The organism is Blastococcus haudaquaticus (assembly GCF_900230285.1).
Taxonomy (GTDB): domain Bacteria; phylum Actinomycetota; class Actinomycetes; order Mycobacteriales; family Geodermatophilaceae; genus Blastococcus_B; species Blastococcus_B haudaquaticus.
In genome coordinates this window covers 337935-450500 of the sequence record NZ_OCNK01000002.1, presented here as the reverse complement: position 1 = coordinate 450500, position 112566 = coordinate 337935, and the positions used below count along the sequence as shown (strand labels likewise).

Sequence of the window (112566 nt, the reverse complement as noted above, 5' to 3'; positions counted from 1 at the left end):
GGTCTCCGGGGCCATGAAGCCGTGCTCGTGCATGAGGCGGATGCCGTCGTCGTTGGTCGCGCCCCACACGCCGGCGTGCGTCGTCACCGGGATGCCGAGGTCGCGGGCCACCTCGAAGGCCGCCTTCTCGGGGAAGGCCGGGTCGCCGGTGACGTCGAAGGCGATCTGAACGCCCATCCGGTCGTCCCCGGCGTCGCGCAGCCGCTCCAGCAGGGCCCGGACCGCGGGGTCGGCGCTCCACTCCCACGGGCCGGCCTGGATGTTGCCGTAGGCCATCACGAAGCGCCCGGGCACCGAGCGCAGCGCGTCGAGCGCGGCCTCGCCGTGGTCGACGGTGTGCAGGTTGTGCGACCAGTCCACCGTCGTCGTGACCCCGGCGTCCAGCGACTCGATCGCCGCCAGCCGGTTGCCCGCGGCGATGTCCTCGGGGCGGAACTTCCTGCCGTGCTCGAGGTAGTACCAGACGAAGTACTGGGTCAGCGTCCAGTCGGCGCCGTAGCCGCGCATCGCGGTCTGCCACATGTGCCGGTGGGTGTCGATCATCCCCGGCATGACGATCCCGCCGCGGGCGTCGATCTCCTGGGTGCCCTCGGGCACCTCCAGGCCCTGGCCGACGGCAGCGACGCGGTCGTCCACCACCAGGACGTCGGCACCGGTCAGCACCGTGCCGGCGTCGTCCATGGTCAGCACCGTGCCGCCGCGCAGCACCACGGGCCGGCCGGCCACCGGAGCGGGCTCGGTCTGGGTCATCGTCTCCTCCTCGGACGTCGTCGTCACGCAGCCGGACAGATGTCCGCAGGGCGGCCCCGGGTGCGATGCGGGTCACCTTCGCGACGTCGACTCCTGGTGTCAAGGGAGGAGCGAGCAGACGTTCGCGGGCGCGAGGACGCCGGTTGACACCCTGCTGCGACGGTGGTGAGACTGCCCGTCAGCCGGACGGATGTCCGTCCGGGCGGCGCGAGCGAGGAGCACCATGACTTCTGGACCGGCGCTCACCGGAGCGCGGCCGGGTGGCCCCCTCGCGGGCCTCCTGGTGGCCGACTTCTCGCGCATCCTCGCCGGGCCGTACAGCACGATGCTGCTCGCCGATCTGGGCGCGGAGGTCGTCAAGGTCGAGGGCCCCGGCGGGGACGACACCCGCACCTGGCAGCCGCCGGTCCGCGAGGGCGTCTCCACGTACTACCTGGGCGTCAACCGCAACAAGCGGTCCGTGGCGCTGGACCTCAAGGATCCCGACGACGCCGCCCTCGCCCAGGAACTGGCCCGGCGCGCCGACGTGCTCGTGGAGAACTTCAAGCCCGGGGGGCTGGCCCGCTTCGGTCTGGACTACGACACCGTGGCGGCGGGCAATCCCGGCGTCGTCTACGCCTCGATCAGCGGGTTCGGCAGCGGTCCGGGCGGCGCGGCCCTGCCCGGCTACGACCTCATCGTGCAGGCCATCTCCGGCTTCATGAGCCTCACCGGCGACACCGACGGCGAGCCCTACCGCGCCGGCGTCGCGCTGTTCGACGTCATGGCCGGGCTGCACGCGACGATCGGGGTGCTCTCCGCCCTGAACCACCGGCACGAGACCGGCCGCGGGCAGCACGTGGAGGTGAACCTGCTGTCGTCGGCGCTGTCCGGCCTGGTGAACCAGACCAGCGCCTTCGTCGCCGGCGGGGTCGTGCCCTTCCGCATGGGGAACAGTCACCCGAGCCTCTTCCCGTACGAGCCGCTGCCGTGCGCCGACGGCGAGCTGATCATCACCGCGGGCAACGACGGCCAGTTCCGCCGGCTGTGCCAGGTGCTGGACCTGCCCGACCTGCCCGACGACCCCCGGTTCGCCCGCAACGAGGACCGCACGGCGAACCGGGACGCGCTCCGGCCGCTGCTCGTCGAACGGCTGCGCACCCGGTCGAAGATGGACTGGTTCCGCGACATCATCGGCGCCGGTGTGCCGTGCGGGCCGATCAACACCATCGACCAGGGCGTCGCCTTCGCCGAGGAGATCGGCCTCGCCCCGGTGGTCCCGGTGGGCGAGGGTGCCGCGGCCGTCCCCGGGGTGCGCAACCCGATCACCTTCTCGGCCACCGAGGCCGCCTACCGCCTGCCCCCGCCGTCCCTCGACGAGCACGGCGCGGAGATCCGGCAGTGGCTGTCGGGGAGCGCCGATGTCTGAGCACCCCGGATACCCGACCGCGCTCGGCGCGTCGAGCCTGGACTCGATCACGCTCCTGGGCACCGATCTCGCCCGTGACGTCATGGGCAGCGTCGGCTTCGGCGAGCTGTCGTTCTGGCTGGCCACCCAGCGCCGCCCGACGCCCGGTGAGACCCGCGTCTTCGAGGCGGTGCTGGCGGCCCTGGCCGACCACGGCTTCACCCCCACCGCGATCGTCACGCGGCTGACCTACCTGTCGGCGCCGGACTCGATCCAGGGTGCGCTGGCGGCCGGGCTGCTCGGCGGCGGCTCCCGGTTCCTGGGAGTGACCGAGGACTGCGGGCGGTTCCTGCACGAGGTGCTCGCCCGGGTCGAGGGCGGGCTGCCGACGGACGACGCCGGCTGGGACGCGCTCGCGCTGGAGACGGTGAGCGCGCACCGGGCCGCGGGCCGGTTCGTCCCCGGACTCGGGCACCACGTGCACAAGCAGGGCGACCCGCGCACCCCGCGGCTGGTCGAGATCGCGACCGAGGAGGGGCTGGTCGGCCCGCACCTGTCGTTGTTCGTGGCGATCGGGCGGGTGCACGAGCAGGTGCTCGGCAAGCGGCTGCCGCTCAACGGGGCCGGTGTCTGCGGTGCCGCGCTGGCCGATCTGGGGCTGCCGCTGGAGCTGCTGCGCGGGTTCGCGCTGCTCGCCCGCACGGCCGGCCTGATCGGCCAGCTCGCCGAGGAGCTCCGGCACCCGGTGGCCAACGACGTCTTCCTGTCGGTGGACCTGAACAACCGCCCCGTCCCGCCCGACCCGTTCGTCCCCCCGCCGCTGCCGGCGGCCGGCGACCACCCGAGCGCCTGAGGAGGCCGGCGTGCGCGCAGCCGTCCTGCACACCCCGGGGGACGCCCCGGCCTTCGCCGAGCACCCCGACCCCGCCGCGGTGGCCGGGTGGAGCACCGTCCGGGTCACCGCGGCGCCGATCGTGCCCCTGGACCTGCTCGCCGCCTCCGGGACCTCCTACTTCGGCCGGCCGGCGGTGCCGTACGTGCCCGGGGTGCAGGGCGTCGGCGTGGTGGAGGAGTCGGCGGCCCACGCCCCGGGGACCCGCGTGTGGTTCGCGACGAGCGCGGGCATGGCGCCGGGCGACGGCAGCCTCGGCGAGCGGTGCGCGGTGCGCGACGCCGACCTGGTCCCGGTGGACGCCGACCTGCCCGACCCGCACCTGGCGGCCCTCGGGCTGTCCGCCGTCGCCGCATGGCGGATCCTCGCCGACCGGGCCCGGCTGCGGCCCGGTGAGACGGTCCTCGTCCTGGGTGCGGGTGGTGCCGTGGGCCAGGCGTCCGTGGGCGCCGCCGGGGTCCTGGGCGCCGGCCGGGTGGTCGCCGTGTGCCGGTCGGAGGAGGCGCAGCGTCGCGCAGGGGAGCTGGGGGCCGACGCGGTGGTGCCCTTGTCCGGCGACGTCGACTCCCTCACCGCCCGCTTCCAGGACGCGTGCAACGGACGGGCCGACGTCGTCGTCGACCCGGTGTTCGGGACCGCGGCCACGGCTGCCTCCCGGGTCCTGGGGGAGGGAGGTCGGCTGGTCAACCTCGGCGGCGCCTCCGGGGACGTCGCCGAGTTCTCCTCCGCCGTCCTCCGCAGCCGCTCCGCCGAGGTGCTCGGCTACACGAACAACGCCCTGACGCCGGCCGAGCGCGCCGAGACGCTGGGCGTGGTCGCCGGCCATGCCGCCGGCGGCCGCATCGCCGTGGCCCACGAGGTGCTGCCGATGGCCGCGGTGACCGAGGCCTGGCAGCGCCAGGCCGCCGGTGCCGCCGGCGCGCGCCTGGTGCTCACGCCCTGACCCCGTCCGTTCCGCGGCCGGCACCCGCCGGTCGCCCCCGACCGCAGGAGGATCCCGTGCAGCTGGTCACCGAGGACAACATCACCGACCTGGCGGTGCAGCGCTGGTCGACGGCGGAGGACCCGCGCCTGGGCGAGCTGATGACCGCCCTGGTCCGGCACCTGCACGACTTCGCCCGCGAGGTGCGGCTCACCGAGGCCGAGTGGATGGCGGCCGTGCAGTGGCTGACCGCGACCGGGCAGATCAGCACCGAGAAGCGGGAGGAGTTCATCCTCGCCTCCGACGTCCTCGGGCTGTCGATGCTCGTCGTCCAGATGAACCACCGGCTGGACCCGGCGGCGACTCCCGCCACGGTCCTCGGCCCCTTCCACATCGAGGGCTCACCGGAGCTCGACTACGCCGCCGACATGTCCGACGGCCTGCCCGGCACGCCGCTGTACCTGTCGGGCACCGTGCGCGACCTGGCCGGGGACCCGGTGGCCGGGGGAGTGCTCGACGTCTGGCAGGCCGACACCGACGGCGCCTACGAGTCGCAGATCCCCGACATCGACGAGGCCCGGCTGCGCGCCAAGTACACGACGCGGGAGGACGGCAGCTACTGCGTCCGCACCATCGCGCCGCTGGGCTACACGATCCCGATGGACGGGCCCGTGGGCGACCTCGTGGGGCGCACGGGCATCAGCCACTTCCGCCCGGCGCACATCCACTTCCTCGTCAACGTGCCCGGTTTCGAGCCGCTGATCACCCACCTGTTCCAGGAGGGGGCCGACTACCTCGACAGCGACGTCGTGTTCGGCACCAAGCAGGAGCTCGTCGTCCGCTTCGAGGAGCGCGAGCCGGGCCCGACCCCGGACGGCGGGAGTTCCGAGGTGCCGTGGCTCGAGGCGCACTACGACTTCGTGCTGCAGCCGCAGGTGCGATGAGTTCCGCGCCGCCGACCGGTCCCACCGGGCAGGACCGGTCGGAGACCGAAGGAGATCCCGTCATGACGGCGAAGCAGGGACCGCTGGACACCGAGTTCGTCGCGCCGCTGGTGCAGAGCCCCGCGAGGGGAGGCTGGACCTACGTGCAGATGCCGGGGTCGGCGGAGTTCTTCGGCACGCGCGGCCTGGTCAAGGTGCGGGGCCGGGTCGACGGCCACCCGTTCCAGAGCTCCTTCATGGCCCTGGGCGACGGGACGCACAAGCTGCCGCTGAAGGCCGACGTCCGCATGGCGATCGGCAAGCGGGCCGGCGACGTCGTCACCGTCCACCTCGACGAGCGGCTGGGCTGACGGCGGCTCACTGCTGGCTGCGGGAGGGCAGCAGGCCCTCCTCGTGGTCGAGCTCGCGCTCGAGCTTGCGCAGGCTCTCGTCCGGCAGCCGGCCGACGTCGCGCCAGCGCAGCAGCTCGTGCCGCTGCGCGTCGATGACCGTGCGGCGCAGCCGGAGGGCCGCCTCGTACTGCGGCGACAGCGGGATCTCGCCGGCCTCGGCGCTGTCGAGCAGGTCCAGACGCTTGCGGTAGCGATTCAGCCGGGTCGTGAGCTGCGCGCGCAGGCTCGTGATCGCCTTGTCGTCGACGTCGTCGTGCTCCTCGGCCTCCATCTCCGCCAGGCGCGCCAGGGCGGCCTCCACCGAGGCCATCCGTGCCAGGTTGCGCAGCCGCGCCTGGTCCGCCTCGTCGGCGCGCAGGCCCAGCGCCCGCACCAGCGGAGCGAAGGTGAGCCCCTGGCCGACCAGGGTGACCAGGACGGCGAGGAACGCGCAGAAGAGCAGCAGCTCGCGATCGGGGAAGGGCGCTCCGCTCTCGGTGGTGAGCGGCAGCGCGAAGATCGCCGCCAGGCTGATCACGCCGCGGGTGCCCGCCCAGCTGAGGACGACGATCTCCCGGCCCGACAGCCGGCCGGTCGGGTGGCTGCCGTCGTTCGGCTCGCCGTCCCCGTCGAGATCCTGGTCGGTCAGCCGCATGTGCATCGCCTGGGGAAGGTGCTCGGTGAGCCAGAGCCAGAGGGGGCGGAGCAGCAGGACGACCCCGATGGTGATCGACGCGGCGATCACGATGGTGGAGGTCTCGTACACGCCGAGTCCGTCGATGACGGACGGGAGTTGCTGGCCGATGAGCAGGAAGACGAACCCCTCGAGCAGGAAGTCCACCAGGCGCCAGACGGCGTTCGTCTGCAGGCGGCTGGCGCCCGACGCCCAGCTCGGGTTGTTGTGCCCGATGATCAGCCCGGCGACGACCACCGCCAGGACGCCGGACACGTGCACCGCCTCGCCCAGCAGATAGGCCACGAAGGGGGTGGCGAGGGAGACCGCGTTGGACGACAGCGGGTCGCTGCGCAGCCGGCGCAGCGGGCGGACGCCGTAGGCCACCGCGACTCCAGCGGCGACGCCGCCGACCGCCGAGACCAGGAACTGGCCGACGGCCGCGGGGGTGGAGAACCCGTCGCCCTGGGCGGCCGCGATCGCGACGCCCAGGATGGTGAGCGCGGTGGCGTCGTTGAGCAGACCCTCGCCCTGGATGAGCGTGATCAGCCGTGGCGGCAGACCCGCCTTGCGGCCGACGGCGAGCGCGGCCACCGGGTCGGGTGGGGCGACGGCCGCACCGAGCGCGATGCCGGCGGCCAGCGTCGCGCCGGCGACGAACAGGGCGAAGCCGAGGCCGATGACGAGCGCCGTCGCCAGCACGAGGAGCACCGACAGGCTGATGACGGTGCGCAGGTTCTGGCGGATCGCCGTGAGCGAGGAGTCCAGGGCGGCGCTGTAGAGCAGGGGCGGCAGCACGAGCGTGAGGACCAGGTCGGGGTCGAGCGTGATGTTGGGCCCCGGCAGGACCGCGTAGAGGATCCCGACGAGGGTCAGGAGTGCCGCCGCCGGGAGCCCGGTGCGTGCGGCCACCCACCGCACCGCCACGAGGACGGCGACCGCGCCGAGGACCAGGAGCAGGAGCGTCTCGGCATGCACCCCCGCATCCTCCCGGAACACCCGGTCGGCCCCCAGCAGGCGGGGGCCGACCGGGTGTCAGGCCTGCTGCCGCGGGGCGGCCGCGATCGACGAGAGGGCGGCGACGACGTCGCTCTCCACCCGGTCACGGTCCAGGCCGAGCCCGGCGAGCACCCCGGTGCCGTCCTCGACCTCCAGGAGGGCCAGCAGGACGTGCTCCGTCCCGATGTAGTTGTGCCCGAGCCGCAGCGCCTGCCGGAAGGTGAGTTCCAGGGCTTTCTGGGCGTGCGCGTCGAAGGGGATCAGGTCGGGTACGTCGCCGCCGGCCGGGGGGAGCGTGGCGACGGCGGTCTGCCGGACCTTGTCCGCAGGGATCCCCTGGCCGGCGATCGCCTTCGCCGCCAGGCCGTCCGGCTCGCGAAGGAGCCCGAGCACCAGGTGCGCGGTCGTGATGGTCGCGTTGCCGGCCGTCCGTGCCTCGTCCTGCGCGGCCATCACGACGTTGCGCGCCCGCGGGGTGAACCGGCTGAAGCCCTGCGAGGGGTCGAGGTCGTTCTCCGCCTTGGGCACGAACCGCTTCTGGGCCGCCTGCTTGCTCACGCCCATGCTGCGGCCGATGTCCGACCACGAGGCGCCCGACCGCCGGGCCCGGTCCACGAAGTGCCCGATCAGGTGGTCGGCCACCTCGCCGAGGTGGTCGGCGGCGAGCACCGCGTCGCTGAGCTGGTCGAGGGCATCGTCGTGCACCTGCTCGATCGCCGAGATCAGGTCGTCGAGCCGGACAGGGTTCGAGGTGCGCGTCGGTTCGGTCATGTCGTCAACCTACGGTTGACGATGGAGTCACGTCAACCACAGGTTGACGCGACAGCCCTTCAGCGCTGTTGCCGGCGCGCGATCACGACCAGCACGAGCAGGACGACCACCAGCGGCGCCCATGACGGCAGACCGAGCGGCCCCAGCAGAGCGCCGGCCACGAAGAGCAGGAGCTGGAAGGCGACGAAGATGCCGACGAACAGCACGACGTAGAACAGCACGGGCCGTTCCATCTGCAGACGGCGCAGGTAGTCCATGGCCCCTCCTCGGGTCGTCGGTAGCGCGAACGGTCTCGTCCAGCATCGGCACCGTGTCCCCGGAACTGAAGACGGGCGCCCGGAACGGAAGACGACGGCCCCCCGACAACGTCACGTCGGGGGGCCGCGGTTCCCGACAGGTCAGGCGTCGATGACGATCGGGATGATCATCGGGCTGCGCCGGCCGGACCGGTGCGCCCACTGGCCGACCGCGCGCGAGATGAGCTGCTCCAGCTGGGTGGCCCCGCCGACGCCCTCCTCCGCGGCCTTCGCCAGCGCCTTCTCGATCAGCGGGACGACCGCCTCGAAGGTGGTCTCGTCGTGGGCGAACCCGCGGGCGAGGAAGTCCGGCGGCTCGGCCAGCATCCCGGTGTCGGCGTCCACGATGGCGACGACGGTGATGACGCCCTCCTCCGCGAGGTTGCGGCGATCCTTCAGGTGGGCCTCGGTGGCGCCGCCCACGGTCTGGCCGTCGACGTAGACGTTGCCGGCGGGCACCTTGCCGCTGATCCGCACCCGGCCCCCGACGAGGTCGACGGCGATCCCGTCCTCGGCGAGGACGACGCCCTTCGGGTGCACCCCGGTGCGGATGGCGAGCTCGCCGTTGGCCTTGAGGTGCCGCCACTCGCCGTGCACCGGCATGACGTTGCGCGGCTGCACGAGGTTGTAGCAGTAGACGAGCTCCCCGGCGCTGGCGTGGCCGGACACGTGCACCTTCGCGTTGCCCTTGTGCACGACGTTCGCGCCCCAGCGGGTGAGCTCGTTGATCACCCGGTAGATCGCGTTCTCGTTGCCGGGGATGAGCGAGCTGGCCAGCAGCACGGTGTCGCCCTCGGTGATGCGGATGACGTGGTCCCGGTTGGCCATGCGCGACAGTGCCGCCATCGGCTCGCCCTGCGACCCGGTGCAGATCAGGCAGACCTGGTTCGCCGGCAGCTTCTCCAGGACCTTCATGTCGACGACCAGGCCGTCGGGCACGTTCAGGTAGCCCAGGTCGCGGGCGATGCCCATGTTCCGGACCATCGACCGGCCGACGAAGGCCACCTTGCGGCCGTGCGCGTGGGCCTGGTCGAGCACCTGCTGGATGCGGTGCACGTGGCTGGCGAAGCTGGAGACGATGACCCGCCGCGGGGCGGTCCGGAACACCTTCTCGATCGCGGGCACGAGCTCACCCTCGGAGGTGGTGAACCCGGGGACCTCGGCGTTGGTGGAGTCGGTGAGGAAGAGGTCGACCCCCTCCTCGCCGAGCCGGGCGAACCCGCGCAGGTCGGTGATCCGCCGGTCGAGCGGGAACTGGTCCATCTTGAAGTCGCCGGTGTGCAGGACCAGCCCGGCGGCCGTCCGGATGGCGACGGCGAGCGCGTCGGGGATGGAGTGGTTGACCGCGAGGAACTCGAGGTCGAAGGGACCGAACTCGACCAGGTCGCCCTCGGACACCTCGACGGTGGCCGGGCGGATCTTGTGCTCCTTGAGCTTGGCCTCGATGAACGCCAGCGTGAGCTTGGACCCGACCAGCGGGATGTCCGCCCGCTCGCGCAGCAGGTAGGGGACGCCACCGATGTGGTCCTCGTGGCCGTGGGTCAGGACGATCGCGACGACGTCGTCCAGGCGGTCCCGGATGGCGGTGAAGTCGGGGAGGATCACGTCGATGCCCGGCTGGTGCTCCTCGGGGAAGAGGACCCCGATGTCGACGATCAGCAGTTTGCCGGCGTGCTCGAACACGGTCATGTTGCGACCGATCTCGCCGAGGCCACCCAGGGCGATCACGCGCAGGCCGCCGTCGGGCAGTGGCGGGGGCGTGCGCAGTTCGGGGTGCGTGCGACTCATGGCCTGAACGTTACGGCGCGCCTCTGCGGCTCCGGCGACATGGGCAGCCGGGGCCGGAAAAGCAGAACGGGGGCCACGGCGCGATGCGCCGTGACCCCCGTCCCGGTGGATCAGATGGGGCGGACGTTCTCCGCCTGCGGGCCCTTCTGGCCCTGCGTGACGTCGAACTCGACCTGCTGGCCCTCGTCGAGCGACTTGTAGCCGTCCGAGACGATGGCGGAGTAGTGGCAGAAGACGTCGGCGCCGCCGCCGTCCTGGGCGATGAACCCGAAGCCCTTCTCCGCGTTGAACCACTTCACAGTGCCCTGAGCCATGCTGTTCTCATTCCGTGCTGGGGGTGTCCGGACCGGCTAGTGCCGGTCTTCGGGGCGCTGCACCACCGGCAGGACCGAGAGGAACGTCAGGCAGAGGACGACTGCGGACGTTCAAGAACGAAGCAGAGGCACAACAGCGACCGACGTGAACCCTACGCTGCCCAGCACGTTCGTGTGGGCGGTGCCCCCTGATCGCGTGTCCGGCGCGGCGCGTGTCACCCGTTCGGGGGTGGGTCACGAGCGGACCGGGTGCGGGGACCTGGGCTGCGTGAAGGGCGCGTCCGTGCCATCGTGCTGCGGAGAGTCGGGCGCCGGGTCCGCTCCGGAAGGGCCGCATGAACCAGCAACTGGCAGATCGACTCCGCTTCCTGCGGGCGTTCGCGACGAACCCGCGCCAGGTGGGGGCCATCCTGCCGACCTCCCGGCTCGCGGTGCGCGACATGCTCGACATGGGGGACGTGCCGGGCGCGTCCCTGGTGGTCGAGCTCGGGGCCGGTACGGGATCGCAGACGGGGGAGATCCTCGCCCGCATGGGCCCGGACGCGCGCCTGGTCGCCCTGGAGATCGACCCGCGGCTGGTGGAGATCCTGGAGGAGCGGTTCACCGACCCGCGGCTGCAGGTCGTCTGTGACTCCGCGGAGAACCTCGCCGACCACCTGGGGGACGAGCGGGCCGACGTGCTGGTCTGCGCCCTGCCGTTCACCTCGCTGGAGCCGAAGCTGCGGCGCCGGATCCTCGAGTCGCTCCCGAGCGCGCTCGGTCCCGACGGCGTCGCGCTCGTCATCCAGTACTCGCCGCTCATCCAGTCCGAGCTGCGCCGGCTGTTCGGCGACGTGCGCCGGCGCATCTCGCCGGTGAACGTCCCGCCGGCCTTCCTCTTCGCCTGCCGCCGCGGCCCCCGGGTGGACTGACCGGCTCCAGCAGTGCCAGGGGAACCCCCGCGGGTGAGCCCGAGCGTGGCGTGCCCGGCGACGCCGCGCAGGTGGCTCACGAGCGGACAGGACGTCGCCAGGGGCAGCGCGGCCGCGGTCGCCGAGGACGCTCGGTCGCTCCAGTGATGCGCAGGTCACAGCCGTGGGACGTCGCGTAACGCCGCCTTCATCGGCGCAGAGCAGGGCTGGAACATCCGGTTCCTACGTTTCTGCCACCGAACGGACCCACGGCCTCGCCGAGGTCGCCCGGCGTCCGTTCACCGGTGGCTCGCGGCCCTCCGCGTCGTGGAGTCACCTCCGGACCAGGGAGCGACATTGCGCAAGCTTCGCCGTCGTCACGTAGGGGCCACACTCACCGCCGCAGCTCTGGTGCTCGGCACGACCGCCTGCGGGAGCCGGGTCGACGACACGGGGGAGGCCGCTGCGGACGGCGGGGTGGAGTCCTGCGTGGACACCTCGGGTGATTCGGTGAAGATCGGCCTGCTGAACTCCATGTCCGGCACCATGTCCATCAGCGAGACGACCGTCCGCCGGTCCCTCGAGCTCGCCGTCGAGGAGATCAACGCCGACGGTGGGGTCCTCGGCAAGCAGCTCGAGGTGGTCACCGAGGACGGCGCGTCCGAGCCGACGATCTTCGCGGAGCGCGCCACCAAGCTGATCCAGAGCGACTGCGTCGCCGCGGTCTTCGGTGGCTGGACCTCCAGCAGCCGCAAGGCGATGCTGCCGGTGTTCGAGAGCAACGACGCGCTGCTGTTCTACCCGGTCCAGTACGAGGGCCTGGAGGCGTCGGAGAACATCTTCTACACCGGCGCGACGACCAACCAGCAGATCATCCCGGCCCTCGACTACCTCAAGGACGAGGTCGGCGTCACCTCGCTGCACCTGGTCGGCAGCGACTACGTCTTCCCGCGGACGGCGAACGCGATCATCACGGCCTACGCCGAGGAGAACGGCATCGAGATCGTCGGCGAGGACTACGAGCCGCTCGGCTCCACCGAGGGCATCCAGACGATCGTCAACCGCGTCCAGAGCTCCGGCGCCGACGCGGTCTTCAACACGCTGAACGGCGACTCGAACGTCAGCTTCTTCACCCAGTACGCCAACGTGGGGCTGACGCCGGAGACGATGCCGGTCCTCTCGGTGTCCATCGCGGAGGAGGAGGTGCCGGGCATCGGCGTCGACAAGCTGGAGGGCCAGTACACGGCCTGGAACTACTACCAGACCGTCGACAGCCCGGAGAACGAGCAGTTCGTGACCGCCTTCAAGGAGGCCTACGGCGACGACGCGGTGACCAGCGACCCGATGGAGGCCGCGTACACCTCGGTCTACCTGTGGAAGGGCATGGTCGAGAAGGCGGAGTCCTTCGATGTCGCCGACGTCCAGGAGGCCGCCGACGGCGTCAGCTTCGACGCCCCCGAGGGGCCGGTGACGGTGGACGGCGACAACCACCACATCGCCAAGACCGCGCTCATCGGCCGGGTGAACGCCGATGGGCTGATCGACGCCGTCTGGTCCTCCGACGGCCCGATCGACCCCGACCCGTGCCTCGAGGGCTACGACTGGGCCTCGAGCATGGAGAAGGACGAGACCTACTGCTGACCGGCTGAGCGGGAGGTCATCGGATGGACGCCGTCCTCGGCCAGCTGTACGCCGGCATCAGCCTCGGCTCGGTGCTGCTGCTCGTGGCCCTCGGGCTGACGCTCACCTTCGGGCAGATGGGCGTCATCAACATGGCGCACGGGGAGTTCCTCATGGCGGGGGCCTACACGGCCTTCGTCGTGCAGCAGGTGATCGGCGGCGCCGGCCTGGCGCTGCTGATCGCCCTGCCGCTGGCCTTCCTGGTCGGCGGGCTCCTCGGGGTGCTCCTCGAGACGACGCTGATCAGCCGGCTCTACTCGCGGCCGCTCGACACCCTGCTGGTCACCTGGGGGGTCTCGCTGGTGCTCCAGCAACTGGCGCGGGACGTCTTCGGGGCGCCCGCCGTGGAGGTGCGCGCACCGGAGTGGCTGCGCGGCAACGTGGAGGTCCTCGGGGTGCCGTTCACCACCGGGCGGCTGTTCATCGTCGTCCTGGCGGTGGTGGCGGTGGCCGTGCTCAGCGCGGTGCTGCGGTTCAGCTCCCTGGGGCGCCGCGTCCGCGCAGTGGTGCAGAGCCGCGGACTGGCCGAGACCTCGGGGATCGACAGCCGCCGCACCGACCGGCTGACCTTCTTCATCGGGTCGGGCCTGGCCGGGATCGCCGGGGTGGCTCTGACGCTGATCGCCTCGACGCAGCCCTACATGGGGCAGACCTACATCGTCGACGCGTTCCTCGTCGTGGTCGCCGGTGGCATCGGGCAGATCCGTGGTGCGGTCCTGGCCGCCTTCGGCCTCGGCGTCCTGCAGGCGTTCTTCGCGTACTCGCAGTCGGTCAGCACCGCCAAGGTGCTGCTGCTGCTCTGCGTGATCGCGTTCCTGCAGCTGCGTCCGCAGGGGCTGTTCAGCGTCCGGACGAGGAGCCTCGTGTGAGCGGGCGGTTCGGGAGCCGGGCCGTGGTGCTCGGTGGGTACCTGCTGGCGGCGGTCGTCCTCTTCGGGGCGGCGCCGGCGCTGCTGAGCGACTTCCGGCTGCGGTTGCTGGCGCAGTTCCTCTGCGTGGCGATGGTGGCCGTGGGCATCGGCCTGGCCTGGGGGAGCGGCGGCATGCTGACCCTCGGGCAAGGGGTCTTCTTCGGCCTCGGCGCCTACATCATGGCCATGCACCTGCAGCTCAGCGACGCCGGCCCGGGCGGGCGGCCGGCCTTCATGGTGACCGGCAGCGGGCTGCCGTGGTGGTGGGAGCTGTTCCGCAACCCGGTGACCGCCGTGCTGGGCATCGTCGGCGTCCCCGCGCTGCTCGCGCTCCTGCTCGGGCTCGGCGTCTTCCGCCGACGGGTCAAGGGCGCCTACTTCGCGATCCTGTCCCAGGCCTCGGCCGCGGCGTTCGCCCTGCTGCTGATCAGCCAGCAGAACACCATCGGCGGATCGAACGGGCTCAGCAACTTCCGGCAGTTCTTCGGCTTCGCGCTGAGTGACCCGGTCAACCGCCGGATGCTGTACTTCATCGCCGCCGGTGTGCTGATCGCGATGGTCGCGGTGGTCCACCAGCTCCGGCGCAGCAGGTACGGCGAGCTGCTGACGGCTGTCCGTGACGGCGAGGAGCGGGTCCGCTTCCTCGGCTACGACCCCGCCCTGATCAAGGTGTTCGCCTACGTGGTGGCCGCCGTCTTCGCGGCGATCGGCGGGGCGCTGTTCGTCCCCATCGTCGGCATCATCTCGCCGAACAACGTCGGGGTGGTGCCCTCGATCGGCTTCCTCATCGGGGTCGCCGTCGGGGGGCGGGCCACGCTGCTGGGCCCGGTGCTCGGCTCGCTCGCCGTCTCCTACGCCGGCAGCACGCTGTCGGAGAACTTCGAGTCGGTGTGGATCTACCTGCAGGGCCTGCTGTTCGTCCTGGTCGTGGCCTTCCTGCCCGGAGGCATCGGCTCGCTGGGCGGGGTGCTGCGCGGCCGCCGGCGCAGGCCCGGCGGCGTCGTCGGGGAGGGCATCGGGCACGGCCCGCCCGGGCCACCTCTGGTGGACGACGCCGGGCCCGAGCGGGCCCCGGCGGACGCGCGCGGAGGAGGGGCCTGATGCGGCAGGACTACCTGGAGATCCGCGGGCTCCGGGTCAGCTTCGACGGGTTCGTCGCGGTGGACGGTGTGGACCTCACGGTCCTGCAGGGCGACCTGCGCTTCCTCATCGGCCCGAACGGGGCGGGCAAGACGACCCTCGTCGACGCCGTCACCGGGCTCGCCGCGGCCTCCGGCTCGGCGAAGTTCGACGGGACCGAGCTGCTCGGGCAGAAGGAGCACCAGATCGCCCGGGCGGGCGTGGGCCGCACCTTCCAGACCGCGAGCGTCTTCGAGCAGCTGACCGTCCTGCAGAACCTCGACATCGCGGCGGGTTCGCAGCGCCGGCGCCGGTCGCTGCTGCGGGCCCGGGCCACCGTCCCCGACAGCGTGCAGCTGGCGATGGAGACGACGGGCCTGACCACGCTGCGAGACCGGCCCGCCGCGGAACTGTCGCACGGTCAGAAGCAGTGGCTGGAGATCGGCATGTTGCTCGTGCAGAACGCCACGGTGCTCTTCCTCGACGAGCCGGTGGCCGGGATGAGCGCCGAGGAACGGGAGCAGACCGGCGAGCTCCTGCGCCGGGTGCGCCGCGACCACGTGGTGGTCGTCGTCGAGCACGACATGGAGTTCCTGCGCGCGTACGCGGACTCGGTGACGGTGCTGGCGGCCGGCAAGGTCCTCGCGGAGGGCACCTACGCCCAGGTGCAGGCCGATCCGCGCGTGCAGGAGATCTACCTCGGTCCTGGATCGCGGGGCCCCGGACACCAGGCGGTGCACTGATGCTCGAACTCCGCGACGTGCACATCGCCTACGGGCGCACGGAGGTGGTGCACGGCATCGACGTCGTCGTCCCGCCGGACGGCGTGGCGGTGATCCTCGGCCACAACGGCGCGGGCAAGACGACGCTGCTGCGGGCTGCCGTCGGCCTGCTGCCGCCGCGCCCGGGCCGTGTCCTGCTCGACGGCGAGGACGTCACGGGGCTCCGGCCGCACCAGCGCGTGCGCCGGGGGCTCGCGTACGTGCCGCAGGGGCAGCAGAGCTTCCCGCAGCTGACCGCGGCGGAGAACCTCCAGCTCGTCGCAGACGGACGCCGGGACGGGCGGGCGCGCACCGGCGAGGCGCTCGACCTCTTCCCGGCGCTGAAGGAGCTGCTCGGCCGGCGGGCCGGGCTGCTCTCCGGCGGGCAGCGCCAGCAGCTGGCCATCGCCCGCGCGCTCATCACCGGCCCGCGGCTGCTGATCCTCGACGAGCCGACGGAGGGCATCCAGCCCAGCGTGGTCACCGAGATCCAGGAGGCGATCCTGGCACTCACGCGCCGGGGCGGGTTGTCGGTCCTGCTCGTCGAGCAGCACGTCGGCTTCGCGCTCAGCGCGGCGAGCACCTACTACGTCGTCGAGTCGGGCCGGGTCACCGGGACCGGCGACGGAGGCGCCGCCTCCACCGCCGCCGTGCGGGCGGCGATGGCGATCTGACCGGCCGTCACGGAGCCGTTCCCCGCACGGCCCACGCCCGCGCGGTCAGCGCGACGGATCCGTCGTCGGCCACCGGCAGCCGGTCCCGGACGGCGTCCCGCAGCGTCTCCTGCTGGTCCGCGGGCAACGCGGCGAGGTGGGCCGGCGCGGGGCCGGTGCCGCCGAGGAAGGGGGACCAGAAGTCGTCGAAGTCGCGGAAGGCCGTGGGGACGACGATCGGGGTGGTGTCGACGCCGGTCAGGCCCGCTGTCACGAACACTGCCTGCAGGGCCGCGCGGCGGCAGAAGCCGAAGCGCACGGCCTCGTGCATCGTCGGCTCGGCCAGGCCGAGGTCGAGCGCCGCGTCCCAGTAGGCGGCCATGAGCTGCATGCCGTCCGGGTAGTCCCAGACGTACGCGGCCACGGTGCCTCCGGGGCCGACCGCGCGCCGCAGCTCGCCGAGGACCGCGGTCCGTTCGGCGACGAAGTTCAGCGTCAGGCCGGAGACGGCGACGTCGAACGAGCCGTCCACGACCGGCAGGGCCCGGGCGTCCCCGACGCCGAACCTCGCCCGGGGGTCGGGGATGACCCCTGCGGCGTGCGCGACGAAGTCGGCAGAGGGGTCGACGCCGACGACGTCGGTCGGTGCGGCGGCGGACAGCACGGCCTCGGTGAGCGCGCCGGTACCGCTGCCGACGTCCAGCCAGCGGGCGCCGGGGGGTCGGTCCAGCCACCTGACGAAGTCGGCCGCGACGAGCCGGCTCCAGCGCCCGACGTAGATGTCGTAGCTCGCACCGCTGGACCACACGCCCATGTCGCCCGACCGTAGCGGCCGGGCGCCCCCGTGCGGGCGGGATCGTGCGGGCGGGATCGTGCGGGCGGGATCGTGCAGCTCAGCGGCGGGAGTACAGGGTGGCGATCTCGTGGGCGGACTCGACGGTGGGGGCCAAGGCCAGGGCACGGGCCAGCGCGCGCTCCTCGCGCAGGTGCCGGCGGGCGTCGCGACGGGCGGCGAAGGTGGTGTGCAGGCGGGACATGACGGTTCCTTCTCTCAGTGCGGTGCGGTCAGGACGAGGGAGCCCGCCCGCGGGGGCGCGGATACCGGCTCCGGTGGTGCGAGGGGGCCCGTGACGGTCAGGACGTCGTCGTCGGGGACGACGGTCGCGCGGGGGAGCAGCCGGCGCGCGAGCCCGAGCGCCGGCCGGTTCCCCGGCTGCACCGTCGCGGTGAGCGTGCGGACGCCGCGGCGGGCGGCCAGCGAGCTGAGCTCGGCGAGCAGCTGCCGTCCCAGCCCCACGCCCTGCCACGCGTCCTCGACGAGGACGGCGATCTCGGCGGTGGCGGGGTCGTCGACGGGCCGGTCGTAGCGGGCGACGCCGACCACCTCGCCCCCGACGACCGCGACGACGGCCTCGCGGAGGTCGTGGTCGACCGTGACGAGTCGGCGGACGGTCTCGGCCGGCAGGGAGTGCACCGGGGCGTGGAACCGGCGGTACACCGTCTCGGCGGACAGGCGCGGCCAGAGCCGGTAGAAGCGCGCCTGGTCGTCGGGCCGCACCGGCCTCGTCGTCACCGCGATGTCCATCCCGGCCTCCTGGGTTCGTAAAACGAACTGTCCTCCTCCGATCGAGGTTCGTCAAGTGAACCCAGCCGGGTCTAGACTGCGCATGTGACGGATGCCTCGTGGGACCGGTCCCGCTGCTCGGTGGCGGGCACCCTGGCCGTGGTCGGGGAGAAGTGGAGCCTGCTGGTCCTGCGGGAGGCCTTCCTCGGCGTCCGCCGGTTCGCCGACTTCCAGCGTCAGCTCGGCGCCCCGAAGGCCGTGCTCACCGATCGGCTCGGCACGCTCGTCGAGCAGGGCATCCTCCGGCGCGTGCCGTACCAGGCGGCGGGCGAGCGCCAGCGGCACGAGTACCGGCTGACGACGAAGGGGCTGGACCTCTATCCGACCCTGGTAGCGCTCATGCAGTGGGGCGACAAGTACCTGGCCGACGACGTCGCTCCGCTGGCCCTCGAGCACCGGGACTGCGGGTCGCCCGTGCACCTGGGCCTCGTCTGCGACGACGGGCACGAGCTCACGAGCGCGCGCGAGGTGCGCCCCGTGCCTCAGGCGGCGGCGGTCACCGCGAGCTGAGCTGCTCCACGGCCCGCACGAAGTCGGCGGCCCGCTCCTCGTAGTTGCGGTAGCGGCCGAAGCTCGGGGCAGCGGGGGAGAGCAGGACGACGCCGTCCGGGCGGGCCCACTCGAAGCCGGTGCGGACGCCCTCGGGGAGGTCCGCGACCTCGCGGACGTCGACGTCCGGCGCACCGGAGCGGAGGGCCGTGGCGATGCGCGGGCCGCTGTCGGGGAGGCAGATCGCCAGCAGGTCCGTCCGACCGGTGAGCCCCTCGGCCAGCGGCGCGTAGTCGATGCCGCGGTCGTGCCCGCCGACCAGCAGGGCCACCCGCCGGCCACGGAACGCGTCGACGGCGGCGAGAGTGGGCAGCACGTTCGTGGACAGGCTGTCGTCGACGAAGTCCACGCCGTCGACCCGGCCGACCGGGCGCAGCCGGCTGCCCAGACCCGCGAAGTCGTGCGCGGCGGCGGCGATCCGGTCGTCGTCGTCGGCACCCGGGACGCCGAGGGCGACCAGGGCGGCGCGGGCGACCAGGGCGTTGCGGACGTTGTGCTCGCCGAGCAGTCCGAGCCCCGCCGTCCAGCCGGGGTCGTCGGTCGAGCGCACCCAGGTGACCGACGGACCGAGCAGGTCGGCGTGCTCGGCCAGCAGCGCGCTGTCGCCGTCGGCGACGACGCTGCGCACGCCCGGACGGCTGCACAGCGAGAGCTTGTCGCGGTAGTAGTTCTCGATGCCGCCGTGCCAGTCGAGGTGGTCCTGGCTGAGCGAGGTGACGGCGACGACGGCCGGGCCGAGGGTCACGTCGGTCGCCTGGTAGCTGGAGGTCTCCACGACCCACCAGTCGACGTCCTGCGGCGCCTCGGGGTCCCAGGGCGCGGTGCCGAAGTTGCCGCCGAGCAGCACCCGCTGACCGAGGCCCGTGGCCAGGTGCCCGGCGATCGCGGTGGTCGTGCTCTTGCCCTTGGTCCCCGTGATGCACAGGACCCGGTCCCGGTCGGCCTCGGCCAGCCACAGCCCGAGCCCGCCGGCCACCGGCACCCCGGCGCCCTCGAGGGCCCGCAGGTCCTCGCGGGTCCGGGAGATGCCCGGCGACTTGACGACGACGTCGCAGGCGGCCAGCGCCTCGAGCCCACCGGCCTCGGTGCCGACGACGTCGTCGGTGGCCGGGCGATCGTCCACCAGGACCTGCGGCGCCACCCCGAGCTCGGCGAGCTTGCGCAGGTTGGCGCGGCCCTCGACGCCCAGACCCCAGACGCCGACCCGGCGGTCGCGCAGGTCAGACCAGGAGATCGTCGGCGGCATACGGGCCTTCGATGAAGTGCTCGCCCATGGGGGCGAAGTACCGGGCGGTGGGGCCGGGGGCGGCCGGCTGCTCCGCGCGCAGCTGCGCGAGCACCGGGTTGCCGGCCCGGTCGGGACGGGCCGCAGTCAGCTCGAGGGCGATCCGGCACTCCCCGACGTCGCCCACGCACTCGAACGGCTTGGTCGCGGCGGTGTCGCCCAGCAGCCCGCGGAACTTCGGCAGCATCTCGGTTCGGTCCAGCGGCTCCCGCCCGCCGAAGACGGCGCGCAGCTGCTCGGCGGACATGAAGGGCGCCAGGATCAGGTCGATGAACGCGCACTTGTCGCACTCGCCGCACCAGGCGGTGGCGCGCTTCGCCGGGTCCACCGTGAAGGCGCGGTTGCAGCTGCGGAAGACCGGGTGGTAATCGGTCAGCTCGGCGAACCGCTCGGCGACCCACAGCTCGCTGTAGGGGCGGAGCGCGGAGAAGTAGCGGAACCCCGGCAGCACGGCGTCCAGCATCCGGCGGAAGCCGACCTCGAAGTCCAGCGACTTCGAGTACTGGTGGTTGATGCCCCGGCCGTCCACCTCGACGGTCGGCGCCGACGCGGACCACTCGTTGCTCATGATCACCGCGCTGCGGTGGTCGAGCACGGCGGCGAGGACGGCGATCGCGGACAGGACCCCGGTGACCGGCACGTGCCCGTTGAGGAAGCCGAGCTCGCGGCTGCGGAGCACCTGCGGGTCGAGGGTGCGCGACGCCCGGACGATCGGCAGGCCGGTGACGGCGGCGGCGTCCTCGATCGGGTCGAAGCGGCCCACGATGAACAGGCTGCTGTCGGGGTGCTGCTTCCGCGTCTCCTCGACCACGACCACGGAGTCGATGCCGCCGCCGAAGGGGATCAGCGGGCGCTCCTCGGGCAGCTGCCACGGCACCGGCTCGGCGAGGTCGGTGCGGCCGCCGACGATCTGGAGGTCGTCGATGGACAGGTCGTTGACGTAGCTGAACTCGCCCAGGCCCTGCAGGTAGAACTCGCGCAGGAAGGCGATCTCGTCCTCGGTGACCGGGGTGTCCCCGAGGTCGATGACCGGGGGAGCGGCGGTCTTGTAGTACGAGATGCCGCTGAGCAGGAACAGGATCCGTGCCGCGGCGGCGACGCCGGGCTGGTCCCAGTCCAGGTCGCCGGAGAGCCGCACGACCTCCTGGAAGGATCGACCGTCGAGGGAGTACCGGGAGGTGATCTCACCGGTGGCGGGGGAGACGTCCACGCCCTCGTAGGTGAACGTCGAACCCCGGCGATCGTCGCGCTTCATCACCGGCGAGCCTACCCGCCGCGTGCCACCGTCCCGGTGGTCCGACCGGGCGCCGCGCAGGTCAGCGACGGAGTGCAGTCAGCGGCGGGAGTGCGAGGCCCACAGGAGCCCGCCGACCACGGCGAGGCCGAGCCGGGCGGCGGCCGGCGCCCCGGTCCCGGGAGATCGCCGGCGGGAGGCGAGGACGCCGCCGGCCGACCGCTCGGAGAGCACCGACCACAGCGACAGCCAGGACAGCGCGGATCCGACGCTGAGCGCCGAGCCGATGGAGCCGATGGAGGCGAACGAGCCGATGCTGCCGATCGAGGCGGCCGAGCCGATGCTGCCGATCGAGAGCACCGACCCGGTGGAGCCGATGGACAGCAGCGAGTCGGTCGACCAGAGCGACCACAGCGACCGGGTGGATGCGGACATGCCCGCATCGTGGCCCAGCACGACGCGGGCGACCAGCCCGGTCAGCGCCCCTGGCGTGCCCGGTACCGCGCCGCCCGGCGCGCCGAGGCCGCACGTCGTCGCTCGCTGTCGCGGGCCTGGCGTTCCCGGGCCGCCCGGTCGCGCACGACGGTGGCCGTGCCGGGCCGGTAGCCGGCCCGCTTGACCCGGTTCTCGGTGGTCTCGGGCATGTAGGCCAGGGAGAAGAACAGTCCGAGGAAGACGCCGCCGAGCGCGGCCATCCCGCGGATCCAGAACTCGCCCGGCACGAGGATCAGCACCAGTCCGATCGGCACGGCCAGTTGCACCATCGAGCGCAGCACGTGGCGCAGCGCCCAGGTGCGCGTGGTCGTGTCGTGCAGGACCCAGGGGCTGAAGCGGGCCGGGAGCGCCCCGCCCATCGCGTACCAGAGCCAGCGGAGGGGGTCGGGACGGCGGACGTCCCCGGCGGGAGCGGGTGCCGCGGTCGTCATGGGCCGGCCGCCTCGAGGGTGGCGGGCGGCTCGAGGGCCCGCTGCGAGGCCGCGATGACCCGCGTGAGGGCCCCGTGCAGCGCGGCGAGCTCGGCGACGTCCATGCCCAGCCGGTCCACGATCCCCGGCGGGATCGCCTCGGCGCGGGCGCGCAGGGCGCGGCCGGCGTCGGTGAGGGCGATGGCGAGCGCGCGCTCGTCCTTGGGGTCGCGGTCGCGGCGCACCAGCCCACCGGCCTCGAGCCGCTTGACGAGAGGGGACAGCGTGCCGGGGTCGAGCTGCAGCAGACCGCTGAGCCGCTTGACGGAGAGCGGTCCGTGCTGCCAGAGGGCGAGCATGACCAGGTATTGGGGATGGGTGAGCCCCATGGGCTCCAGGAACGGCCGGTAGACGGCGACGACGTTCCGGGCGGCGACGGACAGGGCATAGCAGACCTGGTGCTCCAGGGCGAGCGGGTCGGGCTGCAGGGGCATATCGTTAGCGTACCAACGATTGGCCCACCAATTGTGTGGCTCCGGACACCGGTGGTCAGCCCCGGAGGTGGGCCCGCAGCGCGCCGACCACCATGCGGTGGTCGTCGACCTGCGGCAGGCCGGACACGACGACGACGCCGACAGGTCCGACGTCCCGGACCAGCAGCGGGAACGCGCCGCCGTGCGCGGCGTAGCGGGCGGGGTCGAGGCCGAACTCCTCCTCGAACGTCGTCCCTCGCTCGATGCTCGCCTGGCGCACGTACAGGCTGCTGTGCCCGAACCGTTCCACCACCCGGGTCTTGCGCCGGATCCACGAGTCGTTGTCCGGCGTCGCCCCCGTCAGGGCGGCGTGGAACACCTGGTGCCGGTGCCGGCTGATGTCCACCGCGATGGGCAGGCCCCGTTCCCGTCCCGCCGCCACGAGCGCGGAGCCGAGCCGCCAGGCGTCGTCGGCGGTGAACCGGCGGAACTGCAGCTCCTCCTCCTCGGCCGCCAGATCGGTCAGGGCGTAGCGAACGGTCATGCGCCCTTCCTACCGCGAGCGAGGTTCGGGGCGGGACCGTCCGGGCACAGGACGGCAGCCGACCCGTCGAGAAGAACCGAGGACTCCATGCGCGCGATGGTCTACCGGGGCCCGTACAAGATCCGGGTCGAGGAGAAGCCGATGCCGGTCATCGAGCACCCCAACGACGCCATCGTGCGGGTGACGCTGGCCGCGATCTGCGGCTCGGACCTGCACCTCTACCACGGCCTGATGCCGGACACCCGTGTCGGGCACACCTTCGGCCACGAGTTCATCGGGGTCGTCGAGCAGGTCGGCTCGTCGGTGCAGAACCTGCAGGTGGGCGACCGGGTGATGGTGCCGTTCAACATCTTCTGCGGCTCGTGCTGGTACTGCGCCCGCGGCCTGTACTCGAACTGCCACAACGTCAATCCCAACGCCACGGCCGTCGGCGGCATCTACGGCTACTCGCACACCACCGGCGGGTACGACGGCGGCCAGTCCCAGTACGTCCGGGTGCCCTTCGCCGACGTCGGCCCGGTCAAGATCCCCGACTGGATGCACGACGAGGACGCCGTCCTGCTCACCGACGCGGCCGCGACCGGCTACTTCGGCGCCCAGCTCGGCGAGATCGCCGAGGGCGACACGGTGGTCGTCCTCGGTGCCGGCCCGGTCGGTCTCGTCGCGGCGCAGTCGGCCTGGCTGATGGGGGCCGGCCGGGTGATGGTCGTCGACCAGTTGGAGGAACGGCTGGCCAAGGCCCGGAGCATGGCCCACGCCGAGACCTTCAACTACACCGAGTACGACGACATCGTCGTCGAGATGAAGAAGCAGACCGATCATCTGGGCGCGGACGTCGTGATCGAGGCCGTGGGGGCCGAGGCGGACGGCAGCCTCCTGCAGCACATCGCCGGCACGAAGCTGAAGCTGCAGGGGGGTTCCCCGATCGCCCTCAACTGGGCCATCGACTCCGTCCGCAAGGGCGGCACGATCGGGGTGGTGGGCGCCTACGGGCCGATCCCCAACGCGGTCAAGTTCGGCGACGCCCTGAACAAGGGGTTGACGCTGAACATGAACCAGACCCCGGTGAAGCGCCAGTGGCCCCGCATGTTCGAGCACGTGCGCAACGGCTACCTCACGCCACGCGACATGGTCACCCACCGGTTCCCGCTCGAGGACATCTCCGAGGCCTATCACGTGTTCTCCGCCAAGCTCGACGGCTGCATCAAGCCGCTGATCCTGCCCAGCGCGGCCTGAGAGGAGCCCCCGTGCCCGACGACAAGGACATCCCCAGCGCGTACGTCAAGGACAAGCGCACCCCCACCGAGAGCCGCGAGGAGCTCCGCGCCCGGATCCCCGGCTGGGGCGTCGACCTCGATCCCGCCGACCGGCCGTCGAACCACCGGCTGCACTACGCCCCCGACACCACCGGGGCGCACTGGGACTTCCCGGAACGCCAGCCGGAGAAGTGGCCGCGGGAGCACTCGATCGAGCACGCCTTCGTGACGCCGGTCTTCGGCACCGCCCAGCCACCCAAGGGGCTGTCCGGCGTCATCCGGAAGTTCTCCTACGCCAGGTACGGCGAGGCGCGGCTCGGCCACTGGCTGCTGCTCATCCTCGCCGACCGGGTCGACGCCTGGGAGGAGCACCTCCGCTCCTTCGCCACCACCCGGCCGGACAACCCGATCACGGAGACCGGCGTGAAGGCCGAGTACACCCACGGCGGGCTGGCCTCGCGGAAGGGCCGGGTCGACGCGCGCCACCACCTCCTCGACCCGCTCGTCGTCGCGGGGCCGTGGGTCGCGGCCGCGGGTGGCGCCGTGCTGGGCGTGCGGAAGCTGGTGCGAGCCGTCCGCCGCTGACGTATCCCCGAGGATTCCCGGCTCTCTTCCTCCCGACGGCCGCGCACCCGGCGCGCCTCGGGACGGCAAGGAGAGATGACCATGGACGGGACGACCTCGTCGACGGCCCTGATGGAGCGCCCGGCGGAGGTGTCCGCGGCCGATCAGGCCGCGGACCGCCCGCCGGCCCGCCTGCCCGGCGCCGTGCTGGTGGACCGCGCGGCACAGCTGAACCAGCGGATCGCCCCGACGCTGCTGCGGTTGGCCCTCGCGGTGGTGTTCGTGTGGTTCGGCGCGCTGAAGCTGGTCGGCTCGAGCCCGGTGCACGACCTCATCGCCCAGACGCTGCCCTTCCTGGACGCCGGCCTGACCGTGCCGGCCCTCGGGGTGGTGGAGATCGTCCTCGGCCTGGTCCTGGCGGCCGGTGTGCTGCCGCGGATCACCCTGCTGGTGCTCTGCGGGCACCTCGCGGGCACGTTCCTCACCTTCGTCACCGCGTCGGAGCTGATGTGGACGTCGAACCCGCTGGAGCTCACCGCCGACGGTGAGTTCGTCGTCAAGAACCTGGTGCTGATCACCGCGGCCCTGGTCCTGATCGGCCTGTACACCGGCCGGGCGCAGTCCCGCCGCACCGCCTGACCGCGCGTCTCCTCCGGCGCCGGACCCCTCGGGGCCCGGCGCCGCGTGCTGCCCGGCGTGGCGAGGGTTCCCCGACGTATCGAATGTCGTTATGGTCCCGCGCATGTCGACGACGAAGCCCGTGCTGGGTCCGCGCTCCGCAGGCGCCCACGCCCTGCTCCTGGCGTTCGTCGGAGTGGGCGCCGCGATCGTCGCCCTGGTCCTCGTCTGGCTGGCCGTGTCCCGGGACGCCGCCGACGTCACGGTGTTCCTGACGAACCAGGCGCGGCTCGACGTCGACGCGGGACTCGACCTGCCCGCCGGAGCGGTCCTGCTGGGTGACCTCGTCGGCGTCGACCTGCACGTGCCGGACGTCCCGCTGGGACTCCGGCTGCTGGCGGCCGCCAGCAGCGTGCTCCTCTTCCTGTCCATCGCCGCCGGTGCGCTGGCCCTCGCCCAGGTGCTGCGCTCCGTCCGGGTGGGACGTCCGTTCGCGGGAGGCAGCTCGACCAGGCTCCAGGTGGTCGCGGCGTCGGTCCTGGTCGGGGGCGTGCTCGCGCCGATGGCCCGTGACGCGGCCGGCTTCGCCGCGCTGGACCACCTCGGGCTCACGGGCGAGGACGCGCCGTTCCTGGCCCAGCTGACGATCCCCCTGACGCCGCTGCTCCTCGCGGTGGCGGTGCTGGGCATAGCGGAGGCCTTCCGTCGGGGTGCGCTGCTGGCCGACGACGTCGTCGGGCTCGTGTGAGCGACGGCCACCGCATCCTCTGCCGGCTCGACTCCCTGCTCGCCGCCCGCGGGATGACGCTCACCGAGCTCGCCGACCGGGCCGGGGTGTCGGTCGTGAACCTGTCGGTGCTCAAGAACGACCGGGCCCGGGCCGTCCGGTTCTCCACGCTGACCGCCGTCTGCGACGCCCTCGGGTGCCGCCCCGGCGACGTGCTGGACCTGGCACCGCCCGGCTGACCGGATGCCTGCGGTCGCGGGCAGAAAAGTCGGTGGCGACCGCTCATTCCGGGGCGGACCCTGCGTCTGAACGTGGACAGCACACGGCGGGGGCCGAACCGAGGAGTCCGATGACGACGCACGCACCACTGGCGATCGAAGTGACCGGGCTGGAGAAGTCGTTCGGCGACACCCACGCGGTCGCCGGCGTGGACCTGGCCGTGCCCGAGGGCTCCATCTACGGCGTCCTCGGCCCGAACGGGGCCGGGAAGACCACGGTCATCCGCATGCTGGCCACGCTCATCCCGCCCGACGCCGGCACGGCCCGGGTGCTGGGGCACGACATCCGCACCGAGGGCGACGCCGTCCGCAGCCTGGTGAGCCTCACCGGGCAGCTGGCCTCGGTCGACGAGGAGCTGACCGGCCGGGAGAACCTCATCCTGCTGGGCCGGCTGCTCGGCCTGTCGCGGTCGGCGTCGCGGACGCGAGCCGACGAGCTGCTCGAGGCGTTCGGCATCAGCGAGGCCGCCGCCCGCCTGGTCAAGCACTACTCGGGGGGCATGCGCCGCCGGCTGGACATCGCCGCGAGCATCGTCGTCACGCCGCGGCTGATGTTCCTCGACGAGCCCACCACCGGGCTGGACCCGCGGTCGCGCGGGCAGGTGTGGGAGATCGCCCGGGCGCTGCAGGCCGGCGGGACGACGATCCTGCTCTGCACCCAGTACCTGGAGGAGGCCGACCAGCTGGCCGACGGGATCGCGGTGATCGACCGGGGGAAGGTGATCGCCGAGGGGACGCCGGGTCAGCTCAAGGCGTCCGTCGGCACCGGCGGGCTGAAGGTCCGGTTGCTGGACCCCGGGCAGCGCGGCGACGCGGCCGGGATCCTGGAGCGCGCCGTGGGCGCCGTCGTCCTCGACGCCGATCCGGCCGCCCTGTCGGTCTCGTCGGCCGACGCCTCCCGGGCTGCCGACGGCGTGTCCGCGCTCGCGCGTGCGGGGCTCGGCATCGCGGAGTTCTCCCTCGGCCAGCCCAGCCTGGACGAGGTCTTCCTGGCGCTCACCGGTCACCTGGCCGAGGAGCGCGACGCCACCCTCGAGGAGCAGTCGTCATGAGCACCGCCACTCCGGTGACCGCCGGCGCCGACACCGCCGCCGTCCGCCAGGCCATCGCGACCACCGCCCGGCCGCCACGGCCGGGACCCCTGTCGACGGCGCTGACCTTCGGCTGGCGCGGGATGCTCAAGGTCAAGCACGTCCCGGAGCAGCTGCTCGACGTGACCGTCACCCCGGTCATGTTCCTGCTGATGTTCACCTACCTGTTCGGTGGCGCCATCGCCGGCTCGACCAGCGCCTACCTCGACTACACGCTGCCCGGGCTGCTGGTCATGTCGGTGCTGTTCACGACCGTGTACTCCGGCGTCTCGCTCAACACCGACCTGACCAAGGGCGTCGTCGACCGGTTCCGCTCGCTGCCGATCTGGCGCCCGGCACCGCTGCTGGGCTCGCTGCTGGGCGACAGCGTCCGCTACGTCATCGCCGGCACCGTGATCATCGTGGTGGGCGTGGCGCTGGGCTACCGCCCCGACGCCGGGGTGACCGGTGCGCTGGGCGCCCTGGCACTGGTCGTCGTCTTCTCGTTCGGGCTGTCCTGGGTCTTCTCGGTGCTGGGGCTGCTGCTCCGCTCGCCGAACGCGGTGATGAACGCCGGCTTCATGGGCATCTTCCCGCTGACGTTCCTGTCGAACGTCTTCGTCGACCCCGCGACGCTGCCCGGGCCGCTCGAGGCGTTCGTGAACGTCAACCCGATCTCGATCCTGGCGACGGCGTGCCGCTCGCTCATGGACGGCACCCCGGACGGCGAGGCCATCACGACCTCGCTGGTGGTCGCCGCCGCCCTGGCCGCGATCTTCCTGCCGATCACGACCCGGCTCTACCGGAGCCGCTGAGAGCTCAGGCGCGCGGCACGGGGGTGGAGGCGTAGGCGAGCAGCTGCCACTCGCCTGAGTCCCGGGTCCAGACCGCCAGCGCGAGGACGTCGAGCGACTTCGGGGTGCCCTCGACCAGGAGGTCGGCGGTCATCCGGCCGCTGACGACGACGGTCCCGCCGACGACGTCGACGCGGTCCACCGGGTGGTCCAGGCGCTGGTAGTCGTAGTAGCCGTTCGCGATCTTGGCCAGGTACTCGTCCTTGGTGTCGCGGACACCGCTGGAGTGCGCGTAGCTGAGCCGGTCGTGGAACAGCCGCTCGAGCGCGGGCAGGTCCGGTCCGAGCAGGGCCTCGTAGCGCCGGTCCTCGGCGGCCAGCACCTCGGCGACGATGTCGTCGGTCATGGCGCAGACGTTAGGGCTTGACGGCGAGCACCGGACGGTCGGCGTCGAGCAGGATGCGCTGCGCGCTGCTGCCCATCAGCAGCTTCCCGACCGGTGACCGCTTGCGCAGGCCGATGACGATCACCGACGCCGACACCTCCTGCGCCACGCGGAGCACCTCGTCGGCCGCGTCGCCGCGGGGGGGATTCAGGACGACGAGCGGCTCCTTGCGACCAGCAGCGTCCCCGAGATCGGCCGGGTGGAGAATTCGGTGGCGTGGCCCTCGAAGATGAGCGGCGTGGCGCAGCGAGTCCGGCCTCGGTGTCACGCTGACCGAGCAGGCGCGCGCCTGGACCGTGGACCGCGTCCACGTCGACGCGCCGCACTGAACCCCCCTTCAGAGGAGAACCACGTGGACGTCGTCAGCATCGACCCCCGCACCGGCGAGACCGTCGAGGTCGTCGCGCAGGAGACCACCAGCGCCGAGGTCGACCGGCTGGTCGCCGCGGCGCTCGCCGCCGCGCCCGCGCTCGACGCGATGGGCCGCGCCGGCCGGGCCGGGCTGCTGCGCGCCCTGGCCGAAGCCCTCGAGGCCCGCCGCGACGACGTCGTCGCCGTCGCCGACCGGGAGTCCGGGCTCGGCGCCACCCGGCTGAACGGCGAGCTGACGCGCACGGAGTACCAGCTCCGGCTGTTCGCGGAGGTCCTGGAGGAGGGCAGCTACCTCGAGGCGACGATCGACCACGCCGGGCAGACGCCCATGGGCCCGCGTCCCGATCTGCGCCGCATGCTCGTGCCGATCGGCCCGGTCGCCGTCTTCGGCGCCAGCAACTTCCCGCTCGCGTTCTCCGTGCCCGGTGGTGACACCGCCTCGGCGCTGGCCGCCGGCTCGCCGGTGGTCGTCAAGGCGCACGGCTCGCACCCGGCCACCTCGCAACTGGTCTTCGACCTCATGGTCGAAGCCGCCCGCACCGCCGGCGCGCCCGACGGCACCCTGGGTCTCGTGCACGGCGTCCAGGCCGGCGCGGACCTGGTGGCCCACCCCGCGATCCGGGCGGTCGGCTTCACCGGCTCCGTGAACGGCGGCAAGGCACTGCTGGCGATCATGGAGCAGCGCCCGGACCCGATCCCGTTCTACGGCGAGCTCTCCAGCCTCAATCCCGTCGTCGTCACGCCCCAGGCGGCCGCCGAGCGGGGTGCGCAGATCGGCGGCGAGCTGGTCGGGTCGTTCACCCTCGGCGCCGGGCAGTTCTGCACCAAGCCCGGCCTGGCCTTCGTGCCGGCCGGCCCCGAGGGCGACGCCGTCCTCGACGCCATGGCCGAGGCCGTGCGCGCCACCACCGCGCAGGTCCTGCTCAACGAGGGCATCGCCGCGTCCTACGGCCGGGGCTCCACGGAGCTCGCCGAGCTGCCCGGGGTGGAGACCGTCGCCGTGGGCACGCGCACGGACGACGCCGGTTTCCGGGCCACGCCGCTGCTGCTCACCACGTCGGCGACCCAGCTGCCGCACGAGGTGACGGAGGAGGTCTTCGGGCCGGTCGCCGTCGTCGCCCGCTACGACGGCGAGAAGGACCTCTTCTCGGCCCTGGACGCCATGCCCTCCTCCCTCACCGCGACCGTTCTGCGCGGCGACGGCGAGACCGACCTGCCGTTGGCGGTCTCCCAGGAGCTGCGGACGCGGGCGGGGCGGCTGGTCTACGACGCCTACCCGACGGGCGTCGCGGTGTCCTGGGCCCAGCACCACGGCGGTCCCTGGCCCTCGACCAACTCCCAGCACACGTCCGTGGGCACCACCGCCATCCGCCGGTTCCTGCGGCCGGTGACGTGGCAGGGCGCCCCGCAGGAGGTCCTGCCGGAGGAGCTCACCGAGGGCTTCTCGGGCATCCCGCGCCGGATCGACGGGAAGCTGCAGCTGCCCCGTGACTGAGCGGGTGGCCCTGGTCTGCTCGGAGCGGGGGCTCCGGGTCGACCGTTGATCGCCGAGAACAAGGACGGGTCCGAGCTGGACCTGATGCGCGGCATCAAGGACCTCCTCGACCCGCCGGGGCTGATGAACCCGGGCAAGGTGCTGCCCGGTGCGCCAGTCGTCACCGCCGCGTCACCGGGATGGAGCAGAGCGCGGTCGGCCGGCACCGCGGCGTGATGGAGCGCCGTACGGCCTCCTGCACAGCGTGACCCGTACGCGACGCGCTGGCACCGCAACCGCCCCGCGAGAACCCTTCCCTCTGCCGAGCAGTCCTGCCGGCGGGAAGGGGGCGCGCGCCGGTCCCTCGCCCGGCTGCCGCGCCTCGGACGGAGGGGGAACAGTGATCGATCCGCGCTTCTCGGCAGAGTCAGGCTTCCCGGGGGACGACCGGGTGGCGGCCGTACGGCCACCGGAGACCACCGGACGGCAGATCGTCGTGCTCGCGGACGCCGACGACGACGCCGGGGTCGAATGGGGCCGCGCCGGCATCGGTGAGGTCGCGGACTCCCGCGACTTCGCGTCCGGCGGCGTCCCGCCGGAGACCCTGCACGACGCCCAGGCGACGGTCTTCGCCCAGCTCGGGATCGCCGTCGTCTCCGCAGATCCCGGTCAGATGGCCGTGCTCCAGTCGGCCGAGGCGCCGGGACGACGCGTGCTGTCGGTGTCGCCGGAGCTGGTCCACCACGTGCTGCAGGACGTGCTGGACTACGCCCGCGCGTACCGCGACGGCGTCGACGACCTGGCCGAGCGGGTGCTGCACGCCCACGACGGGAACGGGAACGGGCATGCCGCGACGGGTGTGCGCGCCGCGCCGCTCTTCGCCGACACCGCGCAGGCCACCTGGGGCATCCAGGCGGTGCGGGCCGATTCGTCGTCCTGCTCCGGCCGGGGGATCGGGGTGGCGGTCCTCGACACCGGGTTCGACCTGGAGCACCCCGACTTCGCGGGGCGGACGGTGTCGGCGATGTCGTTCGTCCCCGGGGAGCGGGCGCAGGACGGCCACGGGCACGGCACGCACTGCATCGGGACGTCCTGCGGTCCCCGGTCTCCGTCGACCGGACCCCGCTACGGCGTCGCCTACGAGGCCGACATCTTCGTCGGCAAGGTGCTCAGCGACGCCGGGAGCGGCACCGACGGCGGCATCCTCGCCGGCATCGACTGGGCGGTGTCCAACGGCTGCCCGGTCATCTCGATGTCGCTCGGTGCCGACGTCATGGAGGCGCACCCGCCGTACTCCGCGGCCGGTGCGCGGGCGCTGGAGAGGGCATCGCTGATCATCGCCGCGGCCGGCAACAACGCCGACCGGCGCAACGGCCGCATGGGGTTCGTCGGGGCGCCCGCCAACAGTCCCGAGATCATGGCCGTCGGCGCACTGGACCAGAACCTGGAGATGGCCTACTTCTCCGCCCGCAGCCTGGCCGCGCGCGGTGGCCAGGTCGACATCGCCGGGCCGGGGTACCAGGTGCTCTCCTCCTGGCCCATGCCCACGCGGTACCGGAGCATCAGCGGGACGAGCATGGCGACGCCGCACGTCGCCGGCATCGCGGCGCTGTGGGCCGAGGCCACCGGCCGCCGGGGGCTGGAGCTCTGGGCGACCCTCTGCCAGGAGAGCGAGCGGCTGATGATGCCGTCGGTCGACGTCGGCAGCGGGCTCTGCATCGCGCCGCAGTGAGCAGGCCGGGCGTAGGTTCCGCGGCATGACCCACGTCAGCGTGACCGTCGGGGACGACCACCGGGAGAGCCTGGACGGCGTGGTGCAGAACCTGCGCGCGTCCGGACTGCAGGTGGACCAGGTCCTGGGCACGCTCGGCATCGTCACCGGCTCCGCACCGGACGACGCCCTCGACACCCTGCGGGGCGTCGAGGGCGTCGCCTCGGTCGATGCGCAGCTCACCCACCAGCTGCCGCCTCCGGACGCGCCGGTCCAGTAGCCGGCTCAGCCCAGCCCGTTGCGGCGGGCCACCTCGCCGAGCCAGGCGAGGCTGGGCTTCGGCGTCCGGGTGAAGGTCTCCCGGTCGACGGCGACCAGACCGAAGGTGGGGGCGAAGCCGAGCATCCACTCGAAGTTGTCGAGCAGGCTCCAGTGCACGTAGCCGCGGACGTCGACGCCGTCGGCGATGGCCTCGCACAGGCTCTGCAGGGCGTCGGAGGTGAACCGGATGCGGTCCTCGTCGTCGGCCGTGGCGATCCCGTTCTCGGTGACGAGCAGCGGCATGTCCGGGAGCACGGTGGCCGCGTGGCGGACCGCCGCGCTCAGGGCGCGCGGCCGGCGCTCCATGCCGTGGGCCAGGGTCTGCTGGTCCGCCGGCGGGGCGATGAGCCCCTCGGGCCCGAACCGCTGGGCGGTGTAGATCTGCAGGCCGACGAAGTCGTCGCCCTCGGCGGCGGTCAGGAACTGGTCCATCATCGCGGCGCGGGCGGCCTGCATCGGCTCCTGGCCGCCGCCCTCGTCGATGTACTCCAGCCCGACCAGCGTCATCCCGGCCGGCGGCGATCCGGCGCCGCGGAGCACCGCCATGCTGCGCTGGTGCAGGCCGATCAGGGCCTCGGACACCGCCTGGTCCGGCACCGGCAGGCCCTTGATCTCCTCACCGCGACGGGCCATCCCGCCGATCACCGGCTGGACGGCCATCAGGTTCGGCTCGTTGATCGTGGCGACGTACGCCGCGTCCCGGACTGCGGGCAGCGCGAGCTCGGTGAACCGGGCGATCCGGTCACCGGTCTTCTGGCCGGTCCACCCGCCGTCGTGCATCAGCCAGCGGGGCATCGTGAAGTGCACGAGCGTGGCGATCGGCGTCAATCCGCGGTCGCGGCAGCCGTCGACGATGCGCCGGTAGTGGTCCAGCGCCGCGCGGGAGACCTCGCCCTCCTCGGGCTCGATCCGGCTCCACTCCAGGCTGAAGCGGTAGGTGTTCAGGCCGGCGCCGGCCACCAGGTCGAGGTCCTCCTCCCAGCGGTGCCAGGAGTCGCAGGCGTCGCCGCTGGACTCGACGAAGGGGGAGTGCTCGGCGTGCTCCATCTCCCAGTGGTCGTTGTTGACGTTGCCGCCCTCCACCTGGTGCGCGGCGGTGGCGGTGCCCCAGAGGAAGTTCTCGGGGAAGCTGCTGGCGGTCATCGGGTGATCTCCTCGAGGTCGGCGACGACGTCGGCTCCGCCGACGACGGTGCGGAACAGGTCGTGCGGCTGGTCGCCGGTGGATCCGCGCCAGGCCACGTGCTGGTCCGGGCGGACCAGGACGAGGTCGGCGTCGTACAGCGGGCGGAGGTCGGGCAGGTCGACGACCGCGAGCGGGAGCCCGGCGTCTGTCGCCGCGGCGATCAGGGGTCCGGCATCGGCGTCGGCGCTCAGCCGGAGCAGGGTGAACCCGTCGCCGAGCAGGTCGAAGACCGAGCGGCCGTCGGGCAGCCAGGCGTGCGGCAGCCGCGCTCCGGGATGGGCGGACGGCGTGTACTCCGTCAGCGACTGCGGCGGCACCGGCCGCCCGTCGGGGACGACGACGGGGGAATCGGGGTAGTCGTAGCCGAGCACCAGCCCGAGGCTGTGGAACTCGGCGTCCTTCACGTCGAGGCGGTGCGCCAGGTCGCCCCGCAGCAACTGCCCGGCGGTGCCGTCGTCGTCGAGGTCGACGTCGGCGAAGGACGGCGCGAGGAAGGCTTCCTGGTCGCCGGCGGCACCGATGGTCCGGTACGCCACCGGACGGCGCTCGGCCTCGTAGCTGTCCAGCAACGACGGCGGGGCCCAGCCCTGCAGCACGGCGGCCAGCTTCCAGCCGAGGTTCACCGCGTCGCCGACGCAGGTGTTGAAGCCGTGGCCGCCCCACGGGGGGTTGAGGTGGGCGGCGTCGCCGACGAGGAGGACCCGCTCGCCGCGGTAGCGGTCGACCAGCAGCATCCGCGCGGACCAGGGGTCGGTCGCGAGCACGTCGACGTCGATGGCGTCGCCGGCCAGCGCGCGGACCAGCGCGACTGGGTCGACGCCGTCCGGCCGGTCGATGCCCTGGACGATCGCCCACCAGGTGCCGTCGAGGTCCAGCCGCCCCATGAGGCCGCCGTAGCGGGCGCCGATGACCCAGTAGTGGATGCCGAGCGCGCACAGCTCCCGCTCCTCGAGCGCCGAGCTGCGGAAGGTGATGGAGAGATTGGGCAGCGTTCCCGACGAGCCCTCGTAGCGGGCGCCGATCGCTGCCCGGCTGACGCCGCTGCTGCCGTCGCAGCCGAGCAGGTAGTCGGCGGAGATCTCGTGCGTCGTGCCGTCGGGGTCCTCGACCACGGCCCGGGCGGCGCCGACGCCGTCGGCGACCGACACTGCCCGCCAGCCGGTCAGCAGCGTGACCGTCGGCAGCGCGGCCGCCGCCTCCCGCAGCACCTCCTCGACCATGGGCTGCGGCGCCTGCTGGCCGGCCTCGGCGGCGACCTCCTGCGGGTCGGTCCACAGGCCGAAGGCGTTCTCGAAGCGGGTGATCTCGTGCCCGAAGAGTCCCGTCACGAAGACGACGTCCTGGGCGTGCTCCACCGGCAGCGGCGCCTGCGCACGGAGCCGCTCGGCGATGCCCCAGCGCCGGAGGTGCTCCATCGTGCGCACGCTGGTCGTCTTGGCACGTGGGCGGAGCGGGTCGAGGACGGTGCGCGGCTCGACGACGAGCACCTCCACCCCCCGGCGGCCGAGCTCGATCGCGGCGGCCAGGCCACTGGGGCCGCCGCCGACGACGAGCACCGGGACGCGTTCGGGCACGCGGGTCATCGGGTCTCCTGACGTGGTGCTCGTCCGCGAGGACGACGAGGCGAAGTAGCTGCGCGGTGGTGGCCCGGGGACTGCGCGGGATCCGTCCGGCTCGGTTCCAGGATCCGTGGCGGAGGTCACTCCGACGTAGGCCGTTGCCATTGAGCGGCAGTGCGGAACGGGTGGGTCCAGCGCGGAGCGGTCCACTGCGCTCCGTCCCGGCGTTCCCACTGCTCAGCGCCGGAATTGTCGTACCCCCGGCCTACCGTCCGGGCATGTTCCCTCCGGGTGCGTTCGGCGTCGGCGTGACGGTCGCCGAGCTGCAGCCGGCGGTGTCCTGCGACGACGTCGTGCTGCCCCCGGGGGTCGTGGCGCGGCCGTCCCGGCTCGGTGACCTGCTCCAGGTCGACCTGATGACGCCGGAGCAGAAGGCGGAGCAGCTGCAGCGGGTCGAGGAGGCAGAGGCGGTCCTCGCCGCCTACCGGGTCGAGCTCGTGGTGGGGCTGGCCGCCGACCGGCCGGCGAGCGACGACCGGCAGCGCGGGCAGGCCGGTGCCGCGTCGGGGGAGTGGGCGGCCCAGCTGCTCGACGCCGACGTGTCGGAGTTCTTCCCCGACGAGCTCGCGCTGGTGCTGAACTGCTCGCGCACGGCGGCAACGCAGCTGTGGGAACGGTCGGCGACGCTGCGGCGCCGACTGCCGGCCACCTGGGCAGCCCTGGCGGACGGCCGGTTGGACTGGCCGCGCGCGCGGGCGATCGCCGCCGAGCTCGGCTGGCCGGCCCGCGAGACCCCGGACGACGTGCTTCACCTCGTCGAGGCGGCCGTGCTGCCGCACGCGACCGGGCTCTCCGTCAACCGGCTGCGGGCGCTCGTGCGGGCGGAGCTGATCAGGGCCGACCCGGCCGCCGCCGACCGACGCCGGCAGAAGGCCCAGCGGGACGCGGACGTCACCGTCCGAGGGCTCGGCGACGGCATGGGCGAGGTCCGCGCCACGATGCCGATGCCCGAGGCCGCGGAGGTGCGGGCCGCGGCGGACGCCCATGCCCGGGCGCTCAAGGCGGCAGGTGACGAGCGGTCGATCAGGGAGCTCCGCAGCGTGGTGGTGCACGGGCTGGTGACCGGCGCGGACGACGAGCGGCCGACGGTGAGCGCCCACGTCGAGGTGGTCGCCGCGCTGGACGCGCTGGAGTCCGCGGCAGCCGGCGCGCCGGGGGCGGGGCGGTCGCCGGTGCTGGTCGACGGTGAGCCCGTCACCGCCGCGCTGGCCCGCGAGTTGCTCGAACGCCTGGACGCGCTGTGCCCAGGCGGAATCCAGGCCCCGACCGACGGCACTCTGCGGCTCGCGGTCACCGACGCCGACGGGCGCCTGCTCGCCGCGGTCACCCGCCGCGAGCTGGAGTCCGCCGTGCGCCGCGGGGAAGGCCTCAGCCGGCCGCCCGCGGTGGGCCGGTACGTCCCCGGCCCGGCGCTGGAGCGCTTCGCGCGCACTCGCGACCGCACCTGCCGGCATCCCGGCTGCGGCAACCGCGCCGGGTGGGCGGACCTCGATCACGTCGTCGCGCACGCCGACGGCGGCGCGACCGACTGCGCGAACCTCTGCTGCCTGTGCCGCCGGCACCACCGCCTGAAGACCCACGCCCGCGGTTGGCGGCACGTCATGACCGCCGACGGGGTGCTCGCGGTCACCACGCCCAGCGGCGTCACCCGGGTCAGCCGGCCGCCGGGCATGAGCGCGGCGGTCAGCTCGGTGCTGCGGGTACCGGCCGAACGGCGAGCCCTGTCCGGAGCCGACCCGCCGCCCTTCTGACCACGATCAGCTCGCCGCCTCGCGCTCCTGCCACTGCCGGACCCAGGACCGGCCGTAGTCGTTGCCGTGCGGGGTGCGCAGGACGGTGTGGATGTGGAACGGCTGCGGGGTGTCGTAGTCGAGGAAGACGCCGCAGTGGTGGTCGAGCTCGGCGATGAGCACCGGCGACTGCAGCCGGTAGTAGAAGACGTCGCCCGGCTGCGATCCGCCGATCCAGGAGAACCACGTCTCGTCCAGGTGCGCCTCGATCTCGCGCAGCCGGGCCGCGCGCGGGCCCTCGGGCAGCAGACGGACGAACGACTCGGCGATCCGCACCGCGAGCGCCTGCGCCTCGGCCGGCATGTCGACGACCCGGATGCCCTCCAACGGGATCACGCGGTTGTCTTGGAAGGCGCCCGCCAGGTGGCGTTCGTCGCCCGGGTGCACCCGGCCCGGCGGCATCGCCGGGTCCACCATCTGCTCGTAGACAGTGGCGGCCGCCCGCTGCTCGGCGGGCAGCGCGGCCATCAGTGCGGTGCCGAGGGCGATCCGGTCGGCGAAGACCTCGCGGAGGCCGGCATGCGGCCCGGCGTCGATCTCGTCCGGCTCGGCGCCCAGGAAGACCGGCGAGACGACCATGCGGCCCTCCACCACCAGGCAGTTGACCGCGCAGTGGTGGCCGAACAGCTGCCAGCCCCACGGGGCGCGCAGGTCGGGCTCGCCGTAGAGCGCGATGTTGTAGCTGAATTCGTTGAGCACGGTCGGCAGGTCGACGACCTCGCCGAGGAAGCCGTTGATCAGCATCATCGCGTGGGTGAGCTCGTAGCCCTCGGGGGAGAGCGAGGCGGCCACCAGCGCGAGCGCCTTGTCGCGCACCGCCACCGGCTGCAGGTCCAGCCGCAGGCCGGTGTCGAACTGCATGAACTCCGGGTTGGCCCAGGTCTGCCACTCGACGGCGTCGACGGGATGCGAGATCCGCTCCCGGTCGTCGTCGTCGAGGACGGTGAGCAGGTCGTGCGCGGCGGCGACCATCTCGGCGACCGGCGCCTCCTCACCGGGGCGGGCCGGCTCGAACGGGAAGAGCCCCTCGCGGAGGGTGCCGTCCTCGGTGACACCGCGGAACTCGTTCCGGTAGAGCGGCGTCCACCCCTCGACCAGGCCGCCGGTGAACGTGCCGGGCTTCCGGGAGAACTCCCCATAGGTGTACGGGTCCAGGCCGCGGACCTCGGCGACCCGCGGGTGGTCGTGCGGGAAGAGGAACCGGCGGAACTCACCGCTCATGACGAGCCTCGTTGGCCACGACCGAGTTCGTGAGGACGCCCAGGCGCTCGACCTCGACCTCGACGACGTCACCGGGCTGCAGCAGCCACGGAGGCGTCCGGCCGTAGCCGACACCCGACGGCGTGCCGGTGGCGAGCAGGTCGCCCGGGCGCAGGGTGAAGGTGTGCGAGATGAGCGAGAGGGTGTCGCCGACCGTGTAGACCATCTCGTCGGTGCTGCCGTCCTGGACGGTCTCGCCGTTGACCCGGGTCTGCACCCGGAGGCCGTCGCGGAGGTCGCCCACCTCGGCCGCGGGCACCAGCGGACCCAGCGGGCCCGACCGGTCACCGTTCTTGCCGAGGATCCACTGGCTGGTGAGCTTCTGCGCCCGCCGCGAGGTCAGGTCGTTGAACGTCGAGTACCCGACGACGGCGGCCAGCGCCTCCTCCGGCGTCGCGTCGACGAGCCCCGACCCGACGTACGCCATGACCTCGCCCTCCCAGTCCAGGCCGTCCTCGTTCGCCGGGATCGGGACCTCGGCACCGCCCACGGTCAGCGACTGCGACCACCGGGCGAACAGCGTCGGGTGCGGCGGGAGCTCCTGGTCCTTGAAGCTGCCCTCGGCGACGTGCTTGAGGTAGTTCAGCCCGATGCAGACCACCCGGGCACCGGGGAGCACCGGCGGCACGAACTCGACGTCCGCCGCGGTCAGCGTCTCGCCGCCCGGGCTGCGGGAGAGGTGCCCGGCCGCGTCGGCCCAGAACTCCTCCAGGCCGGCGACCACCGTCACCTGCGCGCCGTCGTCCGACAGCGCCGCGACCTGCACGCCGCCGTCCCGGCGGATGCCCACGATCCTCATGACTGCTCACTCCTCGCGCCGACGCGGCAGCGCAGTTCGTCGATGGTGCGCTCGAGCGCTGCCTGCGCGGCAGCCGGCGACCCGAGCCACATGTGGTTCGCGCCCTCGAACAGTTCGAGGACGCTGTCGACCCCGACCGCCGTGAGCGCGTCGTGCAGGCGTTCGCTCTGGACGGGCGGGATGAGCTGGTCGGCCGCCCCGTGCAGGAGCAGGAACGGTGGGGCGGCGGCGGAGACGTGGCTGATCGGGCTCGCCTGCGCGGCGAGCTCCGGCACGTCCCGCGCCGGGGCGCCCAACAGCAGCGCCTCCCGGGTGGTGGCGTCCGCCGGGTCGGTGCCGAGGTCGGTGGACACCGCCGCGACGTCACTCGGGGCGTACCAGGCGACGACGGTAGAGACGTGGCTGGACTGTCCGGCGAACCCGACGTCCCCCTCCAGCGCGGGGTCGGTCACCAGGCCGAGCAGCTCGGCCAGGTGGCCGCCCGCCGACTCGCCCCAGGCGGCGATCCGGGTCGGGTCGATGCCCAGTTCGGCGGCCCTGGTCCGCAGCCACCGGACGGCGGCCTTGGCGTCGTGCAGCTGGGCGGGGAACGTCGCCTCGCCCGACAGGCGGTAGTCGACGCTCGCGACGGCGATGCCCGCCTGTGCGACCAGTTCGAACGGGGTGGGGGAGGCGCCGCGGTACATCGGGCCCGCCGCGTGCCGACTGCCCATCCGCCAGCCACCGCCGTGCAGGAAGACGACCACGGGGACCGGTCCGCCGCTCTCCGCCGGCAGGTGCAGGTCGAGCTCCAACGGGCGGAGACCGGGGATGGCCGCGTACGGGACGCCGAGCAGCAGCCGGGTGCCGTCCGGACCGGGCAGGGCGGCAGGCAGCGGCTGCTCGTGCGCGGGGGGCGGCAGCGGCAGGGCAGGGATGGGCACGGCTCCGACGATCAGGCGTCGGGCCAGGTGTAGTCCGGCATGAACTGCATGTTGTGCTGCTGGGCCGCCGCACCCATCCGCGGGAAGTCCGGGATGAACGGCGGCTGGTCCTTCGTGGCGTGGTCGGTCGGCGTGCCGATGTGCTGGAAGAACCGCTCGAACCCACCGGAGAGCGTGCCCATCATCCGGGCGTCCTCGACGATCTGGTAGGCGTGCGCGAACCCGGCCGGCACGTAGCCGAAGTCGCCGGGGGAGAGCAGCGACGACTGCTTCTGCCCTTCGGCGTCCTCGTAGAAGAGCTTCACCTTGCCCTCGATGACGTAGAACGTCTCGTGGGTCTCGTTGTGCGAGTGGGTGGGGATGACGTCGCCCGCGGGGGAGTCGGCGGTGATGATGCCGAACTGGTTCTCCGTCTCGTCACCGGAGAGCAGCACCGTGAACAGGTCGCGGAAGAGCATCGCGGTCTCGCCCTCGCCCTTGCGCAGGACGTAGGGCACCGGCTTGCCGGGCAGCTGGCCCTTCCACTGCGGGCCCTTCGACGGGTCGATCAGGTACTCGAAGCTCATGGGTTACTCCCGGCTGGGTCGACGGTGACGGGTCGAGCATCGGTGACCGCCGTCACCCGGACCCAGCGCCGTGCCATTGAGCGGGAAGCATCCTCGGCCGCCCAGCCGAGGTGAAAGATGCCGACATGCCTCTCTTCACCGGTGTTGGGGTCGCTCTGGTCACGCTCTTCCGTCCGGACGGCGCGCTGGATGCGCCGGCCACCGCGGACCTGGCGGGGCAGCTCGTCGGCCTGGGCGTGCGGTGCGTGCTGGTCGCCGGGACGACGGGGGAGGCGGCCGCCCTCACGAGGGAGGAGCGCGACACCGTGGTCGGCGCGGTGCGGGCTGCGCTTCCGGCGGACGTGCCTGTTCTGGCCGGCACCGGCGCGCCCACCGGCCGGCAGGCGGCGGAACTGGCCGAGCGCGCTTTCGGGGCCGGCGCCGATGCCGTCCTGGCGCTCTCGCCGCCGGGGGTCCCCGATCCCCGGCCGTACTACGACACGGTCGCCGAGGTGGCCACCGGGCCGTTGCTGGCCTACCACCTCCCGGCTGCCGCGGCGCCGGGCATTCCCGTCGATCTGCTCGCCGACCTGCCCGTCGCGGGACTCAAGGACTCCTCCGGCGACGCCGACCGGCTGCTGCACGAGTGCGACGTCTTCGGCGGTGACCTCTACACCGGCGCGGTCAGTCTGGTCGGCCTGTGCGGCGCGGTGGGCGGCGCGGGCGCGCTGGTGGCGGTCGCCAACTTCGCGCCGGAGGACGCCGTCGCCACGTTCGCCGGCGATGCCGAGGCCCAGTTGCGGTCGGCCGCCGCCGACCGCACGGCGTTCGCCGACTTCCCGGCCGGCTACAAGCGCGCGGCTGCGCAGCGCTTCGGCACGTCGGCGGTCACCCGCGTCGGCCGGTGACTCAGTGCGACTCGCGGCTGACTGCGGAGCCGCTCGAGCCGACGAGGAAGTCCAGGTCGGTGCCGGTGTCGGCCTGCTGCACGGAGTCGACGTAGAGGCGTTCCCAGCCGCGCCGCGGGTCGGCGAACCCGGCGCGCATCGCCGTGCTGGGCGTGCGTGCGGCCATCTCGTCGTCCGGGACCTCGACGTCGATCCGTCGCGCGGCGACGTCGAGGGTGACGATGTCGCCGGTCTGCACCAGCCCCAGCGGTCCGCCGGCGGCGGCCTCGGGGGCGACGTGCAGGACGACCGTGCCGTACGCGGTCCCGCTCATCCGGCCGTCGCAGACGCGCACCATGTCCCGTACGCCTGCCTCCAGCAGCTTCCTGGGCAGCGGCATGTTGGAGACCTCCGGCATGCCGGGATAGCCCTTCGGCCCGCACCCGCGCAGAACGAGCACCGAGTCGGCGTCGACGTCGAGGGCGGGGTCGTCGACGCGGGCGTGGAAGTCCTCGATGGAGTCGAAGACCACCGCCCGGCCACGGTGCCGCATCAGGTGCGGTGAGGCCGCGGCCGGCTTGATCACCGCACCGTCGGGAGCGAGGTTGCCGCGCAGGACGGCGATGCCGCCGTGCTCCACCAGGGGCTCCCGTCGCAGCCTGATGACCTGCGGGTCCCAGATCGACGCCTCGTCGAGGAAGTCCACCAAGGGCTTCCCGGTCACGGTCAGGGCGGTCGGGTCGAGGAGATCCCGGACCTGCCCCAGCACGGCCTGGAGCCCGCCGGCGCGGTGGAAGTCCTCCATGAGGAACCGGCCGGCCGGCAGCAGGTCGACCAGCACCGGCACCCGCGAGCCGATGCGGTCGAAGTCGTCCAGGCTCAGGTCGATCCCCAGGCGGCCGGCGATGGCCAGGAGGTGTACGACGGCGTTCGTCGAGCCGCCGATCGCGGCCAGCGCGACGATCGCGTTGGCGAAGGACCCCGCGGTGAGGAAGGTCGAGGGCCGCCGGTCGGCGGCGACCATCTCCACGGCCAGCCGCCCGGTGCCGTGGGCCGCCTCCAGCAGCCGGCTGTCCGCGGCCGGGGTGCCCGCGACCCCGGGGACGACAGTGCCCAGCGCCTCGGCGACCAAGCCCATGGTCGAGGCGGTGCCCATCGTGTTGCAGTGGCCGCGGCTGCGGATCATCGCCGACTCCGAGCGCGCGAACTCCTCAGCCGACAGCGTGCCGGCGCGGACCTCCTCCGACAGCCGGAAGACGTCGGTGCCGCATCCCAACGGCACGCCGCGGAACGCGCCGGTGAGCATCGGTCCGCCAGGGACGACGACGGCCGGCAGGTCGACGGAGGCGGCGGCCATGAGCAGCGCCGGGATCGTCTTGTCGCACCCGCCGAGGAGCACCAGCCCGTCGACCGGGTTGGCGCGGAACATCTCCTCCATCTCCATCGCGGCCAAGTTGCGCCAGAGCATCGCCGTCGGCCGCACCTGCGTCTCGCCCAGACCGAGCACCGGCATCTCCAGCGGGGTTCCGCCCGCAGCGTGGACGCCGTCCCGCACCGCCGCCGCGACCTCGGTGAGGTGGCGGTTGCACGGCACCAGGTCCGACGCGGTGTTCGCGATGGCGATCTGCGGTCGGCCGAACGCGTCGTCGGGGACGCCGCGGCGCATCCACGCCCGGTGGAGGTAGCCGTTCTTGACGTCGCCGGAGTACCACTCCGCACTGCGCAGGGTCACGCGCGCCATCTTTGCGCTGTGTCCCCGCTCCCTGTCCAGAAGATGCGCGCGGCGCGGGCCGAAGATCCACGTCGATCCGCGCCTGGGGTGACGTGTTCGGAGGCTCAGTCGCGGTGCTGCCGGCGGGGCAGGCCGGCTGACAGGCGCAGCGGGTTCGGGTTCACGCCGGAACCGCGACCCGGTCGCCGGTCACCGCCTGTGCCATCAGGGCCAGCGCGCGGTCGACCGGCTCGATGCCCGCGTGCAGGTTCAGGAAGCGTGCAGCATGCCCGGCACGAGCACCTGCCGGACGTCGACGCCCGCGACGGCGAGCTGGCCCGCGAACACCTCGGCCGAGGCGCGAAGGTCGTCGTACTCGGAGTTGAGCAGCAGTACCGGGCACAGGCTTTCGAGGACCGCCCCGCCCGGCATGGCGTAGCCGTCGGCCCGGCTGGCCGGCCCGCCGAGGTAGTTCTCCGTGATGGACCGTCGGTTCTCGGGCAGGAAGCGGAGCAGCAGCGGGACGTCGTCGAGTAGCGGCGCCAGGGAGGGCGACGGTGGCGGCACCACGGCGTGCAGCGTCGTGTAGGCGAGCAGCAGGGCGGCTGGCGCCCAGTCGCAGCTTGAGCGCGGCTCCGGCGGCGAGGTTGCCTCCGGCGCTCGCGCCGCCGAGCGAGATGCGCTGCGGATCGACGCCGAGGGCGGCCGCGTTGTCGCGTACCCAGCGGACGGCGGCCACCGCGTCGTCGTGCGGCACGGGGTAGGTCACCCCACCGACGCACAGCCGGTAGTCGACGCTGACGACGACGGCGTCGGCGCGCGTGGCCACCTCGCGGGCGGTCCGGTCGGCCTCGGGCATGTCCAGGTCGCCCATGCGGAACGCACCGCCGTGCAGCCACACCAGGCAGGGCCGATGTCCGTCGGCGCCGCCGTAGGTGCGGACGGGGACGGGGCCGCGCGGTCCCGGTGCGGTGTCCGCGCGGATGTCCACGGCGGGCGGTGCGGGCGCGTCGGTCATGGACATGAACTCCTCCATCCGGGCGCGGGTGACGGGATCCGACAGACCGGCCTCGAAGGACTCGATGCCCTCCAGCAGGTGGAACTTCGACGCGACGGCGGGATGGATCGGCACGGGGGAAGACTGGGTGCCCGGTGCCGCAGGTCACAGGCCCCTGCCAATGAGCGGCACGCAGGTCAGGCGGGCGGCGCCCCGATGGCCCGTCGGGCACCGAGGCCACGGGAGATGGCGCGGGCGGCGGTGCGGACGGCCGGGCCGAGCAACCGCGGCTCGGCGTGCTCCTGGGGCACGACGACGGACAGGGCCGCGACGACCCGTTCGTCGGCGGCGAAGATGGGGGCGGCGACGCTGACGAGTGGCTGCGGCGCCCGACGCCGGAAGGTCGCCAGTCCGTCGCGGCGGATCTCGGCGAGGGTGCGGCGCAGGGCTGCTGGGGAGACGGGTGTGTTCTCCGGCATGTGCGTCAGGGGCTGGACCAGGACGGACTCCTGGAACGAGGACTCCGCGAAGGCGAGCAGGACGAGCCCGACACCGGTCGAGTGCAGCGGGAGGCGACCTCCCACGCGATAGAGCACGTCCATGGCCTGGTGGGCGGACAGTCGCTCGACCAGCAGCGCCTCGGTGCCTTCGCGCACCGCCAGCAGCACGTGCTGCCGGGTCACCTCCTCGAGGTCACCCATGAACGGGAGCGCCACCTGCTTGAGCCCCTGGCCGCGGGGAGCGAGCGAGGCGACCTCCCAGAGCCGGAGCCCGATCGTGAAGCGGCCGTCGGCCCCCCGCTCGAGTGCTCCCCACGCCATGAGCCGCCCCGCCAACCGCAGGGTCGAGCTGGTGGGGATGCCGCTCCGCCGGCTCAGTTCGCCGAGGGTCAGCGACCGGTGGCCTGCGTCGAAGGCGGCCAGCAGCGCGAACGCCCGATCGACCACCGGATCGCCCTGCGGCGGGCGGCGGCCGCGTACCCGGGTGGGCTCGGCAGACATGTCGGTCACGTTCTGATCACCTGCCGTTCACGGTGAGGCGCGCGCCACAGTTGTTTTCCATTGAGCGGCATTGTGCCTGACGTCTCATCCGGCCCGCGCCCATCGTTGCCGCCAAGCCGAGCGGACGCTACGGCCGGGCCGACGGATCGGCCGAACACGACCCTCCGTTGTTTCGAGGCGAAGGAGCCCAGCACCATGAATCGATTCACGTCCCGGACCGGGCCCGCGCTGGTCGCTGCTGCGTCCATGGCGGCCCTGGCGGCGTGCGGTGGCGGCGACAGCGGTGGCGGCGGTGGCAGCCAGGGCGCCAGCGACACCCTGACGTTCGCCTACGACGCCGACGCCGCGCCCACCGGCTACGACCCGCTGCTGTACTCGTCCGGTCAGTTCACCTTCTTCGCGGCGCTCTACGACGCCCTGTTCGTCACGGCCGCGGACGGCTCAATCGAGCCGAGCCTGGCCGAGAGCTTCGAGAACAACGCGGAGAACACGCAGACCACGCTGACCCTGCGCGACGGCGTGAGCTTCGCCGACGGCTCCGAGCTGACCGCCGAGCTGGTCAAGGCGAACCTCGACCGCCGTACCGACGAGATGCTGGAGGCCTACGGCGCGCTCGCGCCCGGCGGGGCCAGCGAGATCACCGACGTCCAGGCGCCCGACCCGAAGACGGTCGTGATCACCTGGGCGACGCCGCAGGCCTCGCCGGACAAGAACCTGGTCGACACCGCCGGGATCATCGTCGGTCCCGACGCGATCGCCGACCCCGACTCCCTCGAGACGACCCCGGACGGCTCGGGCGCCTACACGCTCAACGAGGGTGAGACCACCCGCGCCAGCACGTACACGTTGGACAAGAACGACGAGGCGTGGAACGCCGACGAGTGGGCCTTCGACACCATCGTCTTCAACGTCATCACCGACCCGCAGGCCCTGGCCAACGCGGTCGTGTCCGGCCAGGCGGACGTCGCCACGATCCTCGACCCGTCCACGATCGAGCTGGTCGAGTCGCGCCAGAACATCGTGAGCGCGGGCGGGACCATCGTCGGCTTCCCGGTGATCGACAAGACGGGCGCCAACAACCCCGCGTTCGCCAGCGAGCAGGCACGGCTGGCCATCAGCTACGCCATCGACCGCGAAGCCATCGTCGAGGACCTGCACCCGGGTGCCCGCGCGACCACGCAGCTGTTCCCCGAGTCCGCCGCGGGATTCGACGAGGCGCTCGACGAGGAGTTCGGCTACGACCCCGAGAAGGCCAAGCAGCTGCTCGCGGAGGCGGGACTCGCCGACGGCTTCGAGTTCAACTACACCGTGCTCGGCCAGCCGGACGAGGACGCGGTCGCCATCCAGAGCCAGCTGGCCGAGGTGGGCATCACCATGAACTTCGTGACGGCGACGTCCACGGACCAGGTCTTCGCAGCGGTGCGCACCGACCCGGTGATCTTCGGTCCCTTCGCGGTCGGCGCGAACCCGGCCGGTTTCATCGCCGGTGTGGTCTACGGCGGCTTCATGAACATGCAGGGCGCCAAGGAGCCCGAGATCGACGCCTCCCTCGGTGCCGCGCTCGGTGCGACCGGTGACGCGCAGGGGCAGGCCCTGACCGACCTCAACGCCGCGATCACCAGCAACGGCTGGTACATCCCGGTCTACGAGGACTTCACCTACACCGGCTACAACGCCGAGAAGGTGGCCGAGCCGGCCTACGCCGGGACGAACAACTACCTCGTCCTCTCCGAGATCCAGCCCGCCAGCTGATCGACGGCCGGTGGCCGCGGCGCAGTCCGCGGTCACCGGCTCCCAGCACTCCCGCCCGGCCCCCGCACGACGACGACGACGACGAAGGACAACGAGATGCTCGGCTACGTCGCACGGCGGCTGGCCATGGCGGTCGGCACAGTTCTGGCCGCGGTGGTGATCAGCTTCCTGCTGGTGCACATCAGTGACTCCACGCCCGGGGCCGTGCGTCTCGGCCCCGGTGCCACCGAGGCGCAGATCGCCGCGGAGAACGAGGTGCTGGGCTGGAACCGCCCGCTGGTCGTCCAGTTCTTCGACTACCTCGGGGACCTGGTCCGGGGGGACCTGGGGACGTCGCTCATCGACGGCCGCTCGATCGGCGCCGACCTGGCCGACCGGGTGCCGGTCACCGCCTCCATCGCCCTCTTCGCGACCCTCCTCTCGGGGGTCGTGGGCGTATGCATCGGCGTCACCGCAGCCGTCCGCGGTGGCCGGGTGAGCCGCTTCCTCATGACCGGCAGCGGGGTGGCGCTGTCGCTGCCGGCGTTCTGGGTCGGCGTGCTGCTCGTCTACGTCCTGGCGATCCAGACCGGGCTGTTCCCGGCGACCGGCTACGTCGAGTTCGCCACCGACCCGGCCGGCTGGGCCACCAGCCTGGCGATCCCCGTCCTGACCCTCACCGTGGGCGGGGCCGCGATCATCGCGCGGACGGCGAACGCCGGCATGCGCGAGGCCCTGGCCCAGGAGCACATCCGGACCCTGCGGGCCATGGGCACGCCGGAGTGGCGGATCCGCTACGTGCACGCTCTGCGCTTCGCCAGCCTGCCCGTCGTGTCGGTGCTCGGCATCCAGTTCATCGCGCTGTTCGGCGGCTCGGTGATCATCGAGAACCTCTTCGCCCTTCCCGGCCTCGGGCAGGCCGGTCAGTTCGCCGCTGCCTCGAGCGACATCCCGGCCCTGATCGGCGTGGTCGTGGTCGCCACCGTCGTCGTCGTCATCACGAACCTGCTGCTGGACCTCCTGGTCGCGGCGCTCGACCCGAAGGTGCGGACAGCATGAGCGTTCTGCCGTTGGACGCTGCGGACGACGTGGCGACCGAGCCCGTCCCGCCGGCGCAGCGTCGCCGCGGCCTGCCGTACTTCCTGCGTCGCCCCGGTGGCCTGTTCGGCGCGGTCTGGCTGGTCTTCATGCTGGCCGCCTCGCTCACCGCCTCGCTGTGGCGGCCCTACGAGGTCGCCGAGCAGGATCTCGCGAACCGGCTGGCCCTCCCGTCGGGCGCGCACCTGCTGGGCACCGACCCACTGGGCCGCGACCTCCTCAGCCGGATCTTCAGCGCCGGCGCCGAGCCGCTGCTGGCCGCTGCGGTCACCGTGCTCGTCGCCTTCGGCATCGGCCTGCCGCTCGCCCTGATCGCCGCCGAGCGCGGCCGTCGCGTGGAACGGGTGATCAGCAGGGTGACCGAGGTCTTCCTCGCGCTGCCGGCCACCATCCTGCTGCTCGCGGTCATCGGCGTGATCGGCGTCCGCACCTTCATCATCATGGCGATCCTCGGCGTGCTGATCTCCGCCGCGGTGTACCGCGTGATGCTGGGCGTCGCGCAGTCGGTGCGGCAGCGCCTCTACGTCGACGCCGCACGCGTCAACGGACTCGGGTCGCTGCGGGTCAACCTCGTCCACGTGCTGCCGTCGATGGCGACCGTCGTGGCCGTCCAAGCCGCGCAGCTCTACGGCATCGGCCTGCTGATCGTCGCGGGCCTGGCCTTCCTCGGCTTCGGGCCGGCCGAGCCCGCCCCCAGTTGGGGCTTCATGATCCAGGACGCGTCCTCCTACGTGTTCAACGCGCCGTGGCTGCTGGTGCCCACCGGACTGGTCCTGGCGCTCACCGTGGTCGCCGCCAACGAGCTCGCCGACGCCATCGCCGGCAAGGCCTCGATCGCGCGCACGCCGACCCGCCGGAAGCGGCCCCTGGCCAGGGCGATCGCCGCCGCGAGGGGGGACGCCGCGCCGGCTGATCCGGCCGCCATCCTCGAGGTCCGCGATCTCGACGTCTCGGTGGACGACGGCCCGGCGTTGGTCACCGGCGTCTCCTTCACGCTGCGGCCCGGGCGCGTCCTCGGCCTCGTGGGGGAGTCCGGCTGCGGCAAGACGATGACCGCGCGCTCGCTGATGGGGCTGCTTCCCGACGGGGTGTCGGTGTCCGGCGGGTCGATCCTGTGGCAGGGGCGCGAGCTGGTCGCCCTCCCGGACAAGGAACTCACGGCGATCCGTGGCCGGGAGATCGCGATGATCTCCCAGGAGCCCATGGTGGCGCTGGACCCGATGTTCTCCATCGCCTACCAGCTCGTCCAGCCGCTGCGCCGCATCCGAGGGGCCGGCAAGGCCGAGGCCCGGACGATCGCCGCCGAGCTGCTCCGACAGGTGGGCATCGTCGACGCCGAGCGGGTCCTGAAGTCCTACCCGCACGAGCTCTCGGGCGGCATGGCACAGCGCGTGGCCATCGCCCTCGCGCTGACCGGCGAGCCGAAGCTGCTGATCGCCGACGAGCCGACCACCGCCCTCGACGTCACGGTGCAGGCGGAGATCCTCAGTCTCCTGCGCGCCCTGGTCCGGGACACCGGCCTCTCGGTGGTCATCGTCAGCCACGACCTCGGCGTCGTCGCCGACATCTGCGACGACGTGGCCGTCATGTACGCCGGCGCGGTCGTGGAGGACGGTTCCGCCGTCGCCGTGCTGGACGAGCCGGCACACCCGTACACGATGGCCCTCCTCGGTGCGAACCCGCACGTGCCCGACGGCGAGCCGGTGCCGGAGCGACTCGCCTCCATCCCCGGGACAGTGCCGCCGCCCGGCTCGTGGCCGACCGGCTGCCGGTTCGCCGGCCGCTGCCAGTTCGTCCAGGAGAAGTGCACCGTGCCGTTCCCGGCGCTGCCGGCGCACGGAGCCGGATCGGTGCTGTGCGTCCGCGTCGACGAGATCGCCCGGGCCGGCGCCACGTGGGAGGCCGACGACATCGGGGCCGAGGTGGCGCCCGGTGCCGGTCTGACCGCCGAGCCGATCGCTACCGAGCCCGCCGCGACCGCTGGAGGAATCCGATGACCGCGCCCGCTCCCGCCACCCCGGTGGCTCTCGGGACGGGCCCGGCGCCCGCCCTCGAGATCCGCGACCTCGTGGTCCGGTACGGCCGCGGTCGCAAGGCGCGTCAGGCGCCCCCGGCCATCGACGGCGTGAGCTTCGACATCATGCCGGGCGAGACTCTCGGTCTCGTCGGCGAGTCCGGGTCCGGCAAGTCGACGATCGGCAAGGCGGTCCTCGGCCTGCAGCCGCCGACGGCGGGGACGGTGCGGCTGCACGGCCAGGACATCACGCACATGCCGCTGAAGCAGCGCAGCCGCCAGGTCGCGGACCTGCGGGTGGTCTTCCAGGACCCGTACTCCTCGCTCAACCCGGCGCGCACGATCGGGAAGACGCTGGTCGAGCCGCTCCGCCTCATGGGGGTGACCGGCCGGGAGGCGCTGGCCAAGGCGCGGTCCGGCCTGGAGTCCGTCGGCCTCCCCGGCGACGCCGTCGACCGGTATCCGGCCCAGTTCTCGGGCGGTCAGCGCCAGCGCATCGCCATCGCCCGCGCCCTGGTCTGCGACCCGAAGGTCGTCGTCCTCGACGAGCCGGTCTCCGCGCTCGACCTCTCCACCCAGGCACAGGTGCTCAACCTGCTGGCCGACCTGCGCGACCAGCGTGGCCTGGCCTTCCTGTTCATCGCCCACGACCTCGGTGTCGTGCGCTTCCTGTCCCAGCGGACGGTCGTGCTCTACCGCGGGCAGGTCATGGAGACCGGTCCGGTCGACGCCGTCGCGCTGGCTCCGCGGCACCCGTACACCGTCGCGCTCACCTCGGCGGCCCCCGTGCCGCGCCCGGCGGAGCAGGCCGCCCGCCGCGCCGCCCGGGAGGCGCTCGGCATGGGGACGGCCGGCACCGCGCAGGCGTCCGCCACCGGGTGTCCCTTCGTGCCACGATGCCCGCTGTCGACCGACGTGTGCGTGGAGCAGCGGCCGCCGCTGCGGCGGCTCGACGCGACCCTCGCCGCCTGCCACCACGCCGAGCGCGTCCCGGCTCGATGACGGCACCGCGCGGCCTGCGGGTCGAGCACCTGGACGACGCGATCGGCATCCGGACGACGACGCCGCGGCTCTCGTGGCGGCTGCCGGACGGCGCGCGCGAGCAGGTGGCCTACCGGCTCACCGCCGACAACGGCTGGGACTCCGGCTGGGCGGCCGACGGCCGGCACCTGCTCCTGCCGTACGCCGGTCCGCCGCTGACCTCCGCCCAGCGGGTCGAGTGGCAGGTCGCGGTGCGCACGGACCTGGGGGAGAGCCCGGTGTCCGCGCCGGCCTGCTTCGAGACGGGCCTGCTGTGGGAGGAGGACTGGCAGTCCTCCTGGATCGAGCCCGGGACGATGCCCGACGGCCCGAAGGGGTACCGGCCGGCTGCGCTGCTCCGCCTGGAGTTCGACGTCGACCGGCCCGTCGCCTCCGCCCGGCTGCACGCCACCGCGCAGGGCCTCTACGAGGCCTTCCTGAATGGCGGTCGCGTCGGGGACGCGGAGCTCACCCCCGGCTGGACGCAGTACGACGCCCGGTTGCAGGTGCAGACGGTCGACGTCACCGCGTCCGTGCAGCCCGGTCGCAACGCCCTGGCCGTTGTCCTGGCCGACGGCTGGTTCCGCGGGCAGACCGGCATCACCCGCGCGGCCGACCAATGGGGGGACCGGCTCGCGCTGCTGGCCCAGCTGCACGTGACCCACGACGACGGCACCGAGACCGTCGTCGGGACGGGATCCGGGTGGCGGAGCGGCCTGGGTCACGTGGTGGCCGCGGACCTGATCGCCGGGGAGCGGGTCGACCTGACACGCCTGCCGCGGGGCTGGGAGCTGCCGGGATTCGACGACACCGGCTGGGACGACGTGGCCGTCGTCGAGCACGGTTACGCCGGCCTGGTCGACTCGGCCGCGCCTCCGGTGCGACGGGTGGCGGAGATCGTGCCGCGATCGGTGACGCGCCTCGACGACGGCCGGCAGATCGTGGACCTCGGGCAGAACATCAACGGCTGGCTCCGGCTCACGGACCTCGGCCCCGCCGGCACGACGTTGACGCTCACCCACGGCGAGTGGCTCGGTCCCGACGGCGACGTGACGACCGACCACCTGCGGCCCGCCGTGCCGTTCCTGCCGGAACCGCTGCCGGCCGGTCAGGTCGACGCCGTCGTGTCGGCGGGGGTCGACGGCGACGTCTTCGAGCCCCGGCGGACGACGCACGGCTTCCAGTACGTCCGCATCGAGGGTCATCCGGGCGACCTCACCGTCGACGACGTCCGGGGCGTCGTCGTGCACACCGACATGCGGCGGACCGGCGCTTTCACCTGCAGCGACGAGCGGGTGAACCGCTTCCACGAGGCGGCGGTGTGGAGCCTCCGCGGCAACGCCTGCGATGTCCCCACCGACTGCCCGCACCGCGAGCGCGGGCCCTGGACCGGTGACTGGCAGCTGTACGTGCCGACCGCCGCGTTCCTGTACGACGTCGCCGGCTTCTCGACCAAGTGGCTGCGCGACGTCGCTCTGGACCAGTGGCCGGACGGCACCGTCGCCAATCTGAGCCCGAGCACCCGGGGCGAGGGCCGGCAGAGCCCGCTCGCGTTTCTGAACGGGTCCGCCGGCTGGGGGGACGCCGCGGTCATCGTCCCGTGGGAGATCTATCGCGCGTACGGCGACGAGCAGGTGCTCGACGAGCTGTGGCCGACCATGGTCCGCTGGCTGGAGCGGACGGAACGGAAGGCGCACAACCGACGGCACCCCGACCGGGCCGCGTCCCGGCCGGAACCCGCGCCGCACGAGCAGTACCTGGTGGACACCGGCTTCCACTGGGGCGAGTGGCTGGAGCCCGGCGAGCAGATCGCCGACTTCCCGGCATGGGTGGCGGCGGACAAGGGCGACGTCGCCACCGCGTACTTCGTCCACAGCGCCGGCCTGATGGCCCGCATCGGCGAGCTGCTGGGCCGCGACGAGGAGGCTGCGCGGTACGCCGAGCTCGCTGTCCGTGCCCGGCAGGCCTGGGAGGCGGAGTACCTGGACGCCGACGGGCGGCTGACGCCCGACACCCAGGCGAACCACGTCCGCGCGCTGGCGTTCGACCTCGTCCCGGCGGAGTTGCGTCCGGCCGTGGCCGAGCGGCTGGTCGAGCTCATCCGGAAGGCCGACACCCACCTGGGGACCGGCTTCCTCGCCACGCCCTACCTGCTGCCCGTCCTCGCGGAGACCGGCCATCTCGACGTCGCGTACGAGCTGCTGATGCAGGACAGCGAGCCCTCGTGGCTGGTGATGGTCGACCGCGGCGCCACGACGGTGTGGGAGCGGTGGAACGGGGTCTCCGCCGACGGCGTCCCGTACGAGTCGCTCAACCACTACTCCAAGGGCGCGGTGATCTCCTTCCTGCACCTCTACACCGCGGGCATCGAGCTGATGGAGCCCGCCTACCGCCGGTTCCGGGTACGGCCCCGTCCGGGTGGCGGGCTGACCTCGGCCGAGGCGGCGCACGACTCGCCCTACGGCCGCATCGAGTCCGCGTGGCGGATCGACGGCGACGCCTTCTCGCTCCGCGTCGTCGTCCCGGCCGGCACGTCGGCGGAGATCGTCCTGCCCGACGGATCGGTGGACGGCGCGGGACCCGGCGAGCACACCTACACGAGCACCCTGGAGGACCGTCGATGACCGCCGACACGACCGAGTGGGCCGGGCCTGCCCGGTTCCTGCCCCCGCACGAGCCGACGCGGCGGGACGACGGCGTCCGGCACTGGAGCGGCCTGACCTACGCAGTGGCGTTCGGGTACCGGCCGCTGCAGCTGGACGTGTGGGTGCCCGCGACCGACGCCCCCGCCCCGCTGGTGGTCTGGGTGCACGGCGGCGCGTTCATGATGGGTGACCGGCGGTACCTGCCGGAGACGCTGCGGCCCGACCAGGTCTTCGACGCGCTGCTGGAGGCCGGGCTCGCCGTCGCCACCGTCGACTACCGGCACGCCCTCGAGGCGCCCTTCCCCGCGCAGCTGCACGACCTCAAGGCCGCCGTCCGCTACCTGCGCGCGCACGCCGATGAGCTGGGCGTCTCCACCGACCGGATCGGTGCCTGGGGCGAGTCCGCCGGTGGGCACCTCGTCGCGCTGCTCGGCCTGACCGGCTCCCGCGACGACCTCGAGGGCTCGCACGGCGTCGTCGGCCCGTCCAGCGCGGTCGACGTGGTCGTGGACTGGTACGGGCTGTCGGACATGGCGACCATGCCGCGGAAGGCCCCGCCCCCGCAGGTGGCGGCGATGCTGCCGCCGGAGCTGCACACCCCGCCGGAGGACCAGTTGCTGCGCGGGCTGAGCGGAGACGCGCTCCTCGACGCCAGCCCGGTGCACCACGTCCGGGCCGACTCGCCGCCCTTCCTGCTCGTGCACGGCACGGCCGACTGGCTGGTGCCCTACGCGCAGAGCGAGCAGCTGCACGCCGCCCTGACCGCCGTCGGGGTCGAGAGCCGGCTGGTCCCGATCGAGGGCGCCCAGCACATCTTCGACGGGCACGACGACGTCGACGGCGTCGTGCACCTGTCCGTCGACTACCTCGTGGAGAAGCTGCGATGAGCGACCTGACCGTCCTGCCCGTGACCGTCGAGCACCACCGCGAGCCCCTCGGCATCGGGGATCCCACGCCACGGCTGTCCTGGGTGACCCGGACCGACCTGCCGGACTGGCACCAGGCGGGTTACGAGCTGGAGATCGAACCGCTCGACGGGTCGGCGTGGTCATCCGGGCGGATCGACTCCGCCGAGTCGGTGCTCGTCCCGTGGGGCGCGCCGCCGCTGACCAGCCGCGAGCGCCGCATCGTCCGGGTCCGGGTGTGGGGCCATTCCGGAGACACTCTCGCCCCCGAGCCGTCGGCCTGGAGCGAGGACGTCGTCGTCGAGGCCGGTCTGCTCGAGCCCGGCGACTGGACCGCCGCGCTGGTGCAGCCGTTCCTGACCGCCGACGCCGACGAGCCGGTCGCCCTGCTGCGCCGCGAGTTCGTGCTGGGCAAGCCGGTCGCCCGGGCCCGGCTGTACGCCACCGCGCATGGCGTCTACGAGGCGGAGCTCAACGGCTCGGTCGTCGGCGACCAGGTGCTGGCGCCGGGCTGGACCAGCTACTCCCACCGGCTGCGCTACCAGTCGTACGACGTCACCGACCTGGTGAGGGAAGGCGCCAACGCGATCGGAGTGCAGCTGGCCGACGGCTGGTACCGCGGCTACCTCGGGTTCACCGGCAAGCGCGGCATCTACGGCGACCGCACCGGCGTCTTCCTGCAGCTCGAGGTGGAGCACCCCGACGGCAGCCGCACCGTCGTCGCCACCGACGACGACTGGCGCGCCACCACCGACGGCCCGCTGACCCGGGCCGGCCTCTACAAGGGCGAGACCGTCGACTTCCGGCGCGAGCTCCCCGGCTGGTCGCAGGCGTCGTTCGACGACAGCGGCTGGGCGCCGGTCGAGCGCGGCGCGTTCGACGCGGCGCAGCTGGTCGCGCCCACGGGCCCCCCGGCGCGGCGCACCCAGACGGTGCCCGTGCGGGAGATCAGCACGTCGCCGTCCGGCGCCACGTTGGTGGACTTCGGGCAGAACCTCGTCGGCCGGCTCCGTTTCGCACTGCCCGACGCCCCGGCGGGGACGGAGATCACCGTCCGGCACGCCGAGGTGCTCGAGCACGGTGAGCTGGGCACCCGCCCGCTGCGCGCGGCCGACGCGACCGACGTGATCGTCCTCGACGGCACGGGCCCCCGGACCTGGGAGCCGCGGTTCACCTTCCACGGGTTCCGCTACGCCGAGGTCTCCGGCTGGCCGGGCGAGGTGACCGCCGAGGCACTGGAGGCGGTCGTCGTGCACACCGATCTGCGCCGGACGGGCACGTTCGAGTGCTCGGACCCCGACGTCACCCGGCTGCACGAGAACGTCGTGTGGGGGATGCGCGGCAACTTCCTCGACGTGCCGACCGACTGCCCGCAGCGCGACGAACGGCTGGGCTGGACCGGCGACCTGCAGGTCTTCGCGCCCACCGCGTCGTTCCTCTACGACACCGCCGGCATGCTGCGGTCCTGGCTGGCCGACCTCGCCGTCGAGCAGATGAAGGACCACGGCGGCGTGGTGCCGATGTACGTGCCGTTCGTCGAGCTCCTGCCGTTCCCGCAGCAGCCGGACGTCGGCTGGGGCGATGCCGCCGTCGTCGTGCCGTGGGTGCTCTACCAGCGCAGCGGCGACGCCGGGCTGCTGGCCGACCAATGGACGTCGATGACCGCCTGGGTCGACGCCTTCGCGGGCCGGGCGGGAGCCGACCTCGACTTCCCGGAGGGCGGCTTCTCCTTCGGCGACTGGCTGGACACCGCCGCGCCGCCCGACAACCCGGCCGCTGCCCGGACGCCGTGGCAGTGCGTGGCGACGGCCTACCTGGCGCGGACGGCTCGCACGATGGCGCAGGCGGCGGAGGTGCTCGGCCGGGACGGCAGCCGCTTCGCCGACCTGGCAGAACGCGCAGCCGCGCGGTTCCGCGCCGAGTACGTGACCCCGAACGGCCGGGTCGCCTTCCCCTCCCAGACGGCGTACGCGCTGGCGCTGGAGTTCGACCTGCTGACGCCCGAGCAGCGGGAGCACGCCGGCCGGCTGCTGGCCGAGCAGGTTCTCAAGGACGGCTTCCACATCGCCAGCGGCTTCCTCGGGACGCCGCTGGTCACCGACGCGCTGACCGACGCCGGCGAGCTGCCGACCGCGTACGAGCTGCTGCTGCAGCGGGAGAACCCGTCGTGGCTCTATCCGGTGACGATGGGTGCCACGACCATCTGGGAGCGCTGGGACTCCATGCTCCCGGACGGCTCGATCAACCCCGGCGACATGACGTCGTTCAACCACTACGCCTTCGGCGCGGTGGCCGACTGGCTGCACCGCACGGTGGCGGGGCTCGCGCCCGCGGCGCCGGGGTATCGGCGGCTGCTGATCGCCCCGCGCCCGGGACCTGGGCTCAGCTCGGCGGCGGCGACCCACGAGACGCCCTACGGAACGGCGGAGGTCTCCTGGACGCTGACCGCCGGCACGCAGTTCGCCCTGGAGGTCACCGTGCCGCCGAACACGACGGCACAGGTCGTGCTCCCCGACGGCAGCGACGCCGTCGAGGTCGGGTCCGGCCGGCACTCGTTCGCGGCCACGATCGCCGAGCCGGTGCCCGTGGAGAAGCCCGCGCTCTTCTTCGACCCGGACGACCACCAGTGACGGTGCCGCCGCGTCCCGTCGTCCCCGGGTTCCATCCGGACCCGAGCGTGGTCCGGGTGGGGAACACGTACTGGATGGTGGTGTCGAGCTTCGAGTACGCGCCCGGGGTGCCGCTGTTCCGGTCGACCGACCTCGTCACGTGGCAGCAGGCCGGGCACGTGCTCGCCCGGCCGTCGCAGTTGGACGTCTCGGCGGCGCCCGGCTCGGGCGGCATCACCGCGCCGACGATCCGCTTCCACGACGGCCGGTTCTGGATGATCACCACCAACCTCGCCGACGGCGGGTGGCAGGTCCTCGTGCACGCCGAGGACCCGCTCGGCCCCTGGTCGGAGCCGGTCCGGCTGACCGAGGTCCGGGGCATCGACCCCGACCTGGCCTGGGACGACGACGGCACCCTGCTGGTCACCTACGCAGGCTTCGGCGCGGGCGGGCCGGCCGGGCTCGTGCAGCAGGCAGTGGATCTGGAGACGGGCGCCGCGCTCACCGAGCGCCGGCACGTGTGGCAGGGGACCGGTGGCCGGTTCCCGGAGGGCCCGCACCTCTACCGGATCGGGGAGTACTGGTACCTGCTGATCGCCGAGGGCGGCACGGAGCGCGGGCACGCGGTGACCATTGCGCGCGGGACATCGCCGTCCGGGCCGTTCGAGCCGTGCCCGCACAACCCGCTGCTGACCCACCGCGGCATCGAGTCGCCGGTGCAGAACACCGGGCACTCCGACCTGGTGCAGCGGCCCGACGGCAGCTGGGCGATCGTCTTCCACGGCGTCCGCCCGCGCGGGGCCAGCCCCCAGTTCCACGTCCTGGGCCGCGAGACCTTCGCCGCCGAGGTGACGTGGGAGGACGGCTGGCCGCGCATCGGCGCGTGGCTGGTTCCCACGACGGACGCCGTCGAGGTCGAGGAGCTCGACGGCCCGGCGCTCCCGGACTCGTGGGTGTCACCGCGTCGCTTCCCGGAGGAACTGCTCACCCGGAGCGACGCCGGCTGGCGGGTGTCAGCGGCCGACCCCGACCCCGCATCGGACGAGCTCTTCTTCGCGGGACGCCGGCAGGAGCACCTCGTCGCGCGTGCCCGGGCGGTCGTGGACGCGTCCGAGGGCGTCGGCGGGCTCTCCGTCCGCATGGACGCCCGGCACCACCTCGACCTGGAGGTGGACGGCGACCGCGTCCGGGCCGTCGCCCACGTCGGGGTGCTGCGGCAGGTGCTGGGGGAGACGACCGTCGCGACCGGCGACGTCGTCCTGGAGATCCGGGCGGTCCCGGACGAGGGCCACTTCTCCTCGACGGCCCTGGGGCCCGACCAGCTCGTGGCCGGCCTCGTAGGCGGCGACGGCGGGTTCACCGAGCTCGGCCGGCTGGACGGTCGCTACGTGTCGACCGAGGTGGCGGGCGGCATGACCGGCCGGCTGCTCGGCGTCTGGTGCTCGTCCGGCGCGATCGTCGTCCGCTCGTTCCGCTACACCGGCAGCGACGAGCCCGCCGTCGTGCCGGCCGTCTGACCACTGGAGGAGAACGTGTCCCTGCGCATCGCCGAACGGTGCCGTGTCGTCGTCGACAACGACTGGGCCGGTGACCCGGACGGCCTGGTCGCTCTGGCGCACCACCTGCTCAGCCCTGCCAACCGGGTGGTCGCGGTGACCGGCTCGCAGAACAGCCCGGTCTTCGGGTCGCCCGCGGGCACCGCGGCCGCAGGAACCGCGCTCGCCCAAGAGCTGATCGACCTGGTCGGCACCCACCGGCCGGTCGTCGCCGCCGGGTGCGACGTGCCGATCGGTGGGGGCGACACCTCGTCGGCCGCTGCGGACGCCATCGTCGCCGAGGCCCGGCGGGACGACCCGCTCCCGCTCTTCCTGGTCTGCGCCGGACCCCTGACCAACGTCGCCCAGGCGCTCCGGCAGGCGCCGGACATCGCCGAGCGGCTGACCCTGGTCTGGATCGGCGGGGCGCTGGGCGCCGACGCGCAGGAGTACAACCGGGACACCGACCCGCAGGCGGCCGACGAGGTGCTGGGTCGGGCCGAGCTCGCCGTCCGGCAGTTCCCGCTGGAGACCTACCGACGGTGCTCGTACTCGGTCGCCGAGCTGGAGCACGACATCGGCGGCGCCGGCCGGGTCGGGGCGTGGCTCTGGCAGCGCTTCCTCGAACTGCCGCTGCCCGACTTCGTGCAGCTCGGCGAGGTGTGGCCGCTGGGCGACAGCCCGCCCGTCCTGGTCACTGCGCTGGACGACGCGTCGAGCACGTGGAGCGGCCCGCCGACCCGGCGCGTCTACACCGACGTCGACGTCCGGCTGCTGTTCGCCGACCTGCTCGCCCGGCTGAGGTTGCACCAGCGCCGCACCGACTGAGCCGGAGCGGCCCGGCTCAGAGCGTGGTCATGCCGCCGTCGACGGCGAACGTCGCCGGTGGCGAACGCCGACTCGTCGCCGGCCAGGTACACCATGACTCCCTCGAGGTCCCCCGTCGTGCCGGCGCGGCCCATGGGGATCCGGCCGACGATGGCGGCCCGCGCCTCGGGGTCGCCGGTGATGGTGCTGACCAGGCCCGTCCCGGTGTAGGGCGGGACGACGGTGTTCACCCGGATGCCCCGGCGGGCGTAGGCGGCGGCGACCGTGCGGCCGAGCCCGTGCATCCCGGCCTTCGACGAGGCATAGGCGGTGAACTCCGCGCCCTCGCCGCGGATCGCGGTCGGGCTGCCGGTCAGGACGATGGAGCCACCGCCGACGGTCAGCATCCCCCGCACGGCGTGCTTGATGGTCAGGAACGCGCCGGTCAGGTTGACCTCGTGGGTGCGCCGCCAGACGTCGAGGTCCAGGTCGGCGACCTCGGCGTCCTGCCCGAACAACTGGACGCCGGCGTTGACGACGACGACGTCGGGGACCCAGCCGTCCGCGGCCAGCGCGGCGAAACCGCCGGCGACGCTGTCCTCGTCGGTGACGTCCATCGGCACCGCCCGCCCGCCGGATGTCGCAGCGGCCGCCTCGGCGCCCGCGGCGTCGCGGTCGGCGTAGGCGACCCGCGCTCCCTCGGCGACGAACCGGTCGGCCACTGCCCGTCCGATGCCCGCGGCAGCCCCGGTGACCAGTGCCGTCTTCCCTGTCAGCCGCTCCGCCATGTCTGCAGCCTGCCTCGGGTCCCCGTCGGGCCACAGACCCCCTGCCATCCACCGGCATCCCAGGTCGCCGAGGGCACCGGTGGGGTGCCGCGGCTGATCGGCTGCCGGTCAATGGGACGGCGGTCGTCGGAGGCGACGACCGTCACCGAGGATGTCGGGTGCGTGGGTCCCGAGGGCCATCCAGCGGACGGCGGATGGCCGGCCGGACGGGCCGCGCGTGAGCATGGGGCGCTCCAGCCAGGACGCCATCCGTCGCGTGCTGCCCCCTCGTACCGCTCCACAGCGATTGGACAGCCATGCGACGCATCCCGTTCAACCGCGGCTGGGAGACCAGGCCGCACGCCAACTTCTTCGCCGAGATGCACGGGGCTGCGGCACCGTGGCAGCAGGTCACCCTTCCGCACGACGCCGCACTCGGTTCGGCGCGGGACTCCTCCCAGGGCGCCGGTACCGGCTACGTCCCGGGCGGGGTGCACGAGTACCGGGCGGTCCTCGACGCGCCGGAGGAGTACCGCGACCGGCGGGTGCTCCTGGAGTTCGAGGGCGTCTACCGCACCGCCATGGTGTACGTGAACGGCAGCCTCGCCGGCCACCGGGCGGCGGGGTACACCGGGTTCACCGTCGACCTCGACGACCACCTGCGGTACGGCGCCGCGAACGAGATCCGCGTCGTCTGCCGCACCCACCGCGACTCCCGCTGGTACTCCGGCGCCGGCATCCACCGCCCGGTGCACCTCGTCGTGTCGGGGCTGGTGCACATCGCCCTCGACGGCGTCCGCGTCACCGCGGTGGACGTCGACGACCAGTTCGCCGTCGTGGAGGTCGCGACCACCGTCGAGCACGACGGCCGGGGGCTGGCGACGCTCGAGCTGGACACCCAGGTGCGGGACGGGAACGGCGCGGTCGTCGCCTCCGCCGTGTCCCCGGTGACCGTCCTCCCGGGGGAGCCGGCGATCGTGCGACAGCGGTTGCTGATCCGCGACCCGGCGCTCTGGGGTCCGGACTCTCCCTCGCTGTACACGGCATCCGTCGTCCTCCGGGAGGGCGACGCCGAGATGGACCTGGAGACCGCCTCGTTCGGGATCCGGACCCTCTCGCTGGACCCGGAGCGTGGCCTGCGGATCAACGGCGAGCCGGTCACGCTCCGCGGGGCCTGCGTGCACTCCGACAACGGCGTCCTCGGAGCGGCCACGATCGGCCGGGCCGACGAACGCCGCGTCGAGCTGCTCAAGGCGGCCGGCTTCAACGCCCTGCGCAACGCGCACAACCCGATGAGCCGGGCCATGCTCGACGCGTGCGACCGGAACGGCGTCCTCGTCATGGACGAGCTCACCGACGTGTGGACCGAGAGCAAGTCCGACTTCGACGCCGCACTGGACTTCCCGGAGTGGTGGGAGCGCGAGGTCGAGGCGATGGTGGCCAAGGACGTCAACCACCCGAGCGTCGTCTTCTACTCGATCGGCAACGAGATCCCGGAGGTCGCCAAGCCGCACGGTGCCGTCTGGTCGCGGCGGCTGGCCGAGAAGGTGCGCTCGCTCGACGGCACCCGGTTCGTCACCAACGGGATCAACGCCATGCTGGCCGTCATCGGCGAGGCGACCTCTTCCGAGAACCAGGCGGCCGAGGAACAGGCCGGCATCAACACGATGCTCAGCGACATGGGTGCGTTCATGGACGAGCTCTCCGCCTCCGAGTTGGTCGCCGCCCGGACCGCCGAGGCCTACGACGTGCTCGACGCGGCCGGTATGAACTACATGGAGGCCCGGTACGCACTCGACCGGGAGCTCTTCCCCCGTCGGGTGATCGTGGGGTCGGAGACCTTCGCGAACAGGATCGATCGGCTGTGGCGGCTCGTCCTCGACAACCCGCACGTGATCGGCGACTTCACCTGGACCGGTTGGGACTACCTCGGCGAGGTCGGCATCGGCCGGGTCTCGTTCGCCGACGAGCCGGCCGGGGGCGGGCTCAACGGTCCCTACCCGTGGCTGCTCGCGCACGTCGGCGACATCGACATCACCGGGCACCGGCGGCCGGCCTCGTACTACCGGGAGATCGTCTTCGGTCTGCGCACCGATCCCTATCTCGCCGTCCTGCGGCCCGAGCGGTCCGGTCGCGAGCTGGCGGCGACGCCGTGGGCGTGGAGCGACACGGTCGGCAGCTGGAGCTGGGCCGGCGCCGAGGGCAAGCCGGTGACGGTCGAGGTGTACAGCGACGCCGACGAGGTGGAGCTGCTCCTGGACGGAGCGTCGCTCGGCACGGCGAAGGCGGGGGAGGCGAACCGCTTCCGCGCCGAGTTCGAGGTGGTCTACGCACCTGGTGAGCTCACGGCGGTGGCCCGCACCGCGGGGGAGGAGACCGGGCGCTCCACGCTGCGGTCGGCCGCGGGTCCGATCGGGTTGGCTGCGGTGGCCGACCGCGACGTGGTCCGGGCCGACGACACCGACCTCGCCCACGTCGCGCTCACGCTGCAGGACGGCGCCGGCGTCGTCGCCCTCGGGGTGGACCGCGAGGTGACGGTCACCGTCGAGGGCCCCGGCGTCCTCCAGGGGTTCGGCAGTGCCGCCCCGGCGACCGAGGAGTCCTACCTGGACGACGTCCACACGACGTTCGACGGTCGCGCGCTGGCCGTCGTCCGACCGACCGGGGTCGGGGTCATCACCGTGACTGCGTCTGCGCCGGAGTGCGGCGCCGTCACCACATGTATCGCGGCGCGATGAGTTCCCCCTGCATCCGGGCCTACACCGACGTCGACTTCCACGAGGAGAACCGATGACCGACGACGTGACCCCACTGCCCCTGGGGCGCAAGGCCGCCCTGCTGTCCGGGCAGGACTTCTGGTCGACGGCGCCGATCGAGGAGGCCGGCCTGCCGTCGGTCGTGCTCACCGACGGGCCGCACGGCGTCCGCCGCCAGGAGGCCGACTTCGAGCAGATCGGCCTGCTGCAGAGCCTGCCGGCCACCTGCTTCCCGCCCGCCGTCGCCGTCGGGTCGAGCTGGGACCCCGAGGTCGCCGAGCGCATCGGTGCCGCCGTCGGTCGGGAGGCGCGGGCGCTCGGCGTTCCCGTCGTGCTCGGGCCGGGCGTGAACATCAAGCGGTCGCCGCTGTGCGGCCGCAACTTCGAGTACTACGCGGAGGACCCGCTGCTGGCCGGCGTGCTGGGCGCCGCCCACGTGCGCGGACAGCAGGGCGAGGGAGTCGGCGCGTCGGTGAAGCACTTCGCGGCCAACAACCAGGAGACGCAGCGCATGCAGATCAGCGCCGACGTCGACGAGCGCACCCTCCGCGAGATCTACCTGCCGGCCTTCGAACGCGTCGTCACCGAGGCGCGGCCGGCGACGGTCATGTGCGCCTACAACAAGATCAACGGCGTCTACGCGTCGCAGCACCGCTGGCTGCTGACCGACGTGCTGCGTGGCGAGTGGGGCTTCGAGGGTGCCGTCGTCTCCGACTGGGGCGCGGTGCAGGACCGGGTGGCCGCGTTGGAGGCCGGCCTGGACCTGCAGATGCCCGGCGACCACGGCGCAGGCAACCAGCTCGTCGTCGACGCGGTGCGGGCCGGGACAATGGACGAGGCCGTCGTCGACCGCAGCGCAAGGCGGGTCGCCGCCCTCGCCGGGCTGGTGACCGAGCCGACCGACGGCGTCGACGTCGAGGCGCACCACGCCCTGGCCCGCGAGCTCGCCGCCGGCTGTGCCGTGCTGCTGAAGAACGACGACGGCGCGCTGCCCCTGACCGGAGGCGCCCGCATCGCCGTGGTGGGGGAGTTCGCCCGGACCCCGCGATTCCAGGGCGGTGGGAGCTCGCACGTCAACGCCACCCGGGTCGACGACGCCGTGGGCGCGCTGCGGCAGGCGGTGGACGACGTCGTCTTCGCGCCCGGGTTCACCCTCGACGGCTCCGGTGACGCGCCGGCGCTGCGGGAGGAGGCGGTCGCCGCCGCCCGGGACGCCGAGGTGACCGTCGTCTTCGCCGGGCTCGCCGAGGCGGACGAGTCCGAGGGCTTCGACCGCACGACCCTCGACCTGCCCGCCGTCCAGGTGGAGCTGATCCAAGCCGTGGCGGCGGTCGGCGCGCGCACCGTCGTCGTGCTCTCCTCGGGGGGTGTGGTGTCGCTCGAGGGGTGGCACGACGACGTCGACGCGATCCTGGCCGGGTTCCTGCTCGGCCAAGCCGGCGGAGGCGCCCTCGCGGACCTGCTCACCGGCGCCGTCGACCCGTCGGGACGGCTGGCCGAGACCATCCCGCTGCGGCTGCAGGACAACCCCAGCTACCTGAACTTCCCGGGCGAGCAGGGGCACGTCCGGTACGGCGAGGGCTTGATGGTCGGCTACCGGCACTACCTCTCCGTCGACCGCGCCGTCCGGTACCCGTTCGGCCACGGACTGAGCTACACGACCGTCGAGACGGCCGGCCTGCAGGTGCGCGCGACCGGGGACGACACGGCGACGGTCAGCATGACCGTGACCAACACCGGCGAGCGGGCCGGCCGGCACGTGGTCCAGGTCTACGTCGCGACGACGGCCGGACCGGTCCGGCGGCCCGTGCGGGAGCTGCGTGCGTTCGCGAAGGTGTCACTGGCGGCGGGGGAGTCGCGCACGGTGGGCTTCGGGCTGGACCGCCGCGCCTTCGCCTACTGGGACGTGCGCGGAGGCGGCTGGCTCGTGGCGCCGGGGGAGTACACCGTCCAGATCGGCCGCAGCGCCGCCGACGTCGTCGCCGAGGCGACCGTGACGCTCACCGGGGACGACGTCGTCCCGGAGCTGACGCTCGGCTCGTCGGTGGCGGAGTGGTTCGGACACCCGGTGGTCGGCGCGCAGCTGCTGGCGGGCTTCCTCGAGACGATGCCCGAGGGCGCCGGCGAGATGCACGACGGGATGCTGCAGATGATCGGTTCCATGCCGATGGGGCGGTTCGCGACCGACTTCGGGTCCGCCGTCCCGATGGCGGAGCTCGAGCGGCTCATGGCGGAGGCGAACGCCGCCCGGGGGTAGCGGAGGTCAGTCGCGGTGGGTGCGCCGGAACCAGCCGCCGCCGAACAGGGCCAGCAGCACGAGCAGGGGCTGGAAGAAGAGCCGCACGAGCCGCTTCGTGTCGGTGTCGAGCCCGAAGGCGTCGGTGCCCTCCACGTACTGGGCGACGTTGCCCGGGAAGATCACCACGAGTAACGCCGCCAGCAGCGCCCCGACGAGCCGCCGCTTCTGCGGGAGCGCGACGAAGGCTGCGCCCAGGGCGATCTCGGCGACGCCCGAGCCGAGCACCGTGAGGTCCTCGTCGACGGGGAACCAGTCGGGCACCTGAGCCCGGAACTCCTGCCGCTGGCTGGTCAGGTGCAGGACGCCCGCCCCGACCATGGCCACCCCGAGCAGGACACGGGCGGCGTCGCGGGGGAGGGACGGCATCCCGGCACCGTAGCCACCGGGCCGCGTCAGGCGTCGAGCAGCACTCCGGCCAGGAAGTCGGCGAGCTCGTCGTACCCGTCGAGGGGCAGCACGTGCGCCACGTACTGGTCGGGCCGGACCAGCACCATGGCTCCCTGCGCCCGGTCGATGCCGCGCAGGTCGAAGATGTCGGTGGCCGTCGGGTCGGGGCAGAACGCCTTCTCGTGGTCGACCAGGCCGAAGGTGCCCTTGCGTGGCACCAGGACGGCGGGGAGCTGACCGACGTCCAGGTCGCGGTGGCCCTGCTGGAAGACGGCGCGGACGTCGATCACCGCGTCGGGGTCGGCGCCGGCCGGGGTGAACCGGATCAGGGGCGACTTCTCCGAGGCCAGGTGCTCGAACAGCGCCCGGGCCCGCGACCCCGACGAGGTCGGGTCGGGCGAGTCGGCGAAGACGTACAGCCGCCAGGCCCCGTCCGCGCGGGCTGCGTGCCCGAGCTGCACCGGCTTGGCGTCGGCCAGCCGCACCACGGGGGCGGAGTGGAAGCGCATGCCGAGCGGGAAGCCCTCGGCAGGGGAAGAGGAGGCGTCGGCCGCGGTGAGCATCGACGGCTCGTAGCGGGTGGCGACCCCGGCGGTGAAGCGCCCCTGGGCGGCGAAGTGCTCCTGGAACGCCGCCGGGTCCACGCCGTCCTCGTCGTCGGGGGAGGTGCGCGGCCTGGCGCTCATCATGCGGGCGAACTCGCGGTCGAAGTCGATAAGCTCCTGCGCGACCTTCTGCCGTTCGTCGGAGTAGGTGTGCAGGAGCTCCGGCCGCGCGGTGCCCCGCAGGACCGCGGCGAGCTTCCAGCCCAGGTTCCAGGCGTCGGCCATCGACACGTTCATGCCCTGGCCGGCCTTGGCGCTGTGGGTGTGGCAGGCATCGCCGGCGATGAAGACCTGGGGGAGCCGGGCCGACATCTCCTCGGCCGGCACGTCGTCGAACTTCCGGCACAGCCGCTGGCCGATCTCGTACACCGACCACCAGCCGACGCTCTTCACGTCGATCGAGTACGGGTGCAGGATCCGGTTGGCCACCGCGACCAGCTTGTCCGGGTCGACGCTGCGGCCGTCCAGCATCTCCCGGTCGCTGACCTGGTCGAGCTCGATGTAGAGCCGGACCAGGTAGCCGCCCTCGCGCGGGATGATCAGCAGGTTGCCCTGGTTGGCCGATTGGACGACGGCCTTCAGCCGGATGTCGGGGAAGTCGGTGACGGCCAGGACGTCCATGACGCCCCAGGTCTGGTTCATCGCGTCGCCGACGAGCTCCTGGCCGATCGACGTCCGGACCGCGCTGCGAGCACCGTCGCAGCCGACGACGTACCGCGCGCGGATCGTGGAGGTCTCGCCGGTCCCGACGCCGTCCCGGACGTGGCGGACCGTGACGGTCACGGGGGTGCTGCCGTCGGGGGAGATGTCGAGATCGGCGGCCTGCAGCCCGTACCAGGGCTCGAGCCGCGACGACGACCGGGCCATGGAGTCGCGCAGGTAGGCGAGCATCCGTGCCTGGTTGACGATGACGTGCGGGAACTCCGACAGGCCGTCCTCGACGTCCTGGATGCGTCCGGTCCGGGTGATGCGGGAGGGGTCCTCCGGATCGGGTCGCCAGAAGCCGACCTCGTTGACCCAGTAGGCCTCCGAGACCAGCTGGTCGGCCAGCCCGAACGCCTCGAACATCTCGACGGTCCGGCAGGCGACGCCATCGGCCTGACCCACCTCGAGCGGGCCCTTCCGCCGGTCGATGATCGCCGTCCGGATCTCCGGGAACCGGGCGAGCTGTGCGGCCAGGACCATGCCGGCCGGGCCGCAGCCGACGATCAGCACGTCGACCTCGTCGGGCAGGCTCCCGGAGCGCGCGGTCACGGACGGGTGCGGCTGCTCCACGAACGGGTCGCCGGGTCGGTAGCCGTCGAGGTAGAACTGCACGTCGCTGGTCCCTCCGTGGATGGTGTGGCACCTCGACGGTCCCGCACGTCCCGCAGGAGGGGATAGAGTTTTCTGCGTTGAAGAACAGGCCTGCGTACGCCATCGCCTCCGTCGACTCGGCGCTGCTCCTGGCCAGCCTGCTGCAGCACGAGGGGGCGATGCGGGTCACCGACGTCGCCGGGCGCCTCGGGGTCTCGGTCTCGACGGCGCACCGGCTGCTCGGGATGCTGGTCTACCGCGACTTCGCCGAGCAGCTCCCCGACCGCCGCTACGCAGCAGGCCCGGTGCTGCGCCGCGGACCGGTGCAGCAGGCCTCGGTCGCCACACTGCGCGAGGTGGCCCTGCCGCACCTGCGCCGGCTGGTCGACGCGGTAGGGGAGACGGCCAACGTGATGGTGCTGGCCGGGTCGGACATCCGCTTCGTCGCGACCGTCGAGAGCGCCCAGGTGCTCCGGGTCGGCGACCGGGCCGGCCGGACCCTGCCGGCGCACCGGACCTCGGGCGGCAAGGCGGTGCTGGCCACGATGGCCGACGACGAGGTCGCCGCTGTCCTCACCGCCCTGGACGGGACGGTGCTCGCCCACGTGCTCCGCGAGCTGCGCACCGCCCGGCGTCGCGGGTTCGCGGTGAACGACCAGGGCACCGAGGCAGGGCTGACCGCGGTCGGCGTCGCGGTGCCCCCGGCAGGGGGCTTCGCCGGCGCCGCGCTCTCCCTGGCCGCACCCACCGCGCGGTACTCCCGCGACCGGCTGCCGGTTTGGAGAGCTGCGCTGACCGAGGCCGCGGCGGACATCGCCCGCGACCTCGACGCCGTGTGACCCCTCGGCGAGGCCTGAAGCACCGAGGCCCGGAACCGACGGGTTCCGGGTCTCGGTGGGGCGCGCAGCTACAGGCGCAGGCGCTGCTCGTCGTCCCGGTCGTCCTCGAGGACGACGAGCTCGTCGACGGTGGCCGGCGCCGACAGCGCGGCCAGCTCCGCCTCGGAGTTCACTGCCTCGCCTCGGGCCACCATGCCGGCGTGCTCGGACAGCGGGATCTCCTTGAGCACCAGGGCCAGCAGGAGCCCGACGGCCAGGATCGGCACCAGGTACCAGAACACTGGCGCCAGGCTGTTGGCGTAGGCATCGACGATGGCCGACCGCAGCGGGTCGCCGGCCGCCTCGACCGCCGACGGCACCAGGGTGTCCGGCGAGGTGATGCCCGCCTGCCCGGCCTGCTCGGCGTTGCCACTGAGCGCCCCGGTGAGGTTGTCGGCCAGCCGGCTGGTGAACAGCGTCCCGAAGACGGCGACGCCGAGGGTGGCACCGACCTCGCGGAAGTAGTTGTTCGTCGACGTCGCCGTCCCGATCTGGTCGGCCGGCACGGCGTTCTGGGCCGCGAGGACGACGTTCTGCATGATCAGCCCGAGCCCGGCGCCGAGGGCGAGGAACATCCCGCCGATGGTCCACAGCGAGGTGTCCCCGGACAGCGTCGTCATCCAGATCATCGCGGCCATGATCACGGCGACGCCGGCGATGGTGAAGACCTTGTACCGGCCGGTCCGCATGATGAAGCTGGCCGAGCCCTGGATGGTGATGATGATGCCGACGACCATCGGGACCATCAGCAGGCCGGAGTTCGCCGCCGACAGCCCGGACGCCATCTGCAGGAACGTCGGCATGAAGGCGATGGCCGAGAACATGCCGAGCCCGACCGCCATGCCGAGCGCGGTGGCGACCACGAACGTGCGGTTGCGGAACAGCGTCATCGGGATGATCGGCTCGGCGGCGCGCAGCTCGACCGCGACGAAGGCGACCGCAGAGACGACGAGCAGGGCCAGCAGCGTCAGCGCCTGCCAGGAGCCCCAGCCGTCACGACCACCGAAGTCGGTGAACAGCACGAGCGAGGTGGTGGCTGCCGACAGCGCGAGGATGCCGGCGTAGTCGATCGGGGTGCTGTTCTTCTTGCGGGGCAGCGTGAGGGCGAACCAGCCGATCGCGAACGCGGTCAGGCCGACCGGGACGTTGATCCAGAAGGCCCACTCCCAACCGAGGGAGTCGTGGTCGGTGAAGAACCCGCCGACGAGGGGACCGGCCACGGCGGACAGGCCGAAGAGGGCGCCGATCGGGCCCATGTACTTGGCGCGCTCCCGCGCCGGGACGATGTCGGCGATGATCGCCTGCGAGAGGATCATCAGCCCGCCGCCGCCGAGGCCCTGGACACCGCGCCAGACCACGAGCCAGCCGAAGTCGGGCGCCGTTGCCGCCCCGACGCTGGCGACGGTGAACAGGCCGATCGCGACGAGGAACAGCGTGCGCCGGCCCCAGAGGTCGCCGAACTTGCCGTAGACGGGCATGACCAGGGTGGTGGCCAGCAGGTAGGCGGTGGTCATCCACGCCATGTGCGAGACGCCGCCGAGCTCGCCGACGATGGTCGGCATCGCCGTCGAGACGATGGTCTGGTCGAGGCTGGCCATGAGCATCCCGGCCAGCAGGGCGCCGAAGATGGTGTTGATGCGACGCCGGGTGAGCACGATGGGCGGTTGCGCGGCCGCGTCGTTGGACAGAGCGTCGCTGGGCGGGGCGTGCACGAGGTCTCCTCGGTCGGGCGGTGGTGCCGCGGGTGCGCGGCACCGGATCGAGCGGACGGCGCGGGCCGCTCGGGTGTATCAGCGGGGGGCGGGGAGTCCCGCGGCCAGCAGGTCCCAGGTCTCGTCGACGAGGTCCGGGAGGGCCGCGGTGAAGTCGCCGGCGAACCAGCGGTGCAGCGACGTGCGCATCGCCGCGGCTGCGACGCCGGCGAGGAGCGCGGGGTAGGCGTCGGCGCCCACCCGGGTGCCGGTCCGCTCGCCGATCGCCGCGGCGAGGACCTGCTCGGACTCGCCGAAGGCCGCCGCGAGGCGCGCCAACGCCGCCGGGTGCGCGTCGATCACCGTGAGGCGCAGCGGCCACAGCTCGGTGTTCTCGCTCATCTCGGCGGCCTGCTCGCGGGCGACCGCACGCATCGCCTCGACCGGCGACTCGTCGGCCGGCCGGCTCAGGAAGGCCTCGACCTGCCGCTGCGGCGCTGCCGGGTCCAGGCCGACGACGGCGTCGATCTTGGACGGGAAGTAGTTGAAGAACGTCCGTGGCGAGACGTCGGCGCGCTCGGCGATGTCGTCGACCGACACCTCGTCCAGCCCGCGCTCGGCCACCAGCTGGAGAGCGGCGAGGTGGAGGGCCGACCGGGTGGCGAGCTTCTTGCGCTCGCGCAGGCCGGTCGACATGGGCACCATGATGGTCGAATATTGCACTCTATGCAAGTTTGCATCAACTGCACGGCGTGTCGCGCCCCCGACCCGGAAAGACGTCGGGGACGACAGTTGCGAGACGAGTCGGGATCGCGCATGCTGACCCCGGGCGGGGCCCCGGGACACCCCGGGTGCGCTCCGCCCGCCAAACGTGGCGCGCGATGGTCAGGTGGTTTCGCGTGCAAGCACTCGGGGCACATGGCCGGCACCGGCCCCGGCGTGGTCGTGAATCCCCCCGCGCCTGGGCCGTGCCTCGTGAGTCGTCCCGTCGCCGATCTAGGCGACGAGCACGACCACCAACGTGCGCGGGCCGTGCACGCCCTCCACCCGCTGCAGCTCGATGTCGCTGGTCGCGGACGGGCCGCTGATCATCGTGAGCGGGGCGGTCGGGTCGAGCCGCGCCAGCCCTTCCGGGACGCCGCTCACGACCTGGTGGGCCTCGACGACGCAGACCAGGCAGTCGGGGAGCAGGGACAGCGCACGCCGGCCCGACAGCGCACTCCCGTCCAGGACCAGCGTGCCGGTCTCGGCGATCGCGACGGAGACTCCGGCGACCGCCGCGGCGTAGGCGGCCAGGTCCACCGCGGGTCGGCCGTCGTCCTCCACCGCGCCGTCCGGCCGCCAGGCCGCGGGCACGCCAGGGGCGACGACGACGTCCGCGGGCGCGTGCTCGCCGAGCGCCGTCCGCAGCGCACGGGCCATCGTCGGCGCGACGTCGGCAGGACCGCAGCGCACCACCGTCGCCTTGTAGTCCTCCAGCCGGTCGGTCAGGACGTCGAGCAGGTCGTCGGGGGAGCGGTCGTCGGTGAGCCGGTAGTCGCGGCTGATCTCCGCGGGTACGCGCCGGTCCGGGCCGAGCGCGGTCCGGATCCGGCCGAGGATGTCCTCGCGCGCCGTCATCCGCCGTGCTCCCGGGCCCACGCCTGCGTGAACGTCTCCGCGGGGGGCGTCGGCAGGTCGCGGGTGCGGGTCCACTTCGAGGCCGGCGGCGGCAGGGCGGCCGGCAGGGTCGGCCTCCCCCGGGCGAGGAACCGGCCGAGCCCGGCGGCGCGCTGGGCGAGGCGCCACAACCGAGGGCTGGACATCGCCTTCGACAGCGCCCGGAAGGCGACGGCCTCGGGAGTCGTGCGGGTCTGCGCCTCGACGTGCTCGGCCCGCAGGTGGACCAGGATCGAGGGGATGTCGATGGCCACCGGGCAGACGTCGTAGCAGGCGCCGCACAACGACGACGCGTACGGCAGCGAGGCGTTGTCCTGCACCCCGGTCAGCTGCGGGGACAGCACCGCACCGATCGGGCCGGGGTAGACCGAGCCGTACGCGTGACCCCCCGCGCGCTCGTACACCGGGCAGACGTTCAGGCAGGCCGAGCAGCGGATGCAGTGCAGTGCCTCGCGGCCCACCTCGTCGGCGAGCACCGCCGTCCGGCCGTTGTCGACGAGGACCAGGTGGAACTCCTGCGGCCCGTCGCCGGGAGTCACCCCGGCCCACAGCGACGTGTACGGGTTCATCCGCTCGCCGGTGGAGCTGCGGGGGAGCAGCTGCAGGAACACCTCGAGGTCACGCCAGGTGGGCACCACCTTCTCGATGCCCATGACGGTGATCAGCGTCTGCGGGAGCGTCAGGCACATCCGGCCGTTGCCCTCGGACTCGACGACGGCGAGCGTCCCGGTCTCGGCCACGGCGAAGTTCGCCCCGCTGATCGCCACCCGGGCCCGGAGGAACCGCTCGCGCAGGTGCGCCCGGGCGGCCATGGCCAGGTGTCGCGGCTCGTCGGTGAGCTCCGGGTCCACACCGGGCATGGTGCGCAGGAAGATCTCGCGGATCTCGGCCCGGTTCTTGTGGATCGCCGGCACCAGGATGTGCGACGGCTTGTCCTCGCCCAGCTGGACGATGAGCTCCGCGAGGTCGGTCTCGTGCGCCGCGATCCCGGCCGCCTCCAGTGCCTCGTTGAGCCCGATCTCCTGGGTGGCCATCGACTTGACCTTCACGACCTCGTCGGTGCCGGTCGCCTGCACGAGCCGGGTGACGATCGCGTTGGCCTCGTTCGCGTCCCGGGCCCAGTGCACCGTCCCGCCGCGCGCGGTCACCTGCTCCTCGAGCGCGATCAGGTGCTCGTCGAGCCGGGCCATCGTGGCCGCCTTGATCGCCCGGCCGGCCTCGCGCAGCTCCGCCCAGTCGGCCACCTCGCCGACGACGGCGGCCCGCTTGCCGCGGATCGTCGACGTCGCGTGCCCGAGGTTGGCACGGAGCTGCCCGTTCTGGAGCGAGTTGCGGGCAGCGTCGGGGAAGGACTCGTCGCCGCGCAGGTGCCCGACGCCGCGGGGTGCCGTCGGGATCCCGAGGAAGACGGCGGTCATGGCGCGGCCGCCGGGGTGGTGGGGTGGGACAGCGATGGCGCGGTCGACTGGTGGGGCGTCACGGCCTCTTCGGTGGACGCCAGGATCTCGGCGAGGTGGACGGTGCGCGTGCCCGACCGCAGCCGGGACAGCCCGCCGCCGATGTGCAGCAGGCAGGAGGCGTCCCCGGCCGTGCACACCTCGGCGTGCGTGGACAGCACGTTGGCCATCTTGTCGGCGAGCATCGCCGTCGACGTCTCGGCGTTCTTGACCGCGAAGGTGCCGCCGAACCCGCAGCACTGGTCGGCGGCGGGCAGCTCGACGAGGTCCAGACCGCGGACGGCGCGCAGCAGCTGGACCGGCCGGTCGCCCACCCGGAGCATGCGCAGGGAGTGGCAGGTCGGGTGGTAGGTGACGCGGTGCGGGTAGTACGCGCCGACGTCGGTGACGCCCAGGACGTCGACCAGGAACTGCGACAGCTCGTAGGTCCGCTCCGCCAGTGCTGCGGCCTCGTCGGCGAGTGCGTGCGCGCCGGCCCGCCGCGCGACGGCCGCCTGCTGGTGGTGGATGGAGGCCACGCAGGAGCCGGACGGCGCCACGATCGCCTCGGCGCCCGCGAAGGCGCGCACGTGGTTGGCGACGATCGGCACCGCCTCGCGCCGGTACCCGGTGTTGACGTGCATCTGGCCGCAGCAGCTCTGCCCCGGCGGGACGACCACCTCGTGGCCCAGGCGCTGGAGCAGGACGGCGGTGGCCCGGGCGACCTGCGGCACCATCGTGTCCACCAGGCAGGTGACGAACAGGGCGATCTTCATGCTGTCGGGTCCCGGCGCACCATGCTCGACTCGCGGACGACGAGCATCGGGCCGAACACCTGCTGCTCGTGCCGGTGACCGTCGCCCCGGGCCTCGGCCAGCAGCAGCTCGGTCGCCCGTCGGCCCAGCTCCAGCCGCGGCTTGCGCACCGAGGTCAGCGGCACCGCCGCCGCTGCCGCGAAGTCGATGTCGTCGTACCCGACGATGGCGAAGTCGTCCGGGACCCGGACGCCGTGGCGCACCATCCCCTGCAGGACGCCGAGGGCCATGAGGTCGTTGGCGCACACCGCGGCGGTGGGCCGGCGGGCGGCGGGGATGCCCACGATGCGTGCGGCCGCCTCGAGCCCGCCCGCGACGGTGAGCGACTCCGGGGAGATGACGGTCAGGCCGTCGTCCGAGCCGCACACCGCCCGGAACGCCGCGCTCACGCCGTCCAGGCGTTCCTGGATCTGCGGCAGCCCAGAGGAGCCGCCGATGAACGTGATGCGCCGGTGGCCGTGTTCGAGCAGGTGCTCGCCGGCCAGGCGTCCGCCGAGGTGGTCGTCGACGGCGACCGAGCACTGGCCGATGTCCGGGGCCTGGCGGTCGACGAGGACCACGGGCACCCCGCGGCGTCGCAACGACTCCAGCTGCGGGGAGGGCTCCGCAGTGGGCGTGATCAGCACGCCCTGCACGCGCTGCTCGGCGAGGGAATCGAGGTGGGCCGCCTGCTTGTCCGGCTCGTCGTCGGTGTTGCAGAGGATGACCGAGAGTCCCTGCGCGTTGGCCACCTCCTCGACACCACGGGCGACGTCGGTGAAGAAGGGGTTGGCGATGTCGAGGACGACCAGGCCGATGGTGCGGCTGCGGCCCGCGCGCAGGTGGCGGGCCGACTCGTTGCGGACGAAGCCCAGGGCCTCGATCGCGGCGAGGACGCGGTCGCGGGTTGACTCGCTGACCGTATCGGGGCGGTTGAGCACGTTGCTGACCGTCCCGACGGAGACGCCGGCGCGTTCGGCCACGTCCCGGATGCTGGCGTTCACGCAGGCTCCTCCTGGGCGTCGGGGCACAGTCCGCTGAACCGGTTCAACCGCGAGCGCTGCCCGCCGCGCCGTGACCGTTGACACAGGTCTACCAGGCTCCCTATGGTCGGCGCCAGCAGTCGCTGAAACGTTTCACAGCTGTGCCCCAGCCGTCAGGAGCTCTTGTGACCGACCCCCGCGCCGCCGCCATCGGCGCGCTCGCGACCCAGACCATCGAGCTCCCGTCGTGGGCGTTCGGGAACTCCGGCACCCGCTTCAAGGTGTTCGGCCAGCCGGGCGTGGCCCGCGACCCGTACGAGAAGCTCGAGGACGCCGCCCAGGTGCACCGGTACACCGGTGTCGCCCCCCGGGTCTCGCTGCACATCCCGTGGGACCTCGTCGACGACTACGGCAAGATCGCCGCCCACGCCGGCGACCTGGGCGTGCGGATCGGGGCGATCAACTCCAACCTGTTCCAGGACGACGACTACCGCCTGGGCTCGCTGACCCACGCCGACCCGGCGACCCGCCGCAGGGCCGTCGACCACCACGCGCAGTGCGTCGAGGTCATGCACGCCACCGGCTCCACCGACCTCAAGGTGTGGCTGCCGGACGGCACCAACTACCCGGGCCAGGACGACCTGCGCGCCCGCCAGGACCGGCTGGCCGACTCGCTCTCGCAGATCTACGCGATGCTCGGCCCGGACATGCGGATGCTGCTCGAGTACAAGTTCTTCGAGCCGTACTTCTACGCGATGGACATCCCCGACTGGGGCACCTCGCTGGTGCACTGCCTCGCGCTGGGCGAGCAGGCGACCGTCGTCCTGGACACCGGCCACCACGCGCCGGGCACGAACATCGAGTTCATCGTGATGCAGCTGCTGCGGGCCGGGCGTCTGGGCGCCTTCGACTTCAACTCGCGCAACTACGCCGACGACGACCTCATCGTGGGCTCGGCCGACCCGTTCCAGCTGTTCCGGATCATGAACGAGATCGTCGGCAACGACGCGCTCCGTCCGGAGTCCGGCGTCAACTTCATGCTCGACCAGTGCCACAACATCGAGCCGAAGATCCCCGGCCAGATCCGGTCGGTCACGAACGTCCAGGAGGCGACGGCGAAGGCGCTGCTCGTCGACCGGGCGGCGCTCGCCGAGGCCCAGCAGGCCGGTGACGTCCTCGGCGCCAACGCGCTGCTGATGGACGCGTACAACACCGACGTCCGTCCGCTGCTGGGCGAGCTGCGCGAGTCGCAGGGCCTGGACCCCGAGCCGTCCGCCGCCTACGCCCGCTCCGGCTACCAGGAGCGCATCGCCCGCGAGCGCGTCGGCGGCCAGCAGGCCGGCTGGGGCGCCTGACGAAGGACCTGACCGCCCCCCCACCCCCCGCAGGCTCGCGGCGGGCCCCTGCGGCCAGGCCGTTCCAGCACGTCACCATCGGAAGGACGACGAACGTGACGAACCCCGTGGTCAGCGACCTCCTGACCCGTAGCAACCGGCTCGGCGCGGACCCGCGCAACACCAACTACGCCGGCGGCAACACCTCCGCCCAGGGCACCGACACCGACCCGGTCACCGGTCAGCCGGTCGAGCTGCTCTGGGTGAAGGGCTCCGGCGGCGACCTCGGCACGCTGGAGGAGGCCGGCCTCGCCGTCCTCCGGCTCGACCGGCTCCGCTCGCTGGTCGACGTCTACCCGGGCGTCGACCGGGAGGACGAGATGGTCGCCGCGTTCGACTACTGCCTGCACGGCCGTGGCGGCGCCGCGCCGAGCATCGACACCGCGATGCACGGCCTCGTCCGGGCCGCGCACGTCGACCACCTGCACCCCGACTCCGGGATCGCCCTGGCCACCGCCGCCGACGGCGAGCAGCTGACCCGCGAGTGCTTCGGCGACCGGGTGGTCTGGGTGCCCTGGCGGCGGCCCGGCTTCCAGCTCGGGCTCGACATCGCCGAGATCGCGGAGAAGAACCCGCAGGCGATCGGCTGCATCCTCGGCGGGCACGGCGTGACCGCGTGGGGGGAGACCAGCGAGCAGTGCGAGGCCAACAGCCTCGAGATCATCCGGACGGCGGAGCAGTTCCTCGCCGAGCGCGGCCGCCCGGATCCCTTCGGCCCGGCGCTGCCCGGGTACGAGGCGCTGCCGGAGGGGGAGCGGCGGATCAGGGCGGCCGCCCTCGCGCCGGTGATCCGCGGCCTGGCCTCGACCGACAAGCCGCAGGTCGGGCACGTCACCGATTCCGACGTCGTCCTCGACTTCCTGGCGTCGAGCGAGCACCCCCGTCTCGCCGCGCTGGGCACGAGCTGCCCCGACCACTTCCTGCGCACCAAGGTGCGCCCGCTGGTCGTCGACCTGCCGGCGACCGCGCCGGTCGAGGACGTCGTCGCGCGGCTGAAGGAGCTGCACCAGGAGTACCGCGCCGAGTACGCCGCCTACTACGCGCGGCACGCCACCCCGGACAGCCCGGCGATGCGCGGCGCCGACCCGGCGATCGTGCTGGTGCCCGGCGTCGGCATGTTCAGCTTCGGCGCCAACAAGCAGACCGCCCGAGTGGCCGGCGAGTTCTACGTCAACGCGATCAACGTGATGCGCGGCGCCGAGGCGGTCTCCACCTACGCGCCCATCGACGAGAGCGAGAAGTTCCGCATCGAGTACTGGGCGCTGGAGGAGGCCAAGCTCCAGCGGATGCCGAAGCCCAAGTCGCTGGCGACCCGCGTCGCGCTGGTCACCGGTGCGGCCAGCGGCATCGGCAAGGCGGTCGCGCACCGCCTGGCCGCCGAGGGCGCCTGCGTCGTCGTCGCCGACCTGGACCTGGCGAAGGCCCAGGACGCCGCGGCCGAGATCGGGTCCGCTGACGTGGCGATCGGCGTGGCCGCCGACGTCAGCGACGCCGAAGCCGTGGCCGCCGCGTTCCGGGAGGCGCTGCTCGCGTTCGGGGGTGTCGACCTGGTGGTGAACAACGCCGGCCTGTCGATCTCCAAGCCGCTGCTGGAGACCACCGAGCAGGACTGGGACCTGCAGCACGACGTGATGGCGAAGGGGAGCTTCCTGGTCTCACGCGAGGCGGCCCGGATCATGATCGAGCAGGAGCTCGGCGGGGACATCGTCTACATCTCCTCGAAGAACTCCCTGTTCGCCGGGCCGAACAACATCGCCTACGGCGCCACCAAGGCCGACCAGGCCCACCAGGTACGGCTGCTGGCCGCCGAGCTCGGCCCGCACCAGATCCGGGTCAACGGCATCAACCCCGACGGCGTCGTCCGCGGGTCGGGCATCTTCGCCGGCGGCTGGGGGGCCAGCCGGGCGGCCGTGTACGGGGTCGAGGAGGACAAGCTCGGCGAGTTCTACGCCCAGCGGACCCTGCTCAAGCGCGAGGTCCTCCCCGACCACGTGGCCGACGCCGTGTTCGCACTGACCGGCGGCGAGCTCACCCGGACGACGGGGCTGCACGTGCCCGTGGACTCCGGCGTCGCTGCCGCGTTCCTCCGCTGAGAGAGGGGCCAAGGTGGCCACAAAGGCCCCTGGGGTGTTCGCGGCCGTCGACCTGGGGGCCTCCAGCGGCCGGGTGATGGTCGCGGAGGTCGCCCCCGACCGGCTGGACCTGCGGGAGGTGCACCGGTTCGCCAACCGGCCGGTGCGCACCGCGGGAACCCTGCACTGGGACGTCCTCGGCCTCTACACCGGCGTCCTCGACGGCGTGCGGGCAGCCGGGCGGGACGCCGGCCGGCTCGACGGCGTGGGCATCGACAGCTGGGCGGTCGACCACGGCTTGCTGGACGGCGATGGCACCCTGCTCGGCAACCCGGTGCACTACCGCGACGCCCGGCACGCCACCGCGGTGCCTGCCGTGCACGCCGTCGTCCCTCCGGAGGAGCTGTACCGGGTCACCGGCCTGCAGCACCTGCCCTTCACCACCGTCTTCCAGCTGGCCGCGGCGCGCGGCACGGCCTCGTTCGGCGCCGCTCGCCGGCTGCTCCTGGTCCCGGACCTGTTCGCGCACTGGCTCACCGGAGCGGTGAGCGCCGAGCTGACCAACGCGTCGACGACGGGACTGCTCGACGTCACCACCCACGACTGGGCGTGGGACCTGATCGACCGGCTCGACCTACCGCGCGGCTTCTTCCCGCCGATCCGGCAGCCCGGCGAGAGGTTGGGCGAGCTGCTGCCCGACGTGCTGGCCGAGACGGGGCTGGCCGGGCCCGTGCCCGTGACCGCGGTGGGCTCGCACGACACCGCCTCCGCGGTCGTCGGCGTCCCCGCGTCCTCCGACCGGTTCGCCTACGTCTCGTGCGGCACCTGGTCGCTGGTCGGCGTGGAGCTGCAGAAGCCGGTGGTCACCGAGGAGAGCCGGCTCGCGGGCTTCACCAACGAGCTCGGGGTCGACGGGACCGTCCGGTACCTGCGCAACGTCATGGGGCTCTGGCTGCTGCAGGAGTCGCAGCGCACCTGGGCCGCAGCCGGCCTGCCGGCGGACCTGTCCGAGCTGCTCGCCGCCGCCGCGCGGGTGCCTGCGTTCACGGCCGTCGTCGACCCGGACGACGCCCGCTTCCTGCCGCCCGGCGACATGCCGGGCCGGATCGCGGAGGCCTGCGCGGAGACCGGCCAGGTGCCGCCGCAGAATCAGGCGGAGACGGTCCGCTGCATCCTCGACAGCCTGGCGCTGGCCTACCGGCGAACGGTCCGGCAGGCGGCCGAGCTCTGCGGCCGGGACGTCGAGGTGGTGCACCTGGTCGGTGGGGGAGCCCGCAACGCCCTGCTCTGCCAGCTGACCGCGGACGCCTGCGGGCTGCCGGTGGTGGCCGGCCCGGTGGAGGCCGCCGCCCTGGGCAACGCCCTCGTCCAGGCCCGGGCCGGGGGGGTGGTCGGCGGCGGGCTGACGGAGCTGCGGGCCCTGCTGCGCGCCACCAGCGAGGTGCGGACCTACGCGCCGTCCCCGGGAGCCGAGGGGTCGTGGGCGGCGGCCGACGCCCGCGTCAGGGGGTAGCGGCGGGCTCGAGGAGGAGCACCGGGATCCGGCGGCTGGTCCGGCGCTGGTACTCGACGTAGGACGGGAACGCGGTGCAGGCGAACGACCACCACCGGGTCCGTTCCGCGCCCGAGACCTCCCGCGCGACCAGCCTGAACACGTCGTCGCCGTCGCGCAGCTCGACCTCCGGGTGGGCCAGCGCGTTCGCGTACCAGTGGGGGTGGCGGTCGCCGCCCGCGGTCGAGGCGACCGCGACGTAGACGCCCCCGTGCGTGATCCGCATCAGCGGCGTCTTGCGGAGGAGGCCGGTCCGGGCCCCGAGAGTGGTCAACAGGACGACGGAGCGACCCCGCAGCCCGGTTCCGGTCCGCTCGAGGTGCTCGACCTCCGCGCGGACCCACGGCACCGGGCTCGGCTCGTACACGCCCGACGGTCCCATGCCCCGAGTCTGCCCCCCGGGGCGCTGGTTCAGCCGAGAGAGGTCAGCAGCTCCCGGCAGGCCTGCTCGCAGCTGCGGCACGACTCCGCGCACACCCGGCAGTGCTCGTGCATGGAGGCGTGACTGCCGCACTCGTCCCCGCACGCCCTGCAGGCGGCGGCGCAGGCCTCCAGCACGGCCCGGGTGAGGCCGGCGTCGTACCCGGTGCGCCGGGACAGGACGCGCGCGGTCGCATCGCACACGTCGGCGCAGTCGAGATTCGTGCGGATGCACGTCCGCAGATCGGCGACCATCTCTTCGCCGAGGCAGGCGTCCGCGCAGGCCGTGCACGCCTGGGCGCACTCGACGCACGCCTCGATGCAGGCCAGGAGCTTCTGCCGGTCCACCCCGCCGAGATCGTGCGGGTACGTGTCGAGCATCTGCGCTGCGACGGTCATGGGACCTCCTCGAATCTCCGGCGGGGCGGCCTGGTGCCGCCCCCCTGGCGCCGGTGTCCCGGCCCTACCCGGTGGTCCGGCGCCGAGACGGGTGTCATCGAACCGTCATGTCCCCGGGTGCGCCGGTGCGGTGTCGGCGGGGGCCGGCCGGGGCAGGCAGGCACGCGGATCGACCGCGATCCGGGACGACGGGCGAGAGGAGGGGGAGCCGTGATCGACATCATCCTGCTGGCCGCCGGAGCGCTGGGGCTGGTCGTGGCGGCGCTGTCGGAGCGGATGCGCCGGTTGCCCGTCTCCGAACCGGTCCTGGCCATGACCGCAGGTGTGCTGCTGGGGCCGGCCGTCGCCGGGGTGCTGGACCTGCGCCCCCTCACCGACGACCACACGTGGCTGCACCCGGCGACGCGCATCCTCCTCGCCGTCTCGGTGATGTCGGTCGCCCTGCGCTACCCGTTCGGCGCGGCGCGCTCCCGGCTGCGGCCGGTGCTGATCCTGCTGGCGGTCGCCATGCCGGTCATGGCCGTGGTGACGGCGGGACTGGCGGCGCTGGTCCTGGGAGTCGGGCTCGGGACGGCGGTCCTGCTCGGGGCCGCGCTGTGCCCGACCGACCCGGTACTGGCGTCCAGCGTGGTCACCGGGGGACCTGCGGAGGAGGACCTCCCCGAGCGCGACCGGCAGATCCTCTCCCTGGAGTCGGGGGCCAACGACGGCCTCGCGCTCCCGCTCGTCCTGGTGGCGCTCGCGATCGCCGGCGCCGACCCCCTCGGGGCTGCCGCGCTGGAGTCGCTCTGGCAGGTGGCGGGCGCGGTCGCGGTCGGCGCGGCGACCGGATGGCTGGGCGGCCGGGCGCTCCGCGCGGGTGAGGAGCACGGCTCCACCGACCCGGGACCCCGACTGCTGTTCACCGCCGTGCTCGCCCTGGCCGTGCTCGGGTTGTCGGGGCTGGTCCACGTCGACGGCATCCTCGCGGTCTTCGTCTGCGGCCTCGCGTTCAACCTCGTCGGCACCGGCCTGGAGCGCACCGACGACGCGCCCATCGACGAAGCGGTGAACCGTTTCCTGGTCCTGCCGCTGTTCGTGGCGTTCGGCGCGGTGCTCCCGTGGGAGGCATGGGGCGAGCTGGGCTGGCGCGGCGCGGCGCTGGTGGTCGCGGTGCTGGTCCTCCGGCGGGTGCCGGTCGTGTGGCTGCTTCGCCGGCCACTCCGCCTGGGCCGGCCGGACGCGCTCTTCCTCGGCTGGTTCGGCCCCATCGGGGTGTCGGCCATTTTCTACCTCGTGCTGGAGGCCGAGCGCCTCCGGCTCGACCCGGTCGTCCTGGCAGCAGGGACTCTCGTCGTGGCCGCCAGCACCGTGGTGCACGGCGTCACCTCCTCGCCCGGGCGGGTGCTGTACCGCCGGGTCGCGTCGGCCGACGTGGCCCGGAGCGATCCCGCTGACCGGTCGTGACCAGGAACTGAGAGGAACGATCCATGTGGTTCGACTCGTGGTCGGATCTGGTGCGCGTCGTCGTCGTCGGCGCCGCCGCCTACCTGACCGTGGTCCTGACCCTCCGGCTGTCGGGCAAGCGGACGCTGGCGAAGCTCAACGCCTTCGACCTCGTGGTGACGGTCGCGCTGGGCTCCACCCTCGCGACGATCGTGCTGAGCAGCGACGTCTCCTGGGCCGAAGGGGCCCGTCGCTCTCGCTCTGCTGGCCCTGCTGCAGTTCGTCGTCGCCTGGCTGGCGGTGCGGATCTCCCGCCTGCGGAACCTGGTCACCGCACGGCCGACGCTGCTGTTGCGCGACGGCGCCCCCATCGAGGCGGCGCTCCGCGAGCAGCGCGTCACGATGGACGAGGTCCGCCAGGCGGTGCGCTCGTCGGGGGCCGGTGACGTGTCGTCCATCGGGGCGGTGGTGCTGGAGAGCGACGGCTCGCTGAGCGTCATCCCGGCCGGCAAGCTCGGGAACGGCTCGAGCCTGGGCGGTGTGCGGGGCTTCGACGACTGACCCTCAGGCGTGCGGCGTCCACCGACCGGCCAGCGCGTCGTCGAACTCGCGCCGCCACCGCTCGGTCTCGTCGGGGTCCACGGACGTCGTCTCCCGGGCGAGGTCGACCACCCGGTCGAGATGGGCGCGGAGCCCGCTGTCGAGGGTGCCCCTCGGAGTGCGCCAGGCCAGTTCGCGGAGCAGGCGGGCGATCCTCCGCAGGACGGCCGGCTGGCCGGACGCGAACTGCAGCGGCTCCTCGAGGCCCACCTGGACGAGGTCGGTCAGCTCCCACGGGGGCACGACCAGGCGCAGGCGGTCGTCGTCGTCGCGGAACGTCAGCGGACCGAGGGGCCGGCCGGCCAGGTCACCGAGCAGCGCGGACACGTGGGACATCGCGTGGACGGCGGTGGTCGGGTCGTTCGTCCCCGGGGAGAGGGCGCGGACGGCGATGTCGACGACCTTGCGCAGGCTGTAGGCGATGTCGCGCGCGGGTGAGCGCTCGAACCCGAGCCGGACCGCGTGGAGGAGCGCGTCCTCGAGGTCCGCCCCGGCGCCCGCCCCCGCCCACACCTGGGCGACCGGGGTGCCGGCGACCACCGAGTCACCGATCCGGACGGTGAGCCGCACCACGGCGTCGCACTCCTGCGCCGCGGCGACGAGCCGACCGGGGTCGACGTCCACCACGAAGCCGCTGGACCGTGCGCCGACGAGCCGCCCCGGACCGGCGGGCAGCACGGGCGGCGCCCCCGCCCCTGCGTCCTCCCGGTCCGCCGACGGGACCTCCCTGCCGTAGGTCGCGGTTGCCTCGTCGTGGACGTCCCGGAGCATCGTCTCTACCCGCAGCGAGCGGGCCAGGTGACCGAGGAAGAGCACGAGGGCCACGACGCTCACCAGCGTGAGCGCGAACCCGACGGTGACGGACAGCCGGGGGACGAACGCGGCGCCCCGGCTGGTCGCGTCCTCGGTCCGCACCGTGCGCAGCACGGTCAGCGCGTAGACGAACGTCCCCACCAACTGGGCGAGGGTGGCCTGGACCACCCGGTCGGTCACGAACGTCTGCAGCAGGCGGGGGGAGTGCTGGCTGCTGCTCAGCTGCAGCGCGACGACGGTGAACGAGAACGTGAGCCCGGTGACCGAGATCAACGAGCCGGCGATCGCGGCCAGCAGGTCGCGGGCCGCCGACGGACCGCCGCCGAACGCGAACGTGAGCGGATGGTCGCCACCCGGCTCCTCGAGGAGCGCGTCCAGCGCCGGAAGTGCCACGCCGAGGGCGATGGCCACGACGATGCCGAGGACCGGCAGCGGCCACAACGAACTCCCCAGCCGGGCCCACACTGCTGCGGCGAGCCCGCGACGTCCGGTCACCAGGCGGTGGTCGCCTGCAGCACGGCTTCCTCGAGCGCCTCCGTGCGCAGCGCGGTGACCTGCTGGTACTCCGGGTCGGCCACCATGCGGCTGAACGCCTCGCGCGAGGGATAGCGAACCAGGAGCACCGCGTCCCAGGCCTGGCCCGCCTCTGCGACCAGGGAGGTCGAACCGTCGCCGGCGTACAGGACCTCGCCGCCGTAGCGGGGGAGGAAGGTCGTGGAGAGGGCCTCGGCGTAGCGGGCGTAGAGCTCGCGACCGCCCTCGGCGTAGCGCAGCAGGTTCAGCATCACCACGGGATCGCCGTCGTCTTCCTGGAGGTACCGCTTCAGGTCCGCGCCGCGGGGATCGATGGCCATGACCGGAAGCTAGTTCACCTGCCCGCTCGGCGGGTCACCTGGACCGGCTCCTCCGGGATCCGGGGGACGGGGCGTCGCGGCGTGCCGATCACCGGGGTGCTCATGAGTCCGGCACTGCCCCGAGCCGGGTCGCCAGCTCCGCCCGGGAGGCCACGCCGAGCTTGAGGTAGACGTGGCGCAGGTGGTACTCCACGGTCTTCGGGCTGAGGAACAGAGCTGCAGCGGTCTCCCGCGTCGTCCGGCCCTCCGCCAGCATCGTGGCGATCCGCAGCTCCTGCGGTGTGAGGTCGGTCGTGCTGCTGTCGCGCCGACGGTGCGCGGTCTCGCCGGTCGCGCGCAGCTCGGTGGCCGCCTGCTCCGCCCAGGGCGCGGCACCGAGCTCGTCGAACGACGCCAGGGCCGCCCGCAGCTGCGTCCGCGCCTCCACCCGGCGGCGGGCCCGGCGCAGGCGGGCGCCGTAGGCCAGCCGGGTGCGCGCCACCTCGAACGGGTCCAGCGCGTCGCCGTGGTGGCCGAGGGCGCGGCCGAACTCGCGGTCGAGGTCGGTGTCCGCGCAGGTGAGCCCGAGCGTGCGGGCGGCCCGGGCCAGCGCCCACGGCTGCCCCTTCTCCGCGGCCGCATCGGAGTACCGCCCGGCCAGGTCGCGTGCCTCGTCGCCGCGGCCCAGGTGCGCCAGCGCCTCGGCGAGCTCCGGCACGGGGGAGAGGTCGACGTCGACGAGCGCGAGGGAGGTGAGCAGGGCGTCCAGCCGCTCGAGGTGCCCGAGCGCCGCCTCCGGCCGGCCGAGACCCAGCTCGAGGGTGCCGAGCGCCGACAGCGCCCACACCTGGAACAGCGCGAGACGCCGGGGACCGCTCACCTCCAGGACCTCGGCGGCGGTCGTCCGGCAGGCGGCCTCGCGCCCCTGCCGCGCCTGCAGCCAGGCGAGGCCGGCCAGGCAGGCCGTCAGGTCGGTGGTGGAGCCCGTCTCCCGAGCCAGCTGGACGCCTTCGGTGTAGTCGGCCTCGGCGACGTCCCACCGGTCACCGGTGGCGTTGTCTCGCGCGACGAGGAAGAGCAGGAAGGGCAGTCCGCCCAGATCGCTGCGCCGCCGGACGTCGTCCACGACGGCGGCGACGGTGTCGCGGCCGGTGCCGCGCTCGCGCAGGAACAGCACCCCCAGCACCAGCCAGGGGGCGAGCCGTGGGTCACGGACCAGCGGCCCGCCGGTCCCCAGCAGCCCGAGAGCGGAACGGATCCGCTCCGGGCCGCCGTGCCCGGTCAGGACGCCGGCCACCCCGCCGGCGACCGACCCGATCCACCGCGCGGGCGCGCCCCGCGCGCGCGGGACCAGCTCGTCGAGCCGGGCGGCGGCGCGGGTGGTGGTGGCGGTGTCGGCGAGGGCGAAGCAGGCGAGGATCGCATCGGCCAGCAGCAGGACCGCGGTGTCCGGATCGCTTCCCGCGCTCTCCGCCGCCGCGGTGACCAGGTCGTCACGCGCCCGCTCCACCGAGCCGGTGCGCGACGCGATGCGGCCACCGAGACCCATGGCCCCTACCCGCAGTGCCGGCGGCTGCGGGAACTGCGACGCGCGCTCCAGCAGACCGGTCGCCCGGTCGGTCAGCCCCGCCCGCCAGGCGGACTCGGCCGCCGCGACAAGCCGCTCGACGGCGTCGGTGGGGGCGGGGCTGAGGCCGGCCGCCCGCTCGAAGGCGGTGGCCGCCACCGCGTAGGCGCTGCGGTCGCGGGCCCGGGCCCCCGCGGCGGCGAGGATCCGCGCAACGCCCTCGTCCGGACGGAGCGCCGCCTCGCCGAGGTGCCAGGCGCGGCGGTCCACGTCGTCGGCGGGCAGGGCGGCGGCCAGCGCGACGTGGACGGCCCGGCGGGCGCCGGGTGCGGCCTCTGACCAGATCGCGGAGCGGACGAGGTTGTGGCGGAAGACGACGCGCCCGGCCCGGACGGCGAGCAGCCCGGCATCCTCGGCCTCGTCGAGCGCGGCGGCGTCGACGTCCAGCCTGCGGCAGCCCTCGGCGATCAGCGCCAGGTCGTCCCCGGCGGCCGCCGCGACGAGCAGCGCGGTCCGTGCCGGCGCCGTCAGCCGGTCGGCGCGCCCGGCGAAGGCCCGGGCGAGCCGGGCCGGGACGGGCACCGGTGCGCCCGGCGGCAGGCCGCCGACCGTGACGGCGTCGTCGGCCAGCTCGAGCAGCGCCAGCGGATTCCCGCCGGTGGCCTCGTGCAGCCGGTCGGGATCCGGGCGCCCGCGCCGGCGGCCGTGGGCGGAGACCAGCTGACCCGAGGCCGCGGGGGAGAGGCCGCTCACCGGGAGGACGGGCAGCCCGGCCTCCAGCAGCGGGGACGGCTCGCCCGCGCGCACGGCGGCGAGCAGGACGACCGGGTCGGCGGTGAGCCGGCGGGCGGCGAACACCAGCGCCTGCGCCGACGGCAGGTCGAGCAGGTGGGCGTCGTCGACCACCAGGGCGAGCGGCTGGTCCTCGGCGAACCGGCTCAGCAGGCTCAGCGTCGCCGCGCCGACGGCGAACCGGTCGCCGCCGGTGCCCGGGCGCAGCGCGAGCGCGGATGCCAGCGCGTCGGCCTGCGGCGCCGGGATGCGGTCGAGGTGGACCAGCGCCGGCCGCAGCAGCTGGAGGAGACCCCCGAACGGCACCCCGGCCTCCGACTCGGTCCCGGTCGCCCGGAGCACGCGCATGCCGGTCGCCGAGGCGGCGGCGTCGTCCAGCAGCGTGCTCTTGCCGATGCCCACCTCGCCCACGAGCACCAGCACGCCGCTCTGCCCGACGCGGGCCGCCGACAGCAGCCCGTCCACGAGGTGCCGCTCGCGGTCGCGGCCGACCAGCATCCGCCGAGTCTAGGGAGCGCCCAGGGGGGTGCCCTGATGCGATCGCGCGCCGGTTCCCGCGAGGGTCGGAGGCATCCGCCCGACCCTCCGAGGAGACGTCATGACCACCACCGAACTGCCCGCCGCCGCACTGCCCACCGCACCGCCGACGACCCGCCCGATCGACCCCGAGAAGCTGATGGGCTTCGTCGTCCGCGCGGTCGACGAGGTCGGGGCCTCGCTGAACACCGCCCTCGTGGTGATGGGCGACGCGCTCGGCTACTACCGCACGATGGCCGACGGCGCCCCCGTCACCCCGCCGGAGCTGGCGGAGCGCACGGGCACCGACGAGCACTACGCCCGGGAGTGGCTGGCCGCCCAGGCCGCCGGCTCCTACGTCGAGTACGACCCGGCGACCCGCAGCTACACACTGCCCGCGGAGCAGGCCGCGGCGCTCACCGACGAGACCAGCCCCGCCTACCTGCCCGGCTTCTTCCAGATCGCGCACGGCACCGTCCGCGACGCGGCCGCGGTCATCGGCGCGGCCCGCAGCGGCGACGGCATCGGCTGGCACGCGCACAACGGCGACGTCCACGTGGGCTGCGAACGCTTCTTCCGCACGATGTACAACGCCCACCTGATCGGTGAGTGGCTGCCGGCGCTGGACGGCGTCGTCGACAAGCTGGAGCGCGGCGCGACGGTCGCCGACGTCGGGTGCGGCCACGGCGCCTCGACCGTCCTCATGGCCCGGCACTTCCCGCGGTCGACGTTCGTCGGGTCGGACTACCACGAGGGGTCGATCGCCATCGCCCGCCAGCGGGCCGAGCAGGCCGGGGTCGGCGACCGGGTCCGGTTCGAGGTCGCGCCCGCCACGGCCTACTCGGGGGCCGGCTTCGACCTGGTGACGATGTTCGACTGCCTGCACGACATGGGCGACCCGGTCGGCGCCGCCCGGCACGTCAAGGAGACGCTCGCCGCCGACGGCACCTGGATGATCGTCGAGCCGATGGCCGGCGACCACGTGGAGGACAACCTCAACCCGGTCGGCCGGGCGTACTACGGCTTCTCGACACTGCTCTGCACGCCGGCGTCGCTGTCCCAGGACGTCGGGCTGGCGCTGGGCACGCAGGCCGGCCCGGCCCGGATCCGCGACGTCGCCACCGCCGCGGGGTTCGGCCGGTTCCGGCCGGCGGCGAACACCCCGTTCAACAACGTGCTCGAGGTGCGTCCGTGACCGTTCCCGGCGGGCAGCGGGAGGGGCAGACTGCGCGCGTGGGGCACGCACCCAGCCGCGCACGGGACCCCGACGTCCAGGGCATGGTCGAGCGGGACGGCGTCCGGCTGGCCTACGAGGTGTTCGGCCAGGACCACAGCCCCACCGTGCTGCTCATGCCGTCCTGGTCGATCGTGCACTCCGGCCACTGGAAGGCGCAGGTCGGCTACCTGGCCCGGCGCTACCGGGTGGTCACGTTCGACGGCCGGGGGAGCGGGGCCTCCGGCCGCCCGGTCGGGGCGGCCGCGTACACCGACGACCAGTACGCGGCGGACGCCGTCGCCGTCCTGGACGCGACCGGCACCGAGCGGGCGGTCCTCGTCGGGCTGTCCTGCGGGGCAACCTGGTCGGTGCACGTCGCCGCCGGGCACCCGGACCGGGTGCTCGGGCTGTTCGCCCTCGCGCCGTCCTGCGGCTTCCCGCTGCCCCCGTCGAAGACGACCAAGCACGAGTGGAACGCGCGGCTGGACGAGTACAAGGGGTGGGAGCGCTACAACCGGCACTTCTGGCTGGAGGAGGACTACGACGCCTTCCTGCGGTTCTTCTTCGACCAGATGTACGGCGAGCCGCACTCGACGAAGCAGATCGAGGACGGCCTCGGCTGGGGACGCGAGGTGTCCGCGGAGACGCTGGTCGACACAACCGCCGGGCGGATCGGCTGCGACGGCGCCGTCTGCGTGCCGGTGGAGCCGCTCTGCCGGCGGGTCCGGTGCCCGGTCGTGGTCGTGCACGGCACGCGCGACCGGATCCGCCCGCACGCGATCGGGAAGCAGCTGGCCGACCTCACCGGCGGGTCGCTGGTGCTGCTCGAGGGGAGTGGCCACGGACCGCACGCCCGCGACCCGGTGAAGGTCAACCACCTGATCGCCGACTTCGTCGACCGGGTGGTCCCGCGCCCGGGGCGGACGACGTGGACGCGGGCCCCGGCCCGCCCCAAGCGGGCGCTGTACCTCTCCTCGCCGATCGGTCTGGGGCACGCCCTGCGCGACGTCGCCGTCGCCGAGGAGTTGCGGCTGCGGCACCCGGACCTGCGGATCGACTGGCTGGCCCAGCACCCGGTCACGCGGGTGCTCGAGGGCCGGGGGGAGGCCGTCCACCCGGCGTCGGCCGAGCTGGCGAACGAGTCGGGTCACGTCGAGCACGAGTCGGGCGAGCACGACCTGCACGCGTTCCAGGCGATCCGGCGGATGGACGAGATCCTGGTGAACAACTTCATGGTCTTCGACGACGTCGTGGCCGGAGGCGACTACGACCTCGTGATCGGCGACGAGGCGTGGGACGTCGACCACTTCCTGCACGAGAACCCGGAGCTCAAGCGGTTCGCGTTCGCCTGGATGACCGACTTCGTCGGCTGGCTGCCCATGCCGGAGGGCGGCGCGGCGGAGGCCGCCCTGACCGCCGACTACAACGCCGAGATGATCGCGCAGCGCGCCCGCTTCCGCCGGGTCCGCGACCGCTCCGTCTTCGTCGGCAGCCCGGGCGACATCGTGGACGCCGACCTCGGGCCCGGACTGCCGCCGATCCGGGAATGGACGGAGCAGAACTTCGACTTCGCCGGCTACGTCACCGGCTTCGATCCGTCGGAACTCACCGGCATCGACGAGCTGCGGTGGGACCTCGGCGTCGGCGGGGACGAGAAGCTCTGCCTGGTCACGGTGGGCGGCTCCGGCGTGGGTGGCCCGCTGCTGCGCCGCGTGCTGGACGCCGTGCCGCGGGTGCGCGACCTGGTCCCGGAGCTGCGGTTCCTCGTCGTCACGGGACCGCGCATCGACCCCGCGTCCCTGCCGGGGACGCCCGGCGTACGGGTGGTGGGCTACCTGCCCGAGCTGTACCGGCACCTGGCCGCCTGCGACATCGCGGTGGTGCAGGGCGGGCTGACGACGTGCATGGAGCTGACAGCGCTGCGCAAGCCGTTCGTCTACGTGCCGCTGCGCAACCACTTCGAGCAGAACCACCACGTGCGGCACCGCCTGGACCGGTACGGGGCCGGCCGGTGCCTGGCCTACGACGACGTCGTGGACGCCGACGCACTCGCCGAGGCGATCGCGAAGGAGGTCACCCGGGAGGTCGCGTACCGCCCGGTGGAGACCGACGGCGCCCGGCGCGCGGCGGCGCTGCTCGCCGACCTGCTCTAGCCGGGCGAGGCCTGCCCCGACGCGCGGCGAGGGATGGTCCCCGTGCTCGCCGCCCACCCCCGATGCCGGTCCCATCCGGCGCCGGATGAGACGGTTCGCGGCATGCAGGGGTTACTGGTGGTGGTGAACCGGGCGGCGGGCACGACGGACGACGACGCGGTGGACACCGCCCTGACGGCGCTGCGTGCCGGCGCCGACGTCGAGGTGGCCGCCACCGGGGACGAGGCGGAACTCCTCGAGGCCCTGGCGGCCCGCGACGGACGCCGGGTCGTGGTCGTCGGCGGCGACGGATCGGTGCACGCGGTCGTGCAGGCCCTCGTCCGGACCGGCGCGCTCGATCCCGGCGAGCCCGTCGGCATCATCCCGCGCGGCACCGGGAACGACCTGGCCCGCACCCTCGGTCTGCCCGAGGATCCCGCCGAGGCGGCGGCCGTGATCCTGACCGGCCGTGCGCGTCCGCTGGACCTGGTGCGCGACGACGCGGGCGGCGTGGTGGTCAATGCCGTCCATCTGGGCGTCGGCGCCGAGGCAGGCGCGGAGGCGGTCCGGTTCAAGGAGCGGCTGGGCACGGTGGCCTTCCCGCTCGGAGCCGCGGTGGCCGGGCTGACCAGCAGCGGCTGGCCGATGCGCGTGGAGGTCGACGGGCGGGTCGCCGGCGGCGGTCCCGGGGCGTGGACGGCGGACGGGACGACCGACGTCCTCATGGTCGCCGTGTGCACCGGACGCACCATCGGGGGCGGCGCGCCGCTGGCGCCGGACGCGCTGCCCGACGACGGGCTGGCCGAGGTCGTCGTGAGCACGGCCACCGGCCCGGTCGCCCGCGCCGCGTTCGCGACCGCGCTGCTGACCGGCCGCCACGTCGAGCGCGACGACGTCTCGGTGACCCGCGGACGCGAGGTCACCGTCACCGGGCCGCCGGTCCCGCTCAACGCCGACGGGGAGCTCGAGTCGGACGTGACGGCGCGGACGTGGCACGTGCAGCCGTCCGCCTGGTCCGTCCTCGTCCCCGACGGCGCGTCAGGAGGTCTCAGCCGGTGACGACGTTCCAGGGCCGGATCGTCCAGCCGGTGACCAGCCCCTGGACGACGTACGGATCGCGCGCCACGAAGTCCTCGACGGTCTCCCGGGGCGCCGTCCAGATCAGCAGGGCGCGGTCGTAGGGATCGGGCAGGGCGCCGGCGAGGAGCAGGTCGCCGCGGGCGTGGGCGGCCCGGATCAGGGCGAGGTGATCCTCGCGCAGGGCGGCCCGGCGCTCCAGGTAGTCGTCCGCCAGGGCGTACTCGAGCACGAGGTGCATGGGCCCACTCTCACACGGGCGCCGTCACGCGGGTGCGCAGGGCGGGGCCCAGCAGCAGGGCGCCCAGGCCCGCGACCACGACGGCCAGCAGCGCCACCCGCAGGCTGGTGGCGTCGGCCAGCACACCGATCAGCGGCGGCGACAGCAGGAAGCCGATGCGCAGCAGCCAGTTGATCACTGCGAGACCCGTTCCGCGGCGGAGGCCGGGCAGCTCGTCGGCGGCGTGGTAGACCGCCGGGACCAGCGTCGCGACGCCGAGGCCGGCCAGTGCGAAGCCGGCGAGGGTCGTGGGCACCGAGGGGAACGCCAGCGCGAGACCCATCCCGAGCGCGGTCAGCGCCCCGCCGACCTGTACGACCAGCCGCTGGCCGAACCGGTCGACCACCCGGTCGCCGGTGAGCCGGCCGAGCGTCATGGCGCCCTGGAGCGCGACGAAGCCGAGGCCGGCCACCGCGGCGCCCGTGTCCAGTTCGGTGCGCAGGTACAGGGCGCTCCAGGAGGCCCCGGCGTCCTCGACGAACGCGCCGCAGGCCGCCAGGATGCCGAGCGCGGTCAGGCCGAGGACGACGGTCCGCCGGCCGGGCCGGCGGACCACGGACCCGGTACCCGTACCGGTCTCCTCGGGTGCGCGCTCGGCGTCGTCGTCCCCGGGGAGCAGTGCGCGGTAGGCCACCAGCGCGAGGACGCCGAACAGGACCGCCGACGCTCCCAGGTGCACCACCAGCGGGACCTCCAGCCCGGCCGCCGCCGAGCCGAGCAGCCCGCCGCTCACCGCACCGATGCTCCAGAGGCCGTGCAGACCGTTGAGGATCGACCGGCCGTAGAGCCGCTGGACCCGCAGGCCGTGCGCGTTCTGCGCGACGTCGATGACCGCGTCGAGGGCGCCGGCGACGAAGAGGGCCGCGGCCAGCGCCGGCCAGTTCGGCGCCACGGCCACCGCCCAGAGCGCCAGGCCCAGTGCGACGAGGCCGAACGACGCCACGCGGGCGGAGGTGAAGCGTCGGATCAGGGGAGCGGAGGAGAGCGCGGCCAGGAGCGCGCCGAGCGGCAGCGCGGCCAGCGCGGCACCGAGCGAGGCGTTGCTCAGGCCCAGGTCCGCCTTGATCTCCGGCAGGCGGGGGACCAGGTTCGCGTAGAAGACCGCGTTGAGGAAGAAGCAGGCGGCCACCGCGATCCGGGCGGAGCGCAGCCGGCCGGGGGCGGGGGCGAGGTCGGACGACATGCCGAGGTCCTGTCGGTGGTGGTGGTCGGACGAGGTACGGGGTGGGGTCAGGCGCGGATGACGTCGATCCCCGCGGCGGTGAGCTGCTCGACGGCGGCGTCGGGTGCTCCGGCGTCGGTCACGACGACGTCGATCGAGGTGGTGGGGCAGGCCACGACCAGGGCGGAGCGAGCGAACTTGGCGGCCTCGGCGACGAGGACCACGCGGGTGGACGACTCCACCGCCGCGCGCTTCACCGCGGCCTCCTGCACGTCGTGCGCCATGACCCCGTCGAGGGCGGAGAAGCCGCAGCACGTGAGGACCACGGTGTCGAACCGCATCGCACGCAGGGCGGCCTCGGTCATCGGGCCGACGAGGGAGCCCTCCCCGAACCGGGCGGTCCCGCCCGGCACCAGCAGGGTCGTCGCGGGGTCGGCGGCCAGGGGCGGCAGCTCGTGCAGCGACAGCGGCATGACGGTCAGCCGGCGACCGGCGATCGCGTGGGCGACGGCGAGACCCGTCGTGCCGCTGTCCACGACGACCGCCTCCCCGTCCTCGAGGAGGCCGGCGACGACGGCCGCCATGCGCCGCTTCGTGGCAGAGCCCTCTCCCTCCCGCAGCGCGAAGGGCAGTTCCTCGCCGCGCTTCATCAAGCTGACCGCGCCACCCCGCACCCGCCGCAGCACGCCACCGTCGGCGAGCACGTCGAGGTCGCGGCGGATGGTCATCTCCGACGTCCCGAGCGAGCCGGCCAGGACGGCCACGTCGACGCGCCCGTCCCTCCGGAGACGGCCGACGATCTCCGCCTGCCGCGTCGCGCTGTCCATGCCGCCAACGTACATCTACCGTGTGCGTCCGAACATCGCGGGTGTTCGAAGAACATCGCCGGGACAGAATGCCTCCCGTGCCTCGCCTCCTCGTCGTCCACCACACCCCGTCGCCCAACCTGCAGGCGGTCCTGGAGGCGGTCCGGGAGGGCGCGGCCATGGTGGACGGGATCGACCTGGTGGTGCGGCCGGCGCTCTCGGCCGGAGCGGCCGACCTGCTCGACGCCGACGGTGTGCTGCTCGGGACGCCGGCCAACATCGGCTACATGTCGGGCGCGCTCAAGCACTTCTTCGACACCGTCTACTACCCGTGCCTCGACGCGACGGTCGGCCTGCCGTACGGCGTGTACGTGCACGGCGGGGACGACACCGCCGGCGCACTGACGGCGATCCAGCGGATCACCGGCGCGCTGCGCTGGAAGCAGGTCGCCGCTCCGCTCAGCCTCACCGGCCCGCCGACACCCGCGGATCTGGAGGCGTGCCGGGAGCTGGCGGCGACCGTCGCGGTCAGCCTGTAGCTCTCACCAGGCCCTGGTGGCCTGCAGGACCGCTGCGGTCAGTGCGCGCGTCCGAAGCTCGGTGACCTGCTGGTACTCGGGGTCGGCCACCATGCGGCTGAACGACTCGCGCGACGGATAGCGCACGAGGAGCACGGCGTCCCACGCCTGGCCGTCGTCGGCGACGAGGGCGGTGGAGCCGTCGCCGGCGTAGAGCACCTCGGCGCCGTAGCGCGGCAGGAATGTCGTGCTCAGGGCCTCGGCGTACCGCGCGTACAGCTCACGGCCGCCTTCGGCATAGCGCAGCAGGTTCAGCATCACGACCGGGCCGCCGGGGTCCTCGTGCAGGTAGCGCTTGAGGTCGGCACCGCGGGGATCGACAGCCATGTCGCGAAGCTACCGGGAGGAGCCGCCGGGTGTACCCGCCCGACGACGGGGCATGAGCAGCCCAGCCGACGAGAGGGATGGCGTGGACGTCGACGAGCGAAGAACCCGGGCCCGAGCGCTGCTGCCGGCGGCGGGGCGTGGCGTCCTGGCGGGCGTCGCCGGAGTGGCGGTCATGACGGCGGTCGAGAAGGTCGAGCAGACCATCACCCACCGCCCCGACTCCTACGTCCCTGCCCGGACCCTGCTGACCCTGCTCGGCCGGCACCCGTCCGACGGCGACCGGCCCGTCGTGTGGAACCACGCCATGCACTGGGGCACCGGCGCAGCGCTCGGGGCACTGCGCGGGATCTGGGCGGCGGTCGGGCTCCGGGGACCCCAGGCCCAGTTCGCGCACACCGTCGTCCGGCTGGCCACCGACCAGACGCTCGAGAACGTCACCGGAGTCGGAGCGCCGCCGGCGACGTGGCCACGGCAGGAGCTCGTCGTCGACGTCCTGCACAAGGCGATCTACTCGGTCGTGACCGGCATCGTCGCCGAGCGGATCGTCGCCCCCCGTCTGGTCAGCAGGCGCGGCACCACCAGCCACTGAGCGCGGAGGCGACATGGCGGACCGATCGTCGGCAGGTCGCGTGCGGGAAACGCTGCGGGGTCTCGTCCGGCCACCGGAGCTCAACACCGACGAGGCGCGCTCCGCCTCGCGGCTGGAGCTGTTCTTCGACCTGGCGTTCGTGCTGGTCGTCGCCGAGCTGGCGGTCGCCCTCCGCGAGGAGGTGACGATCCGGGGCGAGCTGCTGTTCGCCGGGATGTTCACCCTGGTCTGGTGGTCGTGGGTGAGCTCCACCCTCTATGCCAACCGGTTCGACCACGACGACGTCGTCTACCGCCTCCTCAAGCTCACCAGCATGGCGGCGGTCATCGGCCTGGCCGCCTCGGCGACGGAGGCGACCGGCGAGCGGTTCGGCGTGTTCGTCGGCTGCCAGCTCCTGCTCCGCGCGTCGCTCCTCCTGCAGTACCGGCGGGCCTACCGGCACATCGAGCACGCGCGACCGATCGCCCGGCTGTACCTGCTCGGCACCGGCGTGGGCGCGGCGCTCTGGACCGTCTCCCTGTTCGTGCCCCGGCCCGTGGGCTTCGGGCTCTGGGCGGCTGCCGTGCTGGTGGAGGCGCTGGTGCCGCTGATCGCCACCCGGCACTCCACCGACGTCCCGCTGCACGTCGAGCACCTGCCCGAGCGCTTCGCCCTGTTCGTGATCCTGGTGCTGGGTGAGTCCGTCGCGGGCATCGCCCACGGCCTGTACGACGCGAAGTGGTCGTCGTCGGCGGTCCCGGTCGCGCTGCTGTCCTTCGTCCTGGCTGCCGCGCTGTGGTGGAGCTACTTCGACCTCGCCGGCGCCCGCGCCAAGCAGTTGCTGAACGAGGTCGGCGGCGAGCACAGCGACCGCACGCACGACGTCTACGTGTTCGGCCAGCTCCCGCTCACGCTGGCGCTGGCCACCGTCGGCGCGGGGGTCGAGCTGGCCGTCGTCCAGAGCGGCGAGGGCGAGGTGCCCGTCGGGACCCGGCTCCTGCTGGCCGGCGGGGTGGCCGTCTACCTGTTCTCCATGGCGCTCACGGACGGCGGGATGTCCCGCGGCGCGCGCCGGGGCTGGTGGTGGCCCCTGGCCGCCGGGGCGGTCGCCGCGCTCGACGTCGCCCTCGAGCTGCCCGCCGTCGTGGTCGTCGGTGCGCTGGCCGCGCTGCTCGTCGCGGTCCTAGTCGTCGGCACGGCGGAGCGGTCGACCGGACGGCTGGACGTCGAGCCCGTCTGAGCGAAATCGGTTGACCCGGGCCCGACGCTGGAGCGGTGCGACTGACCTTCACCCGGATGGCCGACCGTCGTCCCGTGGAGACGCGCGTGGAGCGGGACGACGGCGTCGTCTTCGCCATGCGCGGCGCCGGCGGCGGCCGGGACCTGCCGCACGACCTGGTCCACGCGCTCGTCGAGACCGAGCTCGCCGTCGTCGACGGGATCTGGGGATCCGTCGCCGACGGCGTGGTGTGGAAGAGCATGCGCCACGTCTCCGGGCGTCAGCCCCCGCACGCCGCCGAGCGGTCCGCCCGGCTGAAGAGGGAGCGGTCCGAGGTGGTCATGCAGGCGGAGGGCCTGGCCGACCTGGTGTCCCGCCTCGCGCGCGGGGCGCCGGTGGTCCGGGGCGAGGCGGCGGCATCGGGGTTCGCGCCGGCGCGCCTGGAGGCCGCCGCGGCGGAGCTCCGGGCGGCGGGACGTCGCTGGGCCGACCTCCGGCCGGGTGAGGAGTGGACCCTCGACTGGCCGGTCCCGCGGCCGGCCCGGGCACGGCCGCGGAAGGGCTGATCCGGCGACGTCGCCGTCCGGTCTGCCCAGGTCCCATCCGGTCTGCCCAGGTGGAGGCCCCGTGGCAGGCTCGACGCGTGACACGCGTGGGTCTGGTGCTGGGCGGGGGCGGCGTCGTCGGGCAGGCGTACCACTCCGGCGTCCTGGCGGTGCTGCAGAACGATTTCGGCTTCGACGCCCGCCGTGCGGACGTCGTCGTGGGGACGTCGGCCGGCTCCATCACCGGCACGCTCCTACGTCTGGGTGTGTCCGCGGAGGACCTCGCCGCCTGGACGGTCAAGGCGCCGCTGTCCGGGGACGACGTGGTGCTCCGGCAGATGGCAGCGGCGCCCCTGCCGGAACTGGCCCCGTTCCGCCCGATGGAGCTGCTGCGCCGCCCGCTGCGCCTGCCCGGCCCTGACATGGTGCGGCGGGCGCTGACCCGTCCCCTGCAGTTCCGGCCCATGGCGGCGGGGATGGCGCTCATGCCGGCGGGGCGGCACGACATCCTGGAGCAGCTGGCCGCGTTGCGGGAGCTCGAGCGCCCCGGGTGGCCGGAACCGGACCTCTGGATCTGCGCCGTGCGCCGCCGGGACGGACGGCGGGTGGTGTTCGGCCGGCCCGGTGCCCCGGAGGCGCCCATCCACCTGGCGATCGGGGCCTCCTGCGCGGTGCCGGGCTACTTCGCGCCGGTGGAGATCGGCGGGCAGAGTTACCTCGACGGCGGCGTGCACTCGTCGACCAACGCCGCCGTCCTGCGCGGTCAGCAGCTGGACGTCGCCATCGTCATCGCGCCGATGAGCGGCCCGGCCGGGTGGCGGCCCGGGGTCTTCCCCTCCGTCCGCCGCTACTCCGACCGCTTGCTGCGGCGCGAGGTGCGGGCGCTGGAGGCCGAAGGGGTGCGCACCGTCGTCTTCACGCCGGGTCCTGCGGAGCAGGAGGCGATGGGTACCGACATGATGTCGCGCGAGGGGCTGGACGAGGTCATCCAGCAGTCGTTCCTGACGGCCGGGGCCCATGCCGGGACCTCGGAGGTCGCCGAGCTGCTGCGCGCGGCGGCCGGCCGGGAGGACTGACCCGGCGGGCGCCGGCGCTCGTCCGTCGAGCGGCGCTCAGCCGTTGAGCTCGAGCACCTGCATCGTCTCCGAGCGCACCTGGGCCAGGAGCGCGGGCTCCTCGGACAGCCGGTGCCCGTAGGACGGGATGGCCTCCTGCAGGGCCGGCCGCCAGGCCGGGATGCGGTCGGGGAAGCACTGCTCCAGCAGCGTGAGCATGGCCGAGACCGCCGTCGACGCTCCCGGGGAGGCGCCCAGGAGGCCGGCGATGGAGCCGTCGCCCCCGACCACGAGCTCGGTGCCGAACTGGAGGACGCCGCGGCCGGTGGCCGGGTCGCGCTTGATGACCTGCACCCGCTGGCCGGCGGTGATCATGTCCCAGTCCGCCTGCTCGGCGAGGGGCACGAAGTCGGTGAGCGTGCCGTGCCGTGCCGACCGGGACTGCAGGAGCTCCTTCACGAGGTAGGTCGTGAGGGGGACGTTGGTGCGGGCGACGCCGAGCATGGAGCCGAGGTTGTGCGGGCGGACGCTGGCGGGCAGGTCCCAGAGCTTCCCTGCCTTGAGGAACTTGGGGGAGAAGCCGGCGTAGGGGCCGAAGAGCAGCGAGTGGTCGCCGTCGATGAGGCGCAGGTCCAGGTGCGGCACCGACATCGGCGGCGCACCGACGGCGGCCTGGCCGTAGACCTTGGCCTGGTGGGTGCCCACGAGCTCGGGCGACGTGGTGCGGAGGAACTGGCCGCTGACCGGGAACCCGCCGAAGCCGCGGATCTCCGGGATGCCTGCCTTCTGCAGCAGCGGCAGGGCGCCGCCCCCGGCACCGACGAAGACGAAGCGGGTGCGCAGCGTCCGGCGCTCACCGGTGCGGGTGTCCTCGACGGTCACCTTCCAGCGGCCGTCGGACTCCTTGTCGAGGTCCTGGACCCGCTGGTTGCAGTGCACCGCGACGCCCTGGCCCGCGGCGTCCTCGAGCAGCAGGCGGGTGAGCGAACCGAAGTTGACGTCGGTGCCGGCGACCGAGCGGGTGGCGGCGACCACCTGCTCCGGATCGCGGCCGGCCATCATCAGCGGGATCCACCGGGCGAGCTCGGCGGCGTCCTCGGTGTACTCGAGACCCTCGAACAGCGGCTGCGCGGCCAGCGCCTCGTGGCGGGCCCGCATGTAGCTGCGGCCGGCCTCGCCGGTGACGAAGCCGAGGTGCGGGACGGGGGTGATGAAGTCCTTCGGCGAGCCGGTCATGCCGCCGCGCACCAGGTAGGACCAGAACTGGCGGGAGACCTGGAACTGCTCGTTGATCGTGACGGCCTTCGCCGGGTCGACGCGTCCGTCCGGGCCGGCCGGCGTGTAGTTCAGCTCGCACAGGGCCGAGTGGCCGGTGCCGGCGTTGTTCCACGGGCCGGACGACTCACCTGCGACCTCGGCGGCGGACTCGAAGACGGTGACGCTCCACTGCGGCGCGACGACCTTGATGAGGGCCGCCAACGTGGCGCTCATGATGCCGCCGCCCACGAGAACCACGTCCGGGTTCGCGCTGTCGGGCACGTTGGCTACTACGCCGCTGTCGGAAGTCACGTCTGCCTCTCGGGCCGATCAGGGAGTGGCGCTGTGCGCCGTCCTCCTGATCGTCGGACGAAACCGGTGGTTGCATGCAGTCCGCGGGGTGTGAGGAATCTCCACCCGGTGATCTGCGCCATGTTTCCGGCCGTCCGGGGGTCGATATGGCCTGGTCGCGGGCCCGATCCGCCGTCGTGCATCCGGTCACCCCTCGGGGGGAATCCGGCGCGCGGTCACGCCGGCGAGAGGCCGTCCAGGTACCGCCACTGCCCGTCCTCGCGGACGAATCGGCTGTGCTCGTGCTGCGTGCCGGGCCGCCGGCCGACCAGGTAGTGCGCCCGGAACTCGACCGTGCCCGTGCCGCTCAGCAGGCTCCCCCCGGTCGTGTCCAGCACGTCGAGGCCGGTCCAGCGCACGTCCCGGTCGAGCTCGAGGGCAGCCGGCCGGGTCGTGGAGTGCCACGTGGCGAGCAGGTAGGCGGGATCCCCGACGGCGAACGCGCTGTACCGCGAGCGCATGAGCTGCTCGGCCGTCGCCGCGGAGACGGTGCCGTCGTGCAGTCGGCCGCAGCACCCGGCGTACGGCGATCCCGATCCGCACGGGCAGGAACGGGGGAGCATGCGGCCAGTCTGCTCGATGGCCCCGGCCGTCCGGCGCTAGCGTCCGGCAGGTGAGCGCCGAGACGACCCCGCGGACCTCGACGACGGCCGGCCGGCTGCTGGCGGCCGGCCTGCCGCTCCTCGCCCTGGCCGGGTGCACCGGTGACGGGCCGTCCGAGGGCATCCGCTCCTACGACATCGCCATCGAGGCGGCGGCCGACGGGTCGCTGCTCGTCGAGGAGACGATCGACTACGACTTCGCCGGCGAGGAGCGCCACGGCATCGTCCGGGTCCTGCCGGACCGGGCGCCGTTCGAGCAGACGCGGGACCGGCGGTACCCGGTCGGCGACATCGCCGTCGACAGCCCCACCGCCGCGCCCGAGGAGATCGAGGTGACGTCCGAGGACGGCGCCCTGACCATCCGCGTCGGCGATCCGGACGAGGAGATCGAGGGCCGGCACACCTACGTGCTCACGTACCGGCTGGCCGGCGTCGCCGACCCGGGGGAGGAGGTCGACCGGCTCGCGTGGAACGCCGTCGGCACCGGCTGGGAGGTGCCGATCGACGAGGTGACCGTCCGCCTGACCGGTCCGGCCGACGCGATCAGCGGCGACTGCGTCACCGGCGAGGAGGGCGAGCGGACCCCGTGCGCGGCGGAGGTCGACGCCCGCGGGGAAGTGACCGCGAGCGCCGACGGCCTCGCGGCGGGCGAGGGCGTGACCGTCAGCGCCCGCTACCCGTCGGGCACCTTCCCCGACGCCCGGCCGGTCTACGAGGACACGTTCAGCCCCGCCCTCGCGTTCAGCCCCGCACCGGCGGCCATCGCGCTCGGTCTCGCGGGCCTCCTCGCCGTGGCCGGCCCCCCGGTGCTCCGGGCCCGGCGCGCCCGGGCCCGCGCCTCCGGTCCCGTCGCTCCGCAGCTGACCCCGCCGCACGACGCACGCCCCGCGCAGCTCGGCACCGTCCTCGACGGCCACGCGCAGCGGCACGAGGTGACCGCGACCATGCTCGACCTCGCCGTCCGCGGTTTCCTCCGGATCGAGGAGCTGCCGCCGGACGCCGACGACGAGGGGGCCGCCGAGGACTGGCGGCTGGTGCGCGGTGCTCCGCCGCACGGGCTCCGCCCGTACGAGCAGCGGCTGCTGGACGCGTTCTTCGCCGACGGCGACGCGGTCGTGCTGTCCGGACTCCAGGAGCGGTTCGCCGGCATCGAGTCCGACGTCTGCGCCGAGTTGTACCGCGACGTGGTGCAGCTCGGCTGGTTCCGAGAGGATCCCGCCGCGATGCGCCGCCGCTGGTACGCGATCGGGGCCGTCGCGCTCCTGGCCGGCATCGCCCTGACCGTCGTCCTGGCCCTGACGTCGACCTGGGCGCTGGCCGGCCTCGGCGTCGTCGTCGGTGGTCTGGTCGTGCTGGCCCTGGCCGGCAGGATGCCCCGACGCACGCAGGAGGGGACCGCCGTCCTCGAGCGGGTGCGGGCGTTCCGCGACCACCTCGCCTCGGACGACCCTCGGTGGCCGGCCGGGCACGGGCGCATCGACGACGTCGCCGAGGCGGCGCGGGGCGACGCGCGGGTCCGGTACCTCCCGTACGCCGTCGCGCTCGGGGTGGCCGCGGACTGGGCGGAGCGGCTGGCGCAGGCGCCACGGCCCGACTGGTACGTCTCGTCGTCCGCGGGGATGCCGGTCTGGCCCGCCCTGCTGGCCTTCTCCTCGTCGAGCAACCCCGCGCTGGCGCCGCCCGTGGCGGCCGGGAGTGCCGGGTCGGCGTCCGTCGGTGGTGCCGCGGGAGGCGGCGGAGGCGGCAGCTGGTGAGATCGTCGGCATGACGGCGGCGCGTGCGGCAGAGCCCGGCTGGGTGCAGGACGTCCTCTGGTGGCACGTCTACCCGCTGGGCTTCGTCGGCGCCGAGCGCGAGGGGGCGCCCGACCGACCCGTCGCGCACCGGCTCGGGCACCTGTCCGCTTGGCTGGACCACGTCGTCGAGCTGGGCCTGTCCGGACTGGCGCTGGGGCCGGTGTTCGCCTCGGAGACGCACGGCTACGACACCATCGACCACCTGCGCGTCGACCCGCGGCTCGGGGACGACGCCGACCTCGACGCGCTGCTCGCCGCCTGCCGGGAGCGCGGTCTGCGGGTGCTCCTGGACGGCGTCTTCAACCACGTCGGGCGGGGCCATCCGGCGTTCCGGGCGGTGCTGGAGCAGGGACCTTCCGCGCCCACCGCCTCCTGGTTCCGGCTGCGCTGGCCCGACGGCGAGTGGACGCCCGGGACGGAGCCGGCGTACGACGACTTCGAGGGGCACGGCGCCCTCGTCGCCCTGAACCACGACGAGCCGGCCGTGGTCGACCACGTCGTCGAGGTGATGAACCACTGGCTGGACCGCGGGGTCGACGGCTGGCGGCTGGACGCCGCCTACGCCGTCCCGGCGTCGTTCTGGGCGCAGGTCGCCGACCGGGTGCGGGAGCGCCACCCCGACGCCTACCTGATGGGCGAGGTCATCCACGGCGACTACGGGCGGTTCGTCGCCGACGCGCGGCTGGACGCCGTGACCCAGTACGAGCTCTGGAAGGCGGTCTGGAGCTCGCTGAACGACGGCAACTTCTTCGAGCTCGACGCGGCGCTGAACCGGCACGGCGGCTTCCTCGACGACTTCGTCCCGTACACGTTCCTGGGCAACCACGACGTCACCCGCATCGCCAGCCGGCTGACCGACGAGCGGCACCTCGCGCACGCCCTCGTCGTGCTGCTCACCACGGGCGGGACCCCCGCCGTCTACGCCGGTGACGAGCACGCCTTCCGCGGGGTCAAGGAGGACCGGGCCGGGGGCGACGACGCCGTGCGTCCGCCGTTCCCCGCCACGCCGGCTGAGCTCTCGCCGCTCGGGCTGCCCACGTACCGCCTCCACCAGGAGCTCATCGGCCTGCGCCGCCGGCACCGGTGGCTGCACACCGCCCGGACGACGACGCTGCACCTGGCCAACGAGCAGCTGGTCTACGAGGCCGTCGGCGAGGGGCAGCGGCTGGTGGTGGCGCTGAACGTGGGGGATCGGGCCGACGTGCCCGTTCCCGGGGCCGGTGCCGTGCTGGCCGGCGACGCGGAGGTGGCCGGCGGCCGGGTGCGGCTGCCCGCGCACGGCTGGGCGGTCCTGGCGGGCTGACCGTGCCGGACAAGCCGCTGCCCGACGTCATCGCGCCCGGTCTCGACGTGCTCTTCTGCGGGATCAACCCGTCGCTGCTGTCGGCCGAGCGCGGGCACCACTTCGCCCGCCCGGGGAACCGCTTCTGGCCGGCCATCCATCTCGCCGGCTTCACACCGCGGCTGTTGATGCCGGACGAGGACCGGCAGCTCCTGCAGCACGGGCTGGGGATCACCAACGTCGTCGCCCGGCCCACGCGCACGGCTGCCGAGCTGACGCGGGAGGAGCTGCGCGAGGGAGCGGCCGCGCTGGCCGACCTCGTCGCCGAGTACCGGCCCCGTGTGCTGGCCGTCCTCGGTGTGACCGCGTGGCGGACCGGGTTCGAGCGGCCCAAGGCGGTCGTGGGGCTGCAGCCGGAGCGGATCGGCGGTGCCGCCACCTGGGTGGTGCCGAACCCGAGCGGCCTGAACGCGCACGTCCAGGTGACCGACCTGGCGCGCCTCTACCGTGAGCTCCGCCGCTGACGCACGTCGGCCTGCACGCCGCAGGCCTCGAGACCTTTCGCGGCGCCCGGGGTGGGCGGGTCAGGACATGAAGGACTCCGGGCCGAACCGTCCCCAGGCGATGAACGCGGCGAGCGAGAGGTACGTCAGGTTCAGCAGTACGAAGGGCCATTCGCCACGCCGACCGTGGGTGAACATCGCACCCACCATCAGCAGAACCCAGCAGACTGCGGTCACCGGCACGAGGACCGGTGCGATGTCGAGCAGTGCCGGCAGGACCAGCCCGACAGCCGCAAGGAGCTCCAGGGCGCCGAGCGTCTTGACGAAGGCGACGGAGACGTCCCCGGTCCACCCTCCGCCGTGGAGGCCGGCGAGCTTCTCCTTCGGAACGAGGGTCTTGCTCATGCCGCCGGCCAGCGCGACCGCCGCCAGCAGCCCGGTGGCGATCCACAGTCCGAGATTCATCGTCAGCTCCTTGGTCGTGATGCCGTCTGCCATGGAGACACCGCGCCCGGCGCGCGTGTGACAGCCCGTGCACGACGGCCTGACCGCCTGCTGCATCCAGCCGCGTCCGGACGGCCTCCCGGCCCGGGCTATGCCGTCCTCGTGGCGGCGCGCCTGCCACGCGTCCCGTTCTGTCGCAGCCGCCGCCCACGTCCTCAGTCGCAGTCGCGTTCGCGGCGCCGTATGACGGTCGGTCGAGGAGGGCGGTCGACTCCTGGTGTCCTCGGCCTTACTTCAGGGTCAGCCGTACCCTTCCGACCCGGACCGGCTACGAGGGCACGTCGTAGAACGACATGACCGGCTCGCCGGCCACCAGCCCCGGCGCGACCCGCAGGAACTCCTCGGTGTGCGGGTGGGTCATGTGCTCGTCGAGCGACGCGCGGTCGGCCCAGATCTCGATGCTGTGGATGCGGTCGGGATCCTCGAGATCGGCGGAGAAGGAGTAAGCGAGGCAGCCGCGGTCGCCCTGGGTGGCCGCCGTGACGGCGCGTGCCGCCGCCACCAGTTCGGCGCGGCGGCCAGGGGCGGCGACGGCGCTGCCGATGACGATGAGCACGGCTCAGTCCTCGATCAGGGCGAGCTGCTTGTTGATCTCGCGGGGGTTGGAGTCGCCGGCCATCTTCTGCAGGAACGGCGTGTGGTCGAAGAAGAAGTCGCGCAGCGGCCGCAGCGGCGCAGGCGCGTGGTGGAAGACCTTGCCGAGCACGTACGCCATCTGGACCTGCTTGGCGGTGTGCGGCTTGCGCGGTTCCTCGTAGGACTGCAGCGCTGCCGCGACGGCGGCCAGGTCGGTCAGGTCGACCCCCCGCAGGGCGACGCCGAGGAAGTAGCCGTCCTCGATGGACATGCCGGCCCCGTAGGCCGCGTACGGCGAGGTCGGGTGGGCGGCGTCCCCGACCAGCGTGGCGCGGCCCTTCGACCACTGCTTCAGCGCCGGGCGGTCGCGGAGCACCCAGCGCTGGACGTTCTGGGCCTCCGTCGCGGCGATCAGCCCGGGCAGCGGCGCCGGGAACTCCTCGGCCAGCTCGGTCGCCGTCGCCTTGAGGTCCGCCGGTGCGGGGGCGTCCGGGTCGGTCGAGGTGAGGACCCACCACTGGTGCCCGTCGCGGCCGTTGTGGCGGATCGACGTCCAGCTGCCCTGGGTCGTCCGGCTGTGGCTGAGCACGCACTTGTTCGGGATCGTGCCCTCCACGTCGGCGAAGGTGAAGCCGCCGAAGATGTGCAGCCGGTGCTCGCGCTTGGGCGCGTCGCCCCACAGCGTGCGGCGGACGAGGGAGTCGATGCCGTCGGCGCCGACCAGCACGTCGTGCTCGGCGGTGCTGCCGTCGGCGAAGTGGAGCGCGACCGCCCGCTCGTCCTGCTCGATTCGCTCCACCTGCGAGTCGAACCGGATCACGCCCGGCGGGATCGCGGCGAGCATGCGCTCGTACAGCTCGGGCCGGAGCAGGCCGATGAACCCGCCGCCGAATGCCGCCTTCACGACCTCGTCGAGCTTCACGTCCACACGCACCTTGCCGCGGACGTTGCGGAACTCCGAGTGCGTGGGTGCGCCCAGGTCGTGGGTGTCCACCCCGAGGGCGCGCAGGGCCTTCAGCGGCGGCGGCCACAGGTTCAGGATGTTGCCCGCAGGACGGGCCTCCCGGTAGCGCTCGTACACGACGACGTCGTGCCCGGCCTTGATCGCCCCGAGGGCGGCGGCCATGCCGGCCGGTCCGGCACCCAGGACGGCGACCCGGCCACGGGAGGAGGGTGAGGAAGGGGTCATCGAGCACCTCGGTGTGTTCGAGCAGAACAGTAGCGAGCGCTACAGTTAGCGCCGAACTGTAGCGCGCGTCACTGTTCTGTCAAGCATCGGAGAGGATGGGCACGTGGATGCCGAGCTCGAGGTGCGACCGCCCAAGCAGCAGCGGAGCCGGGAGGCGTGGAACCGCGTCCTCGACGCGGGCGTGGCCCTCCTCGAGGACGGCGGCTACGAGGCGTTCACCATCGCGGCGGTGTGCGAGCGGGCGCACGTGGCACCCACCGCCATCTACGCCCGGACGACGAGCAAGGACGCGCTCTTCCTGGCCGTCTACGAGCACGGCGTCGGCCGGCTGCGCGAGGAGCAGCACCTCTTCGCCGACGAGGAGCGGTGGGCCGGCCTGCCGCCCGCCGAGCTGGTGCGCGCCGCCGTCGCCGAGATGGTGGGGATCTCCTTCCGCCACCAGCGGTTCCTGCGCGCCGTCGTCCTGATCTCGGCCGTGCACGACGAGGTGCGCCGACGGGGTTCGCGCTACAGCCAGGAGCTGGGCGAGGGCTTCGTCCAGGTGGTGCTGGCCGCCCGCCGGGCCATCCGCCACGACGACCCGGAGGCCGCCGTCCGTTCGTGCTTCGGGACGGTCTTCGCCACGTCGATCATCCGGGTGGCGTACGGGCCGGGGTTCGCGACGCCGACGCCGGTCGACGACGAGCGCTTCGTCGCCGACCTCGGGAACACCGCAGCCCGCTACCTGCTGGCCGACGTCCCCGGCTGGACCAGCCCTGCGCCCGCCTCGGTGACGGCATCGAGGAACCAGCGGTGCCCGGGGTCGAGCTGACGGCTGGGGTGCGACCAGGCCGTCTCGGTGATCGGCGGCAGCTGGACCGGGAGGTGGACCACCCGTAGGTCTCCAGCCGTGAGATCGCCGGCGAGCCGCTCGTGGAAGAGCACCAGCAGTTCCGTTCCGACCACCAGGCGGTCGAGCGCGCTGAAGCTCTCCACACGCACCGCGCAGTGGCGGTCGACGCCCAGCGTCGCGAGTGCGGCGTCGGCGGGAGAGGCCATGAGGAGTTCCTGGAAGGGCATGACCCACCGGGCGCGGGCGACGTCCTCGAGGGTGAGCCGGTCGCCGACCGCGGTGTTGCCACGCCACGTCGCGCACACCCAGCGGTCGCGGTAGAGCTCCACGCTCGGCACGTCGGGCAGCGAGAAGAGTCCCCTCGGCACGATCAGCACGTCGACGTCGCGGAGCAGCGCCAGGGGGTCGGTGGCGACCCGCTTGTCCAGCGAGCGGAAGTCGAGACTCGCGCGTGGCGCCGCGCGGGTGACCGCGGCGACCAGTGCGGGTCCCAGCATGGTGAGCACGGAGTCCGAGCACGCCACCGTGAACCGCCGGTCGGTGGTGAGCGGGTCGAAGCGCGGCTGGGCGGCCAGCACCCGCTGCAGCTGCTCCATCGTCGAGCCCAGCTGCCCCTGGAGGGCCTGGGCGAGCGGGGTGAGTTCGTACACCGTGCCGACCCGCTCCAGCAGCGGGTCGTCGAAGTGGCGGCGCAGCCGGGCCAGTGCCGCACTCGTGCCCGGCTGGCTCAGCCCGACCCGCTCGCCGGCGCGCGTGACGTTGCGCTCCTCCAGCAGGGCGTGGAGGACGACGACGAGGTTGAGGTCCAGGCTGGGCAGCTCCACCGTCGGCACTCCTCTGTGAGCTGGGCCATAAGCCCGCCGGATGGGCAGGCATACGGAAGCGGCGTTTCCACCGGGCCCACCGGGCGGCTGATGCTAGCCACCGTGCCAACCACCATCGACCACGCCGGATCCTGGGCCCTCGCCCGGCTCTCTGCCGACGGGCGGCCGTTCCCCGCGCTCGTCTCCGGGGACCGCGCCCTCGACCTGTCCGCCTCCTCGGCGCTGGGGCAGCCCTCCTCGACGCGGCAGCTGCTCGACCGCTGGGACGACGCGCTGCCGGTGCTCGACGAGCTGGCCGGGAGCAGCGACGGCTGGCAGCCGCTGGCAGGACTGACCGTGCTCGCGCCGGTCGAGCCGCGGCAGGTGTTCCAGGCGGGCGCCAACTACCGCACGCACGTCATCGACATCGCCGTCGCGCACGCCGATGGTTCGGACGGCCGGACGGTCGAGCAGGTCCGGGCAGACGCCGCGGCGGAGATGGACACCCGCCTGGAGCACCCGCCGTACGTCTTTCAGGGCCTCCCGAGTGCCATCTGCGGCGCGTACGACGACGTCGTCCTGCCGTCGGACGGCAAGCAGCCGGACTGGGAGCTCGAGCTCGCCGCGGTGATCGGCCGCCGCGCCCGCCGGGTGTCCCCGGAGGACGCCCTCGACGTCGTCGCCGGCTGGACCATCGTCAACGACCTCACGCTGCGCGAGCGGATCTTCCGCAAGGACGCCCCCGCCCTGGGCGCGGACTGGCTGGCGGCGAAGAACTCGCCGACCTTCCTGCCCACCGGGCCGGTCGTGGTCCCGCGCGCGGCGGTGCCCGATCCCGGAGACCTCCGCCTGACCCTTCGGCTGAACGGCGAGGTCATGCAGGACGAGTCGACCAAGGACATGCTCTTCGACGTCGCGCACGTCATCGCCCACTGCTCGAGCGTCGCGACCCTGCTGCCCGGTGACCTGGTGCTCACCGGCAGCCCCGCCGGCAACGGCCTGCCCCGGGGACGCCTGCTCCGCGCCGGCGACCGCATGGACTCGACCATCACCGGCCTCGGCGCGCAGGCCAACCGCTGCGTCGACGAATAGACCACTGGAGACACCGATGAGCGACCGCCTGATCACCCACCTGCGGCACGTCGACCTGGCCGTGCCCGACTTCGACAAGCAGCGCGAGTTCTACACGACCCTCTGGGGCCTGACCCCGGTCGGTGAGGAGAACGGCCTCGTCTACCTCGCCGCCCAGGGGTCGCCGGAGCAGTACATCGTCCGGCTGCGCAAGGACGCCGAGAAGCGCCTCGACCTCATCTCCTACGGCGCCGGTTCAGCAGCCGACGTCGACGCGCTCGCCCAGCGCCTCGGCACCGCCGGCGTCCAGCTGATCAGCGAGCCCGGCGTGCTCCAGACGGCCGGTGGCGGGTACGGCTTCCGCTTCTTCGACGTCGACGGCCGCACCATCGAGGTCTCGGCCGACGTCGCCACCCGGCAGCACCGCCGGATCGAGGAGCGCGAGGCGATCCCGGTCCGCCTGTCCCACGTGGTCATCAACTCGCCGGACCCCAACCGGACCCAGGCCTTCTACGAGCAGCACCTGGACTTCGCGCTCTCGGACTCGTTGATCCACCCGTACGCCGGCGAGCTGATGAAGTTCATGCGGTGCAACCCGCAGCACCACAGCATGGCGATCGCCAAGGGACCGCACGTCTCGCTGCACCACGTCTCGTTCGAGATGCGCGGCCTGGACGAGTACATGCGCGGCACCGGCCGGCTCCTGCGCGCCGGTACCCGCATGGTGTGGGGCCCGGGCCGCCACATGGCCGGCGACAACACCTTCTCCTACTTCCTCGACCCGCACGGCAACACCATCGAGTACACGACCGAGCTGGAGAAGCTCGACGAGGACGCCTGGCACCCGAGCGTCTACGACGTCTCGAAGGAGGAGAACCAGGACCAGTGGGGGACGGCGAACCCGTTCGAGGAGCTGGTCGCCAAGGAGAGCTTCAACGACGTCGACCGCGGGCTGTTCGTCGCACCGCCGGTCTGAGCCTCCACCATCCCGGACGAAGGAGTCCTCGCATGGCAGCCGTGGAGAACGTCCTGGTCGTCGGTGGCGGCGTCGTCGGCGCCGCCACCGCCATCCTGCTGGCCGACGCCGGTGTGAGCGTCGACCTGGTCGAGATCAAGCCCGACGTGACTGCGCTCGGATCCGGCATCACCCTGCAGGGCAACGCGCTGCGCGTGCTCCGGGAGCTGGGCGTGCTCGACGAGTGCCTCGCGCAGGGATACCCCGCCGAGGAGCTGGTGATCCGGGCGCCGGACCCGGCGGCGACAGTCGTGGCCCGGGTCGCCGAGCACCGGTCCGGCGGTCCCGACCTGCCCGCCAGCATGGGCATGTACCGCCCCGACCTGGCCCGCGTGCTCATGGGCCGGGCCGAGCGGGCCGGCGTCAAGCTCCGCTTCTCCACCACGCTGCAGGAGCTGACGCAGGACGACTCGGGGGTCGACGTCCGGTTCACCGACGGCTCCGCCGGCCGCTACGACCTGGTGGTCGGGGCCGACGGACTGCGCTCGTGGACCCGGCGGCTGCTGGACGTGCCGCTGGAGACGCGTTCGGTCGGCATGGGCATCTGGCGGGTCTTCGCGCCGCGGCCGGCGGAGGTCGTCAGCTCGGAGGCCACCTATGGCGGCCCGCTGTACATCGCCGGCGTCACCCCGACCTCGCAGTCGTCGCTGTACGCCTTTATCGTCGAGGACGCCCAGGACCGCACGACCGTGACCGACGAGGAGAAGGTCTCGATCGTCCGCGGGCTGACCGAGGCCTACCACGGGCCCTGGGACGAGATCCGGGAGTCGATCACCGACCCCGAGCAGATCAACTACACGTGGTTCGAGGAGCACCTGCTCGACACCCCGTGGCATCGCGGCCGCGTCGTCCTCGTCGGCGATGCCGTGCACACCTGCCCGCCCACCCTGGCCCAGGGCGCCGCGTTGGCGCTCGAGGACGCGTCGGTGCTCGCCGAGCTGCTCATCGGTGCCGACGCCGTCGACGACGCGCTGCTGACGAGCTTCTCGGAACGGCGCTACGAGCGGGTGAAGGCGGTGGTGGAGGCTTCGGTGCAGATCGCGCGTTGGCAGCTGGCGCACGAGCGGGGCGACGTCCCCGCACTCATGGGCCGGATCGCCGTTCTGACCAGCAGGCCTGCCTGACGCAGCACCGACGACGCAGACGCCGATCCGCCGGCAGCCGGACGGGCGGTGCGACCGGCCCTCCCCGCCGCCACAGGCCGGCCGCGGCCGCGATCTGATCCACCGTCGTCGCCTCTCGAAGCCCGCTACGGGTCGGAGACCCGTCGGTCGCTCGAAGGATGGCCGACCTGGTCCTCATCAGGACTTTCGGTAGGACGTGCGGGCGTAGTCGTCGTAGGGGGCGGGCTGCACCGTCGCCCTGATCCGCGAGAAGCCGAGGTCGGCGTCGGGCGCGGTTCCGGGTCCTGGGTGCTCGCCCCAGACCAGCTCGACCTCCGTGCCAGGTTCCGCGTGCTCTCGGTCGATGGTGGCGATGGAGTGGATGGCCCCCGCGGGGTCGATGTACGTGGCGTACTCGGACAGGCCGATGAGCCGGGAGTCCTTCTCCACACGGTCCTTGGTGTAGCTCAGGAAGAAGTCCCGCTCCGGCCCGAACACCGCCGCCACGTCGTCCGCGTCCCAGACCAAGGTGACCTTCTGCCGGTGCACCTTGTCCTTCGCCGCGGCGAGGGCGTCCTTCCCGATGAAGTCGTGATCGAACGAGACCGAGCGGCCGTAGCCGAGCTCGTAGGGGGAGTGGTAGTAGTCCGAGATGTCGTCCGAGTAGAAGCTGCCCCGAAGAGCGCCCTGACCCTCGTACGAGAACAGACTGGTGAAGCTGCGGAAAGCAGCCGTGCTCTCCGACGTGTAGATGGCCGGCACCGGAGTCGCCAGCCAACCGCCGACGACGCCGGCGGTGTAGTAGGCCAGCCCTCCCACCTGGACGAGGCCGAACTGCTCACCTGCTGCCAGCAGCGCCTCGCGGACCGGCGCGTAGTCCTCCCACGCCCCGAAGAACTCGAAACCGGGCTGGCCGGTCATGCCGTGCCGGAGGGCCCGGAACGTCCTGCCCGCCAGCGAGACCTCGCCCGAGTGGAAGAACTTGACCGACGGCATCGGCCCGCCGAAGACGGACTCCAGGAAGGCCATCGCCCTGGCGCCCTGGATCTGGAACCGGAAGAGAACAGGGTCGGCGCCGCCCCGGAACGCGGAGTCGGGGTCGACGGTCAGCGTGACGTCGTAGTCGCCTCGTTCCGCCTCGTGCTGCACCCAGGTGCCCGCGGTGCCGATGCCGGCGAGGTTGAACCGGTCCTCGGCCAGGCGGGTCAGGATGCCGTCCTGGACGAGCAGGCCCTCCTCGTTCACGACGATGAACTGCTTGGCCTGACCGATGGCGTAGTTCTCGAAGTTGTTGGCCCCCACCCGGGAGAGGAGGCGCAGGGCGTCCGGGCCCTCCAC

The 112566-nt window shown here is 73.3% G+C and carries 108 protein-coding genes and 2 pseudogenes (2 of these 110 running past the window's edge); 58 read left to right on the top strand and 52 right to left on the bottom strand.

Going from position 1 to position 112566, the window contains the following annotated elements; all coding sequences use genetic code 11:
* On the bottom strand, nt 1-750 hold the 5' portion of the coding sequence (locus CRP30_RS08770) for an amidohydrolase family protein (protein WP_097184078.1). Its footprint begins 732 nt before the window's first position; the window shows 750 of its 1482 coding nt (coding positions 1-750); it begins with the start codon at nt 748-750; its stop codon lies beyond the left edge, outside the window.
* Nucleotides 751-973: 223 nt separating this feature from the next.
* Between CRP30_RS08770 and CRP30_RS08765 the strand changes: the two genes are divergently transcribed.
* The 5 genes from CRP30_RS08765 to CRP30_RS08745 all read left to right on the top strand — a co-directional run bounded on the left by CRP30_RS08765 (nt 974) and on the right by CRP30_RS08745 (nt 5245).
* Complete coding sequence (locus CRP30_RS08765) at nt 974-2158, top strand: CaiB/BaiF CoA transferase family protein (protein WP_097183557.1); 1185 nt, start codon at nt 974-976, stop codon at nt 2156-2158.
* Nucleotides 2151-2990, top strand: coding sequence for a citryl-CoA lyase (locus tag CRP30_RS08760; protein WP_097183556.1), 840 nt, complete (start codon nt 2151-2153; stop codon nt 2988-2990). The genes CRP30_RS08765 and CRP30_RS08760 overlap by 8 nt, the downstream gene beginning before the upstream one ends.
* Before the next feature lie 10 nt (nt 2991-3000).
* Nucleotides 3001-3972: a quinone oxidoreductase family protein gene (locus tag CRP30_RS08755; protein WP_097183555.1), complete on the top strand. Its 972-nt coding sequence runs from the start codon at nt 3001-3003 to the stop codon at nt 3970-3972.
* 56 nt (nt 3973-4028) lie between these two features.
* Nucleotides 4029-4895 (top strand): dioxygenase family protein, encoded by an 867-nt coding sequence (locus CRP30_RS08750; RefSeq protein ID WP_097183554.1) that lies wholly within the window; start codon nt 4029-4031, stop codon nt 4893-4895.
* Nucleotides 4896-4957: 62 nt separating this feature from the next.
* A complete protein-coding gene (locus CRP30_RS08745; RefSeq protein ID WP_097184077.1) occupies nt 4958-5245 on the top strand; it encodes a DUF1905 domain-containing protein in 288 nt (95 codons plus the stop codon).
* A gap of 7 nt (nt 5246-5252) precedes the next feature.
* Here CRP30_RS08745 and CRP30_RS08740 read toward each other — a convergent pair whose 3' ends face one another.
* From CRP30_RS08740 to CRP30_RS08720, 5 genes are all read right to left on the bottom strand, one after another.
* Complete coding sequence (locus CRP30_RS08740; RefSeq protein ID WP_097183553.1) at nt 5253-6917, bottom strand: Na+/H+ antiporter; 1665 nt, start codon at nt 6915-6917, stop codon at nt 5253-5255.
* A gap of 57 nt (nt 6918-6974) precedes the next feature.
* Nucleotides 6975-7709 (bottom strand): Clp protease N-terminal domain-containing protein, encoded by a 735-nt coding sequence (locus CRP30_RS08735; protein WP_097183552.1) that lies wholly within the window; start codon nt 7707-7709, stop codon nt 6975-6977.
* Nucleotides 7710-7768: 59 nt separating this feature from the next.
* Entirely contained in the window at nt 7769-7966 is a 198-nt protein-coding gene (locus CRP30_RS08730) for a hypothetical protein (protein WP_097183551.1), read from the bottom strand.
* Nucleotides 7967-8107: 141 nt separating this feature from the next.
* Nucleotides 8108-9793 carry a ribonuclease J gene (locus tag CRP30_RS08725; protein WP_097183550.1) on the bottom strand — a complete coding sequence of 562 codons (1686 nt, stop codon included), beginning with the start codon at nt 9791-9793 and terminating at the stop codon, nt 8108-8110.
* Nucleotides 9794-9903: 110 nt separating this feature from the next.
* Nucleotides 9904-10107, bottom strand: a complete 204-nt coding sequence (locus tag CRP30_RS08720) for a cold-shock protein (protein WP_089334648.1) — start codon at nt 10105-10107, stop codon at nt 9904-9906.
* Between the two features lie 335 nt (nt 10108-10442).
* Here CRP30_RS08720 and CRP30_RS08715 point away from each other — a divergent pair, with 335 nt between their 5' ends.
* The 6 genes from CRP30_RS08715 to urtE all read left to right on the top strand — a co-directional run bounded on the left by CRP30_RS08715 (nt 10443) and on the right by urtE (nt 16141).
* A complete protein-coding gene (locus CRP30_RS08715; RefSeq protein ID WP_097183549.1) occupies nt 10443-11018 on the top strand; it encodes a class I SAM-dependent methyltransferase in 576 nt (191 codons plus the stop codon).
* A 390-nt stretch (nt 11019-11408) separates the two neighbouring features.
* Entirely contained in the window at nt 11409-12638 is a 1230-nt protein-coding gene (urtA, locus tag CRP30_RS08710) for an urea ABC transporter substrate-binding protein (RefSeq protein WP_235003278.1), read from the top strand.
* Nucleotides 12639-12661: 23 nt separating this feature from the next.
* The gene (gene urtB, locus CRP30_RS08705; protein WP_097183547.1) at nt 12662-13546 is read left to right on the top strand and encodes an urea ABC transporter permease subunit UrtB; all 885 of its coding nucleotides are present in this window, start codon (nt 12662-12664) and stop codon (nt 13544-13546) included.
* Nucleotides 13543-14688 (top strand): urea ABC transporter permease subunit UrtC, encoded by a 1146-nt coding sequence (urtC, locus tag CRP30_RS08700; RefSeq protein ID WP_200814630.1) that lies wholly within the window; start codon nt 13543-13545, stop codon nt 14686-14688. The genes urtB and urtC overlap by 4 nt, the downstream gene beginning before the upstream one ends.
* Nucleotides 14688-15449, top strand: coding sequence for an urea ABC transporter ATP-binding protein UrtD (gene urtD, locus CRP30_RS08695; RefSeq protein ID WP_097183546.1), 762 nt, complete (start codon nt 14688-14690; stop codon nt 15447-15449). Before urtC ends, urtD begins: the two co-directional genes overlap by 1 nt.
* Nucleotides 15449-16141 (top strand): urea ABC transporter ATP-binding subunit UrtE, encoded by a 693-nt coding sequence (urtE, locus tag CRP30_RS08690; protein WP_097183545.1) that lies wholly within the window; start codon nt 15449-15451, stop codon nt 16139-16141. Before urtD ends, urtE begins: the two co-directional genes overlap by 1 nt.
* A 7-nt stretch (nt 16142-16148) precedes the next feature.
* Here the strand turns inward: urtE and CRP30_RS08685 are convergent, their stop codons facing one another.
* From CRP30_RS08685 to CRP30_RS08680, 3 genes are all read right to left on the bottom strand, one after another.
* Entirely contained in the window at nt 16149-16934 is a 786-nt protein-coding gene (locus CRP30_RS08685) for a class I SAM-dependent methyltransferase (protein WP_097183544.1), read from the bottom strand.
* A gap of 79 nt (nt 16935-17013) precedes the next feature.
* Nucleotides 17014-17157: a hypothetical protein gene (locus CRP30_RS22480; protein WP_159961637.1), complete on the bottom strand. Its 144-nt coding sequence runs from the start codon at nt 17155-17157 to the stop codon at nt 17014-17016.
* A 14-nt stretch (nt 17158-17171) separates the two neighbouring features.
* The gene (locus CRP30_RS08680; protein ID WP_097183543.1) at nt 17172-17705 is read right to left on the bottom strand and encodes a GNAT family N-acetyltransferase; all 534 of its coding nucleotides are present in this window, start codon (nt 17703-17705) and stop codon (nt 17172-17174) included.
* An 84-nt stretch (nt 17706-17789) separates the two neighbouring features.
* Between CRP30_RS08680 and CRP30_RS08675 the strand changes: the two genes are divergently transcribed.
* Nucleotides 17790-18254 (top strand): winged helix-turn-helix transcriptional regulator, encoded by a 465-nt coding sequence (locus tag CRP30_RS08675; protein ID WP_097183542.1) that lies wholly within the window; start codon nt 17790-17792, stop codon nt 18252-18254.
* Here the strand turns inward: CRP30_RS08675 and murD are convergent.
* The 6 genes from murD to CRP30_RS08645 form a co-directional block, all read right to left on the bottom strand.
* Nucleotides 18241-19539, bottom strand: coding sequence for a UDP-N-acetylmuramoyl-L-alanine--D-glutamate ligase (murD, locus tag CRP30_RS08670; RefSeq protein ID WP_097183541.1), 1299 nt, complete (start codon nt 19537-19539; stop codon nt 18241-18243). The two genes, CRP30_RS08675 and murD, sit on opposite strands and share 14 nt — an antisense overlap.
* Nucleotides 19514-20833 carry a MurL-like N-terminal domain-containing gene (locus CRP30_RS08665; RefSeq protein ID WP_097183540.1) on the bottom strand — a complete coding sequence of 440 codons (1320 nt, stop codon included), beginning with the start codon at nt 20831-20833 and terminating at the stop codon, nt 19514-19516. Before CRP30_RS08665 ends, murD begins: the two co-directional genes overlap by 26 nt.
* 78 nt (nt 20834-20911) lie before the next feature.
* Nucleotides 20912-21247 carry a hypothetical protein gene (locus CRP30_RS08660; RefSeq protein WP_097183539.1) on the bottom strand — a complete coding sequence of 112 codons (336 nt, stop codon included), beginning with the start codon at nt 21245-21247 and terminating at the stop codon, nt 20912-20914.
* Nucleotides 21248-21288: 41 nt separating this feature from the next.
* A complete protein-coding gene (locus CRP30_RS08655) occupies nt 21289-21738 on the bottom strand; it encodes a DUF5313 family protein (RefSeq protein WP_097183538.1) in 450 nt (149 codons plus the stop codon).
* Nucleotides 21735-22211: a MarR family winged helix-turn-helix transcriptional regulator gene (locus tag CRP30_RS08650; RefSeq protein ID WP_097183537.1), complete on the bottom strand. Its 477-nt coding sequence runs from the start codon at nt 22209-22211 to the stop codon at nt 21735-21737. The genes CRP30_RS08655 and CRP30_RS08650 overlap by 4 nt, the downstream gene beginning before the upstream one ends.
* 55 nt (nt 22212-22266) lie before the next feature.
* Complete coding sequence (locus tag CRP30_RS08645; RefSeq protein ID WP_097183536.1) at nt 22267-22734, bottom strand: heme-degrading domain-containing protein; 468 nt, start codon at nt 22732-22734, stop codon at nt 22267-22269.
* Nucleotides 22735-22821: 87 nt separating this feature from the next.
* Here CRP30_RS08645 and CRP30_RS08640 point away from each other — a divergent pair, with 87 nt between their 5' ends.
* The 7 genes from CRP30_RS08640 to CRP30_RS08610 all read left to right on the top strand — a co-directional run bounded on the left by CRP30_RS08640 (nt 22822) and on the right by CRP30_RS08610 (nt 28062).
* Entirely contained in the window at nt 22822-23970 is a 1149-nt protein-coding gene (locus CRP30_RS08640) for a zinc-dependent alcohol dehydrogenase (RefSeq protein ID WP_097183535.1), read from the top strand.
* An 11-nt stretch (nt 23971-23981) separates the two neighbouring features.
* On the top strand, nt 23982-24575 hold the full coding sequence (locus CRP30_RS08635; protein ID WP_200814629.1) for a hypothetical protein: 594 nt from the start codon (nt 23982-23984) through the stop codon (nt 24573-24575).
* A gap of 81 nt (nt 24576-24656) precedes the next feature.
* On the top strand, nt 24657-25193 hold the full coding sequence (locus CRP30_RS08630; RefSeq protein ID WP_159961634.1) for a DoxX family membrane protein: 537 nt from the start codon (nt 24657-24659) through the stop codon (nt 25191-25193).
* Between the two features lie 103 nt (nt 25194-25296).
* Entirely contained in the window at nt 25297-25920 is a 624-nt protein-coding gene (locus CRP30_RS08625) for a DUF2975 domain-containing protein (protein WP_143278428.1), read from the top strand.
* Nucleotides 25917-26138, top strand: a complete 222-nt coding sequence (locus CRP30_RS08620) for a helix-turn-helix domain-containing protein (RefSeq protein WP_097183532.1) — start codon at nt 25917-25919, stop codon at nt 26136-26138. The genes CRP30_RS08625 and CRP30_RS08620 overlap by 4 nt, the downstream gene beginning before the upstream one ends.
* Before the next feature lie 110 nt (nt 26139-26248).
* Complete coding sequence (locus CRP30_RS08615) at nt 26249-27229, top strand: ATP-binding cassette domain-containing protein (RefSeq protein ID WP_097183531.1); 981 nt, start codon at nt 26249-26251, stop codon at nt 27227-27229.
* Nucleotides 27226-28062, top strand: a complete 837-nt coding sequence (locus CRP30_RS08610; RefSeq protein WP_097183530.1) for an ABC transporter permease — start codon at nt 27226-27228, stop codon at nt 28060-28062. The genes CRP30_RS08615 and CRP30_RS08610 overlap by 4 nt, the downstream gene beginning before the upstream one ends.
* 4 nt (nt 28063-28066) lie before the next feature.
* On the opposite strand, the gene CRP30_RS08605 is transcribed toward CRP30_RS08610, so the two are convergent.
* Nucleotides 28067-28447, bottom strand: coding sequence for a nuclear transport factor 2 family protein (locus tag CRP30_RS08605; RefSeq protein WP_097183529.1), 381 nt, complete (start codon nt 28445-28447; stop codon nt 28067-28069).
* Between the two features lie 10 nt (nt 28448-28457).
* Nucleotides 28458-28754: a universal stress protein gene (locus tag CRP30_RS08600; protein WP_235003277.1), complete on the bottom strand. Its 297-nt coding sequence runs from the start codon at nt 28752-28754 to the stop codon at nt 28458-28460.
* Between the two features lie 84 nt (nt 28755-28838).
* Between CRP30_RS08600 and CRP30_RS08595 the strand changes: the two genes are divergently transcribed.
* From CRP30_RS08595 to CRP30_RS08580, 4 genes are all read left to right on the top strand, one after another.
* Nucleotides 28839-30353, top strand: coding sequence for an aldehyde dehydrogenase (NADP(+)) (locus CRP30_RS08595; RefSeq protein WP_235003276.1), 1515 nt, complete (start codon nt 28839-28841; stop codon nt 30351-30353).
* 15 nt (nt 30354-30368) lie between these two features.
* Nucleotides 30369-30569, top strand: coding sequence for an FAD-linked oxidase C-terminal domain-containing protein (locus tag CRP30_RS08590; protein ID WP_097183527.1), 201 nt, complete (start codon nt 30369-30371; stop codon nt 30567-30569).
* A gap of 214 nt (nt 30570-30783) precedes the next feature.
* Entirely contained in the window at nt 30784-32064 is a 1281-nt protein-coding gene (locus CRP30_RS08585; RefSeq protein ID WP_200814628.1) for a S8 family serine peptidase, read from the top strand.
* Nucleotides 32065-32089: 25 nt separating this feature from the next.
* Nucleotides 32090-32323, top strand: coding sequence for a ketohydroxyglutarate aldolase (locus CRP30_RS08580; RefSeq protein WP_097183526.1), 234 nt, complete (start codon nt 32090-32092; stop codon nt 32321-32323).
* Between the two features lie 5 nt (nt 32324-32328).
* Here the strand turns inward: CRP30_RS08580 and CRP30_RS08575 are convergent, their stop codons facing one another.
* A complete protein-coding gene (locus CRP30_RS08575) occupies nt 32329-33507 on the bottom strand; it encodes a glycoside hydrolase family 1 protein (RefSeq protein ID WP_097183525.1) in 1179 nt (392 codons plus the stop codon).
* On the bottom strand, nt 33504-35132 hold the full coding sequence (locus CRP30_RS08570; protein WP_097183524.1) for an FAD-dependent monooxygenase: 1629 nt from the start codon (nt 35130-35132) through the stop codon (nt 33504-33506). The genes CRP30_RS08575 and CRP30_RS08570 overlap by 4 nt, the downstream gene beginning before the upstream one ends.
* Nucleotides 35133-35386: 254 nt before the next feature.
* Here CRP30_RS08570 and CRP30_RS08565 point away from each other — a divergent pair, with 254 nt between their 5' ends.
* Nucleotides 35387-36919 carry an HNH endonuclease signature motif containing protein gene (locus CRP30_RS08565; protein ID WP_097183523.1) on the top strand — a complete coding sequence of 511 codons (1533 nt, stop codon included), beginning with the start codon at nt 35387-35389 and terminating at the stop codon, nt 36917-36919.
* Nucleotides 36920-36925: 6 nt separating this feature from the next.
* On the opposite strand, the gene CRP30_RS08560 is transcribed toward CRP30_RS08565, so the two are convergent.
* From CRP30_RS08560 to CRP30_RS08545, 4 genes are read right to left on the bottom strand one after another with little or no spacing between them, the layout of a single operon-like run.
* Nucleotides 36926-38179 (bottom strand): DUF3500 domain-containing protein, encoded by a 1254-nt coding sequence (locus CRP30_RS08560; RefSeq protein ID WP_097183522.1) that lies wholly within the window; start codon nt 38177-38179, stop codon nt 36926-36928.
* Nucleotides 38169-39017 (bottom strand): fumarylacetoacetate hydrolase family protein, encoded by an 849-nt coding sequence (locus tag CRP30_RS08555; RefSeq protein ID WP_097183521.1) that lies wholly within the window; start codon nt 39015-39017, stop codon nt 38169-38171. The genes CRP30_RS08560 and CRP30_RS08555 overlap by 11 nt, the downstream gene beginning before the upstream one ends.
* Nucleotides 39014-39940: an alpha/beta hydrolase gene (locus CRP30_RS08550; protein ID WP_097183520.1), complete on the bottom strand. Its 927-nt coding sequence runs from the start codon at nt 39938-39940 to the stop codon at nt 39014-39016. The genes CRP30_RS08555 and CRP30_RS08550 overlap by 4 nt, the downstream gene beginning before the upstream one ends.
* An 11-nt stretch (nt 39941-39951) precedes the next feature.
* The gene (locus CRP30_RS08545) at nt 39952-40506 is read right to left on the bottom strand and encodes a quercetin 2,3-dioxygenase (RefSeq protein ID WP_097183519.1); all 555 of its coding nucleotides are present in this window, start codon (nt 40504-40506) and stop codon (nt 39952-39954) included.
* Nucleotides 40507-40631: 125 nt separating this feature from the next.
* On the opposite strand from CRP30_RS08545, the gene CRP30_RS08540 reads away from it, so the two are divergent.
* Nucleotides 40632-41393: a dihydrodipicolinate synthase family protein gene (locus CRP30_RS08540; protein ID WP_097183518.1), complete on the top strand. Its 762-nt coding sequence runs from the start codon at nt 40632-40634 to the stop codon at nt 41391-41393.
* 1 nt (nt 41394) lies between these two features.
* On the opposite strand, the gene CRP30_RS08535 is transcribed toward CRP30_RS08540, so the two are convergent.
* The 4 genes and pseudogenes from CRP30_RS08535 to CRP30_RS08525 form a co-directional block, all read right to left on the bottom strand.
* Entirely contained in the window at nt 41395-43113 is a 1719-nt protein-coding gene (locus CRP30_RS08535) for an IlvD/Edd family dehydratase (protein WP_200814627.1), read from the bottom strand.
* Nucleotides 43114-43353: 240 nt separating this feature from the next.
* Nucleotides 43354-43653 (bottom strand): alpha/beta hydrolase fold domain-containing protein, encoded by a 300-nt coding sequence (locus tag CRP30_RS23220; protein ID WP_255407334.1) that lies wholly within the window; start codon nt 43651-43653, stop codon nt 43354-43356.
* Between the two features lie 55 nt (nt 43654-43708).
* A pseudogene (locus CRP30_RS23420) lies at nt 43709-44101 on the bottom strand (alpha/beta hydrolase); the annotation flags it as partial.
* 176 nt (nt 44102-44277) lie between these two features.
* Nucleotides 44278-45081, bottom strand: a complete 804-nt coding sequence (locus CRP30_RS08525) for an IclR family transcriptional regulator (protein ID WP_235003331.1) — start codon at nt 45079-45081, stop codon at nt 44278-44280.
* 195 nt (nt 45082-45276) lie between these two features.
* Here CRP30_RS08525 and CRP30_RS08520 point away from each other — a divergent pair, with 195 nt between their 5' ends.
* The 9 genes from CRP30_RS08520 to CRP30_RS08480 all read left to right on the top strand — a co-directional run bounded on the left by CRP30_RS08520 (nt 45277) and on the right by CRP30_RS08480 (nt 59466).
* Complete coding sequence (locus CRP30_RS08520) at nt 45277-46833, top strand: ABC transporter substrate-binding protein (protein WP_097183517.1); 1557 nt, start codon at nt 45277-45279, stop codon at nt 46831-46833.
* Nucleotides 46834-46929: 96 nt separating this feature from the next.
* Nucleotides 46930-47871: an ABC transporter permease gene (locus tag CRP30_RS08515; RefSeq protein WP_097183516.1), complete on the top strand. Its 942-nt coding sequence runs from the start codon at nt 46930-46932 to the stop codon at nt 47869-47871.
* Nucleotides 47868-49907, top strand: coding sequence for a dipeptide/oligopeptide/nickel ABC transporter permease/ATP-binding protein (locus CRP30_RS08510; RefSeq protein ID WP_097183515.1), 2040 nt, complete (start codon nt 47868-47870; stop codon nt 49905-49907). Before CRP30_RS08515 ends, CRP30_RS08510 begins: the two co-directional genes overlap by 4 nt.
* Entirely contained in the window at nt 49904-50926 is a 1023-nt protein-coding gene (locus CRP30_RS08505) for an oligopeptide/dipeptide ABC transporter ATP-binding protein (protein WP_097183514.1), read from the top strand. Before CRP30_RS08510 ends, CRP30_RS08505 begins: the two co-directional genes overlap by 4 nt.
* Complete coding sequence (locus tag CRP30_RS08500; RefSeq protein WP_097183513.1) at nt 50923-53568, top strand: family 78 glycoside hydrolase catalytic domain; 2646 nt, start codon at nt 50923-50925, stop codon at nt 53566-53568. The genes CRP30_RS08505 and CRP30_RS08500 overlap by 4 nt, the downstream gene beginning before the upstream one ends.
* Nucleotides 53565-54476 carry an alpha/beta hydrolase gene (locus CRP30_RS08495; RefSeq protein WP_097183512.1) on the top strand — a complete coding sequence of 304 codons (912 nt, stop codon included), beginning with the start codon at nt 53565-53567 and terminating at the stop codon, nt 54474-54476. Before CRP30_RS08500 ends, CRP30_RS08495 begins: the two co-directional genes overlap by 4 nt.
* Nucleotides 54473-57124, top strand: a complete 2652-nt coding sequence (locus CRP30_RS08490) for a glycoside hydrolase family 78 protein (protein WP_097183511.1) — start codon at nt 54473-54475, stop codon at nt 57122-57124. Before CRP30_RS08495 ends, CRP30_RS08490 begins: the two co-directional genes overlap by 4 nt.
* The gene (locus CRP30_RS08485; RefSeq protein WP_369406760.1) at nt 57121-58620 is read left to right on the top strand and encodes a glycoside hydrolase family 43 protein; all 1500 of its coding nucleotides are present in this window, start codon (nt 57121-57123) and stop codon (nt 58618-58620) included. Before CRP30_RS08490 ends, CRP30_RS08485 begins: the two co-directional genes overlap by 4 nt.
* 15 nt (nt 58621-58635) lie before the next feature.
* A complete protein-coding gene (locus tag CRP30_RS08480; RefSeq protein ID WP_097183510.1) occupies nt 58636-59466 on the top strand; it encodes a nucleoside hydrolase in 831 nt (276 codons plus the stop codon).
* On the opposite strand, the gene CRP30_RS08475 is transcribed toward CRP30_RS08480, so the two are convergent.
* Entirely contained in the window at nt 59388-60233 is an 846-nt protein-coding gene (locus CRP30_RS08475; protein ID WP_200814626.1) for an SDR family NAD(P)-dependent oxidoreductase, read from the bottom strand. The genes CRP30_RS08480 and CRP30_RS08475 overlap by 79 nt on opposite strands.
* 296 nt (nt 60234-60529) lie before the next feature.
* Here CRP30_RS08475 and CRP30_RS08470 point away from each other — a divergent pair, with 296 nt between their 5' ends.
* Both CRP30_RS08470 and CRP30_RS08465 read left to right on the top strand, forming a co-directional pair.
* On the top strand, nt 60530-62950 hold the full coding sequence (locus CRP30_RS08470) for a glycoside hydrolase family 2 TIM barrel-domain containing protein (protein ID WP_097183509.1): 2421 nt from the start codon (nt 60530-60532) through the stop codon (nt 62948-62950).
* 52 nt (nt 62951-63002) lie between these two features.
* A complete protein-coding gene (locus CRP30_RS08465; protein WP_097183508.1) occupies nt 63003-65225 on the top strand; it encodes a glycoside hydrolase family 3 C-terminal domain-containing protein in 2223 nt (740 codons plus the stop codon).
* Nucleotides 65226-65231: 6 nt separating this feature from the next.
* Here CRP30_RS08465 and CRP30_RS08460 read toward each other — a convergent pair whose 3' ends face one another.
* Both CRP30_RS08460 and CRP30_RS08455 read right to left on the bottom strand, forming a co-directional pair.
* The gene (locus CRP30_RS08460) at nt 65232-65633 is read right to left on the bottom strand and encodes a DoxX family protein (RefSeq protein WP_097183507.1); all 402 of its coding nucleotides are present in this window, start codon (nt 65631-65633) and stop codon (nt 65232-65234) included.
* Nucleotides 65634-65659: 26 nt separating this feature from the next.
* Entirely contained in the window at nt 65660-67576 is a 1917-nt protein-coding gene (locus CRP30_RS08455; protein ID WP_097183506.1) for an FAD-binding monooxygenase, read from the bottom strand.
* Nucleotides 67577-67653: 77 nt separating this feature from the next.
* Between CRP30_RS08455 and CRP30_RS08450 the strand changes: the two genes are divergently transcribed.
* Nucleotides 67654-68394 (top strand): IclR family transcriptional regulator, encoded by a 741-nt coding sequence (locus CRP30_RS08450; RefSeq protein WP_097183505.1) that lies wholly within the window; start codon nt 67654-67656, stop codon nt 68392-68394.
* A 68-nt stretch (nt 68395-68462) separates the two neighbouring features.
* Here CRP30_RS08450 and CRP30_RS08445 read toward each other — a convergent pair whose 3' ends face one another.
* The 6 genes from CRP30_RS08445 to CRP30_RS08420 form a co-directional block, all read right to left on the bottom strand.
* A complete protein-coding gene (locus CRP30_RS08445; protein ID WP_097183504.1) occupies nt 68463-70145 on the bottom strand; it encodes an MDR family MFS transporter in 1683 nt (560 codons plus the stop codon).
* A gap of 78 nt (nt 70146-70223) precedes the next feature.
* A complete protein-coding gene (locus CRP30_RS08440; protein WP_143278427.1) occupies nt 70224-70847 on the bottom strand; it encodes a TetR family transcriptional regulator in 624 nt (207 codons plus the stop codon).
* 273 nt (nt 70848-71120) lie between these two features.
* Complete coding sequence (locus CRP30_RS08435; RefSeq protein WP_097184069.1) at nt 71121-71744, bottom strand: LutC/YkgG family protein; 624 nt, start codon at nt 71742-71744, stop codon at nt 71121-71123.
* Nucleotides 71741-73201 (bottom strand): LutB/LldF family L-lactate oxidation iron-sulfur protein, encoded by a 1461-nt coding sequence (locus CRP30_RS08430; protein WP_097183502.1) that lies wholly within the window; start codon nt 73199-73201, stop codon nt 71741-71743. The genes CRP30_RS08435 and CRP30_RS08430 overlap by 4 nt, the downstream gene beginning before the upstream one ends.
* Nucleotides 73198-73995: a (Fe-S)-binding protein gene (locus CRP30_RS08425; protein ID WP_097183501.1), complete on the bottom strand. Its 798-nt coding sequence runs from the start codon at nt 73993-73995 to the stop codon at nt 73198-73200. The genes CRP30_RS08430 and CRP30_RS08425 overlap by 4 nt, the downstream gene beginning before the upstream one ends.
* A complete protein-coding gene (locus tag CRP30_RS08420) occupies nt 73992-75017 on the bottom strand; it encodes a LacI family DNA-binding transcriptional regulator (RefSeq protein WP_235003273.1) in 1026 nt (341 codons plus the stop codon). The genes CRP30_RS08425 and CRP30_RS08420 overlap by 4 nt, the downstream gene beginning before the upstream one ends.
* 164 nt (nt 75018-75181) lie before the next feature.
* Between CRP30_RS08420 and rhaI the strand changes: the two genes are divergently transcribed.
* The 3 genes from rhaI to CRP30_RS08405 all read left to right on the top strand — a co-directional run bounded on the left by rhaI (nt 75182) and on the right by CRP30_RS08405 (nt 79975).
* On the top strand, nt 75182-76351 hold the full coding sequence (rhaI, locus tag CRP30_RS08415) for an L-rhamnose isomerase (RefSeq protein ID WP_097183500.1): 1170 nt from the start codon (nt 75182-75184) through the stop codon (nt 76349-76351).
* A gap of 95 nt (nt 76352-76446) precedes the next feature.
* Nucleotides 76447-78483 (top strand): bifunctional aldolase/short-chain dehydrogenase, encoded by a 2037-nt coding sequence (locus CRP30_RS08410; RefSeq protein ID WP_097183499.1) that lies wholly within the window; start codon nt 76447-76449, stop codon nt 78481-78483.
* Nucleotides 78484-78496: 13 nt separating this feature from the next.
* On the top strand, nt 78497-79975 hold the full coding sequence (locus CRP30_RS08405) for a rhamnulokinase (protein WP_235003272.1): 1479 nt from the start codon (nt 78497-78499) through the stop codon (nt 79973-79975).
* On the opposite strand, the gene CRP30_RS08400 is transcribed toward CRP30_RS08405, so the two are convergent.
* Complete coding sequence (locus CRP30_RS08400) at nt 79965-80396, bottom strand: nitroreductase family deazaflavin-dependent oxidoreductase (protein ID WP_097183498.1); 432 nt, start codon at nt 80394-80396, stop codon at nt 79965-79967. The genes CRP30_RS08405 and CRP30_RS08400 overlap by 11 nt on opposite strands.
* A gap of 29 nt (nt 80397-80425) precedes the next feature.
* On the bottom strand, nt 80426-80833 hold the full coding sequence (locus tag CRP30_RS08395; protein ID WP_097183497.1) for a four-helix bundle copper-binding protein: 408 nt from the start codon (nt 80831-80833) through the stop codon (nt 80426-80428).
* A gap of 210 nt (nt 80834-81043) precedes the next feature.
* Between CRP30_RS08395 and CRP30_RS08390 the strand changes: the two genes are divergently transcribed.
* From CRP30_RS08390 to CRP30_RS22980, 3 genes and pseudogenes are all read left to right on the top strand, one after another.
* A complete protein-coding gene (locus CRP30_RS08390) occupies nt 81044-82279 on the top strand; it encodes a cation:proton antiporter domain-containing protein (RefSeq protein ID WP_235003271.1) in 1236 nt (411 codons plus the stop codon).
* 23 nt (nt 82280-82302) lie between these two features.
* A pseudogene (locus CRP30_RS23330) lies at nt 82303-82434 on the top strand (DUF421 domain-containing protein); the annotation flags it as partial.
* Between the two features lie 124 nt (nt 82435-82558).
* A complete protein-coding gene (locus CRP30_RS22980) occupies nt 82559-82819 on the top strand; it encodes a YetF domain-containing protein (protein WP_235003270.1) in 261 nt (86 codons plus the stop codon).
* A gap of 3 nt (nt 82820-82822) precedes the next feature.
* On the opposite strand, the gene CRP30_RS08380 is transcribed toward CRP30_RS22980, so the two are convergent.
* The 3 genes from CRP30_RS08380 to CRP30_RS08370 form a co-directional block, all read right to left on the bottom strand.
* Nucleotides 82823-84166: a DUF2254 domain-containing protein gene (locus CRP30_RS08380; protein ID WP_159961631.1), complete on the bottom strand. Its 1344-nt coding sequence runs from the start codon at nt 84164-84166 to the stop codon at nt 82823-82825.
* Nucleotides 84163-84525 (bottom strand): DUF1330 domain-containing protein, encoded by a 363-nt coding sequence (locus CRP30_RS08375; protein ID WP_097183495.1) that lies wholly within the window; start codon nt 84523-84525, stop codon nt 84163-84165. The genes CRP30_RS08380 and CRP30_RS08375 overlap by 4 nt, the downstream gene beginning before the upstream one ends.
* A gap of 100 nt (nt 84526-84625) precedes the next feature.
* A complete protein-coding gene (locus CRP30_RS08370; RefSeq protein ID WP_097183494.1) occupies nt 84626-87361 on the bottom strand; it encodes an AAA family ATPase in 2736 nt (911 codons plus the stop codon).
* 100 nt (nt 87362-87461) lie between these two features.
* Between CRP30_RS08370 and CRP30_RS08365 the strand changes: the two genes are divergently transcribed.
* The 3 genes from CRP30_RS08365 to CRP30_RS08355 all read left to right on the top strand — a co-directional run bounded on the left by CRP30_RS08365 (nt 87462) and on the right by CRP30_RS08355 (nt 91786).
* Nucleotides 87462-88574 carry a class I SAM-dependent methyltransferase gene (locus tag CRP30_RS08365; protein WP_097183493.1) on the top strand — a complete coding sequence of 371 codons (1113 nt, stop codon included), beginning with the start codon at nt 87462-87464 and terminating at the stop codon, nt 88572-88574.
* Nucleotides 88571-90748 carry an alpha/beta hydrolase gene (locus CRP30_RS08360; RefSeq protein WP_200814625.1) on the top strand — a complete coding sequence of 726 codons (2178 nt, stop codon included), beginning with the start codon at nt 88571-88573 and terminating at the stop codon, nt 90746-90748. Before CRP30_RS08365 ends, CRP30_RS08360 begins: the two co-directional genes overlap by 4 nt.
* A gap of 102 nt (nt 90749-90850) precedes the next feature.
* Nucleotides 90851-91786, top strand: a complete 936-nt coding sequence (locus CRP30_RS08355; RefSeq protein ID WP_097183492.1) for a diacylglycerol/lipid kinase family protein — start codon at nt 90851-90853, stop codon at nt 91784-91786.
* On the opposite strand, the gene CRP30_RS08350 is transcribed toward CRP30_RS08355, so the two are convergent.
* Genes CRP30_RS08350 through CRP30_RS08340 form a run of 3 tightly spaced genes read right to left on the bottom strand, consistent with a single transcriptional unit; the run spans nt 91776 to nt 94073 of the window.
* Complete coding sequence (locus tag CRP30_RS08350; RefSeq protein WP_097183491.1) at nt 91776-92045, bottom strand: YciI-like protein; 270 nt, start codon at nt 92043-92045, stop codon at nt 91776-91778. The genes CRP30_RS08355 and CRP30_RS08350 overlap by 11 nt on opposite strands.
* A gap of 10 nt (nt 92046-92055) precedes the next feature.
* Entirely contained in the window at nt 92056-93267 is a 1212-nt protein-coding gene (locus CRP30_RS08345) for an MFS transporter (RefSeq protein ID WP_097183490.1), read from the bottom strand.
* 47 nt (nt 93268-93314) lie between these two features.
* Complete coding sequence (locus tag CRP30_RS08340) at nt 93315-94073, bottom strand: DeoR/GlpR family DNA-binding transcription regulator (RefSeq protein ID WP_097183489.1); 759 nt, start codon at nt 94071-94073, stop codon at nt 93315-93317.
* Nucleotides 94074-94150: 77 nt separating this feature from the next.
* Here CRP30_RS08340 and CRP30_RS08335 point away from each other — a divergent pair, with 77 nt between their 5' ends.
* The gene (locus CRP30_RS08335; protein WP_097183488.1) at nt 94151-94591 is read left to right on the top strand and encodes a flavodoxin family protein; all 441 of its coding nucleotides are present in this window, start codon (nt 94151-94153) and stop codon (nt 94589-94591) included.
* A 3-nt stretch (nt 94592-94594) separates the two neighbouring features.
* On the opposite strand, the gene CRP30_RS08330 is transcribed toward CRP30_RS08335, so the two are convergent.
* Nucleotides 94595-94957, bottom strand: coding sequence for a DUF1330 domain-containing protein (locus CRP30_RS08330; RefSeq protein WP_097183487.1), 363 nt, complete (start codon nt 94955-94957; stop codon nt 94595-94597).
* Nucleotides 94958-95009: 52 nt separating this feature from the next.
* On the opposite strand from CRP30_RS08330, the gene CRP30_RS08325 reads away from it, so the two are divergent.
* The 4 genes from CRP30_RS08325 (at nt 95010) to CRP30_RS08310 (ending at nt 98365) form a co-directional block, all read left to right on the top strand.
* Entirely contained in the window at nt 95010-95546 is a 537-nt protein-coding gene (locus tag CRP30_RS08325) for a hypothetical protein (protein WP_235003269.1), read from the top strand.
* A 40-nt stretch (nt 95547-95586) separates the two neighbouring features.
* Complete coding sequence (locus CRP30_RS08320; protein WP_159961628.1) at nt 95587-96765, top strand: low temperature requirement protein A; 1179 nt, start codon at nt 95587-95589, stop codon at nt 96763-96765.
* A gap of 35 nt (nt 96766-96800) precedes the next feature.
* Entirely contained in the window at nt 96801-97310 is a 510-nt protein-coding gene (locus CRP30_RS22475) for a hypothetical protein (protein ID WP_159961625.1), read from the top strand.
* Nucleotides 97311-97387: 77 nt separating this feature from the next.
* Nucleotides 97388-98365, top strand: coding sequence for a patatin-like phospholipase family protein (locus tag CRP30_RS08310; RefSeq protein ID WP_097183484.1), 978 nt, complete (start codon nt 97388-97390; stop codon nt 98363-98365).
* A 36-nt stretch (nt 98366-98401) separates the two neighbouring features.
* Here the strand turns inward: CRP30_RS08310 and mqo are convergent, their stop codons facing one another.
* A complete protein-coding gene (gene mqo, locus CRP30_RS08305) occupies nt 98402-99883 on the bottom strand; it encodes a malate dehydrogenase (quinone) (RefSeq protein WP_235003268.1) in 1482 nt (493 codons plus the stop codon).
* 245 nt (nt 99884-100128) lie between these two features.
* Complete coding sequence (locus tag CRP30_RS08300) at nt 100129-100515, bottom strand: YchJ family protein (RefSeq protein ID WP_097183483.1); 387 nt, start codon at nt 100513-100515, stop codon at nt 100129-100131.
* 50 nt (nt 100516-100565) lie between these two features.
* On the opposite strand from CRP30_RS08300, the gene CRP30_RS08295 reads away from it, so the two are divergent.
* The 3 genes from CRP30_RS08295 to mug are packed head-to-tail and all read left to right on the top strand — an operon-like array spanning nt 100566 to nt 104156.
* Entirely contained in the window at nt 100566-102308 is a 1743-nt protein-coding gene (locus CRP30_RS08295; protein ID WP_159961620.1) for a DUF2207 domain-containing protein, read from the top strand.
* Between the two features lie 10 nt (nt 102309-102318).
* Entirely contained in the window at nt 102319-103653 is a 1335-nt protein-coding gene (locus CRP30_RS08290; RefSeq protein ID WP_097184062.1) for an alpha-amylase family glycosyl hydrolase, read from the top strand.
* A 2-nt stretch (nt 103654-103655) separates the two neighbouring features.
* Entirely contained in the window at nt 103656-104156 is a 501-nt protein-coding gene (mug, locus tag CRP30_RS08285) for a G/U mismatch-specific DNA glycosylase (RefSeq protein WP_200814624.1), read from the top strand.
* A 60-nt stretch (nt 104157-104216) separates the two neighbouring features.
* Here mug and CRP30_RS08280 read toward each other — a convergent pair whose 3' ends face one another.
* The 3 genes from CRP30_RS08280 to CRP30_RS08270 form a co-directional block, all read right to left on the bottom strand.
* Nucleotides 104217-104633: a DoxX family protein gene (locus CRP30_RS08280; protein ID WP_235003267.1), complete on the bottom strand. Its 417-nt coding sequence runs from the start codon at nt 104631-104633 to the stop codon at nt 104217-104219.
* 274 nt (nt 104634-104907) lie between these two features.
* The gene (locus tag CRP30_RS08275; protein WP_097183481.1) at nt 104908-105195 is read right to left on the bottom strand and encodes a putative quinol monooxygenase; all 288 of its coding nucleotides are present in this window, start codon (nt 105193-105195) and stop codon (nt 104908-104910) included.
* A 3-nt stretch (nt 105196-105198) separates the two neighbouring features.
* Nucleotides 105199-106404 carry an FAD-dependent oxidoreductase gene (locus CRP30_RS08270; RefSeq protein ID WP_097183480.1) on the bottom strand — a complete coding sequence of 402 codons (1206 nt, stop codon included), beginning with the start codon at nt 106402-106404 and terminating at the stop codon, nt 105199-105201.
* 103 nt (nt 106405-106507) lie between these two features.
* Here CRP30_RS08270 and CRP30_RS08265 point away from each other — a divergent pair, with 103 nt between their 5' ends.
* Nucleotides 106508-107215 carry a TetR/AcrR family transcriptional regulator gene (locus tag CRP30_RS08265; RefSeq protein WP_097183479.1) on the top strand — a complete coding sequence of 236 codons (708 nt, stop codon included), beginning with the start codon at nt 106508-106510 and terminating at the stop codon, nt 107213-107215.
* Here the strand turns inward: CRP30_RS08265 and CRP30_RS08260 are convergent.
* Complete coding sequence (locus CRP30_RS08260) at nt 107125-108060, bottom strand: LysR family transcriptional regulator (protein WP_143278426.1); 936 nt, start codon at nt 108058-108060, stop codon at nt 107125-107127. The two genes, CRP30_RS08265 and CRP30_RS08260, sit on opposite strands and share 91 nt — an antisense overlap.
* A 102-nt stretch (nt 108061-108162) precedes the next feature.
* Between CRP30_RS08260 and CRP30_RS08255 the strand changes: the two genes are divergently transcribed.
* The 3 genes from CRP30_RS08255 to CRP30_RS08245 are packed head-to-tail and all read left to right on the top strand — an operon-like array spanning nt 108163 to nt 111249.
* Entirely contained in the window at nt 108163-109131 is a 969-nt protein-coding gene (locus CRP30_RS08255) for a fumarylacetoacetate hydrolase family protein (RefSeq protein ID WP_200814623.1), read from the top strand.
* A 16-nt stretch (nt 109132-109147) separates the two neighbouring features.
* A complete protein-coding gene (locus CRP30_RS08250) occupies nt 109148-110086 on the top strand; it encodes a VOC family protein (protein WP_097183476.1) in 939 nt (312 codons plus the stop codon).
* Nucleotides 110087-110118: 32 nt separating this feature from the next.
* Complete coding sequence (locus CRP30_RS08245) at nt 110119-111249, top strand: FAD-dependent monooxygenase (protein WP_097183475.1); 1131 nt, start codon at nt 110119-110121, stop codon at nt 111247-111249.
* A 177-nt stretch (nt 111250-111426) separates the two neighbouring features.
* Here CRP30_RS08245 and CRP30_RS08240 read toward each other — a convergent pair whose 3' ends face one another.
* A protein-coding gene (locus CRP30_RS08240; protein WP_097183474.1) for an aminomethyltransferase family protein crosses the window boundary here: on the bottom strand, nt 111427-112566 show its 3' portion. Its footprint extends 192 nt past the window's final position; only the last 1140 of its 1332 coding nucleotides appear in the window; its start codon lies off the right edge, out of view; it ends in the stop codon at nt 111427-111429.

Coding starts and splice junctions, on each gene's coding strand:
- CRP30_RS08765 (WP_097183557.1), top strand. CDS start 974: ATGACTTCTGGACCGGCGCTCACCGGAGCGCGGCCGGGTGGCCCCCTC.
- CRP30_RS08760 (WP_097183556.1), top strand. CDS start 2,151: ATGTCTGAGCACCCCGGATACCCGACCGCGCTCGGCGCGTCGAGCCTG.
- CRP30_RS08745 (WP_097184077.1), top strand. CDS start 4,958: ATGACGGCGAAGCAGGGACCGCTGGACACCGAGTTCGTCGCGCCGCTG.
- CRP30_RS08735 (WP_097183552.1), bottom strand. CDS start 7,709: ATGACCGAACCGACGCGCACCTCGAACCCTGTCCGGCTCGACGACCTG.
- CRP30_RS08730 (WP_097183551.1), bottom strand. CDS start 7,966: ATGGACTACCTGCGCCGTCTGCAGATGGAACGGCCCGTGCTGTTCTAC.
- CRP30_RS08725 (WP_097183550.1), bottom strand. CDS start 9,793: ATGAGTCGCACGCACCCCGAACTGCGCACGCCCCCGCCACTGCCCGAC.
- CRP30_RS08720 (WP_089334648.1), bottom strand. CDS start 10,107: ATGGCTCAGGGCACTGTGAAGTGGTTCAACGCGGAGAAGGGCTTCGGG.
- CRP30_RS08715 (WP_097183549.1), top strand. CDS start 10,443: ATGAACCAGCAACTGGCAGATCGACTCCGCTTCCTGCGGGCGTTCGCG.
- urtB (WP_097183547.1), top strand. CDS start 12,662: ATGGACGCCGTCCTCGGCCAGCTGTACGCCGGCATCAGCCTCGGCTCG.
- urtD (WP_097183546.1), top strand. CDS start 14,688: ATGCGGCAGGACTACCTGGAGATCCGCGGGCTCCGGGTCAGCTTCGAC.
- urtE (WP_097183545.1), top strand. CDS start 15,449: ATGCTCGAACTCCGCGACGTGCACATCGCCTACGGGCGCACGGAGGTG.
- CRP30_RS08685 (WP_097183544.1), bottom strand. CDS start 16,934: ATGGGCGTGTGGTCCAGCGGTGCGAGCTACGACATCTACGTCGGGCGC.
- CRP30_RS22480 (WP_159961637.1), bottom strand. CDS start 17,157: ATGTCCCGCCTGCACACCACCTTCGCCGCCCGTCGCGACGCCCGCCGG.
- CRP30_RS08680 (WP_097183543.1), bottom strand. CDS start 17,705: ATGGACATCGCGGTGACGACGAGGCCGGTGCGGCCCGACGACCAGGCG.
- murD (WP_097183541.1), bottom strand. CDS start 19,539: ATGCCGCCGACGATCTCCTGGTCTGACCTGCGCGACCGCCGGGTCGGC.
- CRP30_RS08665 (WP_097183540.1), bottom strand. CDS start 20,833: ATGAAGCGCGACGATCGCCGGGGTTCGACGTTCACCTACGAGGGCGTG.
- CRP30_RS08660 (WP_097183539.1), bottom strand. CDS start 21,247: ATGTCCGCATCCACCCGGTCGCTGTGGTCGCTCTGGTCGACCGACTCG.
- CRP30_RS08655 (WP_097183538.1), bottom strand. CDS start 21,738: ATGACGACCGCGGCACCCGCTCCCGCCGGGGACGTCCGCCGTCCCGAC.
- CRP30_RS08650 (WP_097183537.1), bottom strand. CDS start 22,211: ATGCCCCTGCAGCCCGACCCGCTCGCCCTGGAGCACCAGGTCTGCTAT.
- CRP30_RS08645 (WP_097183536.1), bottom strand. CDS start 22,734: ATGACCGTTCGCTACGCCCTGACCGATCTGGCGGCCGAGGAGGAGGAG.
- CRP30_RS08640 (WP_097183535.1), top strand. CDS start 22,822: ATGCGCGCGATGGTCTACCGGGGCCCGTACAAGATCCGGGTCGAGGAG.
- CRP30_RS08630 (WP_159961634.1), top strand. CDS start 24,657: ATGGACGGGACGACCTCGTCGACGGCCCTGATGGAGCGCCCGGCGGAG.
- CRP30_RS08625 (WP_143278428.1), top strand. CDS start 25,297: ATGTCGACGACGAAGCCCGTGCTGGGTCCGCGCTCCGCAGGCGCCCAC.
- CRP30_RS08615 (WP_097183531.1), top strand. CDS start 26,249: ATGACGACGCACGCACCACTGGCGATCGAAGTGACCGGGCTGGAGAAG.
- CRP30_RS08610 (WP_097183530.1), top strand. CDS start 27,226: ATGAGCACCGCCACTCCGGTGACCGCCGGCGCCGACACCGCCGCCGTC.
- CRP30_RS08605 (WP_097183529.1), bottom strand. CDS start 28,447: ATGACCGACGACATCGTCGCCGAGGTGCTGGCCGCCGAGGACCGGCGC.
- CRP30_RS08580 (WP_097183526.1), top strand. CDS start 32,090: ATGACCCACGTCAGCGTGACCGTCGGGGACGACCACCGGGAGAGCCTG.
- CRP30_RS08575 (WP_097183525.1), bottom strand. CDS start 33,507: ATGACCGCCAGCAGCTTCCCCGAGAACTTCCTCTGGGGCACCGCCACC.
- CRP30_RS08570 (WP_097183524.1), bottom strand. CDS start 35,132: ATGACCCGCGTGCCCGAACGCGTCCCGGTGCTCGTCGTCGGCGGCGGC.
- CRP30_RS08565 (WP_097183523.1), top strand. CDS start 35,387: ATGTTCCCTCCGGGTGCGTTCGGCGTCGGCGTGACGGTCGCCGAGCTG.
- CRP30_RS08560 (WP_097183522.1), bottom strand. CDS start 38,179: ATGAGCGGTGAGTTCCGCCGGTTCCTCTTCCCGCACGACCACCCGCGG.
- CRP30_RS08555 (WP_097183521.1), bottom strand. CDS start 39,017: ATGAGGATCGTGGGCATCCGCCGGGACGGCGGCGTGCAGGTCGCGGCG.
- CRP30_RS08545 (WP_097183519.1), bottom strand. CDS start 40,506: ATGAGCTTCGAGTACCTGATCGACCCGTCGAAGGGCCCGCAGTGGAAG.
- CRP30_RS08540 (WP_097183518.1), top strand. CDS start 40,632: ATGCCTCTCTTCACCGGTGTTGGGGTCGCTCTGGTCACGCTCTTCCGT.
- CRP30_RS08535 (WP_200814627.1), bottom strand. CDS start 43,113: ATGGCGCGCGTGACCCTGCGCAGTGCGGAGTGGTACTCCGGCGACGTC.
- CRP30_RS08525 (WP_235003331.1), bottom strand. CDS start 45,081: ATGTCTGCCGAGCCCACCCGGGTACGCGGCCGCCGCCCGCCGCAGGGC.
- CRP30_RS08520 (WP_097183517.1), top strand. CDS start 45,277: ATGAATCGATTCACGTCCCGGACCGGGCCCGCGCTGGTCGCTGCTGCG.
- CRP30_RS08515 (WP_097183516.1), top strand. CDS start 46,930: ATGCTCGGCTACGTCGCACGGCGGCTGGCCATGGCGGTCGGCACAGTT.
- CRP30_RS08510 (WP_097183515.1), top strand. CDS start 47,868: ATGAGCGTTCTGCCGTTGGACGCTGCGGACGACGTGGCGACCGAGCCC.
- CRP30_RS08505 (WP_097183514.1), top strand. CDS start 49,904: ATGACCGCGCCCGCTCCCGCCACCCCGGTGGCTCTCGGGACGGGCCCG.
- CRP30_RS08500 (WP_097183513.1), top strand. CDS start 50,923: ATGACGGCACCGCGCGGCCTGCGGGTCGAGCACCTGGACGACGCGATC.
- CRP30_RS08495 (WP_097183512.1), top strand. CDS start 53,565: ATGACCGCCGACACGACCGAGTGGGCCGGGCCTGCCCGGTTCCTGCCC.
- CRP30_RS08490 (WP_097183511.1), top strand. CDS start 54,473: ATGAGCGACCTGACCGTCCTGCCCGTGACCGTCGAGCACCACCGCGAG.
- CRP30_RS08475 (WP_200814626.1), bottom strand. CDS start 60,233: ATGGCGGAGCGGCTGACAGGGAAGACGGCACTGGTCACCGGGGCTGCC.
- CRP30_RS08470 (WP_097183509.1), top strand. CDS start 60,530: ATGCGACGCATCCCGTTCAACCGCGGCTGGGAGACCAGGCCGCACGCC.
- CRP30_RS08465 (WP_097183508.1), top strand. CDS start 63,003: ATGACCGACGACGTGACCCCACTGCCCCTGGGGCGCAAGGCCGCCCTG.
- CRP30_RS08460 (WP_097183507.1), bottom strand. CDS start 65,633: ATGCCGTCCCTCCCCCGCGACGCCGCCCGTGTCCTGCTCGGGGTGGCC.
- CRP30_RS08435 (WP_097184069.1), bottom strand. CDS start 71,744: ATGACGGCGCGCGAGGACATCCTCGGCCGGATCCGGACCGCGCTCGGC.
- CRP30_RS08430 (WP_097183502.1), bottom strand. CDS start 73,201: ATGACCGCCGTCTTCCTCGGGATCCCGACGGCACCCCGCGGCGTCGGG.
- CRP30_RS08425 (WP_097183501.1), bottom strand. CDS start 73,995: ATGAAGATCGCCCTGTTCGTCACCTGCCTGGTGGACACGATGGTGCCG.
- CRP30_RS08400 (WP_097183498.1), bottom strand. CDS start 80,396: ATGGGACCGTCGGGCGTGTACGAGCCGAGCCCGGTGCCGTGGGTCCGC.
- CRP30_RS08395 (WP_097183497.1), bottom strand. CDS start 80,833: ATGACCGTCGCAGCGCAGATGCTCGACACGTACCCGCACGATCTCGGC.
- CRP30_RS08375 (WP_097183495.1), bottom strand. CDS start 84,525: ATGGCCATCGATCCCCGCGGCGCGGACCTGAAGCGGTACCTCCAGGAA.
- CRP30_RS08370 (WP_097183494.1), bottom strand. CDS start 87,361: ATGCTGGTCGGCCGCGACCGCGAGCGGCACCTCGTGGACGGGCTGCTG.
- CRP30_RS08365 (WP_097183493.1), top strand. CDS start 87,462: ATGACCACCACCGAACTGCCCGCCGCCGCACTGCCCACCGCACCGCCG.
- CRP30_RS08355 (WP_097183492.1), top strand. CDS start 90,851: ATGCAGGGGTTACTGGTGGTGGTGAACCGGGCGGCGGGCACGACGGAC.
- CRP30_RS08350 (WP_097183491.1), bottom strand. CDS start 92,045: ATGCACCTCGTGCTCGAGTACGCCCTGGCGGACGACTACCTGGAGCGC.
- CRP30_RS08345 (WP_097183490.1), bottom strand. CDS start 93,267: ATGTCGTCCGACCTCGCCCCCGCCCCCGGCCGGCTGCGCTCCGCCCGG.
- CRP30_RS08340 (WP_097183489.1), bottom strand. CDS start 94,073: ATGGACAGCGCGACGCGGCAGGCGGAGATCGTCGGCCGTCTCCGGAGG.
- CRP30_RS08330 (WP_097183487.1), bottom strand. CDS start 94,957: ATGGCTGTCGATCCCCGCGGTGCCGACCTCAAGCGCTACCTGCACGAG.
- CRP30_RS08325 (WP_235003269.1), top strand. CDS start 95,010: ATGAGCAGCCCAGCCGACGAGAGGGATGGCGTGGACGTCGACGAGCGA.
- CRP30_RS08300 (WP_097183483.1), bottom strand. CDS start 100,515: ATGCTCCCCCGTTCCTGCCCGTGCGGATCGGGATCGCCGTACGCCGGG.
- CRP30_RS08290 (WP_097184062.1), top strand. CDS start 102,319: ATGACGGCGGCGCGTGCGGCAGAGCCCGGCTGGGTGCAGGACGTCCTC.
- CRP30_RS08280 (WP_235003267.1), bottom strand. CDS start 104,633: ATGGCAGACGGCATCACGACCAAGGAGCTGACGATGAATCTCGGACTG.
- CRP30_RS08270 (WP_097183480.1), bottom strand. CDS start 106,404: ATGACCCCTTCCTCACCCTCCTCCCGTGGCCGGGTCGCCGTCCTGGGT.
- CRP30_RS08250 (WP_097183476.1), top strand. CDS start 109,148: ATGAGCGACCGCCTGATCACCCACCTGCGGCACGTCGACCTGGCCGTG.
- CRP30_RS08245 (WP_097183475.1), top strand. CDS start 110,119: ATGGCAGCCGTGGAGAACGTCCTGGTCGTCGGTGGCGGCGTCGTCGGC.